The sequence below is a fragment of the Kitasatospora sp. NPDC093102 genome (assembly GCF_040683915.1).
In the GTDB taxonomy this organism is placed as follows: domain Bacteria; phylum Actinomycetota; class Actinomycetes; order Streptomycetales; family Streptomycetaceae; genus Kitasatospora.
Genome location: NZ_JBFBFA010000009.1, coordinates 1 through 115343 on the forward strand (window position 1 = coordinate 1; position 115343 = coordinate 115343).

Consider the following 115343-nt stretch of genomic DNA (forward strand, 5'->3'; position numbering starts at 1 on the left):
GGGAGTCCATGCGGAGCATCGGCGACCGACGACAACGCGGCGAGGTGCGTGCCCCGGCGTCGGCCCGCAGGCGGGGGTTTGAAGACGGACCCTAGGCTGGGCCGCATGGGAAAGACACAGGCGGGCGGGGCGGGCGGCCGGTGGGCCCGGTTGCTGCACCGGGGACGGGGGCTCTCGCACGAGGCGCAGCTGCGGCAGGCCGCCGCCCGGATGCGCGGACGGCTCCTCCTCCACCCGGTGGAGGGACCGTGGCAGGAGCTGGCGTACTGGGATCCGCTGCCGACCGCCCGGGAGATGACCGGCTCCGTGGGCGACGGCCGTTGGGCGGACCGCAGTCGGCTGAACGTTCCGGGGCCGTTCTACACCGGCGAGACCGACAGCGGGCTGAACGGCCCGTACTACCTCCCCGAGCACGTGCTCTCCGGCGACGAGCACTGCGAGTTCGTCCACCGTCAGCCCGCCGACCCGCGCGAGGTGGCCGCCCTGGTGGAGATCGCCCACGGCGAGCCGCTGGGCGGCTACGCCTGGGACGGCGACCGGCACTGGACCCCACAGGCGGTGCGCGACTGGTGGTCGCGCCGCGACGAGGTGCGGGCCTGGATCGCCGGCGAACTGGAGCTGGGCGACGACAGCCGGAACGAGCCGGAGGCGCTGCGGCAGTACGCCGCCTACCTGGACGACGGGCTGGAGGCCTACCTGCGCGGCTACCTGTTCTGGCTCGTCGAGCGCCGCGAGCCGCACACCGGCGAGCCGCTGCCGGAGCTCTGACCTGACGCCGCATGCACGGGAGTGGGCCGCGATCGCCCACCGGCCCCGCTGACGGATCACCACGGCCCGACAAGTCCTTTGACCAGGAGTTCCTCGTCGGCCACCATGCTCCGGTGACAGTCGATACCACCCTGGTGAAGGTCGACGCGGACCTTCGCGCCGGCCGGATACCCCTCGCCCGTCAGCGCCTGCGCGGCCTGGTGGCCTCGTACCCGGCGGACCTCACGGTCAGGCGGCGGCTGGCCGAGGTCTACCGGTTGTACGGCGAGCCGACCGAAGCGGGCCGCTGGGCCTACCTCGACGCAGACCGGGACCCGGACGAGACCGCGGCCTTCGAGGCCCGCCACTCCGATCCACTGGACCGGATGGCGGCCCTCGCCTGGCGCGGCCCCGAGCAGTCGGCGCCCACGGAGACCGCCCGCGCCCGGCTGGCCGAGCTCCGCGAGACGGCCTCCGCACACGCGGGCCGCCCGGTCGACTGGCAACCCGTGCACGACGATGCTCAGCGCGACGCCCAGGACGGCTCGGGCGGGTCATTGTCCTGCACCGCTCTTGTCCTCGCCGGCCTGGTACTCCTGGCCTTCGCGGCGCTCGGCGTCGTCACCTTCGTCCGCTGGTGGCTCTGACCCAGGCCCTCCGCTCAGAGCATCAGAGCCGGTGCAGCGCCGCCTCGCAGAGCCGGCACCGCTGCTGCTCCAGCTCGGGCGGGTACCACGGCTCGCCCGGCCGGGTGGGGCGGTAGTGGGCGTGCTCCATCGGAGCGGTGTCCAGCCCGCAGAGGGTGCGCGCCTGCGGGTCCTCCGGGACGTCCGGGTCCTGGCCGGCGGCGTGCACCGCGACCACACCCGGCCCGACGCCCTCGGGGCCGAGGGCCTGGTCCGGGGCCAGTTCGAAGAGGACGACGATCGCAGCCACGATCCCACCGTGGCGGGCGGCGGCCGTCCGCGCATTTCGATCTTCACCCCGCCGGGGGCCATCCGGCCCCGGATTGTCGCGCCGTGAACCTGTCAGAGCAGCGCCCGCGTGCTCCAAGATGACAGCGCACGCCTCGAACGACCGACCGCACCGACCGACCGGACCCCAAGGAGCCGCACCATGGGCATCGCACGTCGTGAACTTCTCAAGTGGGGCGCGGGATTCGGCGCCGCCGCGGTCGGAGGCCTCGCCCTGCCGGGCGGCGCCTCGGCCGCCTCCGGCGCCACCACCCCGCGCGGCCTGCCGACGGACAGCTGGATGGGCCGCCTCGACGGCAGCCTGTCCCTGCTCGACCTCACCATCCCCGGCACCCACGACTCCTGCTGCGAGAACCCCGCCTACGGCACCGAGTGGTCGCACACCCAGAACTGGGGAATCCCCCAGCAGCTGAACGAGGGCGTCCGCTTCCTCGACATCCGCTGCAACGGCCTCCAGGGCGCGCCCGACGAACTCGGGATCTACCACTCCGACGCCTACCAGCACATCCGCCTCCAGGACGTGCTCGACCGGTGCCGGTCCTTTCTTCAGTCGCACCCCGGCGAGACCGTCCTGATGCGCCTGCGCAACGAACGCGCCGGCGGCCAGTCGCTCGACGACACCGAGTTCATGCGGCGGGTCAACCACTACCTCGACGCGCTGGGCTACCGCGGCCTGTTCCACTTCTACGGGTGGCCGACCCTCGCCACCGCCCGCGGGAAGGTCGTCCTGATCGCCGACTTCGCCAACCCGTGGGGTCTGATCGACTGGTCCAGCGGCGAGAACGGCTACTTCGACACCCAGGACCTCTGGCAGACCGGCGGCCTCGATCCGCTGGGGACGAAGGGCCAGCGCATCGTCGCCCAGTTCGACAAGGCCTTCCTCAACCCGTCCTACCCGAAGATGTTCGTCAACTTCCTCTCGTACGCCGGTGGTTACTGGCCCAAGACCAGCTCGCAGTCCCTGATGGACCGCACGATCTACCCCTACCTGAACGCCCGCACCCAGCAGCGCGCCCGGTTCGGCATCGTGCCGATGGACTTCCCGGACTTCCACGTCAACGTGCTCCAGATGCTGATCGACAAGAACTTCGTCTAGAGCACCGCACCGCCCGGCCGGACCGCGCCAGCGCGCCCCGCAGCCCTCGGGACTCGGGCTTACGGCGTCCAGAAGGCGGCCGGCCGGGCGGTGCCGCGCCCGAGGCTCCGCCAGGGACCGTCGAAGTCCAGCACGGCCACGGACGCCGTGGGGAAACCGGACTCCTCCACCCGGCGCAGCACCTCGTCCTGTGCTTCCGTCCGCCCCGCCTTCCCCGCGAGCAGCCCGACCAGCTCGTGCAGGCTCGGGTTGTGCCCGACGAGGGCCAGGCTCCGCACCTCGTCGGCGGTCTCCCGTACCAGCGCGACCAGCGCGCCGGCCTCGGCCTCCCGCCGGTGCACGGCCACGCTGACGTCGTAGAGCTCCTGCTCGTGAACCGCCCCGGGCTGCCGGGGCAGCAGTTCCGCGCTCACCCGCTCCCACGTCTCCCTGGTGCGCCGGGCGCCGGAGACCCGTGCGAGGTCCGGCACGATACCGGAGGCCGCGAGCCACCGCCCGGCCCGGGACGCTTCCTCCCGGCCCCGCTCGTCCAGGTGGCGCTCCTGGTCGACCGGCGTCTCCCGCTCGGCCTGCGCGTGCCGGATCAGAACGATCCGGCGACCGGTGTCCACACTCACGATGTCTCCCCTTTCCCGGAAACGGCCCGCGGCGGGCACGCTCCCCTACACCGCCCCAGCGTAACCAACGGGCCTGGCGAGTCGATCTTCCCCGAACCCGCTTCCGCATCAGCCCGGGGATGTAAACCCGTGGGCCAATGGCCGGTGACGGAGGATCAATCGGTGGGCTGATGCTGCCCACCCGCCCCGCGTGACAGCGTTCCGCGCATGGACACCACGCCGATGGACACCACGCCGACCGCACGCCGCACCGGACCGACCCGCCGCCGCATGCTGGGCACCGCGCTCGCCCTGGGCGCCGTCGCGCCGCTGGGCCTCGCCCGCACCGCCTCGGCCGCTCCCGCCTCGGCCGCTCCCGCCTCGGCCGCGCCCGCTCCGGCCGCCGCGCCGAAGGCCGCCCCCGCGCGGCTCACCCTGCCCGCGCCCACCGGCCCCTTCCCGGTGGGCATGGTGCCGCTGCACCTGCGCGACGAGTCCCGGCTGGACCCGAACGCCAGGCCCGGAAAGTTCCGCGAGCTGATGGCCACCGTCTGGTACCCGGCCCGGGCCGCGGACGCCGACGCGTACCCGCTCGCCCCCTGGATGACCGAGGGCGCCCTGAAGGCCTTCCTCGACGACGTCGGCTTCCCGCTGCCCCTCGCGCTCGCCCCGCTCACCGCGGGCCACCAGGGCGCGCCCGTCCACCGGACCGGCCGGCCGCTGCCCGTCGTCCTCTACTCGCACGGCGCGGGCAGCCACCGCGCCGACCACACCATCGTGGTCCAGGAGTTGGCCAGCCACGGCTTCGCCGTCGTCACCGTCGACCACACCCACGACGGCATCACCGAGTTCCCGGACGGGACCGTCGTCACCCGGGACGGCGTCGCCCCGGGGCTGTACCCGAGGGACTACGCCGCCGACCTGCTCTTCCTGCTCGACCGCGTCGTCGACCTCGCCAACGGCCGCAACCCCGACGTCGACGGCCGCGCCCTGCCGGCCGGCCTGCTCGGCGGCCTGGACGCGCGGAACATCGGCGCCTCCGGCTGGTCCAAGGGCGGCACCGCCGTCGCCCTCGCCATGGCCGCCGACCAGCGCATCCGCGCCGGCCTCACCTTCGACGGCCGGATGGAGTCGAACCCCGCCGTCACCACCGACATCGACCGGCCGTTCATGCTGATGACCGCCAACTACACCCGGGCAGCAAGCCCGTACGTCGAGACCTTCTGGGGCCACCTGCGCGGCTGGCGCCTCGATGTCCAGGCCACCGGCGCCATCCACCTCTCGTACGGCGACAACATGACGCTGGTCCCCCAGGCCGGCAGGCTGCTCGGCATGACCGAGCAGCAGATCCAGTCCCAGGTCGGCACCATCGACCCCGACCGGTGCGTCCTCGTCCAGCAGGTCTACCCGCGCGCCTTCTTCGACCTCCACCTGCGCAACCGGCACTGCGGCCACCTGCTCGACGGGCCGTCGAAGGCCTTCCCCGAGGTCGTGTACCACCCGTAGGCCCGGTACGGCGGCGGGCGGCCGCCACGGGGGTGCGGCCGCCCGTCCCTACCCGCGCCCCGCCAGTGCCACACCCGTCCGGTACAGCTCCACCAGCAGCGGCCGCAGCGCCTCCCCGGCCGGCGTCAGCCGGTACGAGGTCCGCACCGGGAAGCCCCGCAACCGCTCCCGCACCACCAACTCCCGCTCCCCCAGAGCCTGTAGGCGCTCCACGAGCACCTTCGAGCTGATCTCCGGCAGCCGCTCGCGCAACTCCCCGTACGAGGCGGGGCCGTGCATCAGCTCGCGCAGCACCAGCGTGGTCCACCGGCCGGCCACCGCCGCGAGCGCCACCTCCACCGGGCAGTCCGCCTCCGGCCGCGCCGTACGGCCGCGCCCGTCCGGTACCAGCTCCTCGTCCCAGCGCCGCCCGCCGTGCCCGCCCCGCCCGTCGGTTTCCGTTTGGTGACCCACGCCGGGCCGGTCTTCACTGCTCGCATGACTCACCCCACCACCCTCCCCCCGACCACCGACCCGGCACAACACCCGGCCGCCTTCGCCGCCGCCTTCAACTCCGGCCGACCGGAGCTGCTCGCCCAGGTCTACGAGCCCGGCGCGGTCTTCGTCCCCTCCCCCGGCACCACCGCCACCGGCCCCGGCCTCCACCGCGCCAACGCCGAGTTCCTCGCCCTCGGCCTGCCCATCACCGTCCGCCCCCGCCACACCTACGTGGCCGACGACATCGCCCTGCTCATCGTCGACTGGGAGATCACCGGCACCACCCCGGACGGCAGCGACATCCACCTCACCGGCACCGCCACCGACGTCGCCCGCCGCGACCCGGACGGCCACTGGCGCTACGTGATCGACAACCCCTTCGGCACGGTTCGGCCCTGAACGACGGGTCAGCCGTCCGTTTTCACCTTCGGGTTGACCGTGCAGAAGTAGACCTGGGCGGCCTGCCGGTCGAAGTAGAAGGCGCCCGTGTACCGGCCCGCGGTGACCGACAGGTCGTACCCGTCACTGTGCAGCCATGTCCTGGGTGCCCCCAGCTCGGTGGCGAGCTCCGCCGGAACACCGCAGGCGATGTGCTCCTCCGCCCAGCTGCCGGTGGACGTGATCGCCGCCAGCCTTGCCGGATCGATCCCGGCGACGCCGTCCACCGCCACGTCGGTGGGCCCCGGAACCGCCGGACGGGGGTCCTGGCTCCCCAGGACACGGTCGGTCCACCGCGCCTGCGACAGCGTGCCCAGCTCCGGGAACCGGCGGTGCAGGGGGTCGAGGTCCGTACGGATCGCCGGCGTCGCCTTCGGCGTGGGCGCCGCGGGCTCCGCCGCCGCACAGGACGCCACCAGCGGCAGGCCCGTGATCAGAACCAGGGCCGGAACAAAAGGCGCAGCCCGGGGTCTTGAGCGCTTCACACGCGGACGATCCATGAGGCCGATCATTCCACCACCGTGCCGATGGCATGCCCCTTCTGCGGCCCGCCCGCGAACGCCGTTCACCACCCGCCTCCGTTTCCGGACTCCACCGCGCTCCCAGCGGCCGAACCCCAGGGCACGATTCGCGGGTCCTTCACTCAACCCCTCCCTCAAAGGATCTCCCGCACACCGGCGAACACCGGGAGCGCCCCATCCAACGACTGGGGCGCTCCCGGGACGGCCACTGCCGGACGAAGGACGGACTCGTCCGCCCGGCAGCTGTGAGCCGCAGGTCACCCGGCGAAGGACGTCACGATCCCACTCAGGATCACCAAGGACGAGACGACGATGAACACCCATCCGGTGATCACGAGACCGCGGGCGGGTCCGTCCGTCGAGGACCTCCTGGAGGACTGCGTGAGCATCTTCGAGAACCCTCGATAGTCCGTGACCACGGCTATCCCGAGGAACAGGGGGATCAGAAAGGGCAGGGCTCTGAGCAAATCCACGAGAACTCCCAAGAAGCCACTGGGGATGATGAGGCGATTGCGCGGGATCGGCCCGCAGAACCTATCAGGCGAGCGCTCGAACTCCCAGGGATACCAGCCAGGTTCAGGACAGCGGGCCCGTAGTTGTCGTGGAATGTGTCCACATGGAACCCGGCCGGCGAGGCCTGGATCGCCGCCGCCTCGGCATCGCCCTCGGGGCCGACCGCACCGGGGATCGGGTCCGCTCCGGTCCGCACGGGTCCGCACGGCCGACCGGACCGCCGGCGCTGGGGGCGTCGGCGGTCCGGTGCTGCGGATCCGGCCCCTCGCCGAACGCACGAGGCGTTCGGCGAGAGGCCGTGGTGCTGTCCGGAGGAGACCGGTCAGGCGCTCACGCCTGGGCCGGCGGCGGTGGTCGGGGCGGTGGTGGTGCCGGCCTGGGTGCCAAGGATGCGTTCGACCTTGGCGACGGCGGCACGGTACTGCGTGGAGGCGGTCTGCTCGGAGGCGCCCTGGCGTTCGAAGAAGCCGAAGGCCATGGCCACATTGCCGAAGCGCTCGATGCCGACGTAGCCGTTGAGCTGGACGCCGGCCAGGGTGCCGTTGACCTGGACGGCGGGGGCGTCCTTGCGGTCGCCGAGGGTGACCGGGGTGACGGTGAAGGTCACGGCGTCCTCGGGGCCGGCGTTGAAGGTGATGCTGTGGCAGGTCCGCAGAGCGTCGGCGGCGGTGTCGAAGTCGGCGGCGAGCCGGTCGGGCACCTCGGCCGCGAGGACCTGGGTGACCACCGGGTTGCCGTCCGGGCCGTCGAGTGCGACCGCGGCGCGCTGGACGTCCGTACCGGTCTGGGTGGCGTGCATGTTGATCAGGGCGCTGAGTGCGGCGCAGCCGGTCACCGGGATCGGGTCCTCGCCGAGGCTCGGGCTCTGCGTCACCGGGATCTCGGTGTGGCCGGAGCCGAGGTCGGCCGCGGTCAGCAGGGCCGACGTCAGCTGGTCGGCAGTGGGCAGGTCCTGGACTGGTACGGCCGACGTCAGCCGGTCGGCGGAGAGCAGGTCCTGGACTGGTACGGCCGACGCCGGCAGGGCCGTCGGGCCCAGGGCGACCGCCACGGCGGCGGCTGCGGCGGTGAGGGCGTGGATGGGCCTGGGAAGAGACATGAGGGGCCCCCGGTCGAGAGTTCGGGCAGGGACAGCCACCAGTGTCCCACCGGGGGCGGGATGCGGCGCGCGGACGGGGATCTCCGCAGGTCAGGACCGGTTCGCAGGGCCGGCTGAGGGCAGGGTTTCGAGGGTCTCGGCGAGCCACTGCACCCAGAAGGCCTCCAGCCCGATGCCGGCCCTCAGCACCGCGTGCTGGAGCCGGTTCTCGCCGTCCGCCCGCTCGGCCGGGAAGTCGCGCCGCTCGATCTCGCGATAGTCGGCCAACTGCTCCTGGTGCAGGGCCAGATGGCGCTCCAGCTCGGCCGCCAGACCGTCCGTGCCGACCACCGCGGCCGCCCGCAGCCGCAGCAGCAACGGTTCCCGGACGGCGCGCGGCGCGGCTCCCTCGGCGGTCCAGCGGGCCAGTTCGGCGCGGCCCTCCGGCAGGACCTCGTACTCCTTCTTCTGCCCGCGCACCGGCCCCTCCGGCTGGAGGGCCCGGATCTGTCCGGAGGCCTCCAGCCGGCCCAGTTCGCGGTAGATCTGCTGGTGGGTGGCGGGCCAGAAGAAGCCGATCGACCTGTCGAACCGCCTGGTCAGCTCCAGCCCCGAGGACGGCTTCTCCAGCAGGGCGGTGAGGATGGCGTGCGGCAGCGACATGCCGTCGATCGTACGGGGACCGCCGCGGGCGACGGGCCGGGCTCAGCCCCGGGCGGGCACGGTGGCGTGCCGGGCGAGCAGGGCGCGCAGCCGGTCGGGGTCGGCGGCGCCGCGCTTGGGCAGGACGGTCAGGCAGGAGTTGTTCTTGTCGCCGCTCAGCAGCACGAACAGCCCCGGGGTCTCCACGTAGTACGGCGCCGCCTGCCACGTCAGGGTACTGGTGGACTGGCGGTTGGCCACGGTCACGCCGGCCACGTTCACGGTGGCGCTGAACTCGCCCTTGTCGGCGGTCAGCCGGTGGAACTGGCTCGCCTGGAGCCGGGGCATCCCCAGGATCACGAACAGCACGGCGGCCAGCATGGCGATCAGCGAGGTGTCGACAGCCTCTTCGGTGGAGATCTGGACCGCGGCGATGAGCAGGCAGCCCACGGCGATCACGTACATGAGCACCCGGTTGCGCCGGCCCGCGCGGCTCGCCCGGGCGCGGGCGGCGAGGGCCTCCCGGAAGTCGTCCACCGTCAGCGTGTACGTCAACTCGGCCTGCTCGTCCATCCGCCCGCTCCCCCGCGATCCACTCCGCGATCTGCTCCGTGATCTGCTCCGTGACCTGCGGATACTAGCAACAGCGGGCAGGCGGAGCGCGAGTGGTTTCCGGCCGGCGGCCCGCACCGCGTGGTGCGGGCCGCGGGCCGCCGGCCGGAGTGCGCGGGGGCTCAGATGGCCGCGGCCAGCTCGGTGCCCTGCTTGATGGCGCGCTTGGCGTCCAGTTCGGCGGCCACGTCGGCACCGCCGATCAGGTGCACCGGCAGGCCGCGCTCGCGCAGCGCCTCGTGCAGCTCGCGGCGCGGCTCCTGGCCGGTGCAGAGCACGACGGTGTCCACGGGCAGCAGTTGGCGCTCGCCGTCCACGGTGATGTGCAGACCGGCGTCGTCGATCAGGTCGTACGTGACGCCGGGGACCATCACCACGCCGCGGTGCTTGAGCTCGGTGCGGTGGATCCAGCCGGTGGTCTTGCCGAGGCCGGCACCGACCTTGCCGGTCTTGCGCTGGAGCAGGTGCACGCTGCGCGGGGGCTTCGGCCGCTCCGGGGCACGCAGGCCGCCGCGCTCGCGGTACTCCGGGTCGATGCCCCACGTGGCCTGGAACACGGGCGGGTTGAGGCTCGCGGCGTCGCCCGGGTCGGTGAGGAACTCGGCCACGTCGAAGCCGATGCCGCCCGCGCCGAGGATGGCGACCCGTTCGCCGACCGGCGCGCCGTCGCGCAGCACGTCGAGGTAGCCGAGCACGCTGGGGTGGTCGATTCCCGGGATGTCGGCGGGGGTCCGCGGGGTGACGCCGGTGGCGAGGACGATCTCGTCGTGGCCCTGCTCGGCCAGCTGCTCGGCGGTGACGGTCGCGCCGAGCCGCAGCGTGACGGCCAACTCGGCCAGCCGGGTGCGGAAGTAGCGCAGCGTCTCGTCGAACTCCTCCTTGCCGGGGATGCGCCGGGCGATGTTCAGCTGCCCGCCGATCGCCTCGGCGGCGTCGTACAGGGTGACGTCGTGGCCGCGTTCGGCGGCGGAGACGGCGAACGCGAGGCCGGCCGGGCCGGCCCCGACGACACCGATCCGCTTGCGCAACTGGGTCGGGCCGAGAACGAGTTCGGTCTCGTGGCAGGCGCGCGGGTTGACCAGGCAGGAGGTGATCTGAAGGCTGAAGGTGTGGTCGAGGCAGGCCTGGTTGCAGCCGATGCAGGTGTTGATGGCCTCGGCGCGGCCGTCCCGGGCCTTGGCGACGAAGTCGGCGTCGGCGAGCAGCGGGCGGGCCATCGAGACCAGGTCGGCGCTGCCCTCCGCGAGCAACTGCTCGGCGATCTCGGGGGTGTTGATGCGGTTGGTGACGACCAGCGGGATGCCGACCTCGCCCATCACCTTCTTCGTCACCCAGGCGAAGGCGCCGCGCGGCACCGAGGTGGCGATGGTGGGGATGCGGGCCTCGTGCCAGCCGATGCCGCTGTTGATGATGGTCGCCCCGGCGGCCTCGACGGCCTGGGCGAGCTGCACGACCTCGTCCAGGGTGGAGCCGCCCGGCACCAGGTCGAGCATGGAGAGGCGGTAGACGATGACGAAGTCCTCGCCGACCCGCTCGCGGACCCGGCGGACGATCTCCACCGGGAAGCGCATCCGCCGCTCGTACGCACCGCCCCACTCGTCCTCGCGGTGGTTGGTCGCGGCGACGATGAACTCGTTGATCAGGTAGCCCTCGGAGCCCATGATCTCGACGCCGTCGTACCCGGCGCGGCGGGCGAGTTCGGCGCAGCGGGCGAAGTCCTCGATGGTCTGCTCGACCTGCTCGGCGGTGAGCTCGTTGGGCACGAAGGGGCTGATCGGGGCCTGGATCGGGCTGGGGGCGACCAGGTCGCGGTGGTAGGCGTAGCGGCCGAAGTGCAGGATCTGGAGGGCGATCCGCCCGCCGGCGGCGTGCACCGCGTCGGTGACCACCCGGTGCTTGTCGGCCTCCTCCTCGGTGGTCAGCATCGCGCCGCCCTCCCAGGGGCGCCCGGCCTCGTTGGGGGCGATGCCGCCGGTGACGATCAGGCCGACGCCGCCGCGGGCCCGCTCGGCGTAGAAGGCGGCCATCCGCTCGTAGCCGCCGGGGGCCTCCTCCAGGCCGACGTGCATCGAGCCCATGATCACGCGGTTGGGCAGGGTGGTGAAGCCGAGGTCGAGCGGGCTGAGCAGGTGCGGGTAGCGGCTGCTGCCGGGGTGGGCGCTCATCGACGTCTCCTGGGGGCGCGGTCCGGGGGCGGTTGTTACCGCAGAGTAGGGGACGTGCGGCCGGGCATGCAACTAGTTGCATAAGGAGCGGAGGCGTCCGGCCGGGGCTTCTCCGGATGGGCGAGAACCCTGCGCCGGAGCCCGGCCGTCGGCGTATCGTCGTGCCCCGGACATCGCGTGCTCGGGAGAGGAGCGACCGTGCGGGGTGGCTCGGTGGCCGTGGTCGGGGGCAGCATCGCCGGGAGCGCGTTCGCCGGCGCCGCCGCCCGGCTCGGCGCGGAACGGGTGGTCGTGCTGGAACGCAGCCCCGGCCGGCTGGAGGACCGCGGCGTGGGGCTGTGCACCCACGACGACCGCTTCGACGAACTGGTCCGGGCCGGACACCTCGACGCGGACACCCGCCGCCACCGCCTCACCGTCCGCCGCTGGGTCACCCGGAGCGCGGCCGGCGAGGGCGACGGACCGGACGGCTGCGGGCGACTGCTCTGGGCCCAGCCCTTCCCGTTCCACTCGCACCACTGGGGCGTGCTCTGGCAGGCGCTGCGCGAACGGACGCCCGGGCAGGTCGAGTTCCGGCCGGGCAGCACCGTGACGGCCGTCGGCAACGGGCAGGACGGCGCCTGGACCGAGCAGGCCGGCGGCGGCCGCGAGGTGTACGACCTGGTGATCGGCGCCGACGGCTACCGCTCGGTGGTCCGCGCCGCCGTCTGCCCGCAGGCCGAGCCCGAGTACGCCGGGTACGTGTGCTGGCGCGGCAGCTACGACGCCGCCCTGCTGGCCGAGCTGCCCGGCGGTGCGGCGCCCTGGCCGGAGGAGCAGTGCATCACCGCCTGCTACCCCGGCGGTCAGGTGGTGATCTACCGCATCCCCGGGCTCGATCCGGGCCGCACCCAGGTGAACTGGGTCTTCTACGCCCCCACCCCCGCCTGGCTGCGGCTGGACGGCCCGACCAGCATCCCGGCGGGCAGCCTCACCGACCCCCGGCTGGACGAGCTGCGGCAGCTCGCGGAGCGGCACCTGCCGCCGTACTGGGCCGCGCTGGTCACGCTGACCCCGCGCGAACGGACCTTCCTCCAGCCGATCTACGACCTGGCGGCCCCGCGCCGCACGGCCGGCCGGCTGCTGATCGGCGGGGACGCGGCCACCGTGGTGCGCCCGCACAACACCAGTGGCGCGGTGAAGGCGATGCAGGACGCGCACGCCTTCGAGCTGGCGGGGCGCGAGGCCGGCTCCTGGCCGGCGCTGCTGGCCGTCTACGACCGTGAACGGACGGCGGCCGGGCGGGAGTTGGTGGAACTGGGCCGCACCCTCGGCCGGGCCCAGGTCACCGATGCGCCGGACTGGTCGGGGATGGACGAGCCGGGCATGACCGCCTGGTGGCGGCAACAGCTCACCGGCGGCGGGGGTTTCGGCGGCCAGGCGCTCGGCCGCACCGGCCGAGCGCCTGGCGAGACCACCGAAACCCCGTCAGCTCACGCCGGGCGATCGGACATCGACGACGATCAGACGTTGACGCCGTAGTCGGTCGCGATGCCGCGCAGGCCGGAGGCGTAGCCCTGGCCGATGGCGCGGAACTTCCACTCGTTGCCGTTGCGGTACAGCTCGCCGAAGACCATCGCGGTCTCGGTCGAGGCGTCCTCGGTCAGGTCGTAGCGCGCGATCTCCAGACCGTTGGCCTGGTTGACGATCCGGATGAACGCGTTGCGCACCTGGCCGAAGTTCTGCAGCCGGGCGTCGGCGTCGTAGATCGACACCGGGAAGACCACCTTGGCCACGTCGGCCGGGACGCGGTCCAGGTCGACCTTGATCTGCTCGTCGTCCCCGTCTCCGCCGCCGGTCAGGTTGTCGCCGCTGTGCTCGACCGAACCCTCGGGGCTGCGCAGGTTGTTGAAGAAGACGAAGTGCTGGTCCGAGACCACCTTGCCCAGCGCGTTGCACAGCAGCGCACTGGCGTCCAGGTCGTAGTCGGCCCCGGTGGTGGTGCGCACGTCCCAGCCGAGACCGACGATCACGGCGCTCAGACCGGGCGCCTCCTTGCTCAGCGAGACGTTGCCGCCCTTGGCCAGCGAAACTCCCACAATGCCCTCCTCTGATCTCTCCCTGTGGACGAATCTACAACACTGTAGAGATCACGAGAATCCGCCGGGAGTCGGGCCCACCCCGGGAATTTCTCCGGGTCGCACTCGGGAACCGAGTACGGGGGACGCACACGGGCGCGCACAGGGGAGGCGCACACGGGCGGCGCGGACAGGTGGCGCAGGCTCACTGGACGGCGTCGATCTCGATCCGCAGCGCGCCGTTCTCCACCAGCGCCCGGCGGCCCCAGTCCAGCAGCAGGCCCAGCACCTCGCGTTCGCCCGCCGGGAGCCGGGCCACGTCCACCCGCTCGATCTCCCGGACCAGCGCGGCCATCGACGGCTGCCTGATGCGGCTGCTGAAGTCGAGGTCCGGCTCGTGTCGGGCGAGGGTGGGCAGGCTCCGCTCGCCCAGTCGGCGCAGGACCGCTCGCAGCGCGCCGCCGTCGGCGCAGGCCTCCAGCCGGCCGGTCTGCGGCGCCGGGCCCGCCTTGCGGCCTGTCCTCGCCTTCACGGGCACCCGGTACAGGCCGAGGACGTACTCGTCCTCCGCCACCTCGTCGTCCGGCCCGCACGGCCGCAGGCCGCCCGCTGCGCTTCGCATGCCGGGCACCCTAACCGCTGGGCACCCTAGACTGGCAGTGGATTTCCCCTCGTCACAGGCCCTGTCGCCGGAGGTTCCGATGCGCCAGCGGTACAGCTTCCACCTCGACCGGGGCGGGCACTCGGTGACCGTCAACGTCCGGTCCGGCTGGATCACCGAGACCGAGCTGCTGGTCGACGGCAAGGAGTGCGCCTTCCACCGGGTCCACGGACACGGCGACTACCCGCTGACCCTCGCCGCCCAGGTCGCCGAGGAACCGCCGAAGCCGCTCGCGGTTCGGCTGGACCGTACCGGCCTGGCCGAGCACCCGCTCTCCTGCGTCCTGGAGCTCTCCGGCGCCGAACACCCGATGCCCGAGCACACGGCGCGCTGAAACCCTCCGTTCGGGTGGTTTGCCCACGAATGCCGGGAAATCTTACGATCCCGGGCCGGACCCCACGACGAAAGCCGCCGCATGACCTCCCCCGCGACCCCCGGCACCTTCGACGACCTGCTGCGTGAGGTGATGACCGGCGCCGAACGCTTCGGCCACCCCCAGCACGTCCGGCTGACCTGGCTCGCCGTGCGCCGCCACGGCGCCACCGCCGCCCTCGATCTGGTCGGCGACGGCATCCGGCGCACCGCCACCAAGGCCGGCGCGCCGCAGAAGTTCCACGTCACCATGACCCGGGCCTGGGTCGAGCTGGTGGCCCGGCACACCGGCGACCGGCACACCGAGGACGCCCCGGACTTCGACGCGTTCACGGCCCGTCACCCCGAACTGCTCGACAAGAACCTGCTCGCCCGCCACTACCGTCCGCAGACGCTCGCGAGCGAGCAGGCCCGGACCGCCTGGGTGGAGCCGGACCTCGCCCCCTTCCCCCGGGCCGCGTCCTGAGGCGTCAGCCCTCCTGAGGCGTCAACCCTCCTGAGGCGTCAGCCCTCCAGCCCCTCCCCGAGGCGCTCCGCCACGATCTCCTCGACCGCCTTGCGGGCCCGCTCGGCGTCCTCCGCGACCAGCCCGAGCCGGGTGCGGCGGTCGAGCACGTCGGCGGCGTCCAATGCGCCCTCGTGGGTGACGGCGTAGGCGATCTCGGCGCGGGTCACGTCCAGGCCCTCCGCGACCGGCGTCAACTCCCCCGCCGCCAGCACCTCGTGGGCCGCACCACCGTGGCGGGCGAGCAGCGAGGCGGGCACCTGACCGGCGGACAGCAGGCGGCTCTCCCGGTGGCCGGGGGCGCCGACCAGCGGCAGCCGGGCCGTCCAGCAGGCACGGGCGGGCAGGCCGCGCAGCCGGACGGCGGCGTCCACCGCGTCCTCGGCCATCCGGCGGTAGGTGGTGAGCTTGCCGCCGACCACGGTGATCACCCCGTCCGGGCTCTCCAGCACCGCGTGCTCGCGGGAGATGTCGGCGGTGTTGCCGTCCCCGGTGTCGATCAGCGGGCGCAGCCCGGCGTAGGCGCCGCGCACGTCCGCCCTGGTCAGGGCGGTGGCGAGGGCGGCGTTGACGGTGTCGAGGAGGAAGGAGAGCTCGGCCTCGGTGGGCTGCGGCTCATCCGGGATCGGGCCGGGGGCGTCCTCGTCGGTCAGCCCGATCGCGACCCGGCCGAGCTGCTGCGGCAGGGCGAAGACGAAGCGGCTGGTGGAGCCGGGCACCGGCACGGTGAGGGCGGCGGTCGGGTTGCCGAGCGCCTGCGCGTCCACCAGCAGGTGGGTGCCGCGGCTGGGCCGGAGCCTGATCGAGGTGTCCACCTCGCCCGCCCAGACGCCGGTGGCGTTGACCACCGCGTCGGCCCGGACGGCCAGTTCCTGCCCGGTCAGGGTGTCGACCAGCCGGGCCGAGGTACCGGTGACCCGCTCGGCACGCACCCTGGTCAGCACACTCGCGCCGTACTGAGCGGCGGTGCGGGCCAGCGCGACCACCAGCCGGGCGTCGTCCACGAGTTGGCCGTCGTGGGCGACCAGCGAACCGCGCAGCCCGTCCGTCCGCACGCCCGGCACCAGGCGGCGGGTCCGGTCGGCGTCGATCCGGCGCATCCGGGGCAGCAGCGCGCCCGGGGTGCCCGCCGTCAGGCGCAGCGCGTCCCCGGCGTGGAAGCCCGTACGGATCAGCGTGGCCTGGCCCGGGCGCAGCAGGTCCGGGAGCAGCGGCACCAGTTGGGGCAGCGCCCGGATCAGGTGCGGGGCGGTGCGGGTCATCAGCACGCCGCGCTCGACGGCGCTCTCCCGGGCCACCTTGATCCGCCCGGAGGCGAGGTAGCGCAGGCCGCCGTGCACCAGCTTGGAACTCCAGCGGCTCGTGCCGAAGGCCAGGTCACGGGCCTCGACGAGCACCGTGCGAAGGCCGCGCGAGGCGGCGTCCAGGGCCACCCCGGCGCCGGTGACACCGCCGCCGATGACCAGGAGGTCGATCCGGGCGTCGTCGCCGAGTGCTTCGAGTTCCAGCTTCCGTCGGACGGCGTCGAGCCGGCCGGTGCCCGCGTACGGGCCTGCGGTGGGGGTCATGGCGCGAGGTATCCGTTCAGCGCTCTGGCCAGTTCGCGCCGCCAGGCCGCCTCGGGCAGCAGGGAGGCGATCATGCGGTGCGACTGGACGGTGGACTGGGCGATCAGCAGGACCATGGCGGCCAGTTCGAGCGGCTCGCCGGCCCGGATCGAGCCGTGCGCCTGGCCCTGCTCGATGCCGGTGCGCAGCGCCTCCAGCAGGCCGCGCTGGCTGGTACCGAGCCGCTCGACGACGTACTGGAGCAGCAGGTCGGAGTCGTCGGAGTGCAGCAGTGCGCCGAGCACCGGATGGTCGCGCAGCCGGACGGCGATCTCCACGACCCGCTCGACGAGGGTCTCCCTGTCGTGGACGTCCAGCCCGGCGCCCTCCAGGGTGGTCAGGATCTCCCGGGTGAGCAGGGCGCCGATCACCGCCCGGACGTCCGGCCAGCGGCGGTAGACGGTCGGGCGGCTGACCCCGGCGCGGCGGGCGATCTCGGACAACTGGGTCCGGCGCACGCCGAGGTGGACGATCAGGTCGGCGGCGGCGTCCAGGATCGCGTCGTCGATGCTGCGCCCCCCGGGTGTCGGGGACGGCGTCTGGGGCTCGGCGTTACTACTTGACATGATGTGTGAAACTGTAACGCATGGCACCTGAGACGCAAGCGGGACCGGCCGGCGCCGCACTTCCGCTCCCCCCGATGAAGTGGAACGCCTGGGGCGACCCGGCCCTGGCCAAGGAGCTGTCCGCCGACATCAAGGGACTGCTCGCCGCCGCCCTCGGCGTCACCGGCGACGCCGCCCCCGGGCCGGGCGCCGACGAGGTCGTGCTGCACCCGTCCCGGATCTCCGCCGAGGACCTCAAGGCGCTGGCCGCCGCCGTCGGCGAGGCGCACGTCAGCGCCGCCGACGCGGACCGGCTGCCGCGCGCCGGCGGCAAGTCCACCCCCGACCTGCTGCGCCGCCGCAGCCGCGAAGCGCAGGACGCCCCCGACGCCGTCGTGCTGCCCGGCGACGAGCAGGAGGTCGCCGCCGTCCTCGCGGTGTGCGCCGAACGCCGAATCGCCGTCGTCCCGTTCGGCGGCGGTACCAGCGTCGTCGGCGGGCTCGACCCCGAGCGCGGTGCTTTCGACTCCGTCGTCTCGCTCGACCTGCGCCGCTTCGACCAGCTGCTCGACCTGGACGAGACCTCCGGCGAGGCCGTCCTCGGCGCGGGCCTCACCGGCCCGGCCGCGGAGGAACTGCTCGCCGAACGCGGCTGGGAACTCGGCCACTACCCGCAGAGCTTCCGCTACGCCACCATCGGCGGCTTCGCGGCCACCCGCTCCTCCGGCCAGGACTCCGCCGGGTACGGGCGCTTCGACGAGATGGTGCGCGGGCTGCGCGTCGTCACCCCCGCCGGGGTGCTCGACCTCGGCCGCGCCCCCGCCTCCGCCGCCGGCCCCGACCTGCGCCAGCTCTTCCTCGGCTCCGAGGGCACCCTCGGCGTGATCACCGCCGTGCGGCTGCGCGTCCACCCGCTGCCCGCCGTCAAGGCGTACGAGGCGTGGAGCTTCCCCGACTTCGCCACCGGCACGGCCGCGCTGCGCGCCGTCGAGCAGCAGGGCACCGGCCCGACCGTGATCCGGCTCTCCGACGAGGCCGAGACCATGATCAACCTGGCCCTGACCGAGCAGATCGGCGGCGCCCCGGCGGTCAGCGGCTGCCTGGCCGTCACCGTCTTCGAGGGCAGCGCCGCCCAGGTCGCCGCCCGGCAGCAGCTCACCCGCGACGCCCTGATCGCCACCGGCGGCACCTCGCTCGGCGAGGCCCCCGCCCGGGCCTGGGAACACGGCCGGTTCAACGCCCCCTACCTGCGCGACTCGCTGCTCAGCGCGGGCGCGCTGTGCGAGACCCTGGAGACCGCGGCCGACTGGAGCCGGCTGCCGGCCCTGCGCACCGCCGTCACCGAGGCGCTCACCGGCGCCCTGCCCGGCTCCCTCGTGCTCTGCCACATCTCGCACGTCTACCCGACCGGCGCCTCGCTCTACTTCACCGTCGTCGCCGCCCTCGGCGAAGAACCGCTCACCCGCTGGGGCGCCGCCAAGCGCGCCGCCGGGGACGCCATCCTCGGCGCGGGCGGCACCATCAGCCACCACCACGCCGTCGGCGCCGACCACCGGCCCTGGATGACCGAGGAGGTCGGCGAGCTGGGCGTGCGCATCCTGCGCGCCGTCAAGGCCGAACTCGACCCGGCGGGCATCCTCAACCCGGGCAAGTTGATCCCATGAACGAGGTGAGAACCGTCCGCAGGGTCGCCGTTCTCACCAACCCGGCGGCGGGCGTCGGCCACGCCGAGCCCGCCGCCCATCGGGCCACCGCCCGGCTGCGGACCCTCGGCATCCAGGTCGAACCGCACGCCGGACGCTCCCCCGAGGACGCCGTCCGCCTCGCCCGTGAGGCGGCGGCCGACGGCGTGGACGCGGTGGCCGTGGTCGGCGGCGACGGCATGATCAACCTCGCCCTCCAGGCCCTCGCCGGCACTCCCGTCCCGCTCGGCGTGATACCGGCCGGCACCGGCAACGACCACGCCCGCGAGTACGGCCTTCCGCTCGGCGACCCCGAGGCCGCCGCCGACGTCATCGCCGCCGGACGCACCCGCAGCGTCGACCTCGGCCGGATCACCGGCCCGGACGGGGCCGTCCGCTGGTACGGCTCCGTCCTCGCCACCGGCTTCGACTCACTGGTCAGCGACCGCGCCAACCGGCTGCGCTGGCCGCGCGGCCGGATGCGCTACAACCTCGCCATCCTCGCCGAGTTCGCCAACCTGCGCCCGCTGCCGTTCCGCATCACCCTCGCCGACGGCACCGTCATCGAACGCGACCTGACCCTGGCCGCCGTCGGCAACACCCGCAGCTACGGCGGCGGCATGCTGATCTGCCCGAGCGCCCTCCCCGACGACGGCCTGCTCGACCTCACCCTCGTCGACGCCATGCCCCGCCTGCGCATCGCCCGCTTCTTCCCCACCCTCTTCAAGGGCACCCACGTCACCCACCCGGAGGTCACCACGCTGCGCACCGAGTCCGTGCGGATCGAGTCCCCCGGCATCACGGCCTACGCCGACGGGGAGTTCATCACCCGGCTCCCGGTGGAGGTCACGGTGGCGAAGGACGCCCTGCGGACGCTGGTGCCGTGAGACGGTGACCGGCGCCGCCCGATGACGACCGGGCCGACGGACGACGGAGGTCCGCGCACACTCCGGTGAGTGCGCGGACCTCGGGGCCGCCCCGGGACTCGACCACGGCCCTGGGCTGACCGCACCCGGCCGGCGCTCTCGGCGAGGGTCGGTTCGCCGGTGGCCGGGTCGACGGTGAAGACGCGGTAGCCCCGAACAGCGGCCCGACGCCCCCGACCGCCGTCGCCAACCCGCCGCAGCGGGACTCCAGCCGCCCCACCACGGCCGGCGGCAGCAGCGCGACGGCGGCCAGGATCCCGCCGGCTCTCATCCGATTCGTCCAACCCCCTTGCGGGGCACCCTAGGCGGCGTACTCCTCCCGGCCCAGCCGGAAGATCACGTTCCGGCGCAGGGGCCCCTCCGGAACGGCCGGGTCGTCGAAGTCCCCGGCCGGGTCGTGGGTCATCCCGAGGCGGCGCATCACGGCCTGGGAGCGCAGGTTGCCGGCGGTGGTGATGGCGAGGACCTCGGGCAGACCGAGGATGTCGAAGCCGTACCCGAGGACAGCGCGGGCCGCCTCCGTGGCGTAGCCGTGGCCCCAGGCGGAGCGGGCCAGACGCCAGCCGATCTCGACGCCGTCGACCGGGTCCTTCTCCTCGATGTCGTCCAGGCCCACGAAGCCCGCGAACTCGCCGCTCCCCCGCACCTCGACGGCCAGCCAGCCGTACCCGCGGCGGTCGATCGCCGCCTCGAAGCGCGCCACCGAGGCGTCGCTCCGCTCGCGGGTGAGGATGCCGCCGAGGTGCTCGCGGACCTCCGGGTCGGCGTTCATCGCCGCCCACGGGGCGAGGTCGGACTCCCGCCAGCGGCGGATCAGCAGGCGTTCGGTGCGCAGTTCGTCCATGCGCCCACCCAATAGCAGCCGGCCCGTCGGGGCAACCGAGAAATAACCGGGTGCTTCGACGGCGGACGGCCGGGTAGCCTGCGGGCATGTCGAGCCCTGAGGCATCCAGGGTGGGGGCTTTCGGTCACGCGCCGTCAGCCCCCTGAAACCCGGAACCCCTGAACCACCGAGGTCCGGGCGAGCGCCATGCCTGCGCCGCCCGGGGGCTGAGCGTGCGGTGACGAGACGTCCCTTCCTCGTTCCCACCGCCCTCCTCGGAGCCTCTCGATGCCCCTTCCGCTCTACCTGCTCGCCCTGGCCGTGTTCGCCATGGGCACCTCGGAGTTCATGCTCGCCGGGCTGCTGCCGCACCTGGCCGCCGACCTCGGCGTCACCGTCGGTACGGCCGGCGGGCTCAGCTCGGCCTTCGCGGTCGGGATGGCCGCCGGCGCGCCGCTGATGGCCGGGCTCGCCCGCAGCCGGCCGGGGCGCGCCGGCCTGCTCGGGTTCGTCCTGGTCTTCGCGGCGTCGCACGCCGTCGGGGCGCTCACCGCAAGCTTCCCGCTGCTGTTCGCGACCCGGGTGGTCGCCGCGCTCGCCAACGCCGGGTTCCTGGCGGTGGCCCTGACCACCGCCGCCTCACTCGTCCCCGCGGACCGCAAGGGGCGGGCGCTCGCGGTGCTGCTGTCGGGGACGACGGTGGCAACGGTCGCCGGCGTCCCGGGCGGGGCTGTGCTGGGCGCGCTGTTCGGGTGGCGCGCCGCGTTCTGGGCCGTCGCACTGCTCTGCCTGCCCGCCGCCGTCGGCATCGCCAAGGGCCTGCCGGCCGTTGCCACTTCGGCCGACCGATCCTCAACGACGGCCCTGCGCGCGGAGTTCGCCGAACTGCGCCGACCGCGGCTGCTCCGCGCGATGCTGCTCGCCGCGCTGGTGAACGCGGCGACCTTCGGCGGCTTCACCTTCCTCGCCCCCGTGATGACCGGCCGCGCCGGGCTGGGCGAGCTGTGGGTGCCGGTCGCACTGGTGCTGTTCGGTGCCGGGTCGTTCGCCGGGGTCACCGTCGCCGGGCGGCTCGCGGACAGTCGCCCCGGGCTGGTCCTCGCCGTCGGCGGCCCGCTGCTGCTGGTGGGCTGGCCCGCCCTGGCCGTCCTGGCGGGCCGGCCGGGCGCGCTGCTGCCGCTGGTGTTCCTGCTGGGCGCACTGTCGTTCGCGGTCGGCGGCACGCTGATCACCCGGGTGCTGTACGAGGCGGCCGGCGCTCCCGCCCTGGCCGGCGCCTACGCGACCGCCGCACTCAACCTCGGTGCCACCGCGGGCCCGCTGCTGGCCGCCGCCGCCCTCGGCACGGCGGCCGGCGACCTCGGCCCGTTCTTCACCGGGGGCCTGCTGGTCGCGGCGGCGCTGCCGATCGCCGCGATCCGGCCCGGGGCCGGCTGACCACGGCGTCCGGCACCGCGCCGCGCCGGCGGCGTTCGGCGGAGGTGGTCATGCGGCGGCTCCGTCCGTCGGCGGGTCCTTCTTCCCGCGACGCCAGGACAGACGCCAGGACAGGAGTGCCGGAGGACGCAGCGCACGCCCTCCGGCACCCCGCCGTCCAGGTGAACCGAACAGCCGACAACCGACAACGGATCCCCGGATGGCGGACTCACCGCACGGTGAAGTCCGCCATCATCGCCATGTCCTCGTGCTCCAGGTTGTGGCAGTGCAGCATGTACGCCCCCGCGTAGTCGGTGAAGCACACCAGCACCTCCACCGCCTCGGCCGGGCGCAGGTCCACGGTGTCCTTCCACCCCGCGTCGTACGGGCCCGGGTCCGCCCCGTTGCGGCCGATCACCTGGAAGTGGTCCAGGTGGACGTGCACCGGGTGGTGCAGGTCGGTGGAGAAGCGCCAGCGCTCGACCGCGCCGAGGGCGGGCGTGGCGATGCTCCGGCCGGGCTGGTACGGGCGGCCGTTGACGGTCCAGCCGTCGCCCCGGCTGCGCCGGAAGGTGAAGTCGCGGGTGGTGACGGCGGCGGAGGCGTCCAGGGCCTCGACGGTGGCGAGCCGGTCGGGCACCGTCGCGTCGTCGGTCAGCTGCTTCGCGGTGACGTCGAAGCGCATCACCTCGGCGGTCCGGCCGCTGCCGAAGCGGTTGACCAGCCGGACCCGGGTGCCGGGCGCGTAGCGGGAGAAGTCGACCACGACGTCGAAGCGTTCGGCGGGCGCGATCTCGATCCCGTCGTGCCGGATCGGGGCGGCGAGCAGGCCGCCGTCGGAACCGATCTGGACCAGCGCGCCACCGCCGGCCGGCTGCGGGTCCAGCTCCAGCCGGTACAGCCGGGCGTTGGAGGCGTTGAGCAGCCGCAGCCGGTAGCGGACCCGGTCGACGTCCAGCCGGGGCCAGGGCGCGCCGTTGACCAGGATGACGTCGCCGAGCACGCCGTTGGCGTAGGCGTCGGTGACGCCCGGCTCGGCGAGCCCGGGGTCGACGGCGGGGTAGCGGAAGGAGCCGTCGGCGGCGAAGGAGCGGTCGGCGATCATCAGCGGCAGGTCCCGCTCACCGCGCGGCAGCGGCAGCGCGGCCTCCTCGTCGTCGTGCACGAGGTGGAAGCCGGCCAGTCCGCGCCAGACGCCGGGGCCGGTGAAGCCCATCCGGTGGTCGTGGTACCAGAGGGTGGCGGCGCGTTGCCTGCCGGGATAGGTGTACGTGCGCTCGCCGACGGCGGTGCGGGCCGCCGCATGGTCCATGCCCGGCATGCCCGCCATGCCCGGCATGGCATGGGCCGCGTCCGCCGACGACCCCACCGGCAGCAGCAGGTCCACCGGGTAGCCGTCGCTGTCCGCCGGGGTGTGCCCGCCGTGCAGGTGCGTCACCGAGGGCACCGGCAGCTCGTTGCGGTGCTTGACCACCGCCGCCCGCCCGGTGCGGGTGACCACGGTCGGCCCAGGGAAGCTGCCCCCGTACGTCCAGGCCTCGGTCCTCACCCCGGGCAGGATCTCCAACGTGGCGGCCTGCTGGGTGATCTCGTAGTAGTCGCTGGTCCCGTCGGTGCGCACCGGGGACAGCACGGCCGGCACCGGCAGCGCGGCCCGGAAGGCCTCCGGCAGGTCGAGTTCGCTGCTCAGCAGCCGCCCGGGGCGGCCCTCGGCCAGCAGCCGGGCGGCGGAGGGGACGGCGACGGCGGCCAGGGCGCCCGCGCCGAGGACGGAGGCGCCGATGCCCAGGAACCGGCGCCGGTTCACCGGGGCACCTCCACCGGCCCGTTGGGGCGCGGCAGCCGTCCGGTGCCGTCCGGACCGCCGGCGGCCGGTGCGTACCGGGCCGGCAGCGGTATCCGCCAGGCGCCGACCAGGCCGAACAGCACGCCGCTGACCAGCAGCACGCCGAGCGTGACGTGCACGCCGAGCGCCCGGGCGTAGCCGGCGGTGATCTGGCCGACGACGGCGACGGTGAGCAGGGCCGTGGTCCACAGCGGCCAGAGCGGGCCCCGGCCGGGCCGCCGGACGGCGACGGCCACCGCCAGCTGGACCACCACCACGGTGGCCAGCATCATCGCGTTGCCCTCGTGGTCCTTCAGGGAGTCGTAGGTGCCGTTCAGGAAGCTGCCGGCCAGCATGACCTGGAGCAGCGCCAGCAGCGCCAGCAGGGTGGTGGAGGTGCGCAGCAGGATCAGCGGCCAGCGGGGCGCGGGGCCGGCAGGAGGACTGCTCATGTCGGGCTACTCTCTGCGTCGACGGTCGAGCGGGGCGGGCGAGAGCGTAGCTGATCCGACATCAAGATCAGCTCCAATAAAGATTGTTGGACCACCCGATGGTCCCGGTGATCCTCGCTTCAGGCACCGTTCCCACACGAAGGAGGGGTGCCCTTGAGCCATCCTCAAGGGCACCCCTCCCCGGCCCGTCGCAGCCCGCCGCTGCCGCGGCCCCCTACTGCCGCGCCGTGCCCAGCGCCGCCGGCCGGGTCCGCAGCAGCGCCCGGGCCGGCAGCCCGGTCGCCCCGAGGCAGAGCAGCACCGCTCCGGCGGCCAGCGGCACGGCGAGCATCGGCGGCACGTACGGGGCGGAGCCGGCCACACCCCGGGCGACCGGCACCAGCGTGACCGCGGCGATCGCCGCGCCGACCGCCAGCCCGGTCGCGGCCACCAGCAGCGCCTCCCAGCGCATCATGCCGCGCACCTGGCGCCGGGTGGTGCCGGCCAGCCGCAGCAGCGCGACCTCGCGGCGCCGGTCCAGCACCGTCATCACCAGCGTGTTGGCGGCGCTGACGGCGGCGAACCCGCCGAGCACCGCGGCCATCACGGTGTTGGCCCAGCCGCTGAGCTCCAGGTCCTTGTCGGCCTGGGCGACGAACCCGGCCCGGTCGGTCACCGCCGCCCCGGCGAGCCTGCCCAGCCCGGCGGCCACCGCCGCCGGGTCGGCGCCCGGCGCGTCGGCGACCAGCACCTGGCTGTCGTACCCGGCGGTGACGTGCGCGGCCACCGCGGCCCGGGGCAGCAGCGCCTGGCCGACGCCGAGCCCGCGGTCGTACACCGCGACCACGGCGGGCCGCACAGCAGTGCCGTCGCCGAGCCAGAGCGGCACCCGGTCGCCGATCTCGGCGCCGAGGGAGTCGGCCAGGGTGGCGCTCAGCGCGATGGTGTCGGAGGCGCGGCCGAGGTCGGCCAGCGCGCCGCTGCGCACGCCCAGGTCGAGCACCTTGGGCAGCCGGGCCGGGTCGCCGTCCACCCCGAGGACGGGGGCGGAGCCCAGCTGCTCGCCGTTCCTGTAGATCACTCCGGTGCGCAGCACGCCGACGGCGGTGTCCACGCCGGGCACCCCGGCCGCCCGCTCGGCCGTCCCGACGGGCAGGCCGGGGCCGGTGGCGCCGACCACGTGGTCGGCGGTGACGCCGGCCCGGACGTTCTCGCCGGCGGTGTGGCGCACGGTGCTCTGCAGGATCAGCAGCGTGCCGCAGAAGGCGGTGACCAGGACGATCGGGGTGATCGCGGAAGCCAGCCGACGGGCGTTGGCACGGGCGTTGTCGGCGGCCAGCGAGCCGGGCGCACCGCCGGCCCGCAGCGGGGCGCCGAGCACCGCAGCGGCGCCCCGGGCCAGCCAGGGGCCGAGCAGGGCGACGGCCATCATGAAGCACATCACGACGCCGAGCGCGGTCTGGGCGGCCTTGGCGCCGTCCAGGGCCGTGGCGACGGCGCCGGCCACGACGCCGCCGACGGTGAAGACGAGCCCGAGGACGGTGCGCACCTTGCCCGGCGGGGCCGGTTCGACGGCGGCCTCGCCGAGCGCCTGGGCGGCCCGCATCCGGGACGGCCGGCGGGCGGCCAGGAAGCCGGCGGTCAGCGCGGCGAGGGTGCAGGCGAGGACGGCGGCCAGCATCGGCAGCGGGCCGATGTCCGGACGGACGCCCGCGGGGACGGCGCCGCGCTCGACCAGCTGGCCGAACCACCAGCGGGCGAGGGCCAGTCCGGGCAGGATGCCGAGCGCCGCGGCGAGCGGCGCGACCAGCATCGCCTCGGCGGCGATGGTGCGGCGGATCTGGCGCGGGGTGGCGCCGATGGCGCGCAGCAGGGCGAACTCGCGGGCGCGCTGCCCGGTGGCGAGGGCGACGGTGCTCATCACCACGAAGATCGCGGTCATGGTGGCGTACCCGCCGAAGCTGCCGCCGAGGGCCACCAGCATGGTGCGGGCACCACCCAGAGCCGGGTATTCGACCTCGCCCCGGGCGTCCCCGGTGAAGGTCCTGGCGTCGCCGCCGACGGCCTGGCGGACCTGTGCGGCCAGTGCGGCGGCGGTCACGCCCTCGCGGGGCTGCACGGCGATGGCGTCGATCCGGCCGGGGTGGCCGGCGAGGCGGTCGGCGGTGGCGTCGGCGAACCACGCGGTGGGGCCGGCCTGCTGGGCGGCGGCCAGACCGGAGACCCGGTAGTTCGCGGTGCCGCCCGGCGCGGTGAGCGTGAGGTTCGCGCCAGGCGCGAGATGGGCTGCACGCGCCGTGTCGGCGTCCAGCACCACCTCGTTCACGCCGGGCGCGCGGCCCTCCAGCAGCTGGTCGCCCGGCCCGGCGATGCCGAGCGCGGCGAAGCCCCGGCCGGTCAGGGCCGGCGCCTGCCCGGTGGCGGGCAGCGGGAAGGCGGTGTCCGGCCGGGCGGCCGCGACGCCGGGCAGCGCGGCCAGCCGGCCGACCAGCGCGGCGTCCGTCCGGGCCCGCTCCGGGGTGGCCTGTTCCTCGGTCGCGGTGTCCTCGCCGATCTTCCGCTGGATCTTCACCGCCTGGTCGGCCGCGACCACCACCGGGGCGGCGGCGTACCGGTCGGGTTCGACGCTCGCCGTCAGGCCGGTCTGCAGCAGCACTCCGCAGGCCACCACCACGGCGGCGCCCAGCAGCAGGGCCACCAGGGTGCCCACGAAGGACGCGGGCCGAAAGCGCACCGAGGAGCGCGCGAGTCCGTTCGTCATGCCGCCACTCCCACCGGGCGGGCGGTCAGCGCGACCATCCGGTCCGCGACGGCCTGCGGGCTCGGGTGCGGCAGGTCGTCCACGATCGCGCCGCCGGCCAGGAACAGCACCCGGTCGGCGAAGGAGGCCGCCACCGGGTCGTGGGTCACCATCACCACGGTCGCGCCGAGTGAGTCCACGGCCCGGCGCAGCAGGGCCAGCACCTCGTGCGCGGTCCGGGTGTCCAGCGCGCCGGTCGGCTCGTCGGCGAACACCACGTCGGGGCGGGTGATCAGCGCGCGGGCGATCGCCACCCGCTGCTGCTGACCTCCGGACAGCTGGCCGGGCCGCCGCCGGGCGTGCTCGCCGAGGCCCACCCGCTCCAGCAACTCCCGTGCCCGGGAACGGTCCTGACGCTCCCCGGCGAGGCGCTGCGGGAGCAGCACGTTCTGCTCGACGGTCAGCGAGGGCAGCAGGTTGAAGGACTGGAAGACGAAGCCGATCCGGCTGCGGCGCAGCTTGGTGAGCCGGTTCTCGCTCAGCTCGGTGATGTCCTCGCCGCCGAGCCGGACCTGCCCGGAGTCCGGGCGGTCCAGGCCCGCCGCGCACTGGAGGAAGGTGGACTTGCCGGAGCCGGACGGGCCCATCACCGCGGTGAAGCTGCCGTGGCCGAGCGCCAGGTCGATCCCGCGCAGCGCCTGCACCGTCGCCTCGCCGCGCCCGTAGGTGCGGCACACCCCGCGCAGCTCGACCGCGGGAGCCGCCTGCCGGGCGGCGCCGACCGGGGCCGTGCCGTGAACGTCGGTGCCGTACGTGCCGGTGCCGTGAACGTCCGTGCCGTACGTGCCGTACGTGCCGGTGCCGTGAACGTCCGTGCCGTACGTGCCGTACGTGCCGGTGCCGTGAACGTCGGTGCCGGACACGTCGGTCCTGCGGCGGTCTTGGCGGCGTGCCATGGATGGGCCTTCCTTCGGTTCTGCGTCGCTCGTCGTCGACGTGCTCCAACCTAGGAAGGGCGGGCTCCGCGAACCATGCAGGTCACCGGCGGACCGCGGGTGGGGTTATCCCCCCACCGGTTCGGCGGAGATCCCCAGGTAGGCGGCGCGCAGCTCGGCGAGCACCGGGTGGCCGGGGTCGAAGACGGTGCCGTCCACGGCCGCCAGCGGCCGCACCCCGACGCCCGCGTTCACCGCGAAGGCAGCGGTGAAACGGTCCAGTCCGGCGGCGGGCAGCGGCTCGCGGGACTGCGGGCCCCGGTACGCCCCCGACAGCAGGGCCTCGGTGACGCCGGGCAGGCTCGGGCCCTGCGGCCAGACCAGCTCGTCCTCGGCCAGGAAGCCGACGTTCCAGGTCGCGCCCTCGACCACCAGGCCGCCCTCGTCGACCAGCAACACGTCGCCGTAGCCCGCGAGTTGGGCCTGCCGACGGTGGTGCACCAGGCCGAACAGGCCGACGTGCTTCACCTCCGGCAGCTCCCGCCGGTACGCCACGGTGCGGACCCGCAGCGGGGCGGGCGCGGCCGCCGCGGCCGGGCGGGTGGTCACCAGCAGGACGGGTGCGGCCGGGGCGGCGGGGCGCTCCAGGCCGAGCGCCGGGTCGTACACGGTCACCCGGACGATCACCGGCGCACCGTCGGCGGGCAGCACCGCGCCGATCCGCTCCCGCACCACCGCCCGGTCCAGCTCGGCACCGAACAGCACCCGGCAGTCCCGGACCAGCCGGTCCAGGTGCAGCGCCAGACCGCGCACCCGGCCCGCCTCGGCGCGCAGGGTGGTGAAGTGCCCGTAGTTGAGCAGCCCCAGCGCGGCCAGCCGCGCCGGGTCGGCGGGGGCGCCGTCGATCTCGATCTCAGCCATCCCCCGAGTCTGCCAGCTGCGGGGACGGCGGCGGGGCGAGGTCCGGCAGCGGCACCGGGCGGTACGGGCCGGCCATCCGGCGGCCCGCCGTCCGGGCCGCCCGCTCGAACTCCTCGATCCGGTACGCCAAGCCCTCCGGCTCCCCCGCGTCCGACCAGCGCCACGCCTCCGCCCACCACTGCGGGCCGCGCACCAGCGGCCGGCCGGCCAGCGCCAGGTACAGGGCCAGCGTGGAGCGGGCGTACTCGTGCACCCAGCCGTCGCAGCCCCGGTAGTCCGCCGTCTCGTCCAGCCGCAGCCAGCGGCCCTCCTGCCCGGCGGCCAGTATCGGCACCCAGCCGCGCAGCCGGTCGGCGACCAGCAGGAACAGCCGGCCGTCCTCCTCCCGCACCCGGTGCAGCGGGAGCTGCGGCATCCGGGCGAAGGACAGCGAACGCTTCCAGCCCACCACCCACAGGCCCCGGCGCAGGTAGTAGCGGACCGCCGACTGCCACGACCAGTGCGCTTCCAGCCGGAACCCCGGCAGGCCCTCGGCGGTGGCCGCCGCGTACACCTCGTCCAGCGCGGCGGCGGCCAGCCCGTGGCCGCGCACGGCCGGGGTCACGTAGAGGGAGGAGACGGCGAGCTGGCTCGGGCCCTTGGTCCAGTTGTCCACCGCGACGGTGCCCACCACGGCACCGGCATCGTCCTGGATCCAGTAGCGCCGCCGGTACAGCTCCCCGCCCGGCCACTCCCGCCCGCTCTCCCCCAGCCGCTCCCGCCACCCGCGCTCCGCCTGCGGCGCCAGCCCGTCCGGTTCCACCTGCTCGCCCAGCTCGCCCTCCACCAGGGACGCCAAGTCCCAGAGCGCGAACCGCCGTTCCTCCCCCGGCCCGGCCGCCCGCAGCCGCGGCCCCGCCGCCAGCCGGTCCTGCGCCCGCTCCACCGCCGCACCCCACGACCTCCGCACACGGCGAGGATAGCGGGAAGGCCGGGACGAGCAGTAATCCGTCGACCACCGAACGTCAGCGCGGGCAGGGGGATACGGGGTGACGGCCGCACGCCACCGGCGGGCGGGGTAGGGGAAACCCGACCACAGGACTCGACTTGGCCGTGATGACCTCGCCGGCCCGCGCCGATGCAATGGAGGGGTGACGAAACGGGCGTGGTGGTGGTGCGGCGGGTGGGTGGTCGCGGCGGGGTGGGCGGGTGCGTTTCCGGTGCTCTCCGGGCTCGGGCCGCACCGGAGTTGGGGGGCCTGGGCGGCCTGCGGGTACCTGTCGGCGGCGCTCGCCGTGGTGCTGCTGCGGCGGCGCGGGCGTGAGGTGTCGGTGGCGGTCGCGGCCGTCGGGGCGGTGCTGGTACCGCTGCTCGTGCTGGTGACGGACGGGCGGGGGCAGAGCGAGGTCGGGGTGATCGAGCGCTCCGGGTCGCTGCTGCTGCACACCGGCACGCCGTACCTGGCCGACCCGCAGTCCGTCGCGGAGTACACCCCGTACCTCCCCGGGATGGCCCTGCTGGGCCTGCCCCGGGCGCTGCTGGGCGGTGCGCCGCTGGGCGACGCCCGGCTCTGGTGTGCGGCGGTGTTCCTGCTCTGCGTGCTGCGGACGGTGCCCGCCGGGTGCCGGCTCGGCGCCGCCGCGCTCACCGCCTCGCCGGTGGTCTCGCTGCCGCTCTGCGTCAGCGGGGTCGACCTGCCGCTCACCGGCCTCTGCTGGCTCGCCTTGGTCCGGGCCGCCGAACGGCGGCCGGTGGCGGCCGGGTTGGCGCTGGCCGCCGCCTGCTCGCTGAAGTGGACGGCCTGGCCCGCGCTCGCCGTGGTGGCGGCCCTGCTGGCGGCCGCCGCCGGACGGCGCGCGGCGCTGCGCGGGACGGCCGTCGCGGTGGGGGCGGCGGCGCTGGCGGTGCTGCCGGTGGCGCTGCGCGCCCCGGGGCCGCTGGCGGAGCAGGTGTTCGCCTTCCCCACCGGGCGCGGCCGGCTGCCGACCCCGGCCGCCAGTCCGCTGCCCGGGCGGCTGCTCGCCGACCTCGGTGCGCCCGGCTGGTACGCCACCGTCGCCCTGCTGCTGCTCGCCGGGCTCGCCGTCGGGGCCTCGCTGCTCACCCGCCCGCCGCGCACCGCGGCCGCGGCGGCGCACCGGCTGGCCCTGGGGCTGTCGGCGGCCTTCCTGCTGGCCCCCGCCGGGCGGTTCGGCTACCTCGCGCTGCCGCTCGTCCTCGTCCTGCTCTCCGTTCCGAAAACCTTCCCGCTCTCCATTCCGAAAGGCCTGCCATGGGCACCACCCTCGTCGTCACCAACGACTTCCCGCCGCGCCAGGGCGGAATCGAGACCTTCGTCAAGGCCATGGCCGACCGCGTCCCCGGCCACGACGTCGTGGTCTACACCTCGGCCGAACCGGGCGCGGAGCGCCACGACGCCGCTCTCCCCTACCCGGTGATCCGCGACCGCGCCCACACCCTGCTGCCGACCCCGCGGGCCACCCGCCGGGCCGCCGGGACAGCCCGGGCGCACGGCTGCGACCGGGTGTGGTTCGGCGCCGCCGCGCCGCTCGCCGCGATGACGCCGGGGCTGCGGCGGCTGGCGCCCGGCATCCGCCGCACCGTCGCCACCACGCACGGCCACGAGATCTGGTGGGCCCGCACGCCGGGCGCCCGCGGCCTGCTGCGCCGGATCGGCCGCAGCACGGACGTGGTGACCTACCTCGGTGCCTACACCCGTGCCCGGATCGCCCCCGCGCTCGGGCCGGACGCCCGGCTGGCGCGACTGGTACCGGGGGTCGACCCGTCGGTCTTCCGGCCGGCCGCCGCCACCAACGTGTCCGCCGCCCCGGTCATCCTCTGTGTGGCACGGCTGGTCCCGCGCAAGGGCCAGGACGTACTGATCCGCGCGCTGCCCGCGATCCGCCGGTCCGTGCCCGGGACCACCCTGGTGCTGGTCGGCCGGGGCCCGGACGAGGACCGGCTGCGGGGCCTCGCCCGCCGGCTCACCGAACCGGACAGCGTGGTGTTCGCCGGCGGCCTCGGCCACGCCGCGACGGCCGTCCACTACGCCGGGGCGGACGTCTTCGCGATGCCGTGCCGCACCCGTCGGCTGGGGCTGGAGGCCGAGGGCCTCGGCATCGTCTACCTGGAGGCGGCCGCCGCCGGCCTCCCGGTGGTGGCCGGCCGCTCCGGCGGCGCCCCGGACACCGTCCTGGACGGCGTCACCGGCACGGTCGTCGACGGCCGCTCCCCCGCCGAGGTGGCCGCCGCCCTGACCCGGATCCTGCTCGCCCCGCCCGCCGAGCGCGCCCGGACGGGGGCGGCGGGACGGCGCTGGGCCGAGGAGCACTGGACCTGGGAGTCCTCGGCGCGGCGGCTCACCGACCTGCTGGACCCCGAGGTCCCCCTGCCCGGCGCGACCGCCCCGGTCAATCCGGCTGCCCCCGCAGGTGCCTGACCAGCCGTGCGATCGCGGGTGCCCCGCCGTTGGCGCGCACCGCCGTCACCCAGTTCCGCGCCTGGCCCGGCAGGTCGTCCCGGCTCGGGCAGGAGAAGCTGAACAGCCAGACGTGGGCGGACAGATCGCGCTCCGAGATCGTCCGCCACTCCTCGCCCCCGGCCTCCGTCAGGGTTTCCTGGCAGGCGGCCAGCGCCAAGTCCCCGTCCCCTGCCCACTCCTGCCGCAGCCACAGCAGGAAGTTGGTCTGGGCCGTCGTGGTGTCGTCCCTGGTCGCCTCGCCCTTGAGCAGTCGGTTGACGATCGCGCTCTGCGGTTCCCGTGTCCTTGCCATGACTCCATCGTTCCGGCACCGCGACCGCCGTGACAAGGGGGTCGATCGTCCGCAGGCCGGCCCTTCGGTCACTCCCCCCGCAGGTGCGCCAGCACGGCGAGCACCCGCCGGTTGCCCTCCGTCGGGTCCAGGTCCAGCTTCGTGAAGATGTTCCCGCAGTGCTTCACCACCGAGGCCTCGGTGATGCTCAACCGGCCCGCCACGGCCTGGTTGTTGAGGCCCTCGGCCATCAACGCGAGCACCTCGCGTTCGCGCGGGGTGAGTCGGGCCAGCGGGCGGTCGGCGGACTGACCGCGCAGCAACACCCGGACCACCTCGGGGTCGATCACCGTCTCCCCGTCGGCGACCCGCCGCAGCGCGTCCAGGAAGTCCGCGACGTCACCGACCCGGTCCTTCAACAGGTAGCCCAGACCGGCCGGTTGGGCACCGGCGGCGGCGAGCAGCCGGGTCGCGTACGGGGTGGCCACGTACTGGGAGAGGACCAGGACGGGCAGGCCCGGGTGGCGCTCGCGCAGGGCGAGGGCGGCGCGCAGGCCCTCGTCGGTGTGGTCGGGGGGCATCCGGACGTCGGTGACCACGATGTCCGGCCGGTCGGCGTCCACGGCCGCGGCCAGCGCCCCGGCGTCGCCGACGGCCGCGGTCACCCGGTGGCCGCCCAGCGCGAGGAGTTCGACCAGTCCGGCGCGCAGCAGCACCGCGTCCTCGGCGATCACGACCCGGAGCACGGGACCTCCAGCCGCAGCGTCGTCGGGCCGCCCGTCGGGCTCGTCACCATCAGCCGTCCTCTCAGCAGTGCCACCCGGTCGGCGAGTCCCGCCAGTCCGGCCCCGGCGGCCGGGTCCGCCCCGCCGTGGCCGTCGTCGGTCACCTGGACGACCAGCCGGCCGCCCGCGAGACGCCCGTGGACGGTGATCGCGGTGGCGCCGCTGTGCTTGGCCGCGTTGGTGAGCGCCTCGGTGACGGTGAAGTAGGCGGTGGTCTCCACGGGGGCGGGCAGCCGCTCCGGGAGCTCGATGTCGGTGGCCACCGGGATCGGGTGGCGCTGCGCGACCTCGTCGACGGCGGCGGCGAGCCCGTGGTCGGTGAGCACCTGCGGGTGGATGCCGCGCACCAGTTCGCGCAGCTGCTCCAGCGCCTGCCGTGCCTCGCCGCGCGCCCGGGTGACGAGCTCGGCGGCCCGGGCGTCCCGGTCACCCTCGATGCCCCCGCCTCTGGCCCCCTCCCGGCCGCGCAGCTCGTACTCGGCGAGCCCGAGGGTCATGCTGAGCGCGACCAGCTGCTGCTGTGCGCCGTCGTGCAGGTCTCGCTCGATCCGGCGCCGCTCGGCCTCGAAGGCGTCGGCCAACCGGGCGCGGGAACGGGTGAGTTCGAGCACCTGACGGCCGAGGTCGTCCTCCCGCGGCCCGAGCAGGAAGCGGGCCAGCGCGACCTCGGCACAGGCCAGCAGCGCCCCGGCGTACGCACAGAGCAGCAGGCCGGCCAGCCCGGCGGCGGTGAACGGCAGGGCGGCGAGCGGCCCGGGGACGGCGTGCCCGGGGACGAGCATCACGGTCTCCGGATCGAGCGCCCAGACCACCAGCGGGGAGACCACGTACAGGCCGGAGAGCACCAGCAGCACGGTGAAACCGAGCGAGGCGGCGGCCAGCACGGTCGAGACGAGCACGGCGTGGGCGAGTTCGCGCCAGGTGGCCCGCTCGCGCAGCCGGGTGCGGACGCGGGCGCGGCGGCCCGCCCCGGGCAGGCTCCGGTGCGGGTCGGGCGGGGGGAACGGCTCGACCAGCCGCAGCCGCCACCGGGCCACGGCGGCGGCGGGGATGCCGGCGAGCGCCAGGGCGAGCAGCACCGGCAGCCCGACGCCGACCACCGACAGCCCCGCACCGAGCGCCAGCAGCGCCGCGAGGACCGCCAGCAGCACCGGCCCGAACAGCGCGCCGCCGAGCAGGTACGCCCAGCAGCGCGGCACCCAGCGGGTGAACGGGAAGCGCAGCGGGTTCGCCCGCAGCGCCTCGCCTACGGACGTCGGCTGCTGCTCCCCCTCGCTGGTCCGTTCGCTGGTCCGTTCGCTGCTCCCCTCGCTCACCCGGTCCACCCTAACCGACCGGCTGACGGCCCTTCGGGTCCTCGGCCGGCTCCACGGTCCGGGCCCGGCGCGGCCTGGTCAGCGCGACGGCCGCGATCACCAGCGCGCCGCCGGCCAGGGCGTTCCAGCCCACCGGCTCGTGCAGGAAGGCCGCGCCGAGGACGGTGGACCACAGCGGGGTCACATAGGTGACCGCGGAGGCCACCGCCGTGCCCGCCGACCGGACCAGGCCCAGGTTGAGCAGGTAGGCCAGGCCCGTCCCGAGCGCGCCGAGCACCAGCAGGGCGGCGGACGCGGCGTGGCCCGGCCAGTGCGGGGCACCCGCGGTGACCGGGGCGATCAGGGCCAGTTCGGCCGCGGCACAGCCGATCTGGAGTGCGGAGAGGGTGGTCACCGACTCCGGGCGGCCGGACAGGAAGCGGCGCAGGTAGGCGAAGCCGGCGCCGTAGCAGCCGGCGGCGGCCAGGCAGGCCAGCGCGCCGGCGGTCGCCCCGGCACCGAGGCCGCGCCAGACCCCGAGCACGGTGAGCACGCCGAGGAAGCCGAGCCCGAGGCCGGCCAGCCGGCGGGCGCCCGGGTGGCGCTCCTCGGGGACGGTGAGCACCGCGAACAGCAGGGTGAACAGCGGGGTGGTCGCGTTCATCACCCCGGCGAGCACCGAGCTGACCCTGGTCTCGCCGAAGGAGAACAGGGTGAACGGCACGGTGTTGAGCAGCACCGCGACCACTGCCGAATGCCCCCACAGCGCCCGATCGCGCGGGGCCCGCTCGCCGCGCAGCAGCAGGACCACCCACAGCGTGACGGCACCGAGCAGGCAGCGCCACAACGCCACCCACACCGGCGGCACCCCCGCGTCGACCGCCACCTTGATCAGGGCGAAGCTCGCGCCCCAGATCACCGACAGGGCCACGAAGCCCGGCAGCCAGCGCCGCACCTCCACCACCTCCGTCCTCGCACCGCGCTTGCTCGCGTGTTCGCTTGTTCGCTTGTCGCTGGACAGAGCGTGACCCGGCACCGGAGCATGAGTCCAACAAGTGGTAGCCCATTCGTGATGAGGAAGTCTCATGGCCCCGGACGTCAACCTGGCCCAGCTCAGGGCCTTGGTCGCGGTCGCCGACACCGGCGGCTTCAGCGCGGCCGCCGACGACCTGGGCATCAGCCAGTCCGCGGTCTCGCACGCCGTCGCCGCGCTGGAGCGGAGTCTCGGCGCGCCCGTGCTGCGGCGCGGAAACCCGTGCCGTCCCACCCCGCTGGGCGAGCAGGTCCTGCCGCACGCCCGGACCGCCGTCGCCTCGGCCGCCGCCGTCCGCGCGATCGCCACCCGGCACTCCGGCGGCCTGACCGGCACGGTACGGCTGGCGGCGCCGACCACCGTCTGCCAGGCGCTGCTGCCCGGGCTGTTGCAGGACTGGCGGGCGGCCTACCCGCAGGTGACCGTCCGGGTCTTCGAGGGCGAGGACGAGGAGCTGGCGGCCTGGCTGGAGGCGGGCACGGTGGACGCCGCCGTGCTGGTGGACGCCGGGCCGCTGCCGCCCGGGGCGGTCGCGCTCGGCGCCGACTCGATGCACGCGCTGCTGCGCCGCGACCACCCACTCGCCGGTCAACCGACCATCCACGTGGCCGAGTTGGAGGACGACGACTTCCTGCTCTCGGAGGGCGGCTGCGAACGTCACATCCGCGAGGCCTACCGGCGGGCGGGCACCCGCTTCACGCCCCGGCACCGCATCCGCGACCTGAACACCCTGATCGGCATGGTGCACGCGGGCGTCGGGGTCTCGGTGATGCCCGCGCTGGCGCTGACCATGCTCCCGGCCGAGTGCGTACTGGTCCCGGTCCGGCCCACCGTCCACCGGACGCTGTCGCTGACCGGGCCGACCGGCCGCCCGTGGTCCCCGGCGGTCAGCGGGCTGCTGGCGGGGGTGGAGGCCGGGGTCGGGGTCTGACCTGCTGCAACGGCTCCCACCCGGGTCGCGTGGATTCACCTGCGCGACTGACGGGGCGTCCGGTGGGGAGCGGTGGGGGGAGCGGTGGGGCGGATTTCGCTGGGCCACACCGTCTGCACGCCCTGGCGGTTACCATCGCCCCCATGCCCCCGCAGGACCACCCCGACCGCGCCGAGCCGGTGCCGCCGCACCGTCGCCGAGGGGCGCTGAGGTGTGGTACGGGACCATCGGCCCAGCCAGCCAGCCAGCCAGCCAGCCAGCCAGCCAGCCAGCCACGTAGCGCCCCTCGCAGCTCGGACTCCCCCGCCGAGGTGCTGTTCGCCGTGCGCTCGGCCGCCGCGCTGCACCGGCTGCTCGACCTGCTGCCGGCCTTCGAGGGTGACGACCGGGTCCGCTGCCGCTTCACCCTCGTGCCCGGCTCCGACTTCGCCGCCGACGCGCTCGCGGCCGTGGACTCCGCCGGGGCGCGCTGCATCCCGTGGGCCGAGGCCCTCGCCTGCCGGCACGACCTGATCCTCACCGCCAGTCCCAAGGGCGCGCTCGGCGGCCTGCGCGGCCGGCAGGTGCTGCTCCCGCACGGCGCGGGCTTCAACAAGGCGCTGGCGCGGGAGGGCTCGCCGGAGCTGCCGTCCGGCCTCGACCCGGCGTTCCTGCTCAGCGGCGGCAGCCCCACCGCCGCCCTGCACGCCCTCGCCCACCCCGACCAGATCGATCGGCTGGCCGCCCGGCTGCCCGACGCCCGGCGGCACGCCGTCGTCGCCGGGGATCCGACGCTCGACCGGATCCTGGAGTCCCTGGACCGGCGCGAGGCCGTCCGCGCCGCACTCGGCACCGGCGGGCGGCGGCTGGTGGTGCTCTCCTCCACCTGGGGACCGCAGTCGCTGCTCGCCCGCCGCCCCGACCTGCCCGCCGAACTCGCCGCCCGGCTGCCGTACGACGGGTACCAGCTGGCGCTGATCGTCCACCCCAACGAGTACAGCCGGACCGGTTCCTTCGACCTGTCCCGGCGGCTGCGCCCCGCGCTGGACGCCGGGTTGATGCTCGCGGCGCCGTACGAGGAGTGGGCGGCCCTGCTCGTCGCCGCGGACGTCCTGGTCACCGACCACGGCTCGGTGGCGCTCTACGCCGCCGCGCTGGACCTGCCGGTGGTGGCGGCCTGCGACGGCGCCGACGAACTGGTCCCCGGCAGCCCGATGGCCCGGTTGCTGGCCGCCGTCCCGCGTCTGGACCCGGTGGACCCGGCGCCGTGCCTGCCGGAAGGACCCGGCCGCACCCGCCGGTTCGCCGATCGGGCCTTCGCGCGCGCCGGACAGTGCCTGGAGACGCTGCGGCCCGAGCTGTACGAGCTGCTCGGTCTGGTCCCGCCGCCGTACCCCGCGCAGCCGCGCCCGCTGCCGGTGCCCGAGCACGCCCCGCGGACCCCGGCCGCGTTCGCCGTCCGGGCCTCCACCGACCGTGATCCGATCACCGTCGAACGGCTCCCGCCCTGGACGGACCTGCCCTTCCACCACCTCGCCGCCGAGTACGGCCGGGCCGGCACCCGCGCGCTCCAGAGCGCCGCCCTGATCTACCGCCGCGCCGACGCCCCGGCCGCGCGAACCGGCTGGCACCACGAGTACCGGACCGCCGCCGACTGGACGGCCGAGGTCTTCGAGGAGTACCCGAACTGCCGCACGGCCGCGGTGGTCCTCTCCCCCGCCACCGCCCTGCTGCGCCGCGACGGCGGCGCCCCGGTCGGCGTCCAGGTGGCCGCCGACCGCTCCGGCGGCCGCGTCCGCCGCACCGACCCGGCCGCCGCCCTGTCCGCCGTCCACACCTGGCTCGCCGCCCGCCCGGACGCCCTGCGCACCCTCCCCGCCACCCTGACCGCTCGCCTCGGCAGCACGACCCACCGCATCCGGCTGGCACCCGCCACCGAAGCCGAGGCCGACCACCCGGTCTGACCCGCTCAGCCCCACCCGTCCGGCGGGAGGTACGGCGGCGCGGGCACGTCCCACTGCGCGTCCCACCGGCCGACGGCCGCGCGCAGTTCACGCGCGTGCCGGGGCGACAGGGCGTGCATCACCGCTTCCAACAGCTCCCGGTCGTCCCACGGGTTACCGCAGCAGTACCAGTGGAGGTCTCCCTCGCCGTAGTCCTGCCACAGCAGGCGCTCCGGGCGATGGACGTACGCCCGCCACCGGCGCAGCGCGGCCGTGACGTCCCCGGGCCGCAGGTAGTTCCGCGTGCGTTCGAGGCGCGCGACCTCCGCGAGCGCCCGCGCGGACACCCCGTCGATCGCCACCCCTGTTCCCCGCATCCGGCGGCGCGGAAGGTCCGCCCGGATCCGTCCCGGCCGACTACGCGGCACGGGCCTTTCGGTTGGTCGTCATGCGGCGCATCCTGGCACCTGCCCGACCGGTGATCAACGGGTTTTGTCCGCCTCCGCCCGGCCGCCTTCCTCCGACGTGGGCGACATCACCGTCTTCTGCCCGGTCGGCGCGGCCGGCACCGAGGTCCCCGCCCTTGGCGAGCAGGCGCGCGGGCCCTGAGCTACCCCCGCAGGCGCTCCGCCTCCGCCCGGTAGCCGGCCGCCAGCTCGGCCTCGCCGAGCTCCTGGTGGAAGTCCGCCAGCGCCTCCAGGACCCGCAGTTCGTCCGCGGCCGACTGCCGGGCGCGGGCACCGTCGAGGGCGGCCCGGTAGTGCGGCGCGGCCTCCTCCGGCCGACCGGCCGCGCGCAGGGCGGTGGCGAGTTCGAAGGCGGTGCGGGAGGCCATCCGGGCCCGCTGGAGCTCGGTGGCGACGTGGTGCGCCTCGGTGAGCAGGGTGACGGCACGCCCGGGGTCGCCGAGGGCGAGGGCGGCACGGCCGAGCAGGTAGGTCTGGAGCATCGCGCCGTAGGTGTTGCCGATGGCGAGGTGCTCGGCGCGGGCCGCCTCGAAGTCGGGAACGGCGGCGGCCCAGTCGCCCTGGACGGAGGCCAGCTTGCCGCGGAACTCGACGGCGGAGGCGCGGAGCTTGCGCTCCGGCTCGGTGGAGCCGAGCAGTTCGGCGCGGTGGACGGCGACCCGCAGCTGCTCGGCGGCCTCCTGGTAGCGGCGCTGTTCCCAGAGCGGGCGGGCGAGCTGGCAGCGCATCCGGACGACGGCGAGCGGGTCCCCGGACCGGTCGGCGCCGGCCACTCCGAGGGTGAAGGCGTCGATCGCGTCGGCGTAGTGCTGGTGGTCGAGGAAGTGCGTCCAGAGCGGTTCGCACAGGGCGACGGCGTCGGCGTCCAGGCCGTCCTCGTGGGCGATGCGCACGCAGCCGTACAGGGCGAGGTGCTCGCGCTCCAGCCAGTGCAGGGCCTCGTGCGGGGAGGCGAACGACAGGTCGGGCGTCTCGACGAGCCCCGGTTCGTCGACCGGGGGCCGGGCCACCACCAGGCGCGGACCGGCCGCGATCAGGTCCGCGTGGGCGGCCTGCCGCCGGTACCAGCGGACCAGGCGGCGCCGGGCGGCCGGGACGTCCTCGGCGGAGCCATGGGACCGCCGCGAGGCATGCCCGCGGATCAGGTCGTGCAGCCCCCGTCCGTCGGGCCGCGACAGCAGCAGTCCGGCCTCGTCCAGTTCCTCCAGCGCGTCCTCCGCGGCCTCCGCGCCGCCGCCCAGCAGGGCCGCGGCCGGCCCGACCGTGACCACCGGCCCCGGGTGGTGCGGCAGCAGCCGGTAGAGCCGGGCCGCCCCGGGGCTCAGGCTCGCGTACGCGGCGTCCCAGACGGCTTCCACCACGGGCACTCCCTCCCGGTCCAGCTTGACGGTCAACTCCTCCATGAGCCTGCGCAGTTCGCGGTTGCGGTAGCGGCGCACCCAGCGCCCGGCGACGTGCAGCGCGGCGGGCAGCCCGGCGCAGCGGCGGGCGAGTTCGGCGGCGGCCTCGGGGTCTGCGGCGAGCCGGGGGTCGGAGACGGTGGCGCGCAGCAGGCCGGTGGCGTCCTCGCCGTCGAGCGGGCCGAGGGGCAGTTCGACGGCGCGGGTGCCGTCGAGGTCGTGGAGGCGGCCGTGGCTGGTGACGATGACGATGCCGCCGACCGAGGAGGGCAGCAGTGGCAGCACCTCGGCGCCGCTGCGGGCGTTGTCGAGGACGAGCACCAGGCGCTTGTCCTGGCTGGCGGTCCAGTAGCGGCGGCGCCGGTCGGCGTAGCCGGGCGGGAGCACCGCATCGGGGTCGAGGCCTCGGGTCAGTTCGCCGAGGGCGTCGGCGAGTTCGACGACGCCGTCCCGCCGCAGGTCGTCGAGGTCGAGATGGAGGATGCCGTCCGGGCAGCGGCCGTGCTCGCGCAGGGAGCGGGCGAGCCGGAAGCCGAGGGCGGTCTTGCCGATGCCGCCCATGCCGCTGAGGGCGACCACCAGCGGGCCGCCGGCTTCGGGCGCCGCGGACGTGGCGGCGAGGACCTGCTCCTGCTCGCCGGCCCGGTCGGCGAAGTGGGGCAGTTCGGGCGGCAGCTGCCAGGGAACGGCGGGCGGCGCCTGCTGGGTCAGGTTCAGTTGCTCGATGGTGTGCGCCTGGATGATGGCGCCGGCGCGCACCTGCCCGTCCACGCGGTTCGTGTTCTCCTTGGCCACCCGTCAACTCTAGGGCCTGTCGGCCGGCCGGATGCGGCTTGACCTCTTTGGGGTTGACCACCCACCGGGAGAGGTCTATACCAGTGAAGACCTTCGGCAACTACCCGCCGCCGACGGTCCGTTCGGCCGCCACGCCACCCCCACACCCGGCGCGAGCAGGCCTCCTCCCCTACTGCCGGTTCCCGGAAAGGCTTCCCATGGAACGCGCTCATCCCCCACAGTCCACCGCACGGCCTCCGCTCGGGCGCCGCGCCGCGCTCGCCGTGGCCGGCGTGCTCGGCCTGGTCGCCGGTGGCGTCGCCGCCCTGGCGGGCACCGGTTCCGCCGCCGCGGACACCAGCGGCACCACCACCGCCGGAGGGCTCGGCAGCAACTGGTACGCCTCGGCGCCGTACCTGATGCCCGAGGACAACAGCCCGCCGGACGCCGCCGCCGTCATGGACGCCACCGGCCAGAAGGCCTTCCAGCTGGCGTTCGTCCTGGCCCAGGGCAACAGCTGTTCGCCCGCCTGGGGCGGCACCTCCTCCATCGACACCGACACCACCATGCCGGGCGTCATCCAGACCGTCCGCGGCAAGGGCGGGGACGTCTCGGTGTCGGTCGGCGGGTACGGCGGCACCAAGCTGGGCCAGGTCTGCGGCACCCCCGAGGCGACCGCCGCCGGCTACCAGAAGGTGATCACCAAGTACAGCCTCAAGGCGATCGACTTCGACCTGGAGGAGCCGGAGTACGAGAACACCGCGGCCATCCACAACGAGATCGGTGCGGCGAAGATCCTCCAGCAGAACAACCCCGGCCTGTACGTCTCGATCACCACCGCCGGCACCAACGCGGGAACCGGCTGGTTCGGCACCCAGATGCTGGGCGAGGCCAAGTCGCAGGGCTTCACGCCGGACAACTATTCGATCATGCCGTTCGACGGCGGCTTCAACGGCGCCGCGGCGCAGACCGACGCACTGGTGAAGTTCAACGCGATCCTGCAGACCACCTTCGGCTGGAACGAGGCCACCGCGTACGCCCACGAGGGCGTGTCGCTGATGAACGGCCGCACCGACGCCGCCGAGTACTTCCACCCGTCCGACTTCCAGACCGTGCTGGACTTCGCCACCGCGCACGGCCTGGCCCGGTACACCTACTGGTCGGTCAACCGGGACCGCCAGTGCGCGGGCACCGTCGACCCGGGGCTGTCCGGCTCCTGCTCCAGCGTGGTGCAGAACGACTGGGACTTCACCCGGTACACGGTGAAGTTCGCCGGGGCGGCCCCGCCCACCACGACCCCGAGCTCCTCGCCGACCGGCCCGGGCACCCCGACCACCCAGGTGCCCACCCCGGGCACCTGCACCGCCCCGGCGTGGAGCGCGAGCACCACCTACAACGGCGGCGCCAAGGTCTCGTACAACGGGCACGACTACCACGCCAAGTGGTGGACGCTGAACGAGGTGCCGAGCGCCGGCGGCCAGTGGGGCGTCTGGGCCGACGACGGGCCCTGCTGACGGAACCTCCTCCGCTGCGGGCGGGGGCCCGGGGTCTCATGGCCCCCGGCCCCCGCCCGCAGCGGCGCAGTCACTCCCCGGCGAACCGCTCCCGCAGCTCGGCCAGCACCTCCGCCGCCTCCGGCAGCCCGGCCGCCTCGCAGCGCGCGATGCCGGCGGTCAGCCGGGCCATCGCCGCCTCGGTGCGGCCGAGGTCGCTGCCCTCGATCAGCGCGGCCAGCCGGACGGCCTCCGCCCGCGGCGACTCGGCCTGCCCGCCGCCCGCCTCGTACTCCGAGACGGCCCGCTCGACCTCGGCGAGCGCCTCCTCGTACCGCCCGGCGACGGCCAGCGAGCGCGCCCGCTCGTAGTGCGAACCGCCGCGCAGGTACCACGGGTTGTACTCCTCGCCGCGCCGCTCGGCCGCCGCGCCGACCGTGTCCGCCTCGGCCAGCAGGGCCAGCGCCGCGGCCAGCCCCTCCTCGCCCTGCTCCCGCATCGTCAGCCGGGCCAGCTCCCGCAGGGTGGCGGCCAGCTGGTCCACCTGCGGCGCCTTGCCGTGCGCCTCGCGGGCCCGGGCCAGCGCCGCCTCGGCGGCGTCCCAGCGCTCGGCCCGGGCGAGCGCCAGGGTGGCCTCGCAGGCGACCATGGTGTGGGTCTCCTGGTCCTCCCAGCCGGCCACCAGGTCGGCCAGCCGCAGGTACTCCTCGGCGGCATCCCGGTACTCCTCCAGCTCGGACAGGCCCCGGGCGAGGTCCAGCCGGGTCTGGGCGAGCATCCGGACGTCCAGCCGGGCCGCCGACGCGTCCAGCAGCACCGACTCCAGCACGGCCACCGCGTCCGCCGCCCGGCCGGTGTCGCGCAGGACGTCGGCCAGCTGGAGGCGCACCCGGGCGGCCTCCTCGACCGCCTCGGCGCCCTTGCGGTCGTAGCGCGCGGCCGCCTCCGACAGCGCGCGGACCGCGCCGCCGAGGTCGCCGACCTGGAGGCAGCAGTGGCCGAGCATCATGTACGTCGGCGCGTACGGGTAGGAGTCGTCGCCCCAGCGCACGGCCTCGGCCAGCGCCCGGTGGAACACCTCGACCGCCTGGCCCGGCTCATGGCTCTGCAACAGCACCTGGCCCAGCAGGCCGAGCACCCGCGGGGTGTGCCAGGGCAGCTCAGCGGCGTCCAACTGGGCCAGCACCTCGCGCAGTTCGGCCTCCGCCTCGGCCAGCCGGCCCTGCCGGGCGGCGGCGTCGGCCGTGTACTGCCGGGAGGTGGCGGCCCGCCGTTCGGAGCCCAGCTCCACGGCGGTCCGCCGGTAGGCCCCGACCGCCGCCTCGAAGCGCTCGGCCACCACGGCGGTGGGCTCGGGCTCCGCCTCGATCAGGTCGTGGTGGGCGGCGTAGGCGCGGACCTGCAGCACGATCAGGTAGTCGTCGTCGGTCAGTTCGCCGCCGGCGCGCAGCTCCTCGGCCCGGACCAGCGCCGCGTCGAGCGCCGCCCAGTCGGCCTGCCTGGCTCCGCGCGCGCCGTCCTCACCGTCCGCGCCCCCGACTCGGTTCGAGTCGCTCTCGCCCCCGTCGCGCTCGCCCCCATCGCTCCCGTTCCCGCCGCTCTCGCCCCCGCCGCTCTCGCCCCCGTCGCTCCCGTTCCCGCCGCTCTCGCCCCCGTCGCTCTCGTCCAGGTCCGCGATCAGCGTCCGGGTGCGGCACATCAGCGCCGGCCCTGGCAGCCCCGCCTGCTCGAACAGTTCGGCGGCGGCCAGCAGCCCGGCCTTGCCCTCGGCATACGCGTCCCGCTGGAGCGCCTCGTGGGCACGCTGCTCGGCGAGTTCGGCGCGCAGCCGCTCGGGGCCGCCCAGTTCGGTGCTCTCCGGGTGGACGAAGTCCGCGGCCCCGACACGCTCGGCGACCCGCTTCCACAGCCGCTCGGAGTCCGGGTGGCCGAGCAGCTCCAGCTCGCGGGCCCGCAGCACCAGGGCGGTGAAGTCCTCCGGCTCCGGCTCGGTCGTCCGGCGCGGCGCGGGCGCGACGGCCGGGGCGGCGGACAGCTCGGGCGCGACGGCGGCCCGCACGCCCAGCGCCAGCGGCTCGGCGAGCAGCGGCTTGACGGCCAGCCGGGCACGCCGCTCGGCGCCGACCGCGCCCGTGCCGTTGCGGGCGTCGAAGCGGGCGGCCAGCGCGTCGGCCTCGGCGCGCACGTGGGCGAGCAGGGAGGCCACCGTCCAGGCCGTGCCGGCCGGGCCGCTGACGGCGAGTTCGCCGTGGCCGGCCCGGGCGAGCTGGGCGACCAGCACCTCGACACCGGTCAGGAAGTCCAGCCGGGAGGCCGGGTCGCCGGTGACCGCGAACAGGGCGCGGTTCTCGGCGAGCAGCTCCAGGCCGCGCGGCTCGTTGCCGGACAGCGCGCAGAACTCGATGTGCAGGCCGATCGCGCGCAGCATCGAGGCCTTGCCCCGGGCGTAGCGGTAACCGGAGAGGTGGCCGGAGCGGGCCTCGTCCGGCCGGCCCTGGCGCAGCTGCGCGAGCAGCGCGGTGGCCTGGCTGAGGTAGGGCTCCTGCTCGCAGCCGGAGCGGCCGTCCAGCACCGGGGCGAGCACCTCCAGCGCCCGGGCGTCGTCCCCGGCGGCGAGGAAGTGCCGGGCACGGGCGCGGGTCTCGCAGGCGTGGCAGTCGCTCAGCTCGGAGCGCGGGCGGGCCGCCCACAGCTCGTAGGCGTTCTGCACGTCGATACCGGTCTGCGCGGCCAGGTGGTAGCGCTGGGCGTAGTACGGCTGGAGGCCGTGGCCGGCCGCGCGGTAGCGGTCGCGCAGCTCGGTGTGCCAGCGTCCGATCGCCGCGAGGGGGACGTCCGGGGTGTCCTTGAGCGCGTCGGCGACCCACTTGAAGCGCCAGAACACCTGGTGCCGGGCCCACTCGCCGAAGCCGTCCGGGTCGGTGTCCCAGAGCTTGAGGATGCGGGCGAAGACGACCGGGCCCTTGCTGCGCTCGCCGTCGTACTCGTAGGCCTCCATCAGCTCCAGCAAGGCCATCGAGCGGATCCCGGTGTCGTCGAACTGCTCGGCAGCGTCGACGAGTTCCTCGGCCGTGACGGTCCTGGTCCGGCCGTACGGGCGGGCGTCGTTCTCGCGCAGCGCGGCCATCACCGCGTCGGGGGTGTCCAGCATCACGCCTCCGTCTCGCCGTCGCGGCCGGAGCCGGCCGCCTCGTGGCCGAGCATCGCGTGGTCGAGCAGGCTGATGAACGACCGGTTGAGCAGGGCGGACTCGCTGGCCTTGAGCGGACGGCGGGTCATCAGCACGGCCTGCCCGTACAGCGCCTCGACGGCGGTGACGGCCAGCTCGCGGCTGGTGACGGTGGCAGCGCGGCGCACCAGCGGGTTGAGGTGGTTGAGCACCAGCTGGGCACGGGGCACCTCGGCGCGCAGCGAGCCGAGGATGTCCGCCCACAACCCGTCGGCTTCGTCGGCGAGTTGGGCCCGGGTGCGCTCGTGCCGGGCCTCCCGGTTGTCGAGCAGCAGGGCGGGCGCGCTGGTCGGGTGGAAGCTGCGCAGCGCGACGTCGCAGTCGAACCGGCCGACCACCTCGCGGGCGATCGCCAGGAAGGCGTTGGCGGCCAGCTCGACGGCCGGGTCGACGGTGTCCAGGTGCGCGGTGACGGTGCCCGGGTCGAGGTCGGAGACCGAGACGCCGGGGCGGATCTCGGGCAGCCGGTGCACCAGGTCGTGGTCGTACGTGTAGCCGCCGTTGACCACGCCGAGCCCGGCGGCGCCGGCGATCGGGGCGACCTGGCGGAACTCCTCGACCGTCCGGGTCACCAGCACCACCGGGTGGCTGCGGGCGAACTCGTCCAGGGTGACGTTGCCATCGGTGGTCTCGAACGGCAGCCAGGGCAGCATCATCCGCAGCAACTCGTCGTCGTAGCGGGCGAGTTCCTTGACGGCCAGGTGGTGGACGGACAGGAAGCGGTGCAGCAGCGCCGGGTCGCTCGCGGACAGGCCGGTCAGCCAGTCGCGGATCCGGGCACCGAGCGCGTCCCGGACGGCCGCCAGCGTCTCGTCGGCGTACAGGCCCTCGCGGGAGGCGGTGGGGCGCAGCCCGTCGGTGTCGACGACGCAGCGGACGAAGAACGCCCAGTCCGGCAGCAGTTCGTCGGCCTGGTCGGAGAGCAGCATGCCCTTGAGGTGCACCCGGTGGCCGTTGCGGCGCGAGGGCGGAGCGGCGTCCGGCAGGACGTACGCGACGCCGCGCAGGCCGACCAGCGGCAGGTCCAGCTCGATGGTGTCGAGCGGGGTGAAGTCGAAGGCGGCGCGGCAGTACTCGGTGAGCGCGTCGCGCTTGGCCAGCGGGGAGGCATGGCGCTCGGCCCACGGCGGGGTGCGGTTGACCCGGTGCTCGGTGCCGTTGGCGTCGATCACGGTGACGTCGTGGCGCAGCAGGCTGCCGAAGTCCCGGGCGAGGGTGAGGACCCGGCCGGGGCGGGTCCACTCGGCGGCGTCGGCGCGCGGGGCCAGCGTGACGGTGGTGCCCGGCTCGGGCTTGGCCGAGGCGGGCAGGGTGCGGATGGTGTAGCTGCCGTCGGAGCTGCCGCGCCACTCGATCGCCGGGGCGTCCGGGGTGGCGGCGGAGCGGGTGACCACGGTGATCTCGTCGGCGACCACGAAGCAGGCGAGCAGGCCGATGCCGAACTGGCCGATGAAGTCGCCGCGGGCCCGGGCCAGCCCGGCGCCGTCGAGCCGGCCGTCGGCGTCGCGCTTGGAGCTGCGGCCGATGGTGGCGAGGAAGGTGTGGACGTCCTTCTCGGTCAGGCCGATGCCGGTGTCGGTGACGGACAGCACGTCGTCGGCGCGGACGGTGATCGTGGCCGGCGCCCCGGGGTCGAGGGCGCGGCGGGCGGAGATCGCATCCACCGCGTTCTGCAGCAGCTCGCGCAGGTAGACCCGCGGGCTGGAGTAGAGGTGGTGGGAGAGCAGGTCCACCAGTCCGCGCAGGTCCACCTGGAAGGTGTGCGCACTCGTCGGGTTGTCGGTAGGGGACACCGGAGGCTCTTTCGATCGCGGGGTGGATGGCGGTGGTGGGTGACGGAGGTGGGTGACGGAGGTGGGTGACGGAGGCGGAGCGGGTGACGGTGGTGGCGGGTGACGCGGCAGGGTGCGGCTCAGCGCCAGTACGAGGTGCAGCGGTCCCGGTGGGCGTGGAAGGCCTTGGCCGGATCGTCCGACAGGTAGTACCAGGGCGTGTTGGTCACGCAGCCGTCCAGCGCGTCGAACAGCAGCCGCGCGGTCTTGGGCTGTTCGGCGAGGGAGAAGACCATCGCGAAGGCGTTGAAGCTCGTCTGCCAGCCGCGCACCGGCTCGAAGGCCGGGTGCAGGACGGACCGGAAGGCCGCCTCCTGGAGCCCGGCCACCACGGCCGGGCTGGTCAGGTAGGCGCGGTCCTCGCCGTCCGGGAGGGCCAGCCAGTGCTCCAGGTGCGCGAGGGCCACCAGCTCGCCGAGCAGGCTGCCCTCGGGGGCGGCGAGCATCGTGGCACGGGCGAACTCGTGCATCTCCTCGTGCGAGCCGCCCCACTTGGCGCTCAGCTGCTGCAACCGGACCCGGTGCGAGCCGGCGTTCCCGGGCGCCCGGCGCACCGAGGCCTCGAAACGGCAGGTGGCGACGTCCGGACCGAGCGAGGCCCCCATGGCGCTCATCTGGAGGAAGTCCCAGGGGGCGTGCCAGGACGGCTCGCGCTCGGCGACCTCCAGCAGCTGCTCCTCGGCGGTGTCCAGCCGCTGGTGGAACACCTTCCACCGGTCCTCGGCGACGTCCTTGGCGGGGGCACTGCTCCGGGCCTCCCAGCCCCAGACGACGTGCCGCGCACCGGACAACGCCAGCAGCAGGGTGTCGTCCGGGGTGTCGGCCAGCGCCCGGGCCGTCCACTGCTCGACCCGGGGTACGTCGGATATCGCCGCGACCAGGAAGGACAGCTCGGCATCGTCGGCGGCGGCCAGCGTGGGGCGCAGCGCAGCCCAGTCCCCGGCGGCGGCCTGCCGGAGCGCCAGGCGCACCGACTCGTCCCCGTACGTCGGGTCGAGCCGCGGCTCGGCGCCGCCGGTGGCCGCGGACGATCCGGCGCCCCGGCGGCCGAACCCGAACCCGCGCCACCCGGCCCGGTCCTGCGCGCCCTCCCCGCCGGAGCGGCGTCGGAACAGCGGCATGTCTGGCCCCCTCGAACGTCATCGGCATCTTTCGCATGGCCGCACGGTGGCCACGAGATAGGTACATATCACGGTCGACTGACATCCGTTTGCCCAGCCCAGCGCCCCGGGCCGCGCGGAGAGAGGCGGTGGACCGGCCGCCCGCCGCGCGGCACGGCCCGGACCGGATCGAACACCCGAGGGGAGGAGGCCCGGCCCGCACGGCCCACGGCCCGGCCGACGGGCCCTCAGCCCACGCCGAGGCCCTCGGCCGACGGGCCCTCAGCCCAGACCGAGCCCGGCGTCCGGCGTCTTGCCGCTCTGCGCCTGCTCGATCCGCTTGACCAGCATCACCGCGAACTTCCGCGTCGCGGCCACGTCCACCGGACCGCCCTCGCTGGTCACGCTCGCCACCACGGTGCCCGAGCGCACCACGATGCCGACGCCCTCGCCCTCGGCCAGCGGCCCCTGGAAGGCCTGGCTCTCGCTGCCCAGCGCCGGGGTGTCGACCTTCCTGAACGGCCCCGCGGAGTACGAGGCGTAGTTCTCCTTCAGCCGCTGCGCCGCCGCGTCCCGGCTGGGCAGGGTGTCCACCAGGAAGCGGACGACCACGTCCCCCGAGGAGAACCGGACCGACCCGCTCAACGGCTTGCCGGCGCAGGAGGCGGCGGCGGCACCGGTGCAGGTGACCTTGTGGTCGGCGGTGTCGACCTTGCGCTTCTCCTCCTCCCACCCGGCCATCGCCTTGGCGTCCGGCAGCACCTGCCCGACCACCTTGTCGTCCAGCAGCGCCGTCTCCAGGTCCCCGCGAGGCGCTTCCGCCGCGGCCGGGGCCGGTGCGGAGGCGGGCGCCGAACCCGCCCCGGGCGCGGAGGGCGCCGCCGGGTCGGGCGCGCCCCCGGCCGGATCGGAGGCGGAGGCGGACGCCGCAGCCGTACCCGCCGCCGGACTCGCCGCGGACGAGGCCGCAGACTCCGCCGCGCCGACGCTCTTCGACCCCCCGGAGGAGCACCCGGCCAGCACGCCCGTCAGCACCCCGGCCGCCGCCACCGCGGCGAGCACCCGCCGACCACCCATCCCCATCGCCCTCCCTAAGCCTGTCAGTGACCCCTCAAGATAGCCGCAGCTCCGCCCCCACCCACCGCCGGGCCCCGCGCCCCCGTCCAGTACCGTCCCCCGGGTGCGACGACCGCCGACGGGGGGCGACATGACGGACGCGACAGGCGCAACAGGCCCGGACAGCCGACGACCGGACCCGGCCCCGCTGGTGCGCGCCGCCCAGCAGGGCGACGCACTGGCCCTCGACGAGGTGCTCGGCCTGCTGATGCCGTACGTCGGCCGCGTCTGCGCCCCGATCGCGCTGCAGGACGCGCCCGACGCCGCCCAGGAGGCGATGATCGCGATCGTCCGGAACCTGCACCAGCTCAAGGCCCCCGAGGCCCTGTTCGGCTGGGCCCGGGCCATCGCCGCCCGCGAGGCGGTCCGGTTCGCCACCCGCCGGTCCCCTCGCCCCGAAGCCCCGGCCGAACAACCCGACGACCACGACCCCGAGTTGGCCACCGACATCCGCGACGTCCTGGAACGCCTCCCTCCCGACCACCGCGCGATCCTGACGCTTCGCCACGTCGAGGGCCTGGACGAGAAGTCCGTGACCGAGATCCTCGGCCTTCCGCTCGGGACGGTCCGTTCACGACTCTTCCGCGCCCGCCACGGCTTCCGCGCCGCCTGGGGCGTCGAACACCGCTGAGCCCGAAGAAATCCACCGCGCCCGGGGAATGCGGCACCCTCCCCCGCCCTCTCCTCTCCTGAGACCACCCCCAGGAGGGAGACCCCGATGCCCCACCGCCACCCGCTGCCCGGCCCCCGCCCGCTGCCCGACCTGCCCGGCGTGCGCCACCGCCACGTCGACGCCGACGGCGTCCGCCTCCACCTCGCCGAGGCCGGCCAGGGCGTACCGCTGCTGCTCCTGCACGGCTTCCCCCAGCACTGGTACGCCTGGCGGAAGGTGATCCCGCTGCTCAGCGGCGAGTTCCGGCTGCTCTGCCTGGACCTGCCCGGCTTCGGCTGGTCGGAGGCACCGCGCCACGGCTACACCACCGACGACCGCGCCCACCTGGTGCTCGCCGCCCTCGACCGGCTCGGCCTGCCGCGGGTGGGCCTGGTCGGCCACGACTGGGGCGCCTGGACGGGCTTCGAGCTGGCCCTGCGCGCACCCGAGCGGTTCACCGGCCTCCTCGCGCTCAACATGACCCACCCCTGGCCGCGGCAACGCGCCCTGCTCGGCACCGCCTGGCGGTTCTGGTACACCGCGCTGTTGGAGTACCCGGGCGTCGGCCGCCGGGTGGTCCGCCACCGCCCCGGACTGCTCGGCCATCTGCTGCGGCGCGCCACCGCTGCCGAACACCCGTGGCCCGCACAGGAGTTGGCAGAGTACGTGAGCGCGGGCAGCACTCCCGAGGCGGCACGCGCCGCCGAGCGGCTGCACTGGGGGTTCGTCGTCCGGGACATCCCGCGCCTGGCACTGGGCAGGTTCAACAGGCGCCGCCTCACCGTCCCCACGCTGCTGCTCGGCGGCGAGCAGGACCCGGTGATCCGGCCGTCCCTGCTCTCCCCGGCCGGTGTTCCCGCCGACGAGCTGCGCACCGAAGTCCTGCCCGGCTGCGGCCACTTCCTCCCGCACGAGCGGCCCGAGGCGGTCGCCGAAGCCGTCCGCCGCCTACTGTCGTGCGCGTGACCTCTCCCCGACCCGCCTCTCCAGCCGGTCCAGCAGCACCTCGCCACGCCGCTCGGTGACCCCGCCGAGGAGGTGCTGCACCGGCCCGGCGCCCGGTACCCGCAGGCTGCCCAGCAGCGCGAAGCGCGTCCCGTCCCCGTCGGGCACGGCCGCCATCCCGCCGAGCAGCACCCGGCTCTGCATCAGGCACCAGCCGCTGCGCAGCACGATCTCGAACCGCTCGCGGTGACCGACGACGCTCACCGCGAGCCCCTCCAACCGCCCGTCCCACCCGTCCGCCGCCGGCCCGACCTCGAAGGAGCGCAACCCGCTGATCAGGCCGGGCAGTTCGCCGGACAGGTCGCTCGCGACCGCCCACACCTGGTCGAAGCCGGCCGCGAGGCGCCGTTCGGCGAACAGCGGCCGCCCGGCCCCGGCCGCCGCGAGCACCCGCAGCCGCCGCACCGGGTCCAACTCGACCGTCGGCCACCCGTCCGCCATGCCCGTCCCTCCCACCGCGCGAAGCCCACCGAAGACGGTACCGGCCCGCGAACGCCGGCGGGGCGGCGACCAACCGGTCACCGCCCCGCCGCTACGACCCAGCCGGTGGATCAGACCGCCGGAGCCGGGAAGGTCGGGTACTCGACACCCGAGATGTACTGCACGACCCGGACGACCTGGCACGAGTAGCCGAACTCGTTGTCGTACCACAGGTACAGGATCGCGTTGTCGCCCTCGACCTTGGTCGCGCCGGCGTCCACGATCGAGGCGTGGCGCGAGCCGATGAAGTCGCTGGAGACCGCGTCGGGCGAGTCGGTGAAGTCGATCTGACGCTTCAGCGGCGAGGTCAGCGAGATGTCCCGCAGGTAGTCGAGGACCTCCTCGCGGTTGGTCTCGCGCTTCAGCTGCAGGTTCAGGATCGCGATGGACACGTCCGGCACCGGCACGCGGATCGAGCTGCCGGTGATCTTCGCCTTGAGGTCCGGCAGGGCCTTGGCGACGGCCGAGGCGGCACCGGTCTCGGTGATCACCATGTTCAGCGGCGCCGAGCGGCCGCGACGGTCGGCCTTGTGGTAGTTGTCCAGCAGGTTCTGGTCGTTGGTGAACGAGTGGACGGTCTCCACGTGGCCGCGGACCACGCCGTACTCGTCCTCCATCGCCTTCAGCGGCGGGACGATGGCGTTGGTGGTGCAGGAGGCACAGGAGATGATCTGCTCGTCCGGCTTGATCATGTCGTGGTTGACGCCGTGCACGATGTTCGGCACGTCACCCTTGCCCGGGGCGGTCAGCACGACCTTGGCGATGCCGGGGCGCAGGTGCTTGGACAGGCCCTCGCGGTCGCGCCACCTGCCGGTGTTGTCGATCAGGATCGCGTCCTTGATCCCGTACTCCGTGTAGTCGACCTTGGCCGGGTCGTCGGAGTAGATCACCGTGATCTCGTTGCCGTTGACGACGATCTTGTTGTTCGCCTCGTCGACGGTGATCGTGCCCTGGAACTGGCCGTGGATCGAGTCCCGGCGCAGCAGCGAGGCGCGCTTGACCAGGTCGTCGCCGCCGCCGTTGCGCACGACGATGGCCTTCAGCCGCAGACCGTTGCCGGACGCCTTCTCGATCAGCAGGCGGGCGACCAGGCGGCCGATGCGGCCGAACCCGTACAGCACGACGTCCTGCGCGGACCGGCGCTCCAGCTTGTTCTCACCGGTGGCACCGGCGACGGCCCGGGCGGTGAACTCCTCCACCGACAGGCCGCGGTCGTCCGCCTTGTACGTCGCGGCGAGCATGCCGAGGTCGATCTGCGAGGGGCCGAGGTCCAGGGCGGTCAGCGCCTCCAGGAACGGCATCGTCTCGGTCACCGAGAGCTCCTCGCCGGCTATCTGCCGGGCGAAGCGGTGCGTCTTGAGGATGCTGACCACCGACTTGTTCACCAGGGAACGGCTGTGGAGCAGGACGGTGACGTCCTTCTCCCGGTGCAGCCGCCCGATGATCGGGATCATCGACTCCGCGATCTCCTCGCGGTTCTTCCAGTCCGTGAACACGTCGTCGTTGACAGTCACAAGTCCATCTTTCGAGCTGAGGGTGTTGCCCACATGGTAGCTTCGCCCGCTCCCGGCCCAGCGGCCGGTCCCTCCTTCGCCCGCCTCGCCCGAGCCTCCCACCTGCGCTTTCCCCACCTCCCCACCGCCAAAGGTGATCACCGCCACCCCTGCGCCGACGCCCCGCGCCCCCTCCCGGCCCTCCGCGACATGCGACTGTAAACTGAGTCAAGTAACACACTGACCGGCGACGCAGCGGCGCGATAAGTTGGAGGCAAGCGACGCCGACCCGCTCGAACCCGCCGCCCGCGACCCCGGAGAGTCTGATGCAGCAACCTGCCGAACCGGTCGTCTCGGTCACCCTCGCGGAGATCGCCCGCATCGCCGGGGTCGGGCGCGCTGCGGTGAGCAACTGGCGTCGTCGGCACGACAGTTTTCCCGGCCCGGTCGGTGGGACCGATGCCAGTCCCCAGTTCTCCCTGGCCGAGGTGGAGGACTGGCTCGATCGGGAGAGGAAGAACAAGTCGGCGACCGGTCGGCTGGAGCGGCTCTGGCCGCAGATCGAGGCGCTGGGCGACCGGAACTCGATGGGCATGGTGCTGTCCGCGGTCGGCGCCGAGCTCAGCCGTCCCGGAGACGCGGACGCCCTGCCCGTTCCCTCACGGTTGAACCCGGCGCAGGGAAGGCTGCTGGAGCAGGCCGTCCGACTGGCTGAGCACGAGGGTGCGTCGAGGACATTCGGCTTTCTGCTCCAGCGTTGGCTCGCCACGCACGTGCGGCAGATCGTCACCACACCCGAACCACTGGCCGAGCTCATGGTCGACATCGCACGGCGATATGTCGGCGCCCCCGTGCGCACCGTCGTGGATCCCGCCTGTGGTACCGGATCTCTCCTTCTCGCAGCGGGTCGGCGATGGGCCGATTCCGGTGCGCCCGAGCTCCTGGGGCAGGACGTCGACCCGGTCCTCGGCTCGGTGGCAGCCGCCCGGCTGTTGATGGCGGGGGCGACCGGGCGTGTCTCGGTCGCGGACACCCTGCGGGCCGATGCGCTACCGCCCACGGGGGCCGATGTCGTGCTGTGCAGCCCTCCCTCGAACGAGCGGGACTGGGGCCACGCAGAACTCGCGACCGATGCACGGTGGCTGTTCGGACAGCCTCCCCGCACCGAGCCGGAGCTCGCCTGGGTGCAGCACGCGGTCGCCACCCTCGCCCCGGACGGCATTGCCGTCATGGTGCTGCCACCCGCAGTCGCGGCGCGACGGGCCGGGCGACGGATCCGCAGTGCGCTGCTGCGGACCGGCGCCCTGCGCGCGGTCGTCGCGCTCCCCCCGGGAGCCGCTCCCCCGCACGGCGTGGGCCTGCACCTCTGGGTCCTGTCCCGGCCGTCCGAGGACCCTGCCGGTTCCACCGTCCGGCTGGTGGACACCGTCGGACGTACGGGTTCCCCGTCACCGGGACGGTCCGCGATCGACTGGCCCGCTCTGCACGGGCTCGTCCTTGAATCGCTGGAGAACGAGCAGTCCCCGGCCGGCGTGTCCGTACCGGTCATCGACCTCCTGGACGAGCAGGTTGACCTGACCCCCGCTCGGCACGTCCCGGCGGCCGATTCCGCGGTCGCCGTCAACCTGCGCCAGTCCTGGACCCGGTTCGACCTAAGACTCAGCGAGACCCGGGACCTCGGACAGGCGCTGTCCAAATTGACTCCCGCCCAGAACGACGGAACGGTCACCAGCACCACCGTCGGCGAGCTGGAACTGGCCGGGGCGCTGGAACTGCGCACCGGGCAGGGCCTCCCGGAGGATCAGCTGCACCGCGGAGACCGGCCGTCCGACGGGGTTCGCGTCCTGACGGTGCCGGATCTCGTGAACCCAGACGGCCCGCGCCACTGGCTGTCCGCTGCCGAGACCGACAGTGGCGAGCGGGCGGGCAGTGTGACGGTGACGTCCTCTCAGGACATCGTCGTGGTGGGCGCGCTCCGGGCTTTCGATGCCTGGGTCGACGTCGAGGCCCCGACGGTGCTCGGCCCGCAGCTCCACCTGATCCGCGTCGACCCCACGGTCCTCGACCCCTGGTTCCTGGCCGGCTGCCTTCGGTCGCCGGCGAACGCACGGCAGGCGGGCACCCACGCGTCGACCTCCTCCCGCGTGGACGTCCGTCGGCTCCAGGTGCCCCGGCTGACGCTGGAGGATCAGCGGGCCTACGGTGATGTCTACCGGCGGCTCACCCAGTTCGACCATGCGGTACGCGAACTGGCCGACGTAGGTGGGGACATCAGCCGGGCGCTCGGCGAACTCCTCGCGACCGGCCGACTTCCCCGGGGTTGAGCTCAGCCCCGGGGCAACAGCGCCAGGTAGCGCCGGACCTCCGCGTGCCTGCCGCACTCCGCCAGCTCCAGGGCCGTCTCACGGCAGCGGGCCAAGACCCGGCCGGGCATCTCCACCAGGCCCGCTACCTCGTGGACCACGTCGGCCCAGCCGTCGAAGGCCCCCTGGAGATCCCCGGCCGGGACCAGGCACTCGGCCGCCCCCACCCGGGCCTCCAGCGCGAGAACCCGGAACTCCGGCGCGGTCTTGTGCTCCAGGACCTTCGCGGCGGCTCGGTACAACGGACCGGCGTCCTCCCAGGCGCCGCGCAGCCGTGCGGCGTCCGCACAGATCAACTGGGCCCGGGCCACCGGTAGATGGCCCAGGCCCCAGGACCTGCGGGCCGCCTCCAGTTCCTCGTCGAGCCGCCTGGTGGCCGGGCCGACGCCCGGCCCGGCCATCTCGGCGGCAGCGAGGGCAAGCAGCTCGTCGAACTGGTCCCGGTCGGCCCCAAGCCGCACGGCTCGACCCACCGGACGCCGGCGGGCCGGTCGCCTGGTCTCTTTGGCGACGGCCGCCGGCGCGGGCGCGGCACCGGGGAGCCGGTGGCGTGCGGTCGGGTCGGGAACGAGCTCAGGGTTGGGCGCGGGCGAGCCTGCGGCGGGCAGGTGGGGCCGGAGGACGTCGAGGGCCCGGGTGAGGCTGTCGAACCGCTGGTACGGGTCTTTGCTCAGCAGCTGCCAGACGAGGTCATCGATCTCGGACGGGATCCCGCCCCGGTGGTCGCTGACGCGCGGGGGAAGATCCTGCTGGTGCTGGGTCGCACAGTTGCGGTCGGGCCGGTCGGTGAACGGCTGGCGCCCGGTCAGAAGCTCGAACAGCACGCAGCCGAACGAGTAGTGGTCGACGCTCTTCGTGACCTTCTGCTGCCCCTGGAGCTGTTCCGGGGCCATGTAGCCGACGGTTCCGGGAGTGGCGCCGTAGGCGGTGTAGCGCGTGGCGTCGGGATGGTCCGGCAGGGCAACCCCGAAGTCGATCACCTTCGCCGACCCGTCCACGGTCAACACGATGTTGCCGGGCTTCAGGTCGCGGTGGATGACCTGTCCGGCGTGGGCGTGGACGAGGGCTTCGGCGATGTCGACCGCGATGGCGATCGCGGCGCCGATCGGCAGCGGCCGGAACCGATCGAGAAATTTGTCGAGCGGGCAGCCGTCGACGAACTCCATCACGAGGTAGGGAGCATCCCGGTGGAGGCCTCGGTCGAGCAGACTCACGATGCCGGGGTGGTCGAGGTCGGCGAGGAACTGCCCCTCACGCTCGAAGCGGTTGAGCAGCTCGGTCCTCTGACGGCTGCGCTCGGCCGGGCTGAGGCGCCCGTAGTTGTACTGGTCGGCGCGGATCTCCTTCACCGCGACCAGCCGCCCCGTCTCCTTGTCGACCGCCTTCCAGACGCGCGCCATCCCGCCCTGGCCGAGCAGTTCGACGATTCGGTACCGGCTGCGGACGACTTCGTCCTCTTCCATCCTCACCCCTGGTGCGCCGTAGCATCGTGCGCGACTTACCATACCGCCCGTGATCGAACACAATGCCATCGCTTGACTAAGTTCACAGAAATGCGCTCTCCTGGAGTCCGGACACCACGGCTCCGAAACCCTGAGGGGGTCCCATCCTGTGACCGCTTGGCAACCTCCGGCCGGCACGGCCGGCGATCACCGCCTCATCCGCACCTCGCTCCCGCTCCTGCAGGGCGACTCCCGCGGCTGCCCCCGTGGAACTGCGCTGCGGGCCCGACCGCTGGTGCAGCAATCCCCGCCGCGCTCCCGCCGCAAGCCGGTCCAGGACTTCTCCCTCGCCCCGGTCATGTCGGCCCTGGACGCGATCGAACACGGCGGGGCCGGAGTTGACGACGCCCTTCGGCAGCTCCGCCGACGGCACGACTGCCACCCTTCCCACCTTGCCTGGGCCGCCGAGGCCGTCCAGAACGTCCTCGCGGCACGGGCGGAGCACGTCGCCCACCACTTGCCCGGACCGGGGGCCCTGCCGACGGAGGACATCTGGGTGGCCGCCGCCGAGCTCGCCACGCCGGACGCCCGCGGGGCCGTCCGGTACGAGCGCACGGCCTGGGGTCGCCGGTACGCGTCGGCCGACGGCCGGCTCCGGGAGATCTGGCTGCTGTCCGTGAACTCAGTAAAGGATCGAACCGCCGCAGAGATCGCCGAGGCGGCCGCCGTCGCCGTGACCGGTGTTCCGTCCGTCGCCGGATTCGGTGAGCCCTACCGCCCGACGGGCGCCGGCGCCATGCTCCCCGAGCAGGTCCGCGTGGTGGCGGTCGGCTGCGGTGACGGCTCCCGAAGGGTCCTCGCGGACTGGGACGCCGAGGAGGCGGTACGTCAGTACACCCGGCACGCGAAGCCCGCACTGGCCCGCGTCATCGACCTCAGGGCGAACCAGACCAGTCCGGGTTCGGCCTGCGTCAACTGTGAGGGGCTGCCGAGCTGTTCGCAGCCGCCCACGATCCCACTCCTGCTCGGCGTGAACCGCCCGCGCCGGGTGCGCCGACGACGCAGCGTCTCCGTCTCGGATCTCCGCACGCACGCCACCTGCCCCGCCAAGTACCACCTGACACGCGTCCTGCACCTGAAGTCGGCCGAGCCGGAGAGCGCGGCGATCCGGCGCGGCCGCGCGGTGGACGCCTGGCTCAACGAACAGCACCGGGTCCGGCACAGCTGTCGGGCAGCTCTGCTCCCCGATGTGCTGCCGGGCCTGACGACGGAGGAGACCGGGCCTGCCGCCCGGATGATCGCGGAGCACGCCGCCGTCTGTCCGCTCGACGGCCTGCCGGAGGACGAGCAGGTGGAGGTCCAACCGCGCCGGACGGCGTACGACCCCGAGCTCGACGCCGTCGTCATCGCCGACCCCGACCTGCTGTACACCGACGCCGGGGGGTGGGTCTGGCGCGAGACCAAGACCGCGGCGTCCCGCCCGTGGGAAGGCCGACCGCTCATGGAGTCGTTCCCTCAGCTCGCGCTCGCCGTCCTGCTGATGTCCGCCGGGGTGCTCGGCGGCGATCCGCGCCGCTCCCGGATCGAACTGGAGCTCCTGTACGAGGACGGCTCCGCATGCGAGGAGCTGTGCCCGGCCGACCCCGGGACGGTCGAGGAGGCGAGGCGGGTCATCGCCGCCCTGGCCGGCCCCTGGGCCGCGGACGAGACCTGCACCGCCACCCCAGGCCACGGGTGCACCGGCTGCGAGGCCCTGCGCTGGTGCGGCCCCGGCCTCGGCCACACGGCGGGGAGCTGACCCGTGCGTCCCACGTCCGACCTGCCCCCGCACGCCGCGACGTGGTCCGCACACGACGGACTGCCGCTGCTGCGGACCCTCGCCACGGCGCTCATCGGCCTCGAAGCGATCACCGGCCTGGACGGATTCTGCCTGCCGTACCCCGCCGAGGCCCAGCGAGCCCTGAACCGAACCGTCCTCACGTGCCTGTTGCAGGGTGCCGAGCCGCCCACCAGCATCCCGGAGCTCCTGCACTGGTGCCGGTACCGGCCGGTGTCCGACTGGCCGATCGACCTCCCGGCCGATGCGGTCGGCAGCAAGGACCTCCTCCTCGATCCGGACTCCGGCCGCCCCACCGAGCTCTGCCACGAGTGGGCCGACCGCGCGGCCGACAGCGCCGTGCACCAGCGCGACCGCGAGATCATCAGGACCGCGCTGCGACTGTGCCGCGAGTGCGGCGAGGAGGACGCCTACACGGAGTTCCGGCGGCTGCTGGTGAACCGGCCGGTACTGACCTCAGTGGGATTCTTCGAGGTCACCAACGACCATGTGCTCGACCCCGTCCGCGAGTTGATCCGCCGGATCTACCTTCCGGTACCGGCGAGTCACCTTCGGGCCGGGGCCTACGCCACCTGCGCGCGCTGCCTGACACTGCTGCTCCCGGTGCAGGACGGCTCGTGGTGGTGCGAGCGCGATCACTGCCGCCGGCAGGGTCCGTCGCCGGTCGGAGATCTGTGGCCGGCCGACGATGTCGGCGAACTCCTCCAGCTGGAAAGGCCGTTGCGGCAGTTCGTCACCGGCCCCGGCCGGGCGGAGACCGACCTGGAACAGGCGCTGACCGGACTCGGGCTCCGGGTGCGGATGTGGCCCGGCTTCGACGCCTACGACCTGCACGTCACCTTCCCCGACGGACGGGTCTGGGCGGTGGACGTCAAGGACTGGACGCACCCCGCGTTCCTGGGCCGGACGGCCCGACCCGTTCCGCCGGAACCGCCCTACGACGAGGCGTTCTGGGTGGTACCCGGGTACCGGGTCGACGACCGGCCCGACTACCTGGACGTCTACCGACGGCACCGGCCCGCCTCGGCACTGGGCCTGCCCCTGCTCACCGACGCCGACCTGATCGACCGCGCCGCCGCCCGGCTGCGTGGCGCCCCCGTTGGAGGTACCCGTGCGTGACCGCGACAGCTGGCACCGGAAGGTCAGCAGGGAGCTCGGCCGGGTGTGGCGCGGGATCCCGGCCGAACTCGGCGACGTCAAGCCCTCCCTGCTCTGCCAGGTGGAGCTGACCCTGCGTGTGCTGGAACGCATCGCGCCCGACGAACCGGCCGCCGGCGCCCACACGCTGCTCGCCGGGTACCCGTTCGCCCGGGCGGCCGGGCTCGCCGTCACCCCTGGCCACGAGCTGATGCTCACGGCCGTCCGCCACCGCGTGTGGGTGCTCCGCCGTCGGCGGGCCTGGCAGCAGGCGCTGGAGACGTACCTCGCGCTGCCCGAGCGGATGCGGGCATACCACGTCGCGGAGGACGGCGGACCGGTTCGTCCGCTCCGGCCGACCGTCGCGACCGACCGGCTCGATGTCTACGACGCGGCACTGGCCACCCTGCCGGACTTCGACCGCCGCCGGCTCCGCCTCGCCCCCACCGGGCGCAGCACCTTCGTCGAGCGTCGCCGGCCGGCCTCCGTCACCTTCCCGCCGGAGTTGCGGCCCACCCCGGCGCCGGGGCACGACCTCACGGCCCTCCGGACCAATGGCGGAGCACCGATCCGGTTGACCCGTACCGACCTCGCCGACACCGCCCGGTGGATGGACCAGGCCGAGGCCGCGGCAGACATCCCGAAGCGCGGGCACTGGGAGCAGCGGCTCGACGAACTCCGGCTGGCTCCGCGCGGCGCCGACGGCCGGTCGTTCACCGACGCCGACGAGCTGTGCCTGGACCGCATGCTGCATCTCGTGGGCATGGTCGGTGCCGGCAAGAGCACGCTCATGACGCTGGTGGCCGTCTTGGCGGCCCGGCGAGGCATGCGGACCACCCTGGTGGTCGGCGACGTCGCCGAACAGCTGCGGCTGAGCACACTGCTGCGGGACCTGGGGCTGCCCGCCACCCCGGTGCTCGGCCCCACTACCCGGGAGACGCACGTCCAACGGCTGCATCGCAGGCTGGCCGCCCGCGGCCTGGACAACCTGCTCGACCACGACGACCCGGGCTTCGACGACCTGAGCACGGTCTGCGTCGTCGACGCCCTGCGCGGCACCGAGGCCACCGAACCGCTCCGGTACGCCGACGCACCCTGCACCTCGCTGCGCCCGGAGCGGACCGAGGCACCCGAGATCCTCGACGCGGACGGCCCGAAGCCGATCGCTCTCCCCGAGACCTACCGTCCGGGCGCCACCACCGCGGCACCGTCCTCCGCCGACCGCAGGCCCACCGGACAGCAGCACGGCTGCCCGGTCTGGAGCGCCTGCCCGCGTCACCGCAGCGCCCGCGAACTGGTGGAGTCGCTGATCTGGATCGCGAACCCGGCCAGCCTGGTCCAGTCCTCGGTGCCGAACCATCTGAACGAGGAGCGGCTGCGCCACCTCGAACTCGCCTGTCTGCGCAGCGACATCGTCATCGTGGACGAGGCGGACTCGGTGCAGATGAAGCTCGACGAGATCTTCGCGCCGTCCGCGACCCTGGTCGCGCCCGGGCCGGAGTCCTGGCTGGACCAGCTGCACACGCACAAGATCGAGGAGCTGTCCCGGCGGGGCCGGCTGCCGCTGACCGACCAGGAGGTCGAGCGCTGGTCCGCGTCCCTGTCCGTGGTCACGGCGGCCACGGACCGGCTGTACAAGCGGCTGATCGACGACGGGGACCTGCGCGAGTGGGTGGACATCGAGTACTTCAGCGCCTGGACGCTCCAGGAGAAGCTGTTGGCCGACTGGTTCGAACCGAACGGCTCCCCCGGCGCCCCGGACGGTGTCGCCGACGAGTCCGAACTCTTCGAGGCGTACGAGAACGACGATCCCGAACCGGAGCCCGAGGCGCCGGCCCACCAGAGCCTGCGCGCGGCCCTGACCTCCGTCCTCGACCGGTTCCGCGACGACCCGCTCGGTGGGCTCGGCCCGTACGGCGACCCGACCGACGACCTGGTCAGGCTCGCTCAGGACCTGCTGGCCACCCTCTCGGACTCGGGCACCCGTCGCCGGGTCGTCACCGTCCTGAAGGAACTCCTCACCGACGCGCCCGCGCCCTCCGACGACCCGAAGTGGCTCGACACCACGGCCCGCCGGGTGGAGTTCATGCTGCTGCTCTCCGCGCTGAACCAGCGGCTGGAACGGCTGACCTTCCTATGGCCGCAGGTGGAGGCCGCGCTGCACCTGGACTCCACCGGCAACGACTTCTCCCGCCGTCCGCCGCTCGACTACGCGCCCCTGGTCCCGGAAGCTCCGATGGGAAACGTGCTCGGCTTCCAGTACCTGCCCGACGACCGGGAGAAGGACGATTCCGGGCGCCACAGCGGCACTCTGCGGTTCTTCCGCTGCGCCGGCGTGGGCCGGGAACTCCTGCTCTCGCTGCACGAGTTGGGAGCCGACCCGGCAGCCGGTCGGCCGGGGCCGCACGTGGTGCTGATGTCCGGCACGAGCTGGGCCGGTTCGTCCACCCGGGCGCACGTGCTCGCACCGGTGGGGGCCGTCCTCAAGCCGTCCCGGCGTTCCCTGGAGGCGGTACGTCGCAGTGCCTTCCGCACCCGCTTCCTCTACGACGACAACAGCAAGCCGATCAGCCTGTCCGGCACCGATCCCAAGGCCCGCCCGGCCGTGGCCCGGGCGATGGCCGCCAGGCTCGGGAGCCCGGGACGCGGCCAGTCGCCGAGCCCGTTGGAGGAGGAGCTCGCCCTGGTCGGCGATGACGACCGGCGGCGCGCGATCCTGCTGGTCGGCAGTTACAAGGAGGCGAACACCGTCGCCGACGTCCTGCACGGCATCGAACGCTGGCACGGGCGGGTGCGCGTCCTGGCGGCGGACGACGCGGACCTGGAGCAGGCCGTCCGGGGCGGCGGCCCCGCACCCACGCTCTCCGGGCACGCCACCGCCCTGCGGCGTGGCGACCTCGCGGCCTTCGCCGAGGACCCGCGCGCGGAGGTCCTCGTCGCGCCGCTGATGGCCGTGGAGCGCGGCCACAACATCCTCAACGCGCAGCGGAACGCCGCCTTCGGCACCGCGCTCTTCCTGGCCCGGCCGCACCCCCGGCCCGACGACCTGGCCCTGGCGATCTTCGCGATCAACGACTGGGCCACCCGCTTCGTCCGCGACCACCCGGGCCTCGACCAGGGCACCTTCACCGCACTGGTGAACCAGGCGGCGACGCTGGACGCTGCCGGACTCGCCTTCCGCCAGGTGGCCCGCCGGGAGTGGCGCCGACTGCTCGCCCGCCGGTACATCTACTCCCGCCTGTCCGAGGCCGAGAAGCGGGCCTTCGTCTGGGACCAGCTGGTGACGATCTGGCAGGTCATCGGCCGGCTGGTCCGCGGCGGCGTCCCGGCCCGGGTGGTGTTCGTCGACGCCCGGTTCGCCCCCAAGCTGGCCCGGGCGTTCGCCCCGGGCGTCCAGATGGCGGCACAGCCCTCCGACGACGGCCTGCTGACCGGCCTCCGGTCCGTGCTCTCCCCCTACTTCGACCCCGGAGCCGACCCGGCGCGGTTTCCCGATCCCGGGGATCCGGCATTGGCCCGCCTGCTCTATCAGCCGCTGTTCGAGGCGTTGACCAGCCTCACCCACCACCGTAACTGACCACCCAGCACCGATCGGAGGCCACCATGGCCAAGAAGTACCAGACCATCCGCACCGCCGCCTGGACGCCCGTCTCGCCCGAGTCCTCGCTCACCGCCCACTACCGCGCCCTGCCGTTCCCCGAGGAGTGGCGCGAAGCACTGCTCGATCTCTGCAACGCCGGCCGGTCGCCGCAGGCGGAGCCCTACCGGACGGTCCCCACCTGGCGGCTGGACCAGGTGCTCCAGGCCCTCGCCCCGGACGTGATCGTCCGGCCCCGCCCCTCCTTCCACAAGAACGAGGCCCCGGACTTCTGGCTCTACGCCCCGGCCGAGGTGGCCGACCCGCTGCCGGGCCCGGCGCTGCGCGCCCTGCTCGCCGCATGGCTGCGCGATCTGCGCCCCGAGCCCGAACACCGCACCCGGCGCCGCGAGGTCGAGGCGCTGTTGGCCGCCGATCCTCCGCGGTGGCAGCCGGTCGAGGCAGAGCTGCTGCGCTGCCCGCCCACCAAGGGCGGCACCGCGGCGCCCGAGGCCCGTCAGTTCCAGCTGACGACCGACCACCTGGCCCGCCGGATCCTCGCGCTGGAACCGTACGACTCCGGCGCCGGCAAGCTGCACTTCCGCGCCGTGCCGCGCGGCCCCCGCGACCAGGGCGCGGAGCTGGTCTCGCAGCCGCTGCCCTGGGACGGGAAGGGCGACCGGACCTGGTGGTTCTCGGTGGTCCTCAACATCACCCTGCACACCGTGCCCTTCCAGCCGTTGCCCCGGCTGCACCTGCACACCCACGTCCGTCGGTGGGCGACCCGCACCAGTCCGACCACGGGCCGGCTGCGACTGGCGTTCGGGCGCCGGACCTCCGTGCTGTTGCGCCCCCGGGTGCCGTGGCTGCCCGGCGCGCCCGCAAGCGAACGGTTCGCCGTGGCGCGGCTGGAGTGGAACCGCGCCGCCAAGGCCATCGACTGGGTCGGCGGCGGCCCCGCCGGAATGCTGGCCGACATGTCGCTGACCGAACCGTTCCCGGACGCGGACGCCATCCTGAGCGCCCCCGAGGACTGGCTGACGGACATGCGTGCCGGTGTGGTGTACAGCACCGCGATGGGCGGCCACGAGGTCGGCGCCGGCCTGATGTCGAACCAGCGCTCGCAGATCGTCCGCTGGGCCGAGCAGGCGCTGCCCGAGCAGCTCCGCCCCGCCCCGGCCCTGGAGTACTCGCGGCGGGCCACCACCAGCAGGCCGGTGAACGTCCCGGCCAAACCCTCCAAGGAGATCGAGAAGGCCGCCGAGGAGGTCCGCGTGGCCGCCGCCCGACGCGCCGGCGCGGCCTTCGCCCTCGACGCCCTCGATGCCTTCGCCACCCCCGACGACGCTGACGGGGTGCCGGACCGGCAGCCCGTGCTGGAGGCGCGGCTGCTGTGGCAGACCGCCGAGATGCGGGACACCGCCATCGCCGCCCTGGTCGACCACCTCGGTCTCAAGGACGACGGGACGCGGCCGACCGCAGAGGACTACGAAGCCGCCGCCCCCGGCAGCCCCACCGTCCTGGAGTGGGATTCCGCCGAACTGACCGTCCGGCTGCGTTGCCTCAAGCTGACCGGCCCGCTCGCCGGCAACCTGTCACTCGGCGAGGGACGGCCCACCCGCGCCGCCGTCACCACAGCACTCAGCGCCCGCCGGAGCGAGGTCCGCGCCTTCCTCGACGCCGACCGCATCAACGCCGTCCCGTCCCTGGCCCTGGTCGAGATCGACCGCCGGGAGGACTTCAGCACGCCCGATCACGACCCCAAGTTCGCGCTCCGCCTGGGGTGTGCCGACGCCGGTGTGCTGACCCAGTTCATGGCGGTACCCAAGAAGTTGAAGGGCTACAACAGCGAGAAGAACGCGGACTTCCGCGCCCGCAAGGCCTGGGACGACGGGCTCCGGCAGCTCGGCGTGCGCGTCCACCCCGAGCACAACCTGGGTGAGCAGCTGCCCGCCGACCTGCAGTACGCGGCGGTGTGGATGGTCCGCAAGAACGCCCGGAGCCGCACCCGGTGGGCCGGTCACGAGCCGGTCGCCGTCCGGGTCGTCCCGACGCACCCCGGCACCGGCCTGGCGCGGGTGGAGGGCTGGGACCGGAAAGCGGACAACGGTGCCGGCAGGTGGATCCCGTACCCGGCGTTGCTGCTCCGGCTGACCGCCCTCTCCGAGGTGCCGTCCGCCGTACCCGCGCCGCGCGGCGGCGAGGAGCAGCCGGCCGAACGCCCGTCGTGGTGGCAGGACATGAAGCGGCAGCGGCAGGAGACCGAGGAGTGGCTGCAGAAGGTGGTGCGCTCGCTGCGTGGCACGCCCACCCTCATGCTCGCCCACGCCCAGAACTGCCGCTCGCACTGGACCTGGCTGCAGGACGGCCAGAGCGAACGGGACCGGATCCGCACCGGGCTGTCCGTCCGACCGATCGACCCCGACCTGCGCCTCGTCCGGGTCCGCACGGCCAGGGGCCGTGAGACCGCCCAGTGGTGGGGCGTGCACCGTGACCCGGTCAACGGCGTGAACGGCCTGCCGGCTGATCTGTGGACCGACCCGACCGTAGCCGATGGCACCGCCCGGGTGTTCTGGTCGACCACCCCCAAGGCCTTGCAGTTCAGGCAGTCCGCGGTGGAGGCGGACAAGCTCGCCCCGCGCCCCCTCCAGGCCGGCCCGCGCAAGGGCGAGCTGACCGTCGACACCGACAAGGCGGCGTGGAACCCGGGCCTGGTCGAACTCGCCGTCCTCGGCTGCCACCCGGCCGACGGCGACGACCCGGAGGCGCTGGCCATGGCCGTCCACCAGCTGCGCCAGGCCCCGGACCACGCGGACGCCCTCAGCCTGCCGCTCCCGCTCCACCTCGCCGGCCTGGCCCAGGAGTACGTCCTCCCCACCCTTGCCGACGAGAACTTGGCCACCGACCCGGCCGCCGACACCGACCCGGACACCGCCGAGGCCGCAGGCCTCGCCCAGGCCCCTGAGCCGGACAGCGACCCCGAGCAGCTCTCACTGTTCGCCGCGGACAGCGTTGTCGCGTAGGTGAAACGACCGGGGCCCCGCCACCGGCGGGGCCCGCGTCGTTCGAAACGCTCAGACGAACGTGATCGGTTGCAGGATCCCCTGCCTCATCAACGCCCTGATGTGCTCAGCCGCCCGCTCGGGCGCCGTCCCGCCACGCACCACCGTCCCGGCCTCCAGGTTGCGGCGCACCCCGGACTCCGTCAGGTTGGCACTCCCCAGGAACAGAACCCGGCGATCTGCCACGGCCAACTTGGCGTGCTGACGGGCGCTCGGGTGGTCGCGCCGGTCCACCGGCCAGTGCCAGAGCCGCACACCGGCCAACGATCGGAAGGCCGCCGCCGGCTCCGGACCGTCCAGCAACCGCCCGGCCCCTTCCCGGGTTTCGACCACGATGTGCACATCGACCCCTCGTGCCACCGCATCGGCGAGGGCCTGCGACAACGGGCGGTACGGGCGGGCCGAGTAGGTCATCGCGAGCAGCTCCGTCCGTGCGCCGCGGACCACCTCGGTCAGGACGCTGGCGGTCGAACGCACCGGCACGCCCGGCGTGCGCGGCCCGCTCCACACCGTCCGGACCTCGGCGTCGCCGCGCTGATCGCCCCAGGCCGCGCTGAATCCCCGCAGATAGGCCGCCGCGGTGACCTCGGGTACGGCCTCGGCGCGGATCGCCCGGTACACCTCCCGGATCTGGTCGCCGGTGCGCGGCGACGGGAACTCGGCGGCCGCGTACTCCGGGCCGCGTCCCTGTTCGAGGAGCGCGGCCAGCACCCGGGCCCGCTGCGGGCCGAGGGCCGCGACCGCCGATGCGGCCGCGGCCTCGAAACGAGCAGTGGTCACGCGAGCAGCTCGGCCGGTGTGAGCACCACGTCGGGCTCGTCCCCGAGCGGCACCAGGAAGCGCCGGTCCAGGAAACGGTTGCCCCGCTCGCAGGTGGTCTCCGAGACGAACAGGCAGATGTGGCAGGCGGCACCGTGCAGGTGGTCGGCCGGCGCCTTCGGCAGACGCTCCGCACACAACGGATCGGAGGAGCAGTGCGCCGCGTTGCGCAGCGCCGTCCTGACGATGCGCTCGAACTGCGGGTCCTCGGCCAGCGAGACCAGCCCGCCCAGGGTGCCCTCGGAGTCGGGTACCGCCGTGTAGATCAGGATGCCGGTCCTCGGGTCCGTTTCGTCCCCGGCGTAGATCCGCTCCGCGAGACTCGCCGAGTTGTAGCCGCACTCCAGGGCGATGGTGCGGATGAGCAGGTGGGAGAGGGTGTGCAGAGCGATGTAGCGCTCCCCCGGCCAGCCCTGCATCGGGTCGAACTGGCCGGTGAGCCGGTCGCTCCTGCGGTTCGTGCGGAACCGGGCGAAGGCTTCCCGGTGGGCGACCATCTGCGGGGACTTCTCCACCCGGGTGACCCAGTCGGCCATCAGGCCGTCCCGCACCCGCAGGAAGATCCCCTCGCCACGTACCTCGCTGGCGGGCACCCAGCCGAGACCGGTCCGGGACAGCCGGACGGGGACGGCGATGTCGTCGGCCTCGGGGTCGGGCGCGTCGAGCCGGGTGAACCCTATGAGGGCCCGCGCCTCGCGCAGCCGCTCCACCTGCCGGACGTCGGAGAACAGCCCCTTCAGCGCGTCCGGGACCGGCACCGTCTCCAGGGCGAAGTCCTCGGTGACAGCGGGCGGGCGCGGCGCCGAGAGGACGGCCCACTCCGGGCCGAGGAGATCCGGCAGCCGGGCGTCCGAAGCCGGTGCCTCGCCGTTCTCCGCAGCCTTCCGGGCCTGGACCGCGGCGATCAGCGCGTCGGCGTCGTACTCCTTGAGCCAGCCGAGCCCCGGGAAGGACGACACCGCGTCATAGATCTCGCGCGTGGTGATGTTCTGCAGCTCCGCCCACCGCTCTTCGAGCAGTTCCGGGAGCTTGTCGTCCTCTCCGGGCGGAAGAGCGAGGGCACTCAGCGTCATCGGGAACCACTGGTTGGACGCTCCGGCGACCATGAGCGTCGCCTCGTTGCCGCAGCCGCCGGGCTCGAAGTAGTTACCGAGGTGCGGGTGACGCCCGCGACAGGCGGGCAGGTTGTGGCGGCCCCGTTCGCCCATCGCGTCCCGGATGTTGCGCTGCGCCCCGCAGCCGACGCACTCGATGGTCACGTTGGCGGCCTGGTTGCCGCCGTGGTCCTTCATCCGCAGCTTCGGCCGGGGCGCTGTCGGGCAGGCCCCACCCCCGTGCACGAACGGCGTGTACGGGAATTCGTCGAGGTGGCCGGCCGTGCACACCAGGGTGAAGCGCGCGGCGACGGCAAGCGGCTTCCTCCGTCCCGGGGTGCAGTCGTGGACGAACTTCGCCTCGTGCGGGGTCCTCGGGTTGCTGTTGATGAACGCGAACTCTTCCGAGTCGACCGCCGCGAGGACGTTGCAGGCCGTGCACCGCAGCCATTGTGGGAACGGCGTGATGGGCACGCCGACCCCTTGGCTGGCCCAGTCCTTGGCGTTGTCGGCACCCTCGGCCCACGGTGCCGCCCGCAGCTCCGTGACCTGCTCGCGTCCGTAGAGCTGGAGGGACCGGTTGACGGCCGTCCGCAGCCGCGGCTCGTCGATGCCGTAGTCGGTCAGACCGGTGTGGGACCACTGCTCCAGCCCCTGCACCAGCACCGAGAAGTTGGGCAGGTCGATGAGGGAGCCCACCCCCGCGGTGAACATCAGATGGCTGGGTCGCACCGCACCCACCCGCCGGAAGTAACCGTTGCTCATCGCTTTCCCCTCCTCGTCGCCGAAGCGGCGACGTCTCCGTACTCGTCCGCATCGACCTCGGCGTGACCGTCGTCGCCCCGGCCCTGGCCGAAGTTCCACTCGGGCCCGGAGTTCGTGGACGCTTCCATCAGTCTCCCGCCGCCGGGCAGCAGCAGGTTGATCTCGTTCTCGGTCTCGCGCATCGACATCGGGACCGTGAGAGCGTCCCACCGTGCGCCGTCGGCCCGGCGCAGGAGCGGGGCCACGACGGTGTCCTTCTTCTTCTCCTTGCGGTAGCCGAGCACGGCGCTGCCCTCGCGCTTGCCCGTCCAGGCCTCCTTGAGCACCTCGATGCGCTCGGCGAGGTACCCGCGGGCCCGCGGCCCGCCGACCGCTTCGGCCCGGTCCAGCAGGCGCCGCTCGACCTCCGCCGCGATCTCGCCGTCGAGGTCCACCGTGTGGGCGTCCGTGTTCCGCGAGTTCTCGTACACGGCCTGACGCAGCGCGGCGATGTACGTCGGCGCCGTGCCCCGGTCGAGAGCGCGGCGGGTGAACGGGGTGACGGACAGGGCTTCCACCTGGCGGTAGAAGGTGGCGTGGTAGTGCGCGAAGTCCTCGAAGTGAGCCAAGTCCCGCGGCCGCGACCAGTTGTAGAGGGTGACGACCAGACCGGGGCGGGCCGGGTCACGGCCGACCCGGGACGAGGCCTGGATGTACTCTGCCGTGTTCTTGGGCTGACCGACCACCAGCATCAGCCCGAATCGGGAAACGTCCACACCGACCTGGAGCATCGACGTGGCGAGCACCACGTCGACGGCTTGCTTGGCCGGATGGGTGGGCAGCGCCCGGGGCTCGCGCTTCTCCTTCTTGGCCGCGGCGAACTCGGCCATCAGGGCCCGACGACGGGCCGAGGTGTCCCGCTCCTGGTCGAAGCCGCCCTCCAACCGCTTGAGGGTCGCGCTGATCTCGGACGAGGAGATCCGGGAGGTGAGCTCCTGAATGGACAGCATGCCGGTCCGGCCGACGATCCGGTTGGCGATCGTCTCGTGCCCCTTGCGGCCGCCGTTGGAGCGCACCCGGGTGGTGATGTCGTCGTCGAGGTAGCGGCGCATGCCGGCCAGCTCGCGGGTGGCGTTGAAGTACCCGACCAGGGTCATGTACGGGTCGGCCGGCGCACCGTAGTCGTCGAACAGCTGCTGCGCTCCCAGCAGCAGGATCTCCGCGACCCGGATCTCCGCCGCCTTGAGCCGGGTGCCGTGGGCGCACACGCCTAGGTACCGGCGGCCCGGGTCGGTCCGGCTGACCTCGACCTGCCGGGAGAAGAAGGTGTCGCCGACGTCCAGGACCTGTGGCGGGAACACCGCGAGCTTCCGGCCGAAGACACCCCGGACCTGGTCAGCGGCACGCTTCGTGGTCGCGGTGGACGCGACGATCTTCGGCCCGACCTCGTACCGGGTTCCGCGCTCGTCCGTGAAGGCCCAACTGCACAGCTGGTCGACGGCCGACTCGAACAGGCCCACCGTGGTACCGAGCGATCCCGAGATCAGGTGCAGCTCGTCCTGGATGATCAGGTCCGGCGGGCGCAGCCGGGTGACCGTCCGGGCGGGCTGCTCACCCCGGTGGCGGGAGCGGCACTCGGTCTTCTCGTCGAGGTCGTCGTGACGGTACCCGTGAACCGGGCAGAGCTCGGTGACCCGTCCGAACAACAGGCCGGCGTAGCCGTTCCACGGCAGCTGCGCGAGCTTGTCGACGGTCGCGATGAGCATCGCGGGGGCCAGCCGGTAGATCTCCTCGTCCACGGTGAGGACGGGGATGCCCTCCTTCGGGGCGCTCTTGCGGGAGAACGGGCAGCGGTCCTCCCCCTCGCCGCGCGGGCAGTACAACAGGACGCGCCGGGTGCGCTCGTCGGCCTCCATGTTCCGGTGGGCCGTCAGCCCCGAGCCGCACCACGGGCAGCTGAGCACCTGGATGACCCGGGCGTGTTTGTCGTCGGCGCTCTCCCGCGCCCCCGCGATCTGCTCGCGGGCCTCCGGGAACCAGTTCGGCGACACGGAGGTCCCCACCCAGAGACCGATCCGGAACGGGGTCCTGCCCCAACGGAGGTCGCCACCGGTGTACGCCTCCCGGCGCAGCACCTCGGCTGCGGCGACCAGGGCCGCCGCGCGCTGGAACTGCTGCGCCGTCAGCAGCCGCAGGGTGTAACGCATCAGCACCCCGACGCCGGCTTCGCCGCTGCGCGCGTCGCCGCCGCCGCCGATCACGCCCTGGAGACGGCGCAGCGCGAAGGTGTAGGCGGCGAGGCCGAGGTAGGCCTCGGTCTTTCCGCCACCGGTCGGGAAGAACAGCAGGTCGACGACGGCTTCGGCACCGGCGCCGCGGTCCGGGTGGCCGGGGCGGGAGAGCGAGGCCAGGTTGAGCAGCACGAAGGCCAGCTGGAACGGGCGCCAGCTCGCGCCCTCCTTGCCCTTCGCCTCGACGGCGTCCTTCGCCGGCTGGTACGAGCTCTGGTCGTCCTCGTGTCCGGCGCGGGCAGCCGCGATGGCGGTGTTGCGCCGCTGCAGGGCCATGGCCCGGTTGGCGAAGCGGAAGGCTTCCAGTGCGATGTCGTCCGCGTCGAGCGCGTCGATGCCGAGGGCGATCCGGTTGCAGACCTCCTCGGCCTGGTCGATCGCGAACCCGGCGGCTCCGCGCAGGTCCTCGGGGAGCGACTGGAGGCGTTCGCGCTGCTCCTTCAGCCAGGTGTGGTATCCGTCGGCGAGCGGCGCGAGTGCGGCCCTGAGCTCCTTGCGCCGGGTGGGCACGGCGAGTTCGGCGAGTTCGTCCATGCCGAGTTCGAGGCCGGCGAGCAGCGGCTGCTCCTCGACCCTGGGGGCCGTGGTGGAGGGCACGTCGTGCACCGGCAGCCAGGTGGTGGTGAGCCTGTGCGCGCGGCGCTCCCCTGCGCGGACCTCGGCGCGGACGGCGACGTTCCGGCCCACCGCGTGGCGCAGGCTGTCGCGGTAGAGCAGCCGGAGCCGGTCCTCCTCACTGTCCTCGTGGGCCGACACGGCGCCGTGGGCGAGCGGGTCGTCGATGGGGAGGAAGACGGCAGCGTCGGCGTCGGCGAACGCGGTGACGTCGAGCTCGGTCTGGAACAGCCAGTTGGCGTCCTTGCGATCGACGGAGTCATCCAGCTGGTTGACGAGAGCGACCTCGACCACCCGCAGATCCTCGCCGCCGGGCCCGCCGTCCCGCTGACGCACCTTGACGTCCAGGAGGACGGACGGCCCGGCCGCGCTGTCGCCCTCCAGAACGATGCGGCGGTCGCCGGTGCCGGTGACGTCGATGTCCTTGGGCTTCTCCACCGGTTCACGCCCCCACACCCGACGGGTGCGGTCGTCCTCGGTGAGGGTGTCGGTGAGTGAGTAGCGCCCCCACCTCGCCGTGACCGTGAGTGTGCCGATCGAGGCCGGCACCGTGAATGACAGCCCCATGGACGAGGCCCAGATCCGCCCCGCCGCCTGCGGGGTGAGCAGTTCGGTCGGCTCGGTGTCGGTCCGGTCCCCGTCCGCGCCCGATTCGACGTCGGCGAGCTGGGCCGCGTTCCGGGCCGCCTGCGCCGAGGTACCGTCAGTGGGACGGGGGCCGAGCATCCCGACGAGGTAGCGGTCGCGCGGACCGGCCGAGCGGTGCGGCAGCGCCTCCGTGGTGCCGTCCCAGGGGCCGAGCAGATCGCGCCTGATGTACGTTTCGAGGGCCTCGCGAGCGTCGTACGAATCGCCGGCGAGGAAGGTCTGCGGCACTTCGTCCAGCGGGTGCGGGACGGGCGCCGAAGCGGGCTGGGCGGACATGAAGTGAGCTGCCCCTTCGGGAGGATGACCGAGTACGACGAGCCTACTGGGCCACGCCGACACTTCCTTCAGAACCATACCTTTGCCGATTGACTTAGTTCACAATTTTTCCAGCGGGAGACACAGTGCAGAATCGCTTGCGGGTCGTTCTCATCTCCTCGAGCGCGACGGGGTTCGCCAATCTCCAAGTCCCGTGCACCGATGCAGGTCACGAGGTTGTCGCCTACGTGTGCGCCGCATCCGCGACGGGGGCAGTGGTCGGCGACGTCCTGTCGCAACTTCCACCGGGCGTCGACCTCCTGCTGCCGCGCAGCACTGCCGGCCTGGCTCAGGCGCTGACCGGCTACCGGCCGGACCTGGTGGTCTGCAACGGGTTCCCGTGGAAGCTACCGGCCGAAGTGCTGCACGTTCCCCGCCTCGGCGTGCTGAACGTCCACCCCTCCCTGCTGCCACGCCACCGCGGCCCGATGCCGATCCACTGGGCGGTCCGGCACGGCGATCCCGAGACCGGCGTGACGATCCACTGGATGGACGAGTCCTTCGACACCGGGCGGATCCTCGTGCAGCGCGGAGGGGTCGAGCTCCCGGACGACCTGGACGGCGACAGCGTGTTCACGGAAATCCAGGCTCTGTCCCGCGAACTTCTGCCGGAAGCGTTGGATCTGGCGGCGGCCGGCAACGCAGGCACCGAGCAGGGCCGAGAAGGGGCGAGCTACGAGAGCATGATGGGACCACAGAGCGCGGTCATCGACTGGTCGGCGAGCCGCCGCGACGTCCACGACCTCGTCCGTGCCTTCCGATTCGGACTGTTCCCCGTTCCCGGTCCGCTGGCCGTCGTCGACGGCCGGTGGGTAGCCGTCCTCAAGTCCCGTACCGAGCCGGGTGACGGCACCCGCATGGAGTGCGCGGACGGCCCGCTGTGGATCGTGGAGTCAGCCCCGGTCCCAGCGCGGGACGTCTGGCTTCCCGCGAGCTGACTCAGACGTCCTCACCCAGGTCATTCGTCAACCGGTCGCGCAGGCGCAGCGCACCCGGATCGGTGAAGTCGTCGAGCAGGGCCAGTGCCTCACGCCGGTGCTCCCGCACCGCATCCGCTGCCTCGTCCATGGCCTCCGCCGCCTCGGCGAGGTGGCAGAGGGCCACCGCCCACTGCCACCGGTCGCCCAGCTCACGGTGCACGGCAACGGCACGGCGGTGGAACTCGGCCGCCTCCTGGGCCCGGTCGAGTGCGAGGTAGGCCCGGCCCGCGCCGTCCCAGGCGAGCGCTTCGCGGCTGCGGTCACCGAGGCTTCGTTGCAGGACGGCGGCGCGCTGGTAGGAGGCGAGAGCACCGGCAGAACGACCCGCAGCGCATTGGGCGTGCCCGAGCTGCGTCAGCCAGTACCCCTCTGCGACGGCGCTGTCGAGATCCACCGCGGTGTCGACCGCGCCCTGGGCACTCTCCAGTGCCTCGCCGGTCCGACCGTCTTCGAGCTGGATCACGCTGAGGACGCGCATCGCGTTGCCTTCGGCCCGACGGTCACCCGATTCCCGGAACGACTCCAAGCCTGCACGAACCAAGCGCTCCGCTTCGGCGAGCCTGCCGAGTTCCGCCTGGACCTGGGCGAGGTTCACCGCCATCCGCGGCTCCCAATAGGCGTCGCCCAGACCCTGGAACAGCGCACGAGCCCTCTCGAACGCATCCTGTGCGCCGGGCAGTCGGTGTTGCCGCAGTCGCAGCAGGCCGAGTCCGTTGAGGGTCAGCGCCTCCCCGGCGGGATCTTCGAGTTCACCGCGGATGGCCAGTGCCGCCTCGTACTGCTCGCCGGCCTGATCGAACCGGCTGGACTGGGTGAAGGCCATGCCCAGGCTTTCGTGAAGCTCCGCCTGCGCGCGCCGGTCATCGCAGCGCCGTGCGGCCTCCAGGCCCAGGCGCGAGGTCGCGAACCAGTCCTGGAAGGTGTTGCGCTGCATGTGGACGGCACGGAGGACGATGGCGAGCTGCCAGGCGTGTTCGTCCAGGCCGAGGGCAGCCGCGGTTCGCGTTGCCGCCGTGAGGTTCTCGCGTTCCGTCTCGAACCACTGCATCGCGGCGACTTCGTCGCTGAAGGCCACGGGCTCCACGTCCGGATCGAGCGGAGCCAGTGGGACGCGAGGCTCATGGGGTGCCGCGACGGCCTGGGCCTCGTCAGCCGCGTGCAGGTACCAGGCCAACACGCGCCGCACTGCCCGGTCGCTCTCCTCCGGCTCCTGCTCGTGCCGCGCCTGGTCGACGGCATAGGCACGCAGCAGGTCATGGAACCGATAGCGGTTCGAGCCGATCTGCTCGACCATGTGCGCTGCTACGAGCCCGTCGAGCAGACGACGCGTCGGCCGGTCCCGGCCGGCGACCAGCGCTGCGGCGGCCGCAGTACTGAACTCACCGGTGGGATGGAGACCGAGCATTCGGAACAGCCGTGCAGCATCGCCGGGAAGGGCGCGGTACGACCAGGCGAAGACGGAGCGGACCGCCTCCGATTCCTCCTCGTCCTCACTGGACAACGCATCCCACAGGCTGGATTCGTCCCGCAGGTCCTGGATCAGGTCGTTCAGCAGCATCCGCGGCCGGCCGGCCGCGCGTTCGGCGGCGATGCGCAAGGCCAGTGGAAGGCGTGCGCAGAGTCGCGCCAGTTGTGCGAGCTCTTCCGGATCGTCGCCGTTCCGGTAGTCGGCCGTGACCGCCCGCAGGAGCTCGACGGCGTCATGCTCCGCCAGTATCTCCAGAGTCAGGTGCCGGGCCCCCTCCCGCACACCGAGGCCCGAGAGACGGTGCCGGCTGGTCACCACGACCAGGCATCCAGGACCACCGGGCAGCAGCGGACGGACCTGGGCGGCGCTCGAGGCGTTGTCGAGCACGATGAGCATCCGACGGCCGGCCACCAGAGACCGGTAGGTCGAAGCCATGGCCTCGGGATCGGTGGGGATCGCCGCTGCGGGCACGCCCAGCGCGCGCAGGAACCGTTCCAGTACCTGTGCGGCGGCCACCGGCTCCTGCGGATCGTAGCCGCGCAGGTTCGCGTACAGCTGCCCGTCCTTGAAGTGTTCGCGGACCGCGTGCGCCCAGTGCAGGGCCAACGAGGTCTTCCCGACCCCCGCGGTACCGGTCAACACGAGGACGTGTGCCACCGGTTGCCGTTCGGTCAACAAGCGGTCCATGGCCTCCTGCTCCACGGCCCGGTTGACGAACAAGCGCACGTCCGTGGGCAACTGCCGGGGCACGGGTTCGCCACTACGGGCGGAGGACCCGGGCGCAGCATGGAAGTGCACCGGCCCTCGGATGTCCCGGGCCTGCACGACGTTGCCGGCGGACGATCCCGACATCGACGAACTGGTACTGCCCGGGGACGCCCCGGCCCCCTCCGGCTCCACCCCTCAGCGCTCCACCGGCTGCCGCGCCATGAAGTCCACGATGTCCTCACCACGGTCGTACAGGCGGGCGATGAACTCCGTGACCCGTTCCCTGGTCGCCTGGTCCACGTAGCGGATCGCACCGTCGGCAAGACCTGCGGCGTCGTACGTGATGTCGTAAACGGTGTCGGGCCCAAGGGTGATGAGCTCCGGGAGCGGCCCGTCGAGCTCGTACGGAGCGATCAGCTCGGGGCCGACCACGCGGATCAGCTCGCCGCACTCGGCGCGCACCCGCAGAAGTTGGAGCTCCCACTCCAGATAGGGCGTCAACGGGAACTCGACGACGCGCACACGCAGCAGCCGGCAAGCGTGGTCGGCGGCCAACTGGGAAAGCCGGAGCAGGTCGTCACGTCTGGACTCGATGAGCTCCAGCGCTTTCGTCCGGTCCCCTCCGACATGGGCGCGCCAGCTGGCATCCTTGGGCTCCTGGAACTCCTGGCGCCGCTCCAGCTTCCACGAGTCGTAACCGTCGACCGCGAAGTCCCGTTGCCGGAAGTCGGCTTGATACTCGGTCTGGGGAAGTCGCTCACCCGGCACGTCGCCGAGAAGGTCACGCATCCGGCAGGTCCGCCTTCGCCGACAGAAGTGTCGCTCGGGGGATGACCACGAGGCGCTCGCCCTCGCCGACCATCACGTCCTGCGGGAGACCGGCCCGATAGGCGGCAGTCAGGTCCCGCCCGATGACTGCGATGTCGCCGTTGTCGAGTTCCCAGACGTCGGGGCAGCCGTCCCGGCCGCCCGTGGTGCCCAGTTCAGCCGGCGACTTGCCGAGGCGCCGGGTCAGCACTGCGTCGGGATCGGCGTCCCACGGCTGGTTCATCACGCCTCCGGATTGTCGCGTGAGCTGTCGACTACACACCGTACAAACCGGCCCGACTCCGAGTCAATGGCGCCCTCACCACCCGGCTGCCACACCGCGCCCGTACGCTGTCGGCCAGTGCCGGACGTGCAGTTCCGAGCACGACCGGCTGAAGGGGAGTCATGCGGGCGCAGGAGATCACGTTCCTCAACCTGGTGCAGGGCGAGAAGCAGTTCCAGGTGCCGCTCTACCAGCGGACGTACAGCTGGGAGCGACCGCAACTGCAGCAGCTCTGGGACGACGTGTCCGAGCTGGCGGAGCAGCACCTCGACGGCGCCTCGCCGACTGCGCACTTCCTCGGCTCCGTCGTCCTCGCGCCCGGCCACATCCAGGCCGGCGGCGTCCAGCGCTGGCTGGTGGTCGACGGCCAGCAGCGACTCACCACACTGATGCTCGCCTTCACCGCGCTGCGCGACCACTACAAGAACACCGGGGCCGGGACGGCCGCCGACCGGGTGCACCGGCAGATGCTGGTCAACGAGTTCCACGAGGGGCTCGACCACTACCGCCTGCTGCCCACCCAGGCCGACCGGGACGCGTACACCGCGTGCGTGGGCTCCTCCCCCAAGGCAGGCGGCGCAGGCAACATCGGTACGGCCTACCGGTTCTTCCTGGGCGCCCTCGCTGAAAGCGAGGAGGAGAACGGCGGCAAGTGGGTCACCGCCGTCGAGACCGTCCTCAAGAGCCTGCTCTCGATCGTCGAGATCACCGCCCAGGCCGGCGACAACGTCTACCGGATCTTCGAATCGATCAACAACACCGGCGTCGGCCTCAGCCAGAGCGACCTGCTGCGCAACTACGTCTTCAGTCTGCTGCCGAAGCGCGGCGAGCGGGTCTACCACGAGCTGTGGCTGCCGATGCAGCAGGACCTCGGGCCGAGGAACCTCGAACTCCTGGTCTGGCTCGACCTGGTGGTGCGCGGGCACGGCAAGGCCAAGCAGAGCGAGATCTACCGCGAGCAGCAGAAGCGGCTGGATGCCTTCAAGAGCGACGAGGAGGCGTTGCAGCAGGAGATCGCTCTGCTCGCCGAACGCGGCGGTCGGCTGCTGCGCATCCTGGAGCCCGAGCGGGAGAGTTCGGCCGCGCTGCACGGCGTACTGGAGCGGCTGAGGGCGTGGGGCGGCCAGACGCACTACCCGCTCGCCCTGCACCTCCTCGACCTCGTCGACGGCGGGCAGGCCACGGCGGAGGAGGCCGCCGAGGCGCTTGGCTACGTCGAGTCGTACCTGGTCCGCCGGATGATCTGCCAGGTCCCGACGAACAACCTGAACCGCATCTTCATGGACGCCCCCAGGGAGCTGGAGACGGACCGCTCCCCCGCCGAGGCCGTGCGCCGGCTGCTCTCCGGCCGACGTCGCAAGTGGCCCTCGGACGAGGACCTGCGCGAGGCGATCCGCACCAAGCCGTTCTACTGGAGCGGGCGCTCCGCCCAGCGCTTCCACGTGCTGCGGTGGCTGGAGGAGAGCCACGCGGCGAGCGAGCCGGTGGACTTCGAGAAGGCTTCGCTCACGATCGAGCACGTGCTGCCGCAGCGTCCGCCACAGGCCTGGTTCGACCTGCTCGCGGAAGAGACGGAGGACGGCCAGAGCCCCAAGGAACTGCACGACCTGCTGGTGCACACCCTCGGCAACCTGACCCTGTCGGGCGACAACTCCAAGCTCTCCAACCACCCGTTCGAGCGGAAGCAACAGCTCTTCGATTCGAGTGCCCTGCGGATGAACCAGGAGATCGCCGCCGCCGAGCGCTGGGGCAGGACGGAGATCCTGGCCCGCGCCGACCGGCTCGCCGAGCGGACGATCGGCCTGTGGCCGGCTCCCATCGGATCGGTGAAGACAGCCGGCGACGAGTGGCCGGGATGGGCGGACCTGCGCGCGGCGCTCGTCGCGATGCCCAGCGGCACCTGGACCTCGTACAGCGACGTCGCCGAACTGATCGGCCTGCACGCGCGAGGGGTCGGAAACCACCTGTCCACCAAGGCCGGGGTGATCGGCGCGTACCGGGTTCTCAACTCGGACGGCCGGGTCTCCTCCGACTTCCGCTGGCTCGACGGCGACCGGACAGAGACCCCTCGGGAGCTCCTGGAGGACGAAGGCGTCCCCTTCGACGAAGCCGGCCGCGCCCACCGCTCGTGCCGGTTGACCGCCACCGAACTGGCGACCCTGCTGGGCCGCGACATCCCGGCGGACCGGCTGCACGACCCACTGCCCGACACCGAGAACGCGGCTGCGGCGGAACGCTTCCGCGCTCAACTGGCCGAGAACCAGGCCGGGGCGGTGGCGGAAGGAGTACTGACCGCGCTGCGCTTCTGGGAACGCCAGGACGGCCACTTCGACTACGGCCGCTCCGAGGAGACCAGCTGCTTCCCGATGCTCAACACCGGGACTCCTTCCCAGCCGCACCTGCTGTGGCCACTCGCGCTCTACCCGGTGTCGGGGACGGCGGAGGTGGTCTTCCAGTACCTGAAGGACCGCAGCCCGTTCGACGACACCGAGGTACGGCAGGAGCTGCTGCGACGGCTCAACGAGATCGACGGGATCGACCTGGCGGAGGCGAAACTGGAGCTGCGCCCGTCCTTCCCGCTCCAGGTGTTCGCCGATCACCCGGAGGAGGTCTGCGCGGTGCTGGAGTGGTTCGCCCTCACTGCGGCGCTGGATCTCGCGCAGCGTGCCTGATGTCGATCGCCGTGCCGCCGAGCCGAGTTGGGGGACTCGGCTCGGCCGTGCGCGGCGCGGTGTCAGGTGGGTACGCCTCCGACCGGGCTTCGGCTCTTGGGCTCGGAGCGGTCCGTCGCGAACGTGGCAGTGCCCGTTTTCATCCCCGGCCGCTCCCTTCGAGGTTGCGGAGGAGCTGGAGGAGGTTGAGCAGGGTGCTCACGGGCGCGTTGCCGAAGTCGACCAGGAGGCGCCCGTCGAGGATGGTCTCGCCGGCGCAGGCGGAGCCCCAGAGGAGTCCGTACGGGAGGCCGAGCCGGTGCAGTTCACCGAGGAGAGCGGTGATCTGCGGCCTGGTGTAGTCACGCATCCGGGGGTCGTCGGGGGCGACGGGTTCGAGGGTCACGAGACCGAGTCCAGCTCGTACCAGACGATCTTGCCGCGCTTCTGCGGGTCGACGCCCCAGCGGTGGGTGAGGCCGGCGACGAGCTGGAGGCCCCGACCGGTCTCGACGAAGTCGCCGGGGGTTCGCTGCTCGGGGAGGGCGTCGCTCTCGTCCGAGACGGTCACGCGGAGCGTGTGGCCGAGGAGGGAGTAGAAGACGACGGGACAGGCGGTGTTGCCGTGCCGCCAGGCGTTGACCAGGAGCTCCATGAGGGCCAGTTCGGCGTTGAAGATGGTCTCGGGGTCCCAGCCGTAGTGCGTCAGAGTGTCCCGGAGGGACTGGCGGGAGAGGGCGAGGGAGGGGGTGTTACGGGTACACACGGGAACCTCCGTGAGGGGGTGGCGTGGAGAGAGGAGAGAGCGAGACGGCGGATACGTCGCCGTGAGCCAGGCCAGAACGGGGCTGGTTGATGCCGCGCATGGGTGCTCTGCGGTGCGAGGGCAGCAGGCGCCTACTGCCCGAGAAAGGCGTTACTGACGATCCATCGGATCGGCCTGGTGATGACCATAGCCCAGCATCAGATCAAGTTTTACCCCAATCGCAGATCTTCCCTCTATCGTGGGACCGGCCCGCCCCAGATGGACCGACCGGCAAGCCGGGCGGCAGACTGGGGTCAACCCCAGCCCCGGAAGGAAGTCATGGCTCCACGCGCGAACCCAACACTCCGTCAGCGGAGGCTCGGTGCAGAGCTGCGAAGGATGCGCGAGCAGGTCGGCTTCGGTGGCAGCGAGCTCGGCCGCCTCGTCGGCATGAGCCCCGCGCAGGTCACGCAGATGGAGGCAGGGAAGATCGGCATCAGCGTGGAACGCCTGCGGACCATCGCCGCAACGTGCATGTGTGTCAACGAACCCTTGATCGCCGCTCTCTCGGACATCATCACGGAGCGCGAGAAGCCCGGCTGGTGGGAGGAGTATCGCGGAACCCTGTCTGAGGACTTCGTTAACGTCGCGGAGTTCGAAGGCCAGGCCCGAAGGCTCACTACCTACTCGATGGCTTTCATTCCCGGCCTGCTCCAGACCGGCTCATACTCCTCCGCCGTCTTCTCCCAGACCTTCCCACCCTTGCCTCGTCACGAGATCGACCTCAGAACAGCCTTCCGGATGCAGCGGCAGCGCATTGTCCGATCGGGCACAACGCCGTACTCAGCGTTCATCCATGAGGCAGCGCTGCGCATGCAGTTCAGCGGCCCGACCGTCCTCGCCGAACAACTCGGCGTGCTCATCGAAGACTCCGAGCAAGCGAACGTCTCGATCCGGGTAGTTCCGTTCAACGTCAGTGCCATGCCGAGCTCAAGCGGGACCTTCACGTACGCCGAGGGACCGATTCCCGAACTGGACGCGGCACAGGTGGACACGAGCCTCGGTTGCCGGATCTTCGACGCCCCGGCCCATGTGGCGAGGTTCCGATCCCTGCTTGCCCGATTCGAGTCTCGCGCCCTCTCGGAGGAGGAGTCCCGAGACTTCATCGGGTCCGTCATGAAGGAAATGGAAAGCAAGCGTGCATAGTCCCGTGTGGCAGAAGTCCAGCTTCTCCAGCTCCAGTGACGAGTGCGTTGAAGTACGCATCGTCAGCGGGCTGGTCGAGCTGCGAGAGTCCGACGATGGCGAGGTCATAGTCCGCACCACCCCCGCCAAATTTGCCAGGTTCCTCCGAGCCGCCAAGGCAAGCGAGTTCGACCACCACGCCAACTGACTTCGGCGCCCCTTCGCTCCGCAGAGCGAAGGGGCGCCGCCCCCCCTAGAAGAGGGCACCCTCCGGCGGGAAGAGCCCGTCATCACCGAAGCCAGCCGAGCTTGAGACGTTCAGCCGCTCGGCCTTTCTGCGCCGCGCCTCCGCAGAGGCCGGCGGAAGATCGGGGCGCCGGTTCGGCTTCTTGTGCAGCCCGAGGAACACCTCGTCGGCGTAGGCCTGGTGGTTGAGCCGACGAAGCCGGTCGATGATCTCCGTCCGAGCGAGCAACCCGATGGTGTACCGGGTCCCCTGGTCGGTCTCGTGGAACCCGTGATCCAGCGGAAACGTCTCGTGCGTCGGATCCGCCGGCCGGGTAGCCCCGGTGGGATCCAGCAGGTCGTACCACCCGTAGGCGGCGATGGTCGCTCGGTCGATCTCCTCGTGGATGGCCCGAAGTTCGACGATGTCGTTGTCGTCGCAGGCGGCGTCATGCACGAGGTTGTAGGTTGCCGTCAGCCCCATCTTGCGATCCCGCATCAGCTGACCGCGAAAGCTATCGAGGCGCCCTCCTACCACCCTGAGCTCGTTAGTGACCGGCGGGCGGACCAGGGTCTCGAAGACATCAGTGGGAGCGTAGTTGAGATCGGCCTTCATGGTCGAGCTGCGATCAAGAGCCCACCAGTAATGCGGCGAGCTGCTGAGAATCGCTAGGAATCCGGAGTCATCGGACGCGAAGACACCGAGCTTGTGCGCAAAAACCTGGCCAGTCGGCACCATGACCGGCATCACGACCTTACTCACTAGGGTTATAACGATGCATTTCCCTAGCGCGCCTAGCTTCTCGTAGAGCTCCGACCGGCCACGTTCGTAAAGCCACCATGAGTCACGCGCAGACTTACTGAAGGTCTGTTTCAGGCGATCCGGTCGAACCTCGCGCTTGACCTGGTCCAATGCCTTGGAATATTTCTCGGCTTGTTGCTCCGGCCAGTCATGGAAGTTGATAATCCACCGCTCACTGCCATGCACTGGACTGTTGTTGATATCCTGGCCGTTGAGGTAGGGAAACAGCACAGACTTGTACCGAGAATCCTCGGCAATCCACGCTTGCGCCTCGGCTTCGGACAACGTAAATCCCAGACCGAGAACGTATGAGCCAATAAATGAAACACCACGCATAGCATCAAGAGGCTCAGCCCAAGAAGGCTCACGAGTCATCGGATTGAGAGACGTAGAGATGCCACGCGGAACGACTTGGTCACCTACCACACGCTCCGCTTCTACTGCCACGGGCGCAATGCTCGTCCATACCGCGCAATACTCCAGAACTGCTGACCTCGAAGGCCAAGGCGCACTCTTAACCGCACGGCGGATCACAACACCAACAGCCTCCAGTTGGTCCAGGCCGACCTCACGAGTGCTGCCCTGCGCAAGCGTGTTCGTCGCGATGATTCCGGTCTGGCCGCTCCTGTTCAACAGGTCGTGCGCACGTAGTTCGAAGTAGGCCACCAGATCTGCGCTTCCGCGCTTTCCGCCTGCCAGGTAGTCCACCAAATACTCGCGGTATGCCTCACCCATCACTCCGGTGAGCTTCTGGCCACCCAAGAAAGGTGGGTTGCCGATGATGGCGTCAAAGCCTCCCCGCTCCTGGAAAACCTCCGGGAACTCCAACGGCCAGTGCACAGGTCGCCGTTCAAGCGCACCATCCGGCAGCTCACTGGCCAGCCACTCCTCCGCAAGGCGGCAGGCTCTCGCCACTTCGGGAGCCTCGACGTCAACATCCGCTGACCCCAATGCCTTCGCAGCGCCAGCCGCCAACGGGAACAAGTCGCGTACCCGCTCGCCACCGTCGTACTCGTACCACGGCACTCGACCCGAAGCACACGTTGCGAGCGCCGCACCCGCGATCAGGTCTCCGATGAGCTGAAGCCGGGCAGTGTGCTTGCGGACGTCCTCCAGGAGTTCACGCTTCTTCGCCAACGCCCGAAGGTTCTTACCCTTTATCGCCGTGATGGCGTGACGCGCCCGCACCGCCTCTTCCACCTGCCGCTCGACGTCAGCTGCCGCGCCGAGAAGGTCTCCCTTCTCCACCTCCAGGTGCATGGCCTTCAGCTGGTCGAGGCTGGTAACCCCGAGCAGCGAGTCGCCCGCCACCAACCGGTCATCAAGGAAGGTGAACGGCCGGGTGCGGTCCATGGAGACCAGCCACAGCGACAGCTTGGCCATCTCGACCGCCGCCGGGTTAATGTCTACCCCGTACAGACAGTGCTCGATGATCTGACGACGTGCCTTCACCACGATCTTGTCCGACTCGGCATCGACCGCTGTCACCGAGTCGACCGCGCGGCCCGACAAGTACTCGACCGCGCCCTTCCGCTTCTCCCGGGACCAGGCATCGATGAGCCTGTCCGCCAGGTAACGGCATGCAGCGACCAGGAAGGCGCCGGAGCCCATGGCGATGTCGGCGACCTTGAGCTCCAAAATCTCCTCAGCCGACTTGTGCACCCAGTCCTTGGTCACCGCCGTCTGAAGCGGCCCGACCCGGTACACCAGCGGCTCCAGCGCGTGCCGGACGACCTCCTCCGCCAGCTTCCTCGGCGTGTAGTGCGTCCCCGTGTTCTTCCGCAGCGAGGACTGCGTCACGTACAGCGCACCCGCCGGCATCACCACCGGCAGATCTCGCAGGTCCCGCCGGATGATCCCGAAGAACGGCAGCAGCCGCTCGACCAACTCCCGGTCCCGGCAGGCCGCGTAGAGCAGGCGCTTCGCCTCCTCCCCCGCGTCCCCCGCCAACGGCGCGAGCAGCTTCTCCAGCTTCCCGGCGTTGCCGATCCCGGGCTTGGGCTCCTTGTACGCCTCGCTGATCTTCTTCGCGAGCGCCTTCACGTCCTTGCACGAAGCCGCCAGCAACTCCAGGTCACGCAGCGGGACTTCGTGCTCCAGCCCCACCGGCCCGATCAGCCCGACGACCGTGTCCATCGCCCGCTGCCCGTCGTACGACAGCAGGCCCTCGTACACGTACCCGATCTGCTCGACGTCCAGCGCCCGGAAGGTCAGCCGACGCCGTTCCTTCTGCTTCCCCTTCCCGATCTGCACGTACTGCACCGCTTGCAGCATGTGCAGCACGGTCCGGTCGTCGATCGGGAGCAGCGGCGCCTGCTCCAGCCACGCATACTTCGTCGGATCGAAGATCGACCCGTCGTACGCCGGCATCTCCAGCTCGGGGTGCTGCACTCCCCCGTACACCGCGTGGAACAGCGCGATCAACCGGTGCCAGGCCGCCGTCGTGTGCTCCAGCGCCGCCTCGCCCTCGGCGAGAGCCCGCTCCTCAAGATCGGCACACAGCCGCCCCGCCGAGTACGACTCCGCGTACACCTGCGAGGACGACGGCAGCAGCCCGCGCTCCTCCGCGAAGAGCAGGAACACCACCCGCATCATCACGGCGACCGCTGCCCGGTACACCTCCTGCGCGCTGACCTCGTCCGCGTGCAGCCCGGCAGCCCCGCGCTCCATGGCCCGCGCGTCGGCCCGCCCGATGGCGTCGACCAGCAGCTCGACGGCCTGGCGGACCTGGACGCCGAGCGCGTCGGTGACCTCTTCCCCCGCCTCCAGGCTCTTCTTCAGCAACCCTTCCAGCGTCTCGGCCGCCTCGTACTCGAAGAAGCGCCCCCGCCGCAGCATCGAGATCAGCGCCCGCACGACGTTCCGCTCGGCGGCCTCGTTCCAGCCGATCGCGTCGAACAGCGCCGTCGTCGTGACGCCGCCCACCGGCGCCCACACCAGGCACCACCAGCGCCCGTCCGTCACCAGCCCGAGCGGAATCCCGTGGTGCCGGCAGAGCCGCGCCAGCCGGTCGGCCGGCGTGGCCGACCATTCCCCGCCCCACTCCGCCCGCGCCGTCGGCACCGTCCCGTTCGGCACGACCATGCCGATCAGCGGCACCCGCTTCGCCGCAGCCGCCACATCCGGCTCGGCCGCGAAATCAGCGCCCGGCTCGACGACTGCGAAGTCGGCCCGAAGCCGAGTCCCGTGCTCAGGCACGTCCACCGTGAACCGGTCGAGCGCCAGGTCGTCGTCCTCGCCCTGCCGCAGCACCAGGGCGTCGCCCCACTCCAGCAGGTCCCGCAGCACGTAGGCGACCCACTCGTCCCGCCCGGCCGTCCGGTCCACCAACCAGTCGGCGTGGCGGGCGCGCAACCGGTCGCGCTGCTTGCGGTCGATCGAGTCCAGCTGCGGCCAGGCGCCGAGCAGCACCGGCATGGTCAGGAACGGTCCGGAGACCTCGGTGAGTTCGAGCCACTCCTGGTGCTGGGTGCGGCCGTCGAGGGCCTTGGCCTTGGCGGCGGCGAGTCCGCGGGAGGCGGCGGGGCGCGGGCTCATCGGATGGCTTCCTTCTGCGGGATCACGAAGACGACGGCGACGGGGAACAGGTGCGAGCGGGGCGCGCGGTAGCGCTTGTCGATGGCGGCGAGTTCGCGTTCGCGCTCGGCGGCGAGGTCCTTGAGCCGGGCGTCCCACCGCTCGCGGTCCTCGCGGTACTGGCGCTGCTCGACGGAGGTGAGCTCGCGCTCGCCGAAGAAGGCCATCTGCTCGCCGATCCCGTCACCCTCCTCCTTGAGCTTCGCGCGCAGCGTCGCCTCGAAGCGGTCGAGCGTCGCCTCGATGCGGCGCTCCTCCTCTCCGCGCCGGTCTTGCAGGCCCTTCTCCAGCGAGGCCAGCCGTTCGCGCGAGCGGGCCGCCAGCGAGTCGGTCAGCGGCTGGGCGAGCCGTGGCCAGGCCTCGGCGGCGGCCTTCTTCAGGTGGGGCGCGGCCTCGACGCCCGTGGTGAGCGCGTGCGACAGCGTCGCGCCGAGCCCGCGCACGGACTCCCAGCGGCGGAAGCGTCCGGTGTCGCCGAACCACCCGCCCGCGTAGAGCACTTCCTCGTGCAGCCGGGTACCGTCCACGCCCACGAGCACGTACCGGGCGTACGCGCCGACGAGCGTGGTCTCCACCGCCGGGTCGTCGGTGACGACGGCGGCCACCCGGTGCAGCCCGACGGTGTCCGCGTTCCACACGGCGGCGGTGAGCAGCCGGGTGGACATCGCGACCAGCGGGTGCTTCAAGTGTGCCAGGACGACCTCGTCCCGCGCCCGGGCGACGATCTTCGGGTCGAAGGTGACGGGACGCTGCTCCTCGGGGCGCAGCTTGTGCGCGAGCCCGCGGGTGGCCCGCACCCAGGTGCCGGTCAGCGGCGGGACCTCGAAGAGCCCGCCGTCGAAGTCCTCGTGGTGGTGGGGCAGCAGCGTCTGCTGGCGGTCCAGGGCGAGGGCGGTGTCGACGACGCGCCGGATGTTCTCGGCGTTGAGCCCGAGCGTCTCGACGGTGTCCTTGTACTGCTCGGCCAGCCGCTTCGCCTGGGCCGTGACGTTCTGCTCGTGCGCGACCGTCCCACCCGTGGTGCGGCCCTTGATCTGCCGGGGCTTGGCGTGCTCGATGTCGACCGGGGCGTGGTCGCCGGTCATCCGGCGCTGCACGGCTTCGGCGATCACGGCGTTGACCGAGCCGAGGTCGGCCTCCATCCGCGCGACCTTCTTGGCGACCCGGGAGAGGAACTCCAGGTCCGCCTCGTAGGACCCCACGGCGGCTTCGCGCCAGCCGGAGCCGACGAAGTGGCGGATCTCCGGGTCCTCGCGCTGCCCCCAGCGGTCGATCCGGCCGATGCGCTGTTCGAGCTTGTTGGGGTTGAAGGGAATGTCGTAGTTGACCAGCCGGAAGCAGTGGTTCTGCAGGTCGATGCCCTCGCTGGCGGCGTCCGTGGCGATCAGGATGCGGACGCGCCCCTCGCCCGTGTCCGGCGCGGCCTGGAAGCCGAGCCGGATCTGTTCCCGCTCCTCGGCGCCGAGTCCGCCGTGGAGCTGGGCGACGCGCCCGCCGTCGGTCATCTCCTGCTGGCGGAGCAGGTCGACCAGCCACTTCTGGGTGTCGCGGTACTCGGTGAAGACCACGACCCGCTCGTTCGACCAGCGCTTGCCGTCCGGGCGGCAGATCGCCCTGAGGTAGGTGAGCAGCTCCGCCGCCTTGGAGTCGGCGGCGGCCTCGTGGTTCAGCGCCCAGCGCTCCATCTCGCGCAGCAGGCGCAGTTCCTCGCCGTCCTCCTCCGGGGTGAGCCGGGTGGAGCGGGTGAGCGCGTCGTCCTCCGCCTCGGCGAGGGCGAGGTCGTCGAGTTCGGCCGCGAAGTCGTCGAACTCGTCCAGCCAGTCCGGCACGTCGTCGGCGGCGACGCGGGGGCGCCCGGCCGTGTCGTCCAGGTGCCCGAGGTAGATCTGCACGGTGTGCAGGAAGGCCGCCGGGGAGGAGAACAGCCGCTTCTTCAGCAGCAGGGTGACCAGGTCGGCGGCCCTGCGGCCGCCCTTGGCCTTGGGCGCGAGGCGCTTGCGCCGCAGGTCGGCGAAACTGCTGACCAGACCGTGGACCTCCAGCTCGGCCGGGGTGTAGTCGACCTGGAGTTCGCTGGTCCGGCGGGTACGGAAGACGGGGTTGCCGTGGTCGTCGGTGACGTTGCTCTTCAGTCGCCGGATGACGGTGTCGTCGAGCGCGGCCTTGTCCGGGTCGACACCCCGGGCGAACCGCTGGTTGTCGATGAGTTCGAGCAGCGCGGTGTACGACTCCGGGTACCCGTTGTGCGGGGTGGCCGAAAGGAACAGCCGGTGCTCGAAGTGCGGCACCAGGCGGCGGATGAGCTTGGTCTGCTGGGAGTCGACGGCGTACACCTGCTTGGGGGCCGCGGGCGCGACGTGGTGCGCCTCGTCCAGGACCAGCAGGTCGAAGAAGCGGTGCTCGGCGCCGTCCTCGTCGCGCGCCGCCTCGCCGACCGGAATCACCTCGTCGAGGAGGCGCTGGGCCTTGACGCCGCGCAGCCAGGGCAGGGAGACGATGGTCAGCGGGTGGACGCGGAACGGGTTCGCGGCGGTGCCGTGGGTCCGGCGCAGCCGGGCGCAGTGCTCGGAGTCGACGATGGTGAAGTCGAGGCCGAACTTCTCGGCCATCTCGTCCCGCCACTTCAGGGTCAGGCCGGCCGGGCAGACGACCATCACCCGGCGCGCCCGGCCGCGCAGCAGCAGCTCCTGGACGACGAGGCCCGCCTCGACGGTCTTGCCGAGGCCCACGTCGTCGGCGAGCAGCAGGTTGACGCGCGGAGCGCCGACCGCGCGCGAGACGGGTTCGAGCTGGTAGGGCTCGACGGCGACCCCGGAGCGGAAGGGCGCCTGGAGGTTCTTGGCGTCTGCGGAGGCGACGGCGGACCAGCGGACGGCGTCGAGGAAGGCGGCCAGGCGGGCGGGCGGGTCGTAGCGGCCGGTGGAGGCCTCGGGGAGCGAGCCGGCGGGCAGGACCCGGCGGCCGGGCTCGATCTCCCAGATCACGCTGAGGGTGTCGCCGAAGCGGCCGTCCGCCACGGACTGCAGGTGTACCAGGGTGGCGCGGCCCTCATCGGTGCCGAACGAGGGGTCGACCCGCGCGACGACCCAGCTCTGGCCGCGGACCTCGACCAGTTCCCCCTCCTCGGGGAGCCGCTCGTCGATTCCGCTGTCCGTACGCCGGTCCGCCACGATCGGTCCGCCTTCCGTCGGTTCTCCGGTTGCCGCCGAACTCGGTGCGCCTCCCCCGGTCGGCCGCCGCGGATCCTATCACAGGGTAATTCGTGTACAGAGTTCACAGGGTCACGAGGAACCCTCCAGCAGCCGGTCGAGTCGCGCGAGCAACTCGACCGTCCGCACCAGCCCGGGATCGTTCCCCGGCACTGCGGCCCGCTGGTCGTCACGCAGCTCCGTCAGCAGCGTGCGGGCCCTCTCCCGCTCACCGAGCCCGGCGGCGAGCTCCCCGATCCGGTAACGGCTCTCGAAGACGGACACGTGCGCGGCACCGAGAGCCCTCGTCTGGAACGGCAGCAGCGCCTCGTACGCGTCCCGGGCCTCGGTCGAACGCCCCAGCATGGCCAGGCAGCGAGCCGCACCCGCCCGGCAGGCCAGCAGCTCCGGATCGTCGACGGGCCGACTGCCGGCAAGCCTCTCCACCAGCCCTGCGTACCCCTCATGGGCCCGTCCGGGCTCGTCGGCCTCACGCCACCGGTCGTACTGCTCCACCAGCGAGACGACGGATCCCGTCTCATCGCTACCGGCCGCCCCGGCCGACCATCGCCGGCCGATGTCGCGGACCTCATCGGCCGACGGGCGCGCCGCCGGCTTCTTGGCCAGCAGCCGCATCACCAGGTCGGCGAACTCGGCAGGCGCATCCGGCCGGTGCGAGGTGACCGAGGGCGGCTCCTTGAACGCGTGCTGGTACATCAGCATCACCGCATTCGGCGCGGTGAACGGCGCTACGCCGGCCAGCAATTCGTACAGCACGCAGCCCAAGCCATACAGGTCGCTCGCCGCGACCGGACGCCCCTGGGCCTGCTCCGGCGCCATGAAACCCGCGGTGCCGGGCGTGGCGTCGGTCGCGGTGAGCCGAGGCTCGTCCGGGGCGGGCTCCAGCGCCGCCGCGATGCCGAAGTCGAGCACCTTGACCGCGCCCGCCGGGGTGAGCATGACGTTCGACAGCTTGATGTCGCGGTGTATCACGCCCTGGGCATGCGCGTGCGCCAGCGCCTCGGCCGCCTGAGCCGCGACCGTCGCGGCCCGCTGCACCGGAAACGGGCCCCCGTCCTTCAGCGAGGCCGCGAGGGTGTCACCCGGCACCAGTTCCATCACCAGGTAGAGCCGACCGTCGTCGAGCCTGCCACTGTCATGGACGACCGGGACACCCGGGTGACTCAGGTCGGCCGTGAGTTTCGCCTCCCGCCGGAACCGCTCCTCCAGCGCGGCCGACGCATCAGGGTGCCCGTACGGGGCAAGAAACTTCACCGCGACCCGACGACCGGCCGTGCGGTCCCACGCGGCCCACACCTCGGCCATCCCACCTCGCCCCAGGAGGTCCGCCAGCTCGTAGCGTCCCAGGATCTCCCGTCTCACGCGCCCCGTCCCCCGTCACAGTTTCGTTCGCACCGCTACCACCGCCGACCCGCGGCATCCTCTCATCCCCGCGCAACCGTGCGGTCACACGGGGTAGGGGGCCTGCGGCAGCACGAACGGACGGCGGGGATCCTCCGACCCGAATCGACACAGGGCTCCCGGACCCGGCTCCGCCGTGGGCAGGTACGGCCCGAGCGCGCCGTACACCTCGGCGGCCGATCCGGGCCTGCTCTCCCGCTCCTTGGCCAGCAGCGCCGTGACCACCCTCTGGAGACCCGTCGGCACGTCGACTCCGCACTCGGCGAGCAGCGGCGGCCGGCCCTCAAGGTGGCCCGCCACCAGTGCGAGCGGCGTCGGGGCGTCGAAGGGCGGGCTGCCGGCGAGCATCTGGTGCAGCAGGCAGCCCACGCTGTAGAGGTCGCTGCGGGCGTCCAACGCCGGCGCGCCGGCGAGCAGTTCCGGCGAAGCGCACTGGAGGTTGCCCAGCCGCTCGCCGGTCGAGGTGAGCCGGGGACCGCTGTCCGATACCACCTTGACCAGCCCGAAGTCGAGGATCTTGACGACGCCGTCCCGGCCGACCATGACGTTCTCTGCCTTGAGGTCCCGGTGCACCAGGCCCGCGGCGTGCGCTGCGGCCAAGCCCGAACACATCTGTGCCGCCACCGCCACAGCGGACTCGACGTCCAGCCGCTCCTGTTCGTCCAGTAGCTCGCCGAGCGTCGCCCCCTCGACCAACTGCATGACCAGCCAGCAGACCTCATCCGTGATGGCGGCATCGTGAACCGTCGCAACGTTCGCGTGGTCAAGCGCCGCCGCCGCCTTCGCCTCCCGCTCGAATCGGCGCAGCGCACCGTCACGTCCCGCCGGATCGGCCAACAACTCGGCAGAGACGATCTTCACGGCAACCGCGCGGCCCAGATGCCGGTCCCGGCCCTGCCACACATGACCCATGGACCCACGCCCCAGGGGGCGTTCCAGCCCGTAACGCCCCCCGAGCACGGTGCCGCAGCCGATGCGCTCCATGCGTCTCCTCCCGCCTCGGGGAGTTTACGGTAGCCGTCCGCCCGCACCCGGGTGATCACCAAGGCCAGTACAGTGTGCACACTGCCCGACCCGAGTGAGGCGCAAGGGGGCCCGTGTGGCGACGCTGGGTATGCACCGGGACTTCCTGCTGGAGTTCGCGGCGCTGGAGAAGTCCGTGCAGCGGCGGGTGTTCGAGACCTTCGAGAAGTTCACCGAAGCCACGCACACCGGCATCCACCTGGAGAAGCTCACCAATCAGCGGGACCCTCGGATCCGGACCATCCGGATCACCGGTTTCTGGCGCGGGGTGGTCCTCAAGGAGGACGAGGGCGACAGCTACCTGCTCCTGAAGGTCCTCCCGCACGACAAGGCCAACGACTGGGCGTGCAAGCACCGCGGCTCGGTCAACACCGCCACCCAGGGCATCGAGATCCGCAACGACGTCGCGCTGGAACGCGCCACCGAGTCCCTGAGGACGCTGGCCTCCGACGAGCCCCGGCGGCTCTTCGCCGGCCGTTCCGACAAGGTCCTGCGCAGCCTGGGCATCGACGAGGAGATCCTGCCGATCATCCGGCTGCTGCCCGACGAAGCCCATCTGGAGGCCCTCCACCGGGTCCTGCCGGAGCAGCAGTTCGACGTTCTGATCGGCCTCGCGAGCGGGCTGGAGCCGGCCGACATCGACCGTGAGATCGTCCAGGCGTACGCGCGGGCGGCGCTTCCGGTGAGCGCCGCGCAGCCCGAGGACGGGCTGGTCTCGGCGATGGCGCACGCGCGCGGCCGGGTCGCCCTGGTGTCCTGCCCCGAGGAGCTGCTGGAGATCCTGGAGCGCCCGTTCGACGCGTGGCGGATCTTCCTGCACCCGGCCCAGTACCGGATCGCCTACCGGGAGTCGTACAACGGGCCCGCCCGCGTCACCGGCGGCCCCGGGACCGGCAAGACCGTGGTGGCCCTGCACCGCGCCTACCACCTGGCGCGCCGGTTGCCCGCGGACGCACCCGACGGATCGATTCTGCTGACCACCTTCACCAAGGACCTCGCCGCGGAACTGGAACGCTGCCTCACGCTGCTCGTCACGGACGAGCGGACCAGGGCGAAGGTCCGGGTGGTCACCGTCGACGCGCTGGCGAACGAGGTCCTCCGCCGCTCGCGCGGCGGCGCTCCGCTGAAGATCGTCTTCAACCAGCGTGCGGTCCTCGCCCGTTGGGGCCGGATCGCCGACCGGCTCGGGATCGACTTCACCGACGTCTTCCTGGACCAGGAGTGGCGGCAGGTCGTCCTGGCCCAGGCGGTCGAGAGCGCGGAGCAGTACCTGAAGGCACCCCGGACCGGCCGGGGTACGGCCCTCGGTCCGCTGAAGAAGGCCCAACTGTGGCGCGCGGTGGCCGCGTTCGAAGAAGACCTGCGGCAGACCGGCGAGTGGACGTTCCTCCAGGTCTGCGCACAGGCCGCGCGGGTGCTCGACGAACAGGACGACCGCCCGTTCCGGCACGTGGTGATCGACGAGGCACAGGACCTGCACCCCGCGCAGTGGAGGTTCCTCCGCGCGGTCGTCGCGCCCGGGCCGGACGACCTCTTCCTCGCCGGCGACCCGCACCAGCGGATCTACGGGAACAAGGTCTCGCTGCGCTCACTCGGGATCCAGGTGGTCGGGCGGTCCTCCCGGCTGCGAGTCAACTACCGGACCACGCACGAGATCCTCAGCTGGTCCGCGTCCCTGCTCACCGGCGAGCGCCCGGACGACATGGACGGCGGGGAGGAGTCCCTCGTCGGCTACCACTCGACCCTGCACGGGGCACGCCCCGAGACGCACGGTCACGCCGACAAGGCCGAGGAGATCCGGGCACTCGCCGCCCGCATCGAGGAGTGGACCGCCTCGGGGATCGACCCGGAGGACATCGGGGTCGCCGTCCGGACCGTCCAACTCGGCCGCGACATCGCCCAGACCCTGGAGCAGGCCGGAACACCGGTCTACCTGCTCGGCAACGCGCCGTCCCCCGGCGTGCGGATCGGCACCATGCACCGGATGAAGGGGCTGGAGTTCCGCTGCGTCGCCGTGGTGGGCGTGAGCGACGGCCTGGTGCCCATGCGCAGCGCGCTCACCCCGGTGGAAACCGACCCGCAGCAGCACCAGGAGGACCTCAACAGCGAGCTGAGCCTGCTCTTCGTGGCGTGCACGCGCGCACGCGAGGCCCTGCGCGTGTCCTGGCACGGCACACCCAGCGCCTTCCTCGGGCCGGCCATCCCCGCACAGGCGTCACAGCCCCGGCCGGGCGAGCTGCTCACCGGCTGACCGGCCGCCCCGCCGAGTCGCCGAGGAGGCCGTCCAGGACCAGTCCCCCGCGATGCGCCGGCCCGACGCCGGCAGTTCCGCAGCCGAGGCCGGATACGGAGTTGCCCGGGCCCCGGCGGGGTGGGGTAATGGGAGACGGCCGGTGTTCGAGCGTGTGACGAGCAGCCCCGGGAGCTTGGGATGAGCGGTGGGCCGGAACCGATCAGTGCCGAGGGCCTGCGTGCGGTGCAGGAGGAGTTGGCACAGCTGCGGGAGCAGCGGGGGAAGGTGGCCGCGACGCTGCGCGGGATGGAGCCGACGGGGGATTCGGCGGACGCGGCGGACGAGTTGCAGCGGGCGTCGGAGGTGACCCGGCTGGACCGGCGGATCACCGAGCTGGAGACGCGGCTGCGGGAGGCCGAGGTGGCCGGGGAGCCGTCCGCGCGCGTGGTGGGGGTGGGATCGACGGTGACCGTGCGGTTCGGCGACGGCACGGAGGAGACCGTCGAGATCTCGGAGCTGGCGGAGGAGCGGGACCTCACCCTGGTGACCTTCGACAGCCCGCTCGGGAAGGCCCTGCTCGGGCGGCACCCCGGGGAGACGGTGAACTACGAGACCCCGGCCGGCGCGGCCAGCGCGGTCGTGCTGTCGGTGGGCGGCGACGGCCCGCAGACGGGTTGAACCACCGCGGCGGAATTCCCGGCGCAATTCCCGACACAGTTCCCGGTGCAATTCCCGGACAATGAGCGGCCATGCCTGCCGCGCGCTTGATAGGCGCCACTTATACGGTCACAGGGACTGCCTCTTTGACGTGCCACGACGGCATGTCACACACTGAACCAGCGGCCCGGCGGAAGCGTCCGGAATCCCGGAAGGAAGGTGGCCCTCGCCACCCTGTCCCGCACTGTGCCGGATTCACCGAATTCATCGAATTCGCGGGTGTTCCCAGCCGCCCGGGAAGTCCCGCGGAGAGAAACCGAGCAGAGCGAGCAGATGCCCCCGTCCCGCACCGCCCGCTGGCTCCCGGCGGCGGCCGCCGTCGCCGTCGCCGCCTGGGGCGCCAACCAGTTCACCGCACTGGCCACCGTGTACCGGGCGCGCACCGACTGGTCGGCGCTCTCGCTGGCCGCGATGTTCTCGGTCTACCTGGTCGGCCTGGTGCCCGGCCTGCTGCTGGGCGGGCCCGCCGCCGACCGGTACGGCCGGCGGCGGACGGTGCGCGCCGCGCTGGGCCTGTCCGCCGCCGCCAGCGTCGTCCTGGCCCTGGCGGACGAGCCGTCCGTGTACGCCGCCCGGCTGGCCACCGGCTTCGCGGCCGGGCTGGTCTTCCTGGCCGGCACGACCTGGCTGCGCGAGCTCTCCGGGCCCGCCGTCCCACCCGAGCAGGGAGCCCGTCGGGCGATGTACGCCACCGGTACGGGCTTCGCGGCGGGCGCGCTGGCCTCCGGGGTGATCGCCGAGTGGCTGCCCGGCCCGATGGTGCTGCCCGGCCTCGCCCATGCACTGGGCTGCCTGCTGGTCCTGCGGGCCACCCGCGGACTCCCGGAGACCACCCCCGCCGGCGGCGCGCCACCGCACCGCACGGCGGCCGTCCGCCACCCCCGGTTCCGCTACGTCGTCCTCCCCGCCAGCCCGGCCGTGCTCGGCGCCGCCACCGTGGCGTACGTGGTGCTGCCGCCCCTGGTCGCCGACCGGGTGCCCGGCTACGCACCGCTGTTCAGCGGCCTGGTCGCGGCGCTGACCCTGGCCACGGGCGTGGTCGCCCAGCCCTTCGCCGCCCGGCTGGACGACGCGGACAGCGCCCGGGCCACCCTCACCGCGATGGCCACCGTGATCACCGGGCTGCTGCTCGGCGCGCTCGCCGCCGACCGCGACTCGGTGGGCCTGGTGGTGGCCGCCGCCGTCGTCCTCGGCACCGGGTACGGGCTGACGCTCGGCGCGGGACTGCACGAGGTGGAGCGGCTGACCCCGCGGTCCTCCGGGCCGACCTCCGCCTCCGTCTACCAGAGCACCACCTCCAGCGGCTTCCTCACCCCGCTGCTGCTCGCCGGCACCGCCGGCCACGCCTCCTACCCGGCGCTGCTGGCGGGCATGGCGGCCGTCGGCCTGCTCTGCCTGGCGGTCACCGCCGCGCACAGCCGCCGCCACCTGCCCGGACCGGACCACCCCCCGGCGACCCCGGACCGCCCGACGCGCGAGGATGCATCCACAGAGTCCGCACGGACCGGACCGACACCACCGAGCGCCGGACCGACACCGCCGAGGACCGGACCGACACCACCGAGGAGCCGACGACCATGGGCCGAGTGACCGTACCCCGCAGAGTGCTGCGCCTTCGCCAGGGCACGCCCTCCTACCGGCCCGACACCCTGGCCGCCGAGGAGCCGATGGAGATCCGGGTCGGCGGGCGCCCGCTGACGGTGACCATGCGCACCCCCGGCAGCGACTTCGACCTGGCGGCCGGCTTCCTGGTCAGCGAGGGCGTGGTGCACGCGGCCGAGCAGGTGGCCGGCATCCGCTACTGCGCCGGCGCCACCGCCGACGGCGGCAACACCTACAACGTGGTGGACGTCCTGCTCGCCCCCGGTGTGCCCGCCCCCGACGCCTCGCTGGAGCGCAACTTCTACACCACCTCCTCCTGCGGCCTGTGCGGCAAGGCCAGCCTGGACGCGGTGCGCACCACCGCGGCGTGGAGCGTCGCCGAGGACGGGCTGCGCATCACCCCCGGGCTGCTCTCCGCGCTGCCCGAGCGGCTGCGCGCCGCCCAGAAGGTCTTCGACAGCACCGGCGGCCTGCACGCGGCCGGGCTGTTCGACGCCGACGGGCGGCTGCTCTGCCTGCGCGAGGACGTGGGCCGGCACAACGCCGTGGACAAGGTGGTCGGCCACGCCCTGCGCGAGGGCCTGCTGCCGGCCCGCGGCACGGTGCTGATGGTCAGCGGCCGGGCCTCCTTCGAGCTGGTGCAGAAGGCCGTGATGGCGGGCGTCCCGGTGCTCGCGGCGGTCTCCGCGCCGTCCTCGCTGGCCGTGGACCTCGCCGAGGAGAGCGGGCTGACCCTGGTCGGCTTCCTGCGCGGCGACTCGATGAACGTCTACACCCGCACCGACCGCATCGACACCGCCACCAGGGCCGAGTAGATGCTCTTCCGCCAGCTTGAGTACCTCGTCGCGCTCGCCCGCGAGCGCCACTTCGCGCGCGCCGCCCAGGCCTGCCACGTCTCCCAGCCCGCCCTCTCCGAGGCCCTGCGCAAGCTGGAGGACGAACTCGGGGTGCTGCTGGTGCGGCGCGGCCGCACCTACGAGGACCTGACCCCCGAGGGCGAGCGGATCGTGCTGTGGGCGCAGCGCATCCTGGCCGACCGGGACGCCCTGCGGGACGAGGTGGACGCGCTGCGCACCGGCCTGAGCGGACGGCTGCGGATCGGCTCGGTGCCGACCGCCTCGGGTGCCGTCTCGCTGCTCACCGGGCCGTTCTGCGCCGCGCACCCGCTGGCCGCCGTGGAGCTGTCCACCGACCTGCGCTCCGATGAACTCCTGCGCCAGGTACGGAACTTCGAGATCGACGCGGGCATCACCTACCTGTCCGGGCCGGGCACCGACGACCTGCGCACGCTCCCGCTCTACGAGGAGCGGTACGTCCTGCTGACCGGCCCGGCAGACGAGCTGGCCCGGCACCCGCGGGCGACCTGGGAGGAGGCCTCCCGGCTGCCGCTGTGCCTGCTGCATCCGGGCATGCAGGGCCGCCGGGTGCTGGACGAGGTGTTCGCGGGCCTCGGGCTGGAGCCGACGCCCCGGGTCGAGACGGACTCGGTGGCCTCGCTCTTCGCCCACGTCCGCACCGGGCACTGGGCGAGCATCGTGCCGTACGCCTGGCTGCACGTGTTCGGCGTGCCGCACGGGATGCAGGCCGTCCCGCTGGCCGAGCCGGCGCACAGCACGCCGATCGGGCTGGTGATCGCCGCCCGGGAGCCCGGCTCGGTGATGGCCCGCGCACTGCTGGAGGTCGCCCGGCGCACCGAGGTGGCCGCCGTCCTCGGCAGCCTGCCGGGCGCGTGACCGCTCGCCGCGCCTGCCCTTCGTCCGCGCACCCAAAGGTAAAGATTCTACCAAGTGCGCAAGTATGACCCCCGGGCGGGGCTAAGCTCTGACGAGTTGGGGTGAACCGGCGGTCGCGTTGCGCGGGCCGGTGAACTCCTTGCCGCGTCGACGACACGCACCACGGGGTGCGCCGGCCGGGAGGAGGCGAGAGACATGGATTGCAGTAGTCCGGGCCACAGTTGCCCCTACCCCCGCTTGCCCTCGTACACCTCCGGCATGCGGTAACACCTTTCCCTGCACCACGCCCTGACGATCCGTCAGCCGCGACGACACGTCACTTCCGCACGCGGCTCCGCCGTGCCCGCACGCCACCCGTACGGGCCGCGCCGCCGCGCGCCGATGCGCCGTGCCCGCTTGCAGGGAGCGCTGCCGCCTGCCTCCGACCCGCCCCGCCTGTCCGGGGCCCAGGGAGGAACCCCCATGACCACCCACGCCACTCTCGACTCCACGGCCACCGAGGCGCGTTCGGCCGTCCTGGACGACGCGCACCTCGGCGACATCAAGGGCGCCCTCGGCACCATCCGGCTCGACGACGACACGCCCCGCCAGGGCCTGTCCGCGCGGCTCAAGACCCTGCTGGCGATCGTCGGACCCGGCCTGATCGTAATGGTCGGCGACAACGACGCCGGCGCCTTCTCCACCTACGGGCAGGCCGGCCAGAACTACGGCACCCAGCTGCTGTGGACGCTGCTGATGCTGGTCCCGGTGCTCTACGTCAACCAGGAGATGGTGCTGCGCCTGGGCGCCGTCACCGGCGTCGGGCACGCCCGGCTGATCCTGGAGCGCTTCGGCAGGTTCTGGGGCGCGTTCAGCGTGATCGACCTGTTCCTGCTGAACGCGCTGACGCTGGTCACGGAGTTCATCGGGGTCACGCTCGCGGCCGGGTACCTGGGCCTGCCGAAGGTGGCCTCGGTGGTGCTGGCGGCCGGGATCATCATCGCCTCGGCCTTCACCGGCTCCTTCCAGCGCTTCGAGCGGGTCGCCGTGACGCTGTGCATGGGCTCCCTGCTGCTGGTGCCGATCTACTTCATGGTCCACCCGAAGACCTCGCAGATGGCGCACGACTTCGTCGTCCCGAGCATGCCGGGCGGGTCCGGGCAGCTCGCGGCCGTGATGCTGGTGATCATCTCCATCGTCGGCACCACCGTCGCCCCGTGGCAGCTGTTCTTCCAGCAGTCCTACGTCATCGACAAGCGCATCACCCCGCGCTTCATGAAGTACGAGAAGGCCGACCTGTGGATCGGCATCGTGATCGTGATCGTCGGCGCCGCCGCGATGATGGGCTTCACCGCCGCCGCCTTCGCGGGCACCGACGGCTTCGGCCAGTTCTCCGACGCGGCCGCCGTCGCCCGGGGCATCGAGGACAAGGCCGGCCACCTCGCCGGCGTGCTGTTCGCCATCGCGCTGCTGGACGCCTCGATCATCGGCGCCTTCGCGGTGTCGCTGTCCACCGCGTACGCGATCGGCGACGTGTTCGGCATCAAGCACTCGCTGCACCGCGGGGTCAAGGGCGCCAAGGGCTTCTACGGGATCTACGCCGGCCTGGTGGTCACGGCGGCGGCGATCACCCTGCTGTCCACGGACTACACCCAGGGCCTGATGACCCAGTTCGTCCAGGTGCTGGCCGGGGTGCTGCTGCCCTCCGCGACGGTCTTCCTGCTGCTGCTCTGCAACGACAAGGCCGTGCTCGGCCCCTGGGTGAACGGTCCCAGGACCAACGCCTTCACCTCGGCGGTGGTCGGCGTGCTGGTGATGCTCTCGCTGATCCTCACCGCCGCCGTGGTCTGGCCGGACATCAGCTCCGAGGCGATCCTGTGGATCATGGCCGGCTGCGGCATCGCCGGCGTCCTCGTCGCCGGGTACTTCTTCACCTTCGGCCGCCGCGGCACCAAGGAGGACACCGTCGACCGCACCGGCCGGGAGAACTGGCGGATGCCCCCGCTGGAGACCCTCGACAAGCCGGTGATGTCCACCGCCCGCAAGGTCGGCATGGGCGCCCTGCGCGCCTACCTGCTGCTCGCGATGGCCATGGTCGTCGTCAAGATCGTCCAGACCGCGCTGAGCCACTGAGCCGACCGGCTCGCGCATTCCCTGTCCGCTGTCCTGTCACGGAGGTGACCTGCCATGACCATCGTCGCCGCTTTCCGGCCCGCCCGCCCGTCCACCGACCGGGGCCGGCTGCGCTCCGCCCTCGCCGCCGTCGGCCGACGCCTGGCGGCGAGCCCGCTGGACAGCAGCGTCCTCCGGGCCGCCCCGGCTCCGGCCGCCGGCCCGGCGGGCGGGGGCAGCGGCCCGGCGGGCGCGGGCACCGGCGGGCTGCGGGCCCGCTGGCGGACCGTCGCCACCCCGGCCGGGACCACCCGGCTGGAAGCCACCTGGCACCCCGGCCGCTGAGCGGCCCGCGCTGCCCCGTCCGCCCGTCCCCGTCCGCCCAGACCCCGAAGGAGCCCTCCGCCATGGCCCTGCGCTACCCCAGGCTCGACGCCCTCTTCTCGGACCACCCCGCCCCGGACCGGCGCCCGGCCCCGCGACCCGCACCCGCGCCCGGTCTGGTGGTGGACACCGAACAGCGCACCGTCACCGTCGAGGGCCGTCGACTCACCATGCCGTACCTGGAGTTCGAACTGCTCGCGCACCTGGTCGGCAACCCCCTGCGGGTGCACTCCCGGCGCCAGCTGATGGAGACCGTCTGGGGCCGCCCGGACTTCGGCGACTCCCGCACCGTCGCCACCCACATCGCCCGGATCCGGCGCAAGCTCGGCCCCGGGCACCGGGAGGCGATCGCCACCGTCCGGCAGATCGGCTACAAGTACGACCCCCGGCTGGCCCGGACCGTCTGACCCCCGCCCGGGAAAGCACGACGACCACCCGAAGGAGGACCCGCGATGACCCGACCCGTCCTGTTCCCCCGGGCCGGCAGAGGGACTGCGCTGTGCGTCGTCCTGCTGCTGATCACCGCCGAAGGCCTCGCCGTCGGCCTCGCGCCCGGCCCGCTGCGGCTCTTCCTGTCCGGCGTGCTCATCGGCGCCTCGCTCGCCGGGCTGCTGCTCGCCCTGCTGCTGGCCACCAGCCGGCAGCGGGCGGGCGCCGCGGCCCGGCGGCACACCGGATCCGTTCCCGCCCGGTAGGCGCGGGGCAGCGGCCCCCGGGGCGGTACGGGTTTGCATACGGACGTACCGAGGGAGCAGACTGCCCGGGTTTGCGCCGGAGGTACCGCCATGACCCTGCTGAAGTCCGCCCCGGGCCTGTCCCGGGGCTCGCTGCCCGCCCGGACGGCGAGCCGCCTCGGCGGGCGGCTGTGGGTGGACCTCGTCGTCGCGGCCGCCGTCCTGGTGCTGCTCTACCTCGCGCTGCGCCTCGGCCGGGGCGGCAGCGTCCGGTTCTCCACCGCCCGGGACGCGGCCGTCGACACCGACCCGGCCCGGCTGCCCGCCGGCGCCATGGCCGTCCCCGCCGACCTGCGCGAGGCCATGGACGACCTCGGGGTGCGCGGCCTCCAGCGCTGGCGGCGGCTGATCATCCCCGGGATCTTCCCGGCGTACGTCACCGGCGGCATCACCGCCTCCGGCGGCGCCTGGAACGCCTCCATCGTCGCCGAGGTGGTCACCTTCGGCGGCACCACCCTGACCGCGACCGGCCTCGGCGCGTACATCGCCCGCGCCGCCGAGCACGGCGACCACCCGCACCTGCTCGCCGGGGTCGCGGTGATGACCCTGTACGTCGTCGCCCTCAACCGTCTGCTCTGGCGCCGGCTGTACCGGCTGGCCGAGCGCCGCTACTCGCTGTAGTCCGGAGTCCGCCGATGCGCTTCCCGTTCCGTTCCCGCACCGCCGAGCCCGTCCCCGTTCCCGTTCCCGACCGGGACGACGAGGTGCTGCTGGAGACCGTCGGACTGACCAAGGCCTACGCCGGGGCCGCCGGCGAACTGCCGGTGCTCTCCGGCATCGACCTCACCGTGCGGGCCGGGGAGATCGTCGCCCTGCTCGGACGCTCGGGCTCCGGCAAGTCCACCCTGCTGCGCTGTCTGGCCGGCCTCATCCCGCCCAGCTCCGGCACCGTCCGCTACCGCGGCGCCCCGCTCGCCGGCGCCAACCCCGGCACCGCGCTGGTCTTCCAGACCTTCGCGCTGCTGCCCTGGCTGACCGTCCGGCAGAACGTCGAGCTCGGCCTGGAGGCCCGCGGGGTGCCGCCCCGGGAGCGCGCCCGGGCCGCCGCCCAGGCCATCGACCTGATCGGCCTGGCCGGCTTCGAGTCCGCCTACCCCAAGGAGCTGTCCGGTGGCATGCGCCAGCGGGTCGGCTTCGCCCGGGCGCTGGTCGTCGAACCGGACGTGCTGATGATGGACGAGCCGTTCTCCGCGCTGGACGTGCTCACCGCCGAGAACCTGCGCGGCGAGCTGATGGAGCTGTGGGACTCCGGCCAGTTCCCCACCCGGGCCGTCGTCCTGGTCACCCACAACATCGAGGAGGCGGTGCTGATGGCCGACCGCATCGTGGTCCTCGGCGCCCGCCCGTACGGGACCATCCGGGAGACCGTCGAGGTCGCCCTGGAGCGGCCGCGCGACCGCGACTCGGCCTCCTTCGACGAGCTGGTGGACCGGGTGTACCGGATCATGACCGGCCGCCCCAAGGACACCCGCCCGCCCGGCCGCACCGACCCCGACCGCCGCACCGTCGCCGGCACCCCGCTGCCCCCCGCCGGCGTCGACGGCCTCTCCGGTCTCGCCGAGACGATCGCCCACCGGGGCGGGAGCTGCGACCTGGCCGGCCTCGCCGACGAACTCGGCCTGGACATCGACGACCTGCTCCCCCAGGTCGACGCCCTCGACCTGCTCGGCTTCGCCGAGGTCCACGGCGACGACCTGCTGCTCACCGAGACCGGCGCCGCCTACACCGGGGCCGACGCCCAGGACTCCCGCGCCGTCTTCGCCGCCGCGGCCCTGGAGGTCCCGCTGATCAAGCTGATCGCCAACAGCCTCGGCGGCCGGCCCGGCGCCACCGTCCGCACCGGCTTCCTGCGCGACCTGCTGGGCCGCCACTACACCGCCGAGCAGACCGACCGGCAGCTGGAGACCGCGACCGACTGGGGCCGCTACGCCGGGCTCTTCGCCTACGACGCCGACCGGCAGGAGTACCGGACGGAGGCCCCGGGCCGCTGAGGACTCAGCCGGTCGCCGGGCGCCGGCGCACCGCCCGGGCCGCGCGGGCGAAGGGCTGCGGCGCGGTCGCACCGGCCGCGGCGGCACCGCCGTCGTCGCCGTCGTCGCCGCCGTCGCGGCGCGCGGGCAGGTCGTGGGCGATCAGGGCGGCCTCCGTGAGCAGCCCGCTCACCTCGGTGGCCCGGTAGAAGATCCGCGTCCCCTCCCGCCGCGCCACCACCAGCCCGGCCGCCCGCAGCTTCGCCAGGTGCTGCGAGGTCGACGCCACGTGCGCCCCCAGCAGCTCGGCCAGCTCGCTCACCGGCAGCTCCCGGCGGCTCAGCGCCCACAGCAGCCGGTACCGCGACGGGTCCGCCACCGCCTTCAGCACCGCCACCGCCCGCTCCGCCACCTCGGCGTCCCAGGCCTCTTCCCGCGCACCACCCATTGGTAGTTGGAGGCGCGGTGCCCTCTCGGGCCCGGTTCCTCCGTCCCCTTTCAATCCGTGCGTGCGGTTTTCCCGCACACGGCTTACCGATGATCTTCTTGGCATGGTTACGCCGCCTTCGGATAGCGGATCGTGCCACGCAGACGGTGCAGGCCGATCCCGTTGAACCACTCTTCCGTCCACACCGCGACCTGACCTGCCCGGAGGTTGCGGCCCCGCTTCTTGACCATGAGGCTGCGGAGCCGCCACACCACGTAGCGGTCGATCTGGATGAACTTCCGGGCGGCGTTCCCGGTTCGAAAGTAGGCGCCCCAGCCACGCAGAATCGGATTCAACTCCGCGATCACGTCGCGGATGTCCGTTCCAGTCCGACGGCGGTCGGTCCGTTCGTGGACCTTGGTCCGGAGTCGCTTCATCGCCGCCTGCGAGGGCCAGCGATGCAGGTAGAAACGCCGTTTCCGGTACTTCTCCCACATCCGGCCCGAGAGGCGGGCTCTGAAGTGGCAGCCGAGGAAGTCGAGTCCTTCCCGGCCCTCTCTGAGGTCGACCAGCTTCGTCTTGTCCGGGTGCAGCTCCAGCCCCAGTTCGCCGAGGATCTCCCCGACCGCTGCCAAGGCCGCCCTGGCGTTAGCCACCGACCGGCACAGGACGACACCGTCGTCCGCGTACCGGACCAGTTCGCCGACACCGCACCGAGCAAGCTCGGTGTCCAGGACGTGCAGGTAGATGTTGGCCAGCAAGGGTGAGATCACCCCTCCCTGAGGTGTCCCGGCGACCGTCCGCCGGACCTCCCCGTCCACCATCACACCCGCCTGGAGCCACAGCCGCAGCAGCTTGAGCACCCTGCGGTCCGACACCCTCCGTCCCACTTCCGCGAGGAGCCGACCATGGTCGATCTCGCCGAAGAAGTTGCGGATGTCGAACTCCACGACGACACAGCGGCCCTCGATGAAGCCCGTCCGGAGACGTTCCATCGCCTGCAACGCCGACCGCTTCGGCCGGTATCCGTACGAGGACGGCAGAAAGTCCGCCTCGAACACCGGCTCCAGGACGATCTTCGCCGCCTGCTGGGCCACTCTGTCGCGCACCGTGGGGATACCCAGCGGCCGCTTGCCACCCTGTGGTTTCGGGATGTCCACACGCCTGGCCGGCGCGGGACGGTACGTGCCTGAGCGGAGATCCTGCTGGAGTTCGCCGAGCATCCGGCCCACCCCGTACTGGCTCTCCACGAACTCCAGGGTCACCCGATCCACCCCGGCGCTCCCTCTGTTGGCCCGGACCCGCTCCCATGCCTCCCACAGGACGTCACCCCTGTGGATACGGTCGTACAGGACATGGAAACGCCGCTCCGGAGACTGCTTGGCCGCAGCCCATAGCGCGCATTGAAGTTTTCGCACTTTCAGGACGGACGCTCGCCCGTCCACTACGACGGGGTTCGCCCCGCCGGGGTGGTTGACCGGACTCTCTCCGGCCATGCCCTCGCGCTTACCTCCGCCACGAGCGTGATCAAAGTGAGGGCCCTTCCCTCCCGGCGCGTTGTGTTGCACGCCGATCAGCGGTACTACGACCCCCTCGGACTCCCGCTGCCCTCCGGACGACTTCACCATCGGCTTATACGTCCGGTCTCTTGCCCGACGTCAGGCGTGGTCGTGGGCCCCTCCTGCCCGCTGGCGGGCAAGGAGGGAGGGTCTCTCCTGTTCCGGTCCAGACTGTGCACACGTGCCGCCCTCCGTACCCCGGGAGAACCCCGAGGGCTGACCCCGGAACAGGGCCCCCAGGACGTGGCCTTCGCCCCGGCATGACGGGCTCGGCTTCTCCGCTGTAGATCCGACGAGGCTGCAAGGTTCGCTTGATGCTACGGCCCGCATGCTTGCTCCCTCCGAAGAGGCTCTTGACATCCCGCTCAGCCCGCCGCGTCTCCACGACGAACCGGGACCTGCTACCGGGCACTCCGGTGTCTACCCGGACGGGACTCCCACCCGTAAGCCTGGACCAGCTTTCAGGACGCAACATGGAGGGATCGTACCGAGCTGCGCCGGGCGCGGGTCGGCGGGCGTCGGCGGTGGACCGACGCCCGGCCCGCAGCGGCCGCAGCCCCGGACGGGAGGAGCGGCGAAGCGGCGAACAGAGCCCCGGAACGTTCCGGAAGGCCGTTCCAGGCAGGTGTGAAACCACAGGTCAGAGGGGGTGGAACCGTTCCAGCGTCCCCGCTTGGCCGGGAAGCCTGGCGGACCGGCCCGACGGCGGACCAGAGTGCTGCTCGGCGGTCGGCGCCGATGGCCCGCCGCCCGGTCCGCTCCTTCATCCGCATCCGTTACGGGGGAACCTCCATGTCCGCTCGCCGTGCCGTGTCCGCTCGCCGCACCCTGTTCGTGCCCGCCGCCCTCGCCCTGGGCGCCGCCCTCACCCTGACCGCCTGTGGGCCCGACAACGGCGACGCGGCCCAGCCCGCGAATCCCACCCAGTCCACCGCACCCGGCACCGCGGCCCCGGCCGCGCCCGCCACCCAGCCGACCGCCGGCGCTCCCGCCCCGGCCCCCGGGGCCCCCTCCACCGCCGCACCCGCCGGTGGCAGCTCCGCCCGCCCCAAGAGCCCCGCGGCCCCCGCCACGGGCGGCGGGGGCGCGGCCGGGGGCGATGAGGCCTACGCCTACACCCACCCCTGCAAGGCCGACAAGCTGACGGTCAAGGTGACCACCCGGGCCGAGGCTCCCGACCAGCGGGTGATCGAGGTGCACAACCAGGCCACCACCTACTGCGGCCTGAGCTACTACCCGCTCATCAGCCTCGGCGGCTCGAAGGCCCCCGACCACGGCGGTGACCTCACCCCGCTGGTGCCGGGCGGGCTGGGCGGCCCGCCCGCCCACGCACTGGCTCCCGGCAAGAGCACCTACGCGGTGGTCGACCTCAACCCCGGCAGCGGCGCCGTGGCCGACGTGGACCAGCTGAACGTCCTGCCCGACGACCAGATGCCCAACGCCGACACCCGCAACTTCCCGCTCGGCGCCGGCGCGAAGGTCGGCAAGCAGCCGAAGCTCGGCCTGTACCGGGAGAGCGTCGCCGACGCGGCCGCCTCCACGGAGACGGCCGGCCGCGGCTGACCTGCCGCCGCGCACGACTCCCCTGCTCAGAGCCCCGCCCGGCCTGCCGGTACGGTGATCCGCACATCGACGGCATCCCGGGCCGCGGTGGGGGAAGGGCAGCAGATGAGTGTGGAGACCGAGGAGTTCGCGGCGATGCTGCGCGAGCTCAAGGAGCGTTCGGGCCGCAGCTACGGGGCCCTGGCCACCCGGCTGCACGTCAGCACCTCCACCCTGCACCGCTACTGCAACGGCGCCGCCGTACCGACCGAGTACGCGCCGGTGGAACGGCTGGCCCGGGTCTGCGGGGCCGGCGCCGAGGAACTGGTCGAACTGCACCGCCGCTGGATCCTGGCCGACGCGGCCCGCCGCCGGGAGACCTCATCCGCCGGCACCCCGACCGCCACCGCAGCGGCGACCGCACCGCAGCCCCAACCGCAGCCGCAGCCGGATCCGGAGCCGGAGCACTGGTCGGCAGCCGCACCCGACCCGCGGTCCGCCGCCGCACCGGAGGAGGAGCAGGAGGTGACGATCACCCACCCCGTGTCCCCGCCCGCCGGGCCGCGCCGCCTCACCCGCACCCGGGTGCTGCTGAGCGCGAACGCCGTGGTCGCGCTGGCCACCGTGGTCTCCGGCTTCCTCCTGCACGGCACCGGCGGCACCGGCAGCACCGGCGGCGTCCCGAACGCGTCCACCTCCTCGCCCGCCGCACCGTCCGTCGCCGCCACCGCGGCAGCGGCGGCCGGCACCGCACCCACCGGTGCCCCGGCGCCACCGGCCCCCGCGGGCTCCGCCTCCGCGGACACCCCGTCCGCGAGCGCCTCGGCGACACCCGACGAGCCCCCCGCGCCCTTCCACGTCAGCGTCCTCAACAACAACTGGGGCAGCCCCTGCGACCAGTGGTTCCTCTCCGCCCGCTCCCCCGCCCAGGTGACCCCTCCCCCGTCGTCCGCCGGCCGGATCGACAGCTGGGCCGCCTCCCAGCGGCTGGTCCCGGCCGGGCACCTGCGCATCGAGCTGACCGCCCTGGGCGACAGCTCGGACACCGTCGTGCTGAACACCATGTCCGTGCAGGTGGTCAGCACCCGGCCCGCCCCCAAGTGGAACGCCTACACGCCCGGGTCCGGCTGCGGCGGCGGGCTCGAACCGGCGTCCTTCGCGGTCGACCTCGACGCGGCCACGCCGCGCCTCGTCCCCGTCCCCGGTCGGGAGGGCGAACGGAAGACCGGCACGAAGGACTTCCCGTACCGGATCTCGGCCACCGACCCGCAGGTCATCGACGTGGACGCCGCCACCCGCTCCCAGGACGTCAGCTGGTTCCTCGAACTGGTGTGGACCGGCAAGGACGGCCGCAAGGGCACGATGCGGGTGGACCTCGGCGACCAGCAGCCGTTCCGCACCGTGGGCATGCAGGGAGCGCCGAACTACTTCCACAACGGCACCTCCTGGGCCCCGGCCCACAACGAGGGCTGAGTCCGGCCGGGGGCGGGGGCGGGAGATACCCGTGGAGGCGTCCGCACCCTGGCCTACGTCAGCGGCATTGACATAACCTCGGCGCATGACCGACCGCGTAGTCCCCGAACCGCAGCGACGCCGGCGCCGGCCCACCAAGCAGGGCGTGGTTCTGTCCGCCGAACTGATCGTCGACACCGCGATCCGGCTGATCGGCCGGCACGGCGCCGAGGCACTCACGGTGCGACGGCTCGGCGCCGCGCTCGGCGCCGACCCGAGCGCGGTCTACCGCTACTTCCACAGCACCGACGACCTGCTGATCGCCATCGCCGACGAACTCATCGGCCGCGCCCAGCACGGCTGGCAGCCCACCGGCGACTGGCGCGCCGACCTGCGCGCCATCGGCCTGCGCATCCACGCCAGCTACCAGTCCCACCCGCAGGCCGCCATCCTCGCCGCCCACCGCACCACCGGCCGCACCCACGAGATCGCCGCCGTCGAGGCGATCCTCGGCATCCTGCGCACCGCGGGCTTCCCGGACCCGGAGGCCGTCCGGATCTACCACGCCTTCGTCGACCAGAGCCTCGGCTTCGCCGCCCTGGACGCCGCCGCGCTCGCCCTCCCGAGCGCCGCCCAGAACGCCGACCTCCAGGTCTGGCAGGCCTCCTACGCCCGGCTCGACGCCGCCGACCACCCGCACATCGCGGCCACCGCCCACCTGCTCACCGCCGACATGCCCCGCAGCGGGTACCCGTACGCCCTCGACCTGCTGCTGGAGGCGGCCGAGGCCCGGCTGCGGGCGGCCGGCGGCTGAGGCCGGCGGGCCACCGGCAGGCCGTGGCCCACCGGTGGCGGGCACCGCGCCGGAACACGCCCACCGGCCCGCACCGCCCGGGAACGCGAACGCCGTCGGTGGTGAGCCCCCATGCGCTCACCACCGACGGCCGCCGCGTCCGTTCCCCGGTCAGTCCGCCGCGTGCACCAGCTCCCCGCCGACGTACGTCCGCAGCACCCGGGCCCGCGCGATCTCCTCCGGCGGCCCGGTGAGGATGTCCCGGTCGAGCACCACCAGGTCCGCGAGCCGTCCGGCCACCAGCACCCCGGCGTCGTCGTGCCCGTTCAGGTAGGCGGTGCCGGCCGTGTACGCGGCGATGGCCGAGCCCAGGTCGAGCCGCTGCTCTGGCAGGAAGACCCGCCCGTCGGTGGCCTCCGGCTCCATCCGGTTGACCGCCACGTGCAGCCCCTCCAGCGGGTTCGGGCTGCTCACCGGCCAGTCGCTGCCGGCCGCCAGGGTGGCGCCGGCCCGCTGGAGGGCGCCGAACGGGTACTGCCAGGCGGCCCGCTCCGGCCCGAGGAAGGGGATGGTCAGCTCGTCCATCTGCGGCTCGTGCGCGGCCCAGAGCGGCTGGATGTTGGCGACGGCGCCGAGCCGGGCGAAGCGCGGGAGGTCGTCCGGGTGGACCACCTGGAGGTGGGCGAGGTGGTGCCGGGTGGCGCGCCGCCCGTTGGCGGCGCGGGCGGCCTCGACGGCGTCCAGTGCCTCGCGCACGGCCCGGTCGCCGAGCGCGTGGAAGTGCACCTGGAAGTCGAGCGCGTCCAGTTCGGTGACGTACCCGCGCAGCGCCGCCGGATCGACGAAGCTGAGGCCGGAGTTGGCCGTGGCGCAGCCGCAGCCGTCCAGGTACGGGCTGGTCATCGCGGCGGTGAAGTTCTCCGCGATGCCGTCCTGCATGATCTTCACCGAGCCGGCCCGGAACCGACCGTGACTCAACTCCTCGCGCCGCCGCACGAGTTCGGGGATCTGCTCGGCGCCCCGGTCGCGCTCCCACCAGAGCGCGCCGGTCACCCGGGCGGTCAGCGCGCCGGAGCGGGCGGCGGTCAGGTAGGCGTCGGACGGGTCCGGCTGGCCGTTGAACTCACCGAGCAGCGCGTCCTGCCAGCCGGTGACGCCGAGCGAGTGCAGCAGCCGCTGGGCGCGCAGCAGCCCGTCCAGCCGGTCGGCGGCGGTCGCAGGCGGCAGCAGCCGGGCGACCAGGGCGGTGGCGCCCTCCTGGAGCGTGCCGCTCGGGGTGCCGTCGGGCTCGCGCTCGATCCGGCCGTCGGCCGGGTCGGGGGTGTCGGCGGTGACGCCGGCCAGCTCCAGTGCCCGGGTGTTGGCCCAGGCGCCGTGGTGGTCCCGGTTGGTCAGGTACACCGGCCGGTCGGGGACGACCGAGTCGAGCAGTTGCCGGGTGGGCAGGCCGCCCTCGAAGCTCTCCATCGACCACCCGCTGCCGGTGATCCACTCCTGCTCCGGGTGGGCCTCGGCGTACGCCCGGATGCGCGCCAGGTAGTCGGCGACGCCGACCGTCCCGGTGAGGTCGCAGGCGGCCAACTCGGCCCCGCCGAACACCGCGTGGATGTGGGCGTCCTGGAAGCCGGGCAGCAGCAGCTTGCCGGTGAGGTCGACGACCTCCGTCTTCGGCCCGATCAGCTCCCGGACCTCGTCGTGCCCGACGGCGGCGATCCGCTCGCCGACGACCGCCAGGCCGCTCGCCCGGGTGCGGGCGGCGTCGCCGGTGTGGACGGGGCCGTGGGTGAAGACCAGATCGGCCTGGGTCATGGGTGGTGCTCCGTTCTCGCGTGCTTCGTGCCTGGCTGTGCGTCGTACGGGCTACTCGGTGGCCGCGCCCTCCCGCAGGAAGTACGGCGAGCGCCGCCGCCAGCGGGCCCAGGCCGCCGCCGGCAGTCCGCTGACGATCATCAGGATCACCACGGACAGCTCGAACCAGCCGTTGTCGGCCGCGAGTTCGAAGTGGTCCGCGGAGTCGTAGAAGGTCCAGGCGAGGTAGCCGCCGACCGCGAGCAGCGCCGCCGCGCCCAGCAGCGGCCCGACCACCGCGCGCAGCCCCTCCATCAGGTCGGTGCGCAGCAGGTGGCGGAACCGGACGGCGGCCGCGACGGCGGTCAGCGCGTAGTAGAGCGCGACGACGATGCCGATCGCGTTGACCGCGGCCGAGATCAGGTCGTTGACGGTCGGGATGGCGATCGAGGCCAGCGCCAGGACGACCGCGATGCCGGTGATCAGCAGGGTGCCGACGGCGGGGGTGGCGTGCCGGGGGTGCAGCCGGGTCCAGACCGGGCCGAGCACCCGGTCGCGCCCCATCGCGTACATCCCGCGCGCGGTCGGGATCACCGAGGACTGCAGCGAGGCCACCGCGGAGAACATCAGCGCGATCAACGGCAGTGCGGCCAGCGGCTGTTCGGCGAGCTTGGTGCCGAAGTAGGTCAGCCCGTGGGCGCCGTTGTCGGCCAACTCGTCCAACGGCAGCACCCGTTGGAAGGCCGTGCCGGCGAGCAGGAACAGCAGCAGCATCACCACCAGGGCGATCATGCCACCCCGGGAGGCGTCCCGCGGGTTGCGCACCTCCTCGCCGACGCTGAACACCGACTCGAAGCCCCAGTAGCAGAACACCGCCAGCACCATGCCCTGCGCGACCGCGTCGAAGGAGGGGATGTCGAAGGGGTTGTACCACTGGAGCGAGAACGGCTGGTCGCCGGCGAACAGCCCGTAGCCGCAGAAGCCGAGCAGCACGACGTACTCGAAGACCAGCAGCGCCTTCTGCAGCCGGGCCGCCAGGTCCAGCCCGCGCACCGCGACCAGCGCGGCGCCCACCAGCACCACCAGGCCGAGCAGGGTGCACTGGACGGTCGAGTCGGCGTCGAGGCGCAGCCCGGCGATGCTGCGGACGTGGGCCTGGTCGAGCAGCTGGATGATCGAGGAGCCGGTGACGGTCGTGGTGTACGCCATGAAGACCACGGTCCCCACGGTGTTCACCCACCCGGTCAGGAAGCCCAGCCAGGGGCTGAGGGTGCGCCCGACCCAACGGTAGCTGCTGCCCGAGTCCGGTTCGACGGCGTTCAGCCGCCCGTACCCGCCGGCGATGGCGAGCACCGGCAGGAAGGCCAGCAGCATGATCGCCGGAAGGTGCAGGCCGACCACCCCGGCCATCAGGCCCAGGCCGATCCCGATACTGCTGGTGGCGGCCGTGCTGGAGGCGGCGATCGCCACCCCGTCCAGCAGGCCGATCGACTGCCGCATCTCGGCGTGGGAGCCTCGCGCGTCCGCTCTCGGGCCGCCGCCCGTGTCCTTCACCGTCGATGCCAACGGATCACCGCCTTGGTCGTGGGGTGCACGTGTGGGGGAACGCCCGCGCCGGTCGAGGGGGTGACGCGGGCGGGAAGTGCGAGCCATGAAACCGGCGGCGCCGTCACACGTCAATGCTGTTGTCATAACGCCCGGGCAGCCACCGCGTTCCCTTCCGGCTCCCCCCCGGTCAACCCCGGGTTCACCGGCCGCCGGAAACCGGCCTCCTGCTTCGCCAGGACCTCCGGCGGGGCCTGGAGCGCCGCGCCGGACAAGGTCAAGGCCGCCGTCCTCAGCCTCGCCCGCCCCCCTGCCGCCGGCCCACCCGGGGCGGCGGCTGCGCTCCGGACGGACTCCACTCGACGCGATGTCGGTGCCCGGAGCCAGAATGGGATCATGCCCTCCCTGGAGACCACTCCGAAGATCCGCGCCCGGATGAGCAAGCAGCGCAGTCATGACACGGGCATCGAGGTCACCCTCCGCAGGACCCTGCACGCGGCCGGCCTCCGCTACCGCGTCCACCGCAAACCGCTCAAGGGTGTACGGCGCGAGGCCGACGTTCTCTTCGGCCCGGCCCGCGTCGCGGTCTTCGTCGACGGCTGCTTCTGGCACGGCTGCCCGGAGCACGCGACGTGGCCGAAGAACAACGCCGAGTTCTGGCGGGAGAAGATCGAGAAGAACCGCGCGAGGGACGTCGACACGGACGCCCGCCTCGCCGAAGCCGGCTGGCTGTCGGTCCGCGTCTGGGAGCACGAGAGCGCCGCCGAGGCAGCCGAGCGGATCATCGCGCTGGTGCGCGAGCGTCGGGTAGGCAGCGGGCGGAGGGTGGCAACGGAGCCGACCGAGTACATCACACGGCCTGCCGCCGGCTAGACTCTGGCCACATGACCAGCTCGGACGCAGCCGCCTCATTCCCTGCAAAACCGCATATTCTGGACCTTTTTGCCGGTCCGGGCGGTCTTGACGTGGCCGCGAAGATGCTCGACGTGCCCTCGCTCGGGATCGAGTGGGACAAAGACGCCTGTGACACGCGTTACGCGGCCGGGCTCAGGACGTGGCACGCGGACGTCAGCGAAGTCCGACGCGAACGGTTCCAGAAGCTCGACGCGGACCTGAACGTGCTGGCGGGCGGTCCGCCCTGCCAGACGTACTCGGTGGCCGGCAACGGTGCGGGGCGCAAGGCCCTCGACAAAGTCAAGAAACTCATCCACGAGCTGGTGGACGGGGCAGGCGAGGAGGAGATCGACGAGCGCCTGACGGAGATGGGCGGAGATCCCCGGACCGCTTTGGTCCTGGAGCCGCTCCGGTACGCGATCAAGGCCCTCAGCTGCCCCAACCGAAACGGGCGGCCGTTCGACGTGATCGTCCTGGAGCAGGTCCCCGCGGTCAAGGCGCTTTGGGAGGTCTACCAGGCGGCCCTGGAGAAGGGCCTGCCCCGCGAGGACGGAACACCGGTCCGGTACAACGTCGCGGAGGTCAAGACCCTGCACACCGAGGCGTACGGCGTCCCGCAGACCCGCCGCCGCACGATCCTGATCGCGCGACTCGTCGAGCACGGCGTTCCCCAGCTCCCCGCCCCCACCCACCACACTTTCAACCTGCGCAAGCCGGAGGAGGGCGGCCCCAAGGACATCCGGACCGCGTTGCCGGTGGACGGAGGCGCGGCGCCGCTCAGGCCGTGGGTCCCGATGGGGGAAGTGCTCACGAACCGGGAGCCTCCCTTCGAGATCGTGTCGAACTACGGCAGCGGCGGCGACCCGAAGAACCGAGGCATCCGCACGTACGAGCAGCCGTCGTTCACCGTCACCGGGAAGGTCTCGCGCAACGCCATCCGGCATCCGGGCGGCAGCCCCCTCACTCCGGACCGCCTGACCATCCCCGAGGCCGGCATCCTCCAGACCTTCCCGCCCGACTACCCCTGGGACGGCGGCGACCGGTCGCAGCAAGTGGGCAACGCCGTGCCCCCGCTGTTCGGCGTGCATGTCCTGGCGGCGGCGCTCGGCAGGCCACTCCCGCCGGAGGAGGATCTCCGGAAGAGTTGGCGTCGACCCGACCGGGACGGGAAGGAGTACAAGGCCCTTCGCATGGAAGGTTGCGAGGCCGAGGACGGCTGCGGCAACAACTGCCCGAAGCCCTAGGATCAGGCTTCCGCCTCGACCTCCTCAGTTTCCTCCCGCCCCCGGACCGGCGCGTCCGCGAAAAGATCGGCGAAGTAGTC

91 protein-coding genes and 1 pseudogene (1 of these 92 running past the window's edge) are annotated in these 115343 nt (G+C 73.1%); 43 read left to right on the forward strand and 49 right to left on the reverse strand.

The features are described from left to right. Positions 1-105: 105 nt before the first annotated feature. Both AB0O11_RS15160 and AB0O11_RS15165 read left to right on the forward strand, forming a co-directional pair. Positions 106-768 (forward strand): ferredoxin, encoded by a 663-nt coding sequence (locus AB0O11_RS15160; RefSeq protein WP_363386122.1) that lies wholly within the window; start codon positions 106-108, stop codon positions 766-768. A 113-nt stretch (positions 769-881) separates the two neighbouring features. After that, positions 882-1394: a DUF6584 family protein gene (locus AB0O11_RS15165; RefSeq protein ID WP_363386124.1), complete on the forward strand. Its 513-nt coding sequence runs from the start codon at positions 882-884 to the stop codon at positions 1392-1394. 22 nt (positions 1395-1416) lie between these two features. Here the strand turns inward: AB0O11_RS15165 and AB0O11_RS15170 are convergent, their stop codons facing one another. Next, complete coding sequence (locus AB0O11_RS15170; protein WP_363386126.1) at positions 1417-1683, reverse strand: hypothetical protein; 267 nt, start codon at positions 1681-1683, stop codon at positions 1417-1419. A 180-nt stretch (positions 1684-1863) separates the two neighbouring features. On the opposite strand from AB0O11_RS15170, the gene AB0O11_RS15175 reads away from it, so the two are divergent. Next, complete coding sequence (locus AB0O11_RS15175) at positions 1864-2817, forward strand: phosphatidylinositol-specific phospholipase C (protein WP_363386128.1); 954 nt, start codon at positions 1864-1866, stop codon at positions 2815-2817. 59 nt (positions 2818-2876) lie between these two features. Here AB0O11_RS15175 and AB0O11_RS15180 read toward each other — a convergent pair whose 3' ends face one another. Next, positions 2877-3434 (reverse strand): histidine phosphatase family protein, encoded by a 558-nt coding sequence (locus AB0O11_RS15180; RefSeq protein WP_363386130.1) that lies wholly within the window; start codon positions 3432-3434, stop codon positions 2877-2879. 207 nt (positions 3435-3641) lie between these two features. Here AB0O11_RS15180 and AB0O11_RS15185 point away from each other — a divergent pair, with 207 nt between their 5' ends. Further along, complete coding sequence (locus AB0O11_RS15185; RefSeq protein WP_363386132.1) at positions 3642-4919, forward strand: acetylhydrolase; 1278 nt, start codon at positions 3642-3644, stop codon at positions 4917-4919. Positions 4920-4967: 48 nt separating this feature from the next. Here AB0O11_RS15185 and AB0O11_RS15190 read toward each other — a convergent pair whose 3' ends face one another. Then, the gene (locus AB0O11_RS15190; RefSeq protein WP_363386134.1) at positions 4968-5372 is read right to left on the reverse strand and encodes a helix-turn-helix domain-containing protein; all 405 of its coding nucleotides are present in this window, start codon (positions 5370-5372) and stop codon (positions 4968-4970) included. Between the two features lie 24 nt (positions 5373-5396). Between AB0O11_RS15190 and AB0O11_RS15195 the strand changes: the two genes are divergently transcribed. After that, a complete protein-coding gene (locus AB0O11_RS15195; protein WP_363386136.1) occupies positions 5397-5795 on the forward strand; it encodes a DUF4440 domain-containing protein in 399 nt (132 codons plus the stop codon). An 8-nt stretch (positions 5796-5803) separates the two neighbouring features. Here AB0O11_RS15195 and AB0O11_RS15200 read toward each other — a convergent pair whose 3' ends face one another. The 5 genes from AB0O11_RS15200 to AB0O11_RS15220 all read right to left on the reverse strand — a co-directional run bounded on the left by AB0O11_RS15200 (position 5804) and on the right by AB0O11_RS15220 (position 11365). After that, positions 5804-6319 carry a hypothetical protein gene (locus tag AB0O11_RS15200; protein WP_363386138.1) on the reverse strand — a complete coding sequence of 172 codons (516 nt, stop codon included), beginning with the start codon at positions 6317-6319 and terminating at the stop codon, positions 5804-5806. Between the two features lie 871 nt (positions 6320-7190). Beyond that, positions 7191-7967, reverse strand: a complete 777-nt coding sequence (locus tag AB0O11_RS15205) for a hypothetical protein (RefSeq protein WP_363386140.1) — start codon at positions 7965-7967, stop codon at positions 7191-7193. Between the two features lie 90 nt (positions 7968-8057). Then, the gene (locus AB0O11_RS15210) at positions 8058-8609 is read right to left on the reverse strand and encodes a PadR family transcriptional regulator (protein ID WP_363386142.1); all 552 of its coding nucleotides are present in this window, start codon (positions 8607-8609) and stop codon (positions 8058-8060) included. Positions 8610-8651: 42 nt separating this feature from the next. Beyond that, positions 8652-9161: a YcxB family protein gene (locus AB0O11_RS15215; RefSeq protein ID WP_363386144.1), complete on the reverse strand. Its 510-nt coding sequence runs from the start codon at positions 9159-9161 to the stop codon at positions 8652-8654. A gap of 161 nt (positions 9162-9322) precedes the next feature. Beyond that, positions 9323-11365 carry an NADPH-dependent 2,4-dienoyl-CoA reductase gene (locus AB0O11_RS15220; protein ID WP_363386146.1) on the reverse strand — a complete coding sequence of 681 codons (2043 nt, stop codon included), beginning with the start codon at positions 11363-11365 and terminating at the stop codon, positions 9323-9325. Positions 11366-11563: 198 nt separating this feature from the next. On the opposite strand from AB0O11_RS15220, the gene AB0O11_RS15225 reads away from it, so the two are divergent. Beyond that, complete coding sequence (locus AB0O11_RS15225) at positions 11564-12886, forward strand: FAD-dependent monooxygenase (RefSeq protein WP_363386148.1); 1323 nt, start codon at positions 11564-11566, stop codon at positions 12884-12886. Here the strand turns inward: AB0O11_RS15225 and AB0O11_RS15230 are convergent. Both AB0O11_RS15230 and AB0O11_RS15235 read right to left on the reverse strand, forming a co-directional pair. Beyond that, on the reverse strand, positions 12868-13443 hold the full coding sequence (locus AB0O11_RS15230; RefSeq protein ID WP_049650185.1) for a TerD family protein: 576 nt from the start codon (positions 13441-13443) through the stop codon (positions 12868-12870). The genes AB0O11_RS15225 and AB0O11_RS15230 overlap by 19 nt on opposite strands. Positions 13444-13627: 184 nt before the next feature. Continuing rightward, positions 13628-14044, reverse strand: a complete 417-nt coding sequence (locus AB0O11_RS15235; RefSeq protein ID WP_363386150.1) for a hypothetical protein — start codon at positions 14042-14044, stop codon at positions 13628-13630. Between the two features lie 79 nt (positions 14045-14123). On the opposite strand from AB0O11_RS15235, the gene AB0O11_RS15240 reads away from it, so the two are divergent. Next, positions 14124-14417, forward strand: coding sequence for a hypothetical protein (locus tag AB0O11_RS15240; protein ID WP_224283155.1), 294 nt, complete (start codon positions 14124-14126; stop codon positions 14415-14417). Between the two features lie 81 nt (positions 14418-14498). Continuing rightward, positions 14499-14921 carry a hypothetical protein gene (locus AB0O11_RS15245; RefSeq protein WP_363386152.1) on the forward strand — a complete coding sequence of 141 codons (423 nt, stop codon included), beginning with the start codon at positions 14499-14501 and terminating at the stop codon, positions 14919-14921. Positions 14922-14959: 38 nt separating this feature from the next. Here AB0O11_RS15245 and AB0O11_RS15250 read toward each other — a convergent pair whose 3' ends face one another. Together AB0O11_RS15250 and AB0O11_RS15255 are read right to left on the reverse strand one after the other, a co-directional pair. After that, on the reverse strand, positions 14960-16528 hold the full coding sequence (locus tag AB0O11_RS15250) for a glycerol-3-phosphate dehydrogenase/oxidase (protein ID WP_363386154.1): 1569 nt from the start codon (positions 16526-16528) through the stop codon (positions 14960-14962). Beyond that, positions 16525-17133, reverse strand: a complete 609-nt coding sequence (locus AB0O11_RS15255; RefSeq protein WP_363386156.1) for a TetR/AcrR family transcriptional regulator — start codon at positions 17131-17133, stop codon at positions 16525-16527. Before AB0O11_RS15255 ends, AB0O11_RS15250 begins: the two co-directional genes overlap by 4 nt. A gap of 74 nt (positions 17134-17207) precedes the next feature. Here AB0O11_RS15255 and AB0O11_RS15260 point away from each other — a divergent pair, with 74 nt between their 5' ends. Both AB0O11_RS15260 and AB0O11_RS15265 read left to right on the forward strand, forming a co-directional pair. Next, complete coding sequence (locus tag AB0O11_RS15260; RefSeq protein WP_363386158.1) at positions 17208-18776, forward strand: FAD-binding oxidoreductase; 1569 nt, start codon at positions 17208-17210, stop codon at positions 18774-18776. Further along, positions 18773-19681, forward strand: a complete 909-nt coding sequence (locus tag AB0O11_RS15265; RefSeq protein WP_363386160.1) for a diacylglycerol kinase — start codon at positions 18773-18775, stop codon at positions 19679-19681. The genes AB0O11_RS15260 and AB0O11_RS15265 overlap by 4 nt, the downstream gene beginning before the upstream one ends. A gap of 340 nt (positions 19682-20021) precedes the next feature. Here the strand turns inward: AB0O11_RS15265 and AB0O11_RS15270 are convergent, their stop codons facing one another. Next, positions 20022-20564, reverse strand: coding sequence for a GNAT family N-acetyltransferase (locus AB0O11_RS15270; RefSeq protein WP_363386162.1), 543 nt, complete (start codon positions 20562-20564; stop codon positions 20022-20024). 267 nt (positions 20565-20831) lie between these two features. On the opposite strand from AB0O11_RS15270, the pseudogene AB0O11_RS15275 reads away from it, so the two are divergent. Beyond that, positions 20832-21991 (forward strand): annotated as a pseudogene (locus tag AB0O11_RS15275) (Cmx/CmrA family chloramphenicol efflux MFS transporter); the annotation flags it as partial. A 197-nt stretch (positions 21992-22188) separates the two neighbouring features. On the opposite strand, the gene AB0O11_RS15280 reads toward AB0O11_RS15275, so the two are convergent. The 6 genes from AB0O11_RS15280 to AB0O11_RS15305 all read right to left on the reverse strand — a co-directional run bounded on the left by AB0O11_RS15280 (position 22189) and on the right by AB0O11_RS15305 (position 29760). Further along, positions 22189-23766, reverse strand: coding sequence for a multicopper oxidase domain-containing protein (locus AB0O11_RS15280; RefSeq protein ID WP_363386164.1), 1578 nt, complete (start codon positions 23764-23766; stop codon positions 22189-22191). Then, positions 23763-24236: a hypothetical protein gene (locus tag AB0O11_RS15285; RefSeq protein ID WP_363386166.1), complete on the reverse strand. Its 474-nt coding sequence runs from the start codon at positions 24234-24236 to the stop codon at positions 23763-23765. The genes AB0O11_RS15280 and AB0O11_RS15285 overlap by 4 nt, the downstream gene beginning before the upstream one ends. A gap of 214 nt (positions 24237-24450) precedes the next feature. Then, positions 24451-26976: an FtsX-like permease family protein gene (locus AB0O11_RS15290; RefSeq protein ID WP_363386168.1), complete on the reverse strand. Its 2526-nt coding sequence runs from the start codon at positions 26974-26976 to the stop codon at positions 24451-24453. Further along, positions 26973-27911 (reverse strand): ABC transporter ATP-binding protein, encoded by a 939-nt coding sequence (locus tag AB0O11_RS15295; protein WP_363386170.1) that lies wholly within the window; start codon positions 27909-27911, stop codon positions 26973-26975. Before AB0O11_RS15295 ends, AB0O11_RS15290 begins: the two co-directional genes overlap by 4 nt. A 105-nt stretch (positions 27912-28016) precedes the next feature. Continuing rightward, positions 28017-28811 carry an aminotransferase class IV gene (locus tag AB0O11_RS15300; protein ID WP_363386172.1) on the reverse strand — a complete coding sequence of 265 codons (795 nt, stop codon included), beginning with the start codon at positions 28809-28811 and terminating at the stop codon, positions 28017-28019. Beyond that, complete coding sequence (locus AB0O11_RS15305) at positions 28804-29760, reverse strand: GNAT family N-acetyltransferase (protein ID WP_363386174.1); 957 nt, start codon at positions 29758-29760, stop codon at positions 28804-28806. Before AB0O11_RS15305 ends, AB0O11_RS15300 begins: the two co-directional genes overlap by 8 nt. A 181-nt stretch (positions 29761-29941) precedes the next feature. Here AB0O11_RS15305 and AB0O11_RS15310 point away from each other — a divergent pair, with 181 nt between their 5' ends. Together AB0O11_RS15310 and AB0O11_RS15315 are read left to right on the forward strand one after the other, a co-directional pair. Then, positions 29942-31228, forward strand: a complete 1287-nt coding sequence (locus AB0O11_RS15310; RefSeq protein ID WP_363386176.1) for a hypothetical protein — start codon at positions 29942-29944, stop codon at positions 31226-31228. Then, entirely contained in the window at positions 31135-32229 is a 1095-nt protein-coding gene (locus AB0O11_RS15315; protein WP_363386178.1) for a glycosyltransferase family 4 protein, read from the forward strand. The genes AB0O11_RS15310 and AB0O11_RS15315 overlap by 94 nt, the downstream gene beginning before the upstream one ends. Here AB0O11_RS15315 and AB0O11_RS15320 read toward each other — a convergent pair. The 4 genes from AB0O11_RS15320 to AB0O11_RS15335 form a co-directional block, all read right to left on the reverse strand. Further along, positions 32201-32563 (reverse strand): hypothetical protein, encoded by a 363-nt coding sequence (locus AB0O11_RS15320; RefSeq protein ID WP_363386180.1) that lies wholly within the window; start codon positions 32561-32563, stop codon positions 32201-32203. The genes AB0O11_RS15315 and AB0O11_RS15320 overlap by 29 nt on opposite strands. Positions 32564-32631: 68 nt before the next feature. Then, on the reverse strand, positions 32632-33288 hold the full coding sequence (locus tag AB0O11_RS15325; protein ID WP_363386182.1) for a response regulator transcription factor: 657 nt from the start codon (positions 33286-33288) through the stop codon (positions 32632-32634). Beyond that, a complete protein-coding gene (locus AB0O11_RS15330) occupies positions 33273-34565 on the reverse strand; it encodes a sensor domain-containing protein (protein ID WP_363386488.1) in 1293 nt (430 codons plus the stop codon). The genes AB0O11_RS15325 and AB0O11_RS15330 overlap by 16 nt, the downstream gene beginning before the upstream one ends. Positions 34566-34653: 88 nt before the next feature. Continuing rightward, entirely contained in the window at positions 34654-35586 is a 933-nt protein-coding gene (locus AB0O11_RS15335) for a DMT family transporter (protein ID WP_363386184.1), read from the reverse strand. A gap of 121 nt (positions 35587-35707) precedes the next feature. Between AB0O11_RS15335 and AB0O11_RS15340 the strand changes: the two genes are divergently transcribed. Beyond that, positions 35708-36586 carry a LysR substrate-binding domain-containing protein gene (locus AB0O11_RS15340; protein ID WP_363386186.1) on the forward strand — a complete coding sequence of 293 codons (879 nt, stop codon included), beginning with the start codon at positions 35708-35710 and terminating at the stop codon, positions 36584-36586. A gap of 311 nt (positions 36587-36897) precedes the next feature. Next, entirely contained in the window at positions 36898-38529 is a 1632-nt protein-coding gene (locus tag AB0O11_RS15345) for a translation initiation factor 2 (protein ID WP_363386188.1), read from the forward strand. A gap of 5 nt (positions 38530-38534) precedes the next feature. Here AB0O11_RS15345 and AB0O11_RS15350 read toward each other — a convergent pair whose 3' ends face one another. Together AB0O11_RS15350 and AB0O11_RS15355 are read right to left on the reverse strand one after the other, a co-directional pair. Further along, a complete protein-coding gene (locus AB0O11_RS15350; protein ID WP_363386190.1) occupies positions 38535-38870 on the reverse strand; it encodes a hypothetical protein in 336 nt (111 codons plus the stop codon). Between the two features lie 248 nt (positions 38871-39118). Further along, positions 39119-41170 (reverse strand): NB-ARC domain-containing protein, encoded by a 2052-nt coding sequence (locus tag AB0O11_RS15355; RefSeq protein WP_363386192.1) that lies wholly within the window; start codon positions 41168-41170, stop codon positions 39119-39121. Positions 41171-41367: 197 nt separating this feature from the next. Here AB0O11_RS15355 and AB0O11_RS15360 point away from each other — a divergent pair, with 197 nt between their 5' ends. Next, positions 41368-42663, forward strand: coding sequence for a carbohydrate-binding protein (locus tag AB0O11_RS15360; RefSeq protein ID WP_363386194.1), 1296 nt, complete (start codon positions 41368-41370; stop codon positions 42661-42663). Positions 42664-42733: 70 nt separating this feature from the next. Here AB0O11_RS15360 and AB0O11_RS15365 read toward each other — a convergent pair whose 3' ends face one another. The 4 genes from AB0O11_RS15365 to AB0O11_RS15380 form a co-directional block, all read right to left on the reverse strand. After that, positions 42734-45793 (reverse strand): hypothetical protein, encoded by a 3060-nt coding sequence (locus tag AB0O11_RS15365; RefSeq protein WP_363386196.1) that lies wholly within the window; start codon positions 45791-45793, stop codon positions 42734-42736. Next, the gene (locus AB0O11_RS15370) at positions 45793-47664 is read right to left on the reverse strand and encodes an HSP90 family protein (RefSeq protein ID WP_363386198.1); all 1872 of its coding nucleotides are present in this window, start codon (positions 47662-47664) and stop codon (positions 45793-45795) included. Before AB0O11_RS15370 ends, AB0O11_RS15365 begins: the two co-directional genes overlap by 1 nt. A gap of 119 nt (positions 47665-47783) precedes the next feature. Then, on the reverse strand, positions 47784-48824 hold the full coding sequence (locus AB0O11_RS15375) for a hypothetical protein (RefSeq protein ID WP_363386200.1): 1041 nt from the start codon (positions 48822-48824) through the stop codon (positions 47784-47786). Positions 48825-49085: 261 nt separating this feature from the next. After that, complete coding sequence (locus AB0O11_RS15380; RefSeq protein WP_363386202.1) at positions 49086-49880, reverse strand: hypothetical protein; 795 nt, start codon at positions 49878-49880, stop codon at positions 49086-49088. Between the two features lie 130 nt (positions 49881-50010). On the opposite strand from AB0O11_RS15380, the gene AB0O11_RS15385 reads away from it, so the two are divergent. Next, on the forward strand, positions 50011-50550 hold the full coding sequence (locus AB0O11_RS15385; protein WP_363386204.1) for a sigma-70 family RNA polymerase sigma factor: 540 nt from the start codon (positions 50011-50013) through the stop codon (positions 50548-50550). A gap of 87 nt (positions 50551-50637) precedes the next feature. Next, positions 50638-51537: an alpha/beta hydrolase gene (locus AB0O11_RS15390; protein ID WP_363386206.1), complete on the forward strand. Its 900-nt coding sequence runs from the start codon at positions 50638-50640 to the stop codon at positions 51535-51537. On the opposite strand, the gene AB0O11_RS15395 is transcribed toward AB0O11_RS15390, so the two are convergent. Together AB0O11_RS15395 and AB0O11_RS15400 are read right to left on the reverse strand one after the other, a co-directional pair. Then, positions 51520-52017, reverse strand: coding sequence for a hypothetical protein (locus AB0O11_RS15395; RefSeq protein WP_363386208.1), 498 nt, complete (start codon positions 52015-52017; stop codon positions 51520-51522). The two genes, AB0O11_RS15390 and AB0O11_RS15395, sit on opposite strands and share 18 nt — an antisense overlap. A gap of 110 nt (positions 52018-52127) precedes the next feature. Next, complete coding sequence (locus tag AB0O11_RS15400) at positions 52128-53570, reverse strand: glyceraldehyde-3-phosphate dehydrogenase (protein ID WP_363386210.1); 1443 nt, start codon at positions 53568-53570, stop codon at positions 52128-52130. A 305-nt stretch (positions 53571-53875) separates the two neighbouring features. Here AB0O11_RS15400 and AB0O11_RS15405 point away from each other — a divergent pair, with 305 nt between their 5' ends. Further along, complete coding sequence (locus AB0O11_RS15405; protein ID WP_363386212.1) at positions 53876-55873, forward strand: N-6 DNA methylase; 1998 nt, start codon at positions 53876-53878, stop codon at positions 55871-55873. 2 nt (positions 55874-55875) lie between these two features. On the opposite strand, the gene AB0O11_RS15410 is transcribed toward AB0O11_RS15405, so the two are convergent. Then, positions 55876-57375, reverse strand: a complete 1500-nt coding sequence (locus AB0O11_RS15410) for a serine/threonine-protein kinase (RefSeq protein WP_363386214.1) — start codon at positions 57373-57375, stop codon at positions 55876-55878. Positions 57376-57649: 274 nt separating this feature from the next. Here AB0O11_RS15410 and AB0O11_RS15415 point away from each other — a divergent pair, with 274 nt between their 5' ends. From AB0O11_RS15415 to AB0O11_RS15430, 4 genes are read left to right on the forward strand one after another with little or no spacing between them, the layout of a single operon-like run. After that, entirely contained in the window at positions 57650-59152 is a 1503-nt protein-coding gene (locus tag AB0O11_RS15415) for a PD-(D/E)XK nuclease family protein (RefSeq protein ID WP_363386216.1), read from the forward strand. A gap of 3 nt (positions 59153-59155) precedes the next feature. Continuing rightward, the gene (locus tag AB0O11_RS15420) at positions 59156-60310 is read left to right on the forward strand and encodes a hypothetical protein (RefSeq protein WP_363386218.1); all 1155 of its coding nucleotides are present in this window, start codon (positions 59156-59158) and stop codon (positions 60308-60310) included. Beyond that, positions 60303-63905, forward strand: coding sequence for a hypothetical protein (locus tag AB0O11_RS15425; RefSeq protein ID WP_363386220.1), 3603 nt, complete (start codon positions 60303-60305; stop codon positions 63903-63905). The genes AB0O11_RS15420 and AB0O11_RS15425 overlap by 8 nt, the downstream gene beginning before the upstream one ends. A gap of 26 nt (positions 63906-63931) precedes the next feature. Beyond that, positions 63932-66928 carry a DUF3962 domain-containing protein gene (locus AB0O11_RS15430; protein ID WP_363386222.1) on the forward strand — a complete coding sequence of 999 codons (2997 nt, stop codon included), beginning with the start codon at positions 63932-63934 and terminating at the stop codon, positions 66926-66928. Positions 66929-66979: 51 nt separating this feature from the next. Here the strand turns inward: AB0O11_RS15430 and drmC are convergent, their stop codons facing one another. Genes drmC through drmA form a run of 3 tightly spaced genes read right to left on the reverse strand, consistent with a single transcriptional unit; the run spans position 66980 to position 73454 of the window. After that, on the reverse strand, positions 66980-67747 hold the full coding sequence (gene drmC, locus AB0O11_RS15435) for a DISARM system phospholipase D-like protein DrmC (RefSeq protein WP_363386224.1): 768 nt from the start codon (positions 67745-67747) through the stop codon (positions 66980-66982). After that, positions 67744-69645: a DUF1998 domain-containing protein gene (locus AB0O11_RS15440; protein WP_363386226.1), complete on the reverse strand. Its 1902-nt coding sequence runs from the start codon at positions 69643-69645 to the stop codon at positions 67744-67746. The genes drmC and AB0O11_RS15440 overlap by 4 nt, the downstream gene beginning before the upstream one ends. Then, positions 69642-73454 carry a DISARM system helicase DrmA gene (drmA, locus tag AB0O11_RS15445; protein ID WP_363386228.1) on the reverse strand — a complete coding sequence of 1271 codons (3813 nt, stop codon included), beginning with the start codon at positions 73452-73454 and terminating at the stop codon, positions 69642-69644. Before drmA ends, AB0O11_RS15440 begins: the two co-directional genes overlap by 4 nt. Before the next feature lie 125 nt (positions 73455-73579). Between drmA and AB0O11_RS15450 the strand changes: the two genes are divergently transcribed. Continuing rightward, positions 73580-74431 carry a formyltransferase family protein gene (locus AB0O11_RS15450; protein ID WP_363386230.1) on the forward strand — a complete coding sequence of 284 codons (852 nt, stop codon included), beginning with the start codon at positions 73580-73582 and terminating at the stop codon, positions 74429-74431. Position 74432: 1 nt separating this feature from the next. Here the strand turns inward: AB0O11_RS15450 and AB0O11_RS15455 are convergent, their stop codons facing one another. From AB0O11_RS15455 to AB0O11_RS15465, 3 genes are all read right to left on the reverse strand, one after another. Next, on the reverse strand, positions 74433-76667 hold the full coding sequence (locus AB0O11_RS15455) for a tetratricopeptide repeat protein (protein WP_363386490.1): 2235 nt from the start codon (positions 76665-76667) through the stop codon (positions 74433-74435). 177 nt (positions 76668-76844) lie between these two features. Beyond that, positions 76845-77438, reverse strand: coding sequence for a DUF6879 family protein (locus tag AB0O11_RS15460; RefSeq protein WP_363386232.1), 594 nt, complete (start codon positions 77436-77438; stop codon positions 76845-76847). Further along, on the reverse strand, positions 77431-77700 hold the full coding sequence (locus AB0O11_RS15465; protein ID WP_363386492.1) for a hypothetical protein: 270 nt from the start codon (positions 77698-77700) through the stop codon (positions 77431-77433). Before AB0O11_RS15465 ends, AB0O11_RS15460 begins: the two co-directional genes overlap by 8 nt. A 161-nt stretch (positions 77701-77861) precedes the next feature. Here AB0O11_RS15465 and AB0O11_RS15470 point away from each other — a divergent pair, with 161 nt between their 5' ends. After that, positions 77862-80411, forward strand: a complete 2550-nt coding sequence (locus AB0O11_RS15470; RefSeq protein ID WP_363386234.1) for a DUF262 domain-containing protein — start codon at positions 77862-77864, stop codon at positions 80409-80411. 139 nt (positions 80412-80550) lie between these two features. Here AB0O11_RS15470 and AB0O11_RS15475 read toward each other — a convergent pair whose 3' ends face one another. Together AB0O11_RS15475 and AB0O11_RS15480 are read right to left on the reverse strand one after the other, a co-directional pair. Further along, positions 80551-80796: a hypothetical protein gene (locus tag AB0O11_RS15475; protein WP_363386236.1), complete on the reverse strand. Its 246-nt coding sequence runs from the start codon at positions 80794-80796 to the stop codon at positions 80551-80553. Beyond that, entirely contained in the window at positions 80793-81155 is a 363-nt protein-coding gene (locus AB0O11_RS15480; RefSeq protein WP_363386238.1) for an ATP-binding protein, read from the reverse strand. Before AB0O11_RS15480 ends, AB0O11_RS15475 begins: the two co-directional genes overlap by 4 nt. Before the next feature lie 318 nt (positions 81156-81473). On the opposite strand from AB0O11_RS15480, the gene AB0O11_RS15485 reads away from it, so the two are divergent. Continuing rightward, positions 81474-82340: a helix-turn-helix transcriptional regulator gene (locus AB0O11_RS15485; protein ID WP_363386240.1), complete on the forward strand. Its 867-nt coding sequence runs from the start codon at positions 81474-81476 to the stop codon at positions 82338-82340. A 4-nt stretch (positions 82341-82344) separates the two neighbouring features. Next, a complete protein-coding gene (locus AB0O11_RS15490; RefSeq protein WP_363386242.1) occupies positions 82345-82527 on the forward strand; it encodes a DUF397 domain-containing protein in 183 nt (60 codons plus the stop codon). A gap of 45 nt (positions 82528-82572) precedes the next feature. Here the strand turns inward: AB0O11_RS15490 and AB0O11_RS15495 are convergent, their stop codons facing one another. The 4 genes from AB0O11_RS15495 to AB0O11_RS15510 form a co-directional block, all read right to left on the reverse strand. Beyond that, positions 82573-86883 carry a hypothetical protein gene (locus AB0O11_RS15495; protein ID WP_363386244.1) on the reverse strand — a complete coding sequence of 1437 codons (4311 nt, stop codon included), beginning with the start codon at positions 86881-86883 and terminating at the stop codon, positions 82573-82575. Beyond that, positions 86880-90092 (reverse strand): DISARM system SNF2-like helicase DrmD, encoded by a 3213-nt coding sequence (gene drmD, locus AB0O11_RS15500; RefSeq protein ID WP_363386246.1) that lies wholly within the window; start codon positions 90090-90092, stop codon positions 86880-86882. The genes AB0O11_RS15495 and drmD overlap by 4 nt, the downstream gene beginning before the upstream one ends. 111 nt (positions 90093-90203) lie before the next feature. Continuing rightward, positions 90204-91493, reverse strand: coding sequence for a serine/threonine-protein kinase (locus AB0O11_RS15505; protein ID WP_363386248.1), 1290 nt, complete (start codon positions 91491-91493; stop codon positions 90204-90206). A gap of 84 nt (positions 91494-91577) precedes the next feature. Then, the gene (locus AB0O11_RS15510) at positions 91578-92516 is read right to left on the reverse strand and encodes a serine/threonine-protein kinase (protein ID WP_363386249.1); all 939 of its coding nucleotides are present in this window, start codon (positions 92514-92516) and stop codon (positions 91578-91580) included. 130 nt (positions 92517-92646) lie between these two features. On the opposite strand from AB0O11_RS15510, the gene AB0O11_RS15515 reads away from it, so the two are divergent. From AB0O11_RS15515 to AB0O11_RS15565, 11 genes are all read left to right on the forward strand, one after another. Next, entirely contained in the window at positions 92647-94806 is a 2160-nt protein-coding gene (locus tag AB0O11_RS15515; RefSeq protein WP_363386494.1) for a UvrD-helicase domain-containing protein, read from the forward strand. A 180-nt stretch (positions 94807-94986) separates the two neighbouring features. After that, positions 94987-95466 (forward strand): GreA/GreB family elongation factor, encoded by a 480-nt coding sequence (locus AB0O11_RS15520; protein WP_363386250.1) that lies wholly within the window; start codon positions 94987-94989, stop codon positions 95464-95466. 312 nt (positions 95467-95778) lie between these two features. Then, positions 95779-97095 (forward strand): MFS transporter, encoded by a 1317-nt coding sequence (locus AB0O11_RS15525; RefSeq protein WP_363386251.1) that lies wholly within the window; start codon positions 95779-95781, stop codon positions 97093-97095. Further along, the gene (fdhD, locus tag AB0O11_RS15530) at positions 97083-97922 is read left to right on the forward strand and encodes a formate dehydrogenase accessory sulfurtransferase FdhD (protein WP_363386252.1); all 840 of its coding nucleotides are present in this window, start codon (positions 97083-97085) and stop codon (positions 97920-97922) included. The genes AB0O11_RS15525 and fdhD overlap by 13 nt, the downstream gene beginning before the upstream one ends. Beyond that, a complete protein-coding gene (locus AB0O11_RS15535) occupies positions 97923-98840 on the forward strand; it encodes a LysR family transcriptional regulator (RefSeq protein WP_363386253.1) in 918 nt (305 codons plus the stop codon). Between the two features lie 462 nt (positions 98841-99302). After that, a complete protein-coding gene (locus tag AB0O11_RS15540; RefSeq protein ID WP_363386254.1) occupies positions 99303-100952 on the forward strand; it encodes an NRAMP family divalent metal transporter in 1650 nt (549 codons plus the stop codon). 54 nt (positions 100953-101006) lie between these two features. Beyond that, complete coding sequence (locus AB0O11_RS15545) at positions 101007-101276, forward strand: hypothetical protein (RefSeq protein ID WP_363386255.1); 270 nt, start codon at positions 101007-101009, stop codon at positions 101274-101276. A gap of 62 nt (positions 101277-101338) precedes the next feature. Continuing rightward, the gene (locus AB0O11_RS15550; protein ID WP_363386256.1) at positions 101339-101722 is read left to right on the forward strand and encodes a winged helix-turn-helix domain-containing protein; all 384 of its coding nucleotides are present in this window, start codon (positions 101339-101341) and stop codon (positions 101720-101722) included. A gap of 45 nt (positions 101723-101767) precedes the next feature. Next, complete coding sequence (locus AB0O11_RS15555) at positions 101768-102010, forward strand: hypothetical protein (protein ID WP_363386258.1); 243 nt, start codon at positions 101768-101770, stop codon at positions 102008-102010. Positions 102011-102100: 90 nt separating this feature from the next. Beyond that, positions 102101-102670, forward strand: a complete 570-nt coding sequence (locus tag AB0O11_RS15560; RefSeq protein ID WP_363386260.1) for an ABC transporter permease subunit — start codon at positions 102101-102103, stop codon at positions 102668-102670. A 14-nt stretch (positions 102671-102684) separates the two neighbouring features. Next, the gene (locus AB0O11_RS15565) at positions 102685-104040 is read left to right on the forward strand and encodes a nitrate/sulfonate/bicarbonate ABC transporter ATP-binding protein (RefSeq protein ID WP_363386262.1); all 1356 of its coding nucleotides are present in this window, start codon (positions 102685-102687) and stop codon (positions 104038-104040) included. A 4-nt stretch (positions 104041-104044) separates the two neighbouring features. Here AB0O11_RS15565 and AB0O11_RS15570 read toward each other — a convergent pair whose 3' ends face one another. Continuing rightward, a complete protein-coding gene (locus tag AB0O11_RS15570; protein WP_363386264.1) occupies positions 104045-104467 on the reverse strand; it encodes a metalloregulator ArsR/SmtB family transcription factor in 423 nt (140 codons plus the stop codon). Positions 104468-104574: 107 nt separating this feature from the next. Next, positions 104575-106074: a group II intron reverse transcriptase/maturase gene (ltrA, locus tag AB0O11_RS15575; RefSeq protein ID WP_363386266.1), complete on the reverse strand. Its 1500-nt coding sequence runs from the start codon at positions 106072-106074 to the stop codon at positions 104575-104577. A 723-nt stretch (positions 106075-106797) separates the two neighbouring features. Here ltrA and AB0O11_RS15580 point away from each other — a divergent pair. The 3 genes from AB0O11_RS15580 (at position 106798) to AB0O11_RS15590 (ending at position 109813) form a co-directional block, all read left to right on the forward strand. Further along, complete coding sequence (locus AB0O11_RS15580; RefSeq protein ID WP_363386268.1) at positions 106798-107568, forward strand: hypothetical protein; 771 nt, start codon at positions 106798-106800, stop codon at positions 107566-107568. 105 nt (positions 107569-107673) lie between these two features. Then, the gene (locus tag AB0O11_RS15585) at positions 107674-109020 is read left to right on the forward strand and encodes a helix-turn-helix transcriptional regulator (protein ID WP_363386270.1); all 1347 of its coding nucleotides are present in this window, start codon (positions 107674-107676) and stop codon (positions 109018-109020) included. An 85-nt stretch (positions 109021-109105) separates the two neighbouring features. Then, positions 109106-109813: a TetR/AcrR family transcriptional regulator gene (locus AB0O11_RS15590; RefSeq protein WP_363386272.1), complete on the forward strand. Its 708-nt coding sequence runs from the start codon at positions 109106-109108 to the stop codon at positions 109811-109813. Positions 109814-109963: 150 nt separating this feature from the next. Here the strand turns inward: AB0O11_RS15590 and AB0O11_RS15595 are convergent, their stop codons facing one another. Together AB0O11_RS15595 and AB0O11_RS15600 are read right to left on the reverse strand one after the other, a co-directional pair. After that, positions 109964-111601 carry an amidohydrolase gene (locus AB0O11_RS15595; protein WP_363386274.1) on the reverse strand — a complete coding sequence of 546 codons (1638 nt, stop codon included), beginning with the start codon at positions 111599-111601 and terminating at the stop codon, positions 109964-109966. A gap of 51 nt (positions 111602-111652) precedes the next feature. Further along, positions 111653-113080 carry an APC family permease gene (locus AB0O11_RS15600; protein WP_363386496.1) on the reverse strand — a complete coding sequence of 476 codons (1428 nt, stop codon included), beginning with the start codon at positions 113078-113080 and terminating at the stop codon, positions 111653-111655. 441 nt (positions 113081-113521) lie between these two features. Here AB0O11_RS15600 and AB0O11_RS15605 point away from each other — a divergent pair, with 441 nt between their 5' ends. Further along, the gene (locus tag AB0O11_RS15605; protein ID WP_363386276.1) at positions 113522-113998 is read left to right on the forward strand and encodes a very short patch repair endonuclease; all 477 of its coding nucleotides are present in this window, start codon (positions 113522-113524) and stop codon (positions 113996-113998) included. Positions 113999-114009: 11 nt separating this feature from the next. Beyond that, positions 114010-115263: a DNA cytosine methyltransferase gene (locus AB0O11_RS15610; protein ID WP_363386278.1), complete on the forward strand. Its 1254-nt coding sequence runs from the start codon at positions 114010-114012 to the stop codon at positions 115261-115263. Between the two features lie 2 nt (positions 115264-115265). Here AB0O11_RS15610 and AB0O11_RS15615 read toward each other — a convergent pair whose 3' ends face one another. Continuing rightward, positions 115266-115343: the 3' end of a DUF6339 family protein gene (locus AB0O11_RS15615; RefSeq protein ID WP_363386280.1), read on the reverse strand. It continues 825 nt past the right edge of the window; only the last 78 of its 903 coding nucleotides appear in the window; the start codon falls outside the window, past its right edge — the gene reads right to left on this strand; it ends in the stop codon at positions 115266-115268.

Bases quoted from the DNA above. Each gene is read 5' to 3' on its own strand.
- AB0O11_RS15160 (WP_363386122.1), top strand. From the start codon at position 106: ATGGGAAAGACACAGGCGGGCGGGGCGGGCGGCCGGTGGGCCCGGTTG.
- AB0O11_RS15175 (WP_363386128.1), top strand. From the start codon at position 1,864: ATGGGCATCGCACGTCGTGAACTTCTCAAGTGGGGCGCGGGATTCGGC.
- AB0O11_RS15185 (WP_363386132.1), top strand. From the start codon at position 3,642: ATGGACACCACGCCGATGGACACCACGCCGACCGCACGCCGCACCGGA.
- AB0O11_RS15195 (WP_363386136.1), top strand. From the start codon at position 5,397: ATGACTCACCCCACCACCCTCCCCCCGACCACCGACCCGGCACAACAC.
- AB0O11_RS15205 (WP_363386140.1), bottom strand. From the start codon at position 7,967: ATGTCTCTTCCCAGGCCCATCCACGCCCTCACCGCCGCAGCCGCCGCC.
- AB0O11_RS15210 (WP_363386142.1), bottom strand. From the start codon at position 8,609: ATGTCGCTGCCGCACGCCATCCTCACCGCCCTGCTGGAGAAGCCGTCC.
- AB0O11_RS15215 (WP_363386144.1), bottom strand. From the start codon at position 9,161: ATGGACGAGCAGGCCGAGTTGACGTACACGCTGACGGTGGACGACTTC.
- AB0O11_RS15220 (WP_363386146.1), bottom strand. From the start codon at position 11,365: ATGAGCGCCCACCCCGGCAGCAGCCGCTACCCGCACCTGCTCAGCCCG.
- AB0O11_RS15235 (WP_363386150.1), bottom strand. From the start codon at position 14,044: ATGCGAAGCGCAGCGGGCGGCCTGCGGCCGTGCGGGCCGGACGACGAG.
- AB0O11_RS15240 (WP_224283155.1), top strand. From the start codon at position 14,124: ATGCGCCAGCGGTACAGCTTCCACCTCGACCGGGGCGGGCACTCGGTG.
- AB0O11_RS15245 (WP_363386152.1), top strand. From the start codon at position 14,499: ATGACCTCCCCCGCGACCCCCGGCACCTTCGACGACCTGCTGCGTGAG.
- AB0O11_RS15250 (WP_363386154.1), bottom strand. From the start codon at position 16,528: ATGACCCCCACCGCAGGCCCGTACGCGGGCACCGGCCGGCTCGACGCC.
- AB0O11_RS15255 (WP_363386156.1), bottom strand. From the start codon at position 17,133: ATGTCAAGTAGTAACGCCGAGCCCCAGACGCCGTCCCCGACACCCGGG.
- AB0O11_RS15260 (WP_363386158.1), top strand. From the start codon at position 17,208: ATGAAGTGGAACGCCTGGGGCGACCCGGCCCTGGCCAAGGAGCTGTCC.
- AB0O11_RS15265 (WP_363386160.1), top strand. From the start codon at position 18,773: ATGAACGAGGTGAGAACCGTCCGCAGGGTCGCCGTTCTCACCAACCCG.
- AB0O11_RS15270 (WP_363386162.1), bottom strand. From the start codon at position 20,564: ATGGACGAACTGCGCACCGAACGCCTGCTGATCCGCCGCTGGCGGGAG.
- AB0O11_RS15285 (WP_363386166.1), bottom strand. From the start codon at position 24,236: ATGAGCAGTCCTCCTGCCGGCCCCGCGCCCCGCTGGCCGCTGATCCTG.
- AB0O11_RS15290 (WP_363386168.1), bottom strand. From the start codon at position 26,976: ATGACGAACGGACTCGCGCGCTCCTCGGTGCGCTTTCGGCCCGCGTCC.
- AB0O11_RS15295 (WP_363386170.1), bottom strand. From the start codon at position 27,911: ATGGCACGCCGCCAAGACCGCCGCAGGACCGACGTGTCCGGCACCGAC.
- AB0O11_RS15300 (WP_363386172.1), bottom strand. From the start codon at position 28,811: ATGGCTGAGATCGAGATCGACGGCGCCCCCGCCGACCCGGCGCGGCTG.
- AB0O11_RS15315 (WP_363386178.1), top strand. From the start codon at position 31,135: ATGGCCGACCGCGTCCCCGGCCACGACGTCGTGGTCTACACCTCGGCC.
- AB0O11_RS15320 (WP_363386180.1), bottom strand. From the start codon at position 32,563: ATGGCAAGGACACGGGAACCGCAGAGCGCGATCGTCAACCGACTGCTC.
- AB0O11_RS15340 (WP_363386186.1), top strand. From the start codon at position 35,708: ATGGCCCCGGACGTCAACCTGGCCCAGCTCAGGGCCTTGGTCGCGGTC.
- AB0O11_RS15360 (WP_363386194.1), top strand. From the start codon at position 41,368: ATGGAACGCGCTCATCCCCCACAGTCCACCGCACGGCCTCCGCTCGGG.
- AB0O11_RS15365 (WP_363386196.1), bottom strand. From the start codon at position 45,793: ATGCTGGACACCCCCGACGCGGTGATGGCCGCGCTGCGCGAGAACGAC.
- AB0O11_RS15375 (WP_363386200.1), bottom strand. From the start codon at position 48,824: ATGCCGCTGTTCCGACGCCGCTCCGGCGGGGAGGGCGCGCAGGACCGG.
- AB0O11_RS15380 (WP_363386202.1), bottom strand. From the start codon at position 49,880: ATGGGTGGTCGGCGGGTGCTCGCCGCGGTGGCGGCGGCCGGGGTGCTG.
- AB0O11_RS15385 (WP_363386204.1), top strand. From the start codon at position 50,011: ATGACGGACGCGACAGGCGCAACAGGCCCGGACAGCCGACGACCGGAC.
- AB0O11_RS15390 (WP_363386206.1), top strand. From the start codon at position 50,638: ATGCCCCACCGCCACCCGCTGCCCGGCCCCCGCCCGCTGCCCGACCTG.
- AB0O11_RS15395 (WP_363386208.1), bottom strand. From the start codon at position 52,017: ATGGCGGACGGGTGGCCGACGGTCGAGTTGGACCCGGTGCGGCGGCTG.
- AB0O11_RS15405 (WP_363386212.1), top strand. From the start codon at position 53,876: ATGCAGCAACCTGCCGAACCGGTCGTCTCGGTCACCCTCGCGGAGATC.
- AB0O11_RS15410 (WP_363386214.1), bottom strand. From the start codon at position 57,375: ATGGAAGAGGACGAAGTCGTCCGCAGCCGGTACCGAATCGTCGAACTG.
- AB0O11_RS15430 (WP_363386222.1), top strand. From the start codon at position 63,932: ATGGCCAAGAAGTACCAGACCATCCGCACCGCCGCCTGGACGCCCGTC.
- AB0O11_RS15440 (WP_363386226.1), bottom strand. From the start codon at position 69,645: ATGAGCAACGGTTACTTCCGGCGGGTGGGTGCGGTGCGACCCAGCCAT.
- drmA (WP_363386228.1), bottom strand. From the start codon at position 73,454: ATGTCCGCCCAGCCCGCTTCGGCGCCCGTCCCGCACCCGCTGGACGAA.
- AB0O11_RS15460 (WP_363386232.1), bottom strand. From the start codon at position 77,438: ATGCGTGACCTTCTCGGCGACGTGCCGGGTGAGCGACTTCCCCAGACC.
- AB0O11_RS15465 (WP_363386492.1), bottom strand. From the start codon at position 77,700: ATGAACCAGCCGTGGGACGCCGATCCCGACGCAGTGCTGACCCGGCGC.
- AB0O11_RS15470 (WP_363386234.1), top strand. From the start codon at position 77,862: ATGCGGGCGCAGGAGATCACGTTCCTCAACCTGGTGCAGGGCGAGAAG.
- AB0O11_RS15485 (WP_363386240.1), top strand. From the start codon at position 81,474: ATGGCTCCACGCGCGAACCCAACACTCCGTCAGCGGAGGCTCGGTGCA.
- AB0O11_RS15495 (WP_363386244.1), bottom strand. From the start codon at position 86,883: ATGAGCCCGCGCCCCGCCGCCTCCCGCGGACTCGCCGCCGCCAAGGCC.
- AB0O11_RS15510 (WP_363386249.1), bottom strand. From the start codon at position 92,516: ATGGAGCGCATCGGCTGCGGCACCGTGCTCGGGGGGCGTTACGGGCTG.
- AB0O11_RS15515 (WP_363386494.1), top strand. From the start codon at position 92,647: ATGCACCGGGACTTCCTGCTGGAGTTCGCGGCGCTGGAGAAGTCCGTG.
- AB0O11_RS15520 (WP_363386250.1), top strand. From the start codon at position 94,987: ATGAGCGGTGGGCCGGAACCGATCAGTGCCGAGGGCCTGCGTGCGGTG.
- AB0O11_RS15525 (WP_363386251.1), top strand. From the start codon at position 95,779: ATGCCCCCGTCCCGCACCGCCCGCTGGCTCCCGGCGGCGGCCGCCGTC.
- fdhD (WP_363386252.1), top strand. From the start codon at position 97,083: ATGGGCCGAGTGACCGTACCCCGCAGAGTGCTGCGCCTTCGCCAGGGC.
- AB0O11_RS15535 (WP_363386253.1), top strand. From the start codon at position 97,923: ATGCTCTTCCGCCAGCTTGAGTACCTCGTCGCGCTCGCCCGCGAGCGC.
- AB0O11_RS15540 (WP_363386254.1), top strand. From the start codon at position 99,303: ATGACCACCCACGCCACTCTCGACTCCACGGCCACCGAGGCGCGTTCG.
- AB0O11_RS15545 (WP_363386255.1), top strand. From the start codon at position 101,007: ATGACCATCGTCGCCGCTTTCCGGCCCGCCCGCCCGTCCACCGACCGG.
- AB0O11_RS15550 (WP_363386256.1), top strand. From the start codon at position 101,339: ATGGCCCTGCGCTACCCCAGGCTCGACGCCCTCTTCTCGGACCACCCC.
- AB0O11_RS15555 (WP_363386258.1), top strand. From the start codon at position 101,768: ATGACCCGACCCGTCCTGTTCCCCCGGGCCGGCAGAGGGACTGCGCTG.
- AB0O11_RS15560 (WP_363386260.1), top strand. From the start codon at position 102,101: ATGACCCTGCTGAAGTCCGCCCCGGGCCTGTCCCGGGGCTCGCTGCCC.
- AB0O11_RS15565 (WP_363386262.1), top strand. From the start codon at position 102,685: ATGCGCTTCCCGTTCCGTTCCCGCACCGCCGAGCCCGTCCCCGTTCCC.
- AB0O11_RS15570 (WP_363386264.1), bottom strand. From the start codon at position 104,467: ATGGGTGGTGCGCGGGAAGAGGCCTGGGACGCCGAGGTGGCGGAGCGG.
- ltrA (WP_363386266.1), bottom strand. From the start codon at position 106,074: ATGGTGAAGTCGTCCGGAGGGCAGCGGGAGTCCGAGGGGGTCGTAGTA.
- AB0O11_RS15580 (WP_363386268.1), top strand. From the start codon at position 106,798: ATGTCCGCTCGCCGTGCCGTGTCCGCTCGCCGCACCCTGTTCGTGCCC.
- AB0O11_RS15585 (WP_363386270.1), top strand. From the start codon at position 107,674: ATGAGTGTGGAGACCGAGGAGTTCGCGGCGATGCTGCGCGAGCTCAAG.
- AB0O11_RS15590 (WP_363386272.1), top strand. From the start codon at position 109,106: ATGACCGACCGCGTAGTCCCCGAACCGCAGCGACGCCGGCGCCGGCCC.
- AB0O11_RS15595 (WP_363386274.1), bottom strand. From the start codon at position 111,601: ATGACCCAGGCCGATCTGGTCTTCACCCACGGCCCCGTCCACACCGGC.
- AB0O11_RS15600 (WP_363386496.1), bottom strand. From the start codon at position 113,080: ATGCGGCAGTCGATCGGCCTGCTGGACGGGGTGGCGATCGCCGCCTCC.
- AB0O11_RS15605 (WP_363386276.1), top strand. From the start codon at position 113,522: ATGCCCTCCCTGGAGACCACTCCGAAGATCCGCGCCCGGATGAGCAAG.
- AB0O11_RS15610 (WP_363386278.1), top strand. From the start codon at position 114,010: ATGACCAGCTCGGACGCAGCCGCCTCATTCCCTGCAAAACCGCATATT.